Below are 111,207 nucleotides of genomic sequence, written 5' to 3'. Positions count from 1 at the left end.
TCGGCCCCTCCGGCTCCGGCAAGTCCAGCCTGCTGGCCGTGGCCGCCACCCTCGTCACCCCCGACCGGGGCCGGGTCGTCGTCGCCGGCACGGACACCACGGGCCTGGACGCGGCGGCCCGGGCGGCGCTGCGGCGCACCTCCGTCGGGATCGTCTTCCAGCAGCCGAACCTGCTGCCGTCGCTGACGGCCGTCGAACAGCTCCAGGTGATGGCCCATCTGGCGGGGCGTCCGCCGGCATCGGTACGGGGCCGGGCCATGGACCTGCTCGACGCGGTCGGCCTCGCGGACCGGGCCGCCCGCCACCCGCACCAGCTCTCCGGCGGGCAGCGGCAGCGCGTCAACATCGCCCGGGCGCTGATGAACGAGCCGTCGGTGCTGCTCGTCGACGAGCCGACGAGCGCGCTGGACCACGAGCGGGGCGCGGCGGTCGTGGACCTCCTGGCGACGCTGACCCGGGAACGGGGGACGGCGACCGTCCTCGTGACGCACGACCGGTCCCATCTGGCGGCGGCGGACCGGCTGGTGACCGTCGAGGACGGACGTCTCACGCACGACGCGGCGACGGACGCCGTGACGGCCGGCTGAGCGCCCGGGACGCCCCGGCACGGGCGCGGCCCCCGTCCGGAGCTGTCCGGACGGGGGCCGCACCCGTATCAGGGGCGGGGTGTCACGCCTGGCCGTTGCCGGCGGTGTTCGCGAGGGCCGTGGAGAGTTCGCGGGCCACCTGCTGGAGGATCGGGACGATCTTCTCGGTCGCCGCCTCCGTGACCCGGCCCGCCGGGCCCGAGATGGAGATCGCCGCCGCCGTGGGCGAGTCGGGGACCGAGACCGCGAGGCAGCGGACCCCTATCTCCTGCTCGTTGTCGTCGACCGCGTACCCGGTGTCGCGGACCGCCGCGAGCGCCGCGAGGAAGCCGTCCGGCGTGGTGATGGTCTTCTCGGTGGCGGCCGGCATGCCGGTCCGGGCGAGCAGGGCGCGCACCTCGTCGTCCGGGGTGTGCGCGAGCAGCGCCTTGCCGACGCCGGTGGAGTGCGGCAGCACCCGGCGGCCGACCTCGGTGAACATGCGCATCGAGTGCTTGGACGGCACCTGCGCCACGTACACGATCTCGTCGCCGTCGAGGAGCGCCATGTTCGCCGTCTCGCCGGTCTCCTCGACGAGCCGCGCCAGGTAGGGGCGGGCCCAGGTGCCGAGCAGGCGGGAGGCGGACTCGCCGAGGCGGATCAGGCGGGGGCCGAGCGCGTACCGCCGGTTCGGCTGCTGCCGCACGTAGCCGCAGGCCACGAGGGTGCGCATGAGGCGGTGGATGGTGGGCAGCGGGAGCCCGCTGCTGGCGGAGAGCTCGCTGAGCCCTACCTCGCCGCCGGCGTCGGCCATCCGTTCCAGGAGGTCGAAGGCGCGCTCGAGGGACTGGACGCCGCCGCTCGCGGCGGGCTTGGCGGCGTCGGTGGTGCTGGCGCTGGACGTCGGCACGTCAACGGTCCTTTCGGGGCAGGCGGGCAAGGCAGCAGCCTACCGGTCCGCCGGGCCGGGCACCGTGTGCGGGGCCGGGCGTCCGGGCCGGTCAGCGGGGTGTTTGTCCGATGTCGGCGGCTGCTCCGCGGGAATCTTGTCGACCCTGCCTGTGCGGAGCTACCTTCTACTCTACGAAATCCGCATTCCACTTTGTGGAAACGCACAAGGTGGGTCGGTGGGGTGGCGGCGGTACGGACGGGCCCTTGACGGGTTCTCCTCCCGGCCGCAGACTCCTTCAACAGTTCGTTGAAATTCTGCTTCGTGGAAGCGGAACGGGAAAGGGGCATGGTGGACGTCAACCTGGTACTGCGCTCGACTCGGGTCGTCACCCCGGAGGGCACGCGGCCGGCGGCCATCGCCGTCTCGGGCGGGACGATCGCCGGCGTATGGCCCTACGAGGCCGAGGTGCCGGCCGGCGCACGGCTGGAGGACGTCGGCGACGACGTCGTCCTGCCCGGTCTGGTCGACTCGCACGTCCATGTGAACGACCCGGGCCGTACCGAGTGGGAAGGCTTCTGGACCGCCACCCGCGCCGCCGCCGCCGGAGGCATCACGACCATCGTCGACATGCCGCTGAACTCGCTGCCGCCGACGACGACCGTCGAGAACCTGCGCGTCAAGCAGGACGTCGCCCGCTCCAAGGCCCACGTCGACGTCGGCTTCTGGGGCGGAGCGCTCCCCGACAACGTCAAGGACCTGCGGCCCCTGCACGACGCCGGCGTCTACGGCTTCAAGTGCTTCCTGTCGCCCTCGGGCGTCGACGAGTTCCCCGAGCTCGACCAGGAGCAGCTGGCCCGGTCGCTCGCGGAGGTCGCCGGCTTCGACGGGCTGATGATCGTCCACGCGGAGGACCCGCACCACCTGGCGGCGGCCCCGCAGAAGTCCTCGCAGCAGTACGCCGACTTCCTCGCCTCCCGGCCGCGCGACGCCGAGAACACGGCGATCGCCAACCTCATCGACCAGGCCCGGCGCCTCGGCGCCCGCGTCCACGTGCTCCACCTGTCGTCCTCCGACGCGCTCCCGATGATCGCCGCCGCCAAGGCCGACGGCGTCAAGGTGACCGTCGAGTCCTGTCCGCACTTCCTCACCCTCACCGCCGAGGAGATCCCGGACGGGGCCACCGAGTTCAAGTGCTGCCCGCCCATCCGCGAGGCCGTCAACCAGGACGCCCTGTGGCAGGGACTCGCCGACGGCGTGATCGACTGCATCGTCTCCGACCACTCGCCGTCCACCGCCGACCTCAAGACGCCCGACTTCTCCTCCGCCTGGGGCGGCATCTCCTCCCTCCAGCTCGGCCTGCCGGCCATCTGGACCGAGGCCCGCCGCCGCGGCCACTCCCTGGAGGACGTCGTCCGCTGGATGTCCGAGGGCCCCGCCCGCCTCGCCGGCCTCGACCGCAAGGGCGCCATCGCCGAGGGCAAGGACGCCGACTTCGCCGTCGTCGACCCCGACGCCACCTTCACCGTCGACCCCGTCGAACTCCAGCACCGCAACCGCATCACCGCCTACGCCGGCAAGACCCTGCACGGCGTCGTCACCGCCACCTGGCTGCGCGGCCGGAAGATCAACGACCGCGGCACCCTGGCCGAGCCCGCCGGCCTCCTCCTCGAAAGGAACAACTGACCCGTGAGCACCGGCATACCCTCCTTCACCGGCGACGCCAGCCCCTACGGCGGCGGCGACCCGTACGCCGACTACCGCACGGCCACGTTCCCCTTCACCCAGTACGCCGACCTCGCCGACCGCCGCCTCGGCGCCGGCGTCATCGCCGCCAACGACGAGTTCTTCGCCGAGCGCGAGAACCTGCTCAAGCCCGAGCCCGCCGAGTTCGACCCCGAGCACTTCGGCCACAAGGGCAAGATCATGGACGGCTGGGAGACCCGCCGCCGCCGCGGCGTCTCCGCCGCCGAGCCGCACCCCACCGCCGACGACCACGACTGGGCGCTCGTCCGCCTCGGCGCGCCCGGCGTCATCCGCGGCATCGTCGTCGACACCGCCCACTTCCGCGGCAACTACCCGCAGGCCGTCTCCGTCGAGGCCACCTCCGTCGCCGGCTCGCCCTCGCCCGAGGACCTGCTCGCCGACGACGTCAAGTGGACCACCCTCGTCCCGCGCACCGCCATCGGCGGCCACGCCGCCAACGGCTTCGCCGTCGACGTCGAACAGCGCTTCACCCACCTCCGCGTCAACCAGCACCCCGACGGCGGCATCGCCCGCCTCCGCGTGTACGGCGAGGTCGCCCCCGACCCGCAGTGGCTCAAGGTCCTCGGCACGTTCGACCTCGCAGCTTTGGAGAACGGCGGCCAGGTCGAGGACGCCTCCGACCGCTTCTACTCGCCGGCCACCAACACCATCCAGCCCGGCCGCTCCCGCAAGATGGACGACGGCTGGGAGACCCGCCGCCGCCGCGACAAGGGCAACGACTGGATCCGCTACAGCCTCGCCGCCGAGTCCGAGATCCGCGCCGTCGAGATCGACACCGCGTACCTCAAGGGCAACAGCGCCGGCTGGGCCGCGCTCTCCGTCGCCGCCGAAGGCTCCGACGACTGGACCGAGATCCTGCCCCGGACCCGCCTCCAGCCCGACACCAACCACCGCTTCGTCCTCGACACCCCGGCCGTCGGCTCCCGGGTGCGGATCGACATCTACCCGGACGGCGGCATCTCCCGCCTCCGCCTCTTCGGCTCCCTCACCGAGACGGGCGCCGCCCGCCTCACCGCCCGCCACCAGGAGCTCGGCGGCTGAGCGGAGCCCGTACGACTCGGGGGCCCGGCCGGCCGACACCGACCGGCCCCTGACCCGGGCGGGCACGACACCCCGCCCGGCCCGCGAGGGCGCACCGACCCGACAGCACCGGTGCGCCCACGCGCTTTTTCAGGGCTCGGTTCGCCTCCGGGGCGCTTTGTGCCGGGCTCACGACCCCGGCCGTGCTCGCCTCCCTCGTTCCTCGGGAGGCTCCGCGCGGCCGGGGTCGTTCCCCCGGCGCGCCCCTTCGGCTCACTCGCCGAGCCCATCGGGACCAGGTCCGAGGCCCGTCGGGCACAGACCCGTGGGGGTCCGGGCTACGCCGCGTGGCCGCCGTCCACCGACAGTTCCGCGCCCGTCACATAGCGGCCGTCCGGGCCCGCCAGGTACGCGACCGCCGCCGCCACCTCGTCCGGGGTGCCGAAGCGGCCGAGGGCCGTGAAGGCCGCCTGGCCCGCCGCGTACGGGCCGTCGGCCGGGTTCATGTCGGTGTCGACCGGGCCCGGGTGGACGATGTTCGCGGTGATCCCGCGCCCGCCGAGCTCGCGCGCCAGCGCCCGCGTCAGGCCCACCAGCGCCGACTTGCTCAGCGTGTAGAGGGTCCCGCCGGGGCCCGGGACCCGCCGGGTCATGCAGGTGCCGATCGTGATGATCCGGCCGCCGTCCGGCAGCCGCTCCGCCGCCGCCTGCGCGGCGAGGAACGTCGCCCGGACGTTCACCGCCAGCACCCGGTCCACGTCCGCGAGGGACAGCTCGCCCAGCGGGCCGAGCACGCCGACGCCGACGTTGTTCACCAGGACGTCGAGCCGCCCCAGGTCGTCCGCCGCCCGGTGCACCGCGCCCGCCGCGTCCCCGGCGTCCGCCGCGTCCGCGCGCAGCGGCAGCGCCCGGCGGCCGAACGCCTCGATGCGGGCCGCGACCTCCTTGGCCGCCGTCTCGTCCCGTACGTAGGTGAAGGCCACGTCGGCGCCCTCCAGCGCGAGCCGGACCGCCGTCGCCGCGCCGATGCCGCGGCTGCCGCCCGTCACCAGGACCGCCGCGCCATTCATCGTGTTCGCCGTGTTCGCCGTGTTCACCGTGGACATCGCTTCCTGCCTCCTCGATCGCACAACTGCTTGCGGATTCAAGGAAAGCGGGGGCGGGGAGCCGACGCTGGCGGGCATCGGACGCCGCGTTCGGCGCCGGCCGGCGGGAGTTGCGGAACCCGCCGCGGCCCGCAGGGTGGAGAGTGCGACCGCACCACCGAAAGGCTCCCGCCATGGCCACCCTCAGCCTCACCCAGTTCCTCACCCTCGACGGCGTCTACCAGGCGCCCGGCGGCCCCGACGAGGACCGCAGCGGCGGCTTCGAGCACGGCGGCTGGTCCGTGCCCTACGGCGACGAGGACTTCCTCCGCCGCGTCGAGGAGATCTTCGCCCGGCCCACCGCCTTCCTCCTCGGCCGCCGCACCTACGACATCTTCGCCGCGTACTGGCCGGACCACGACGACCCCGCCGACCCCGTCGCGAGCAAGCTCAACGCCCTGCCCAAGTACGTCGCCACCCGCACCCGCGACTCCGCGGACTGGAACCGCACCACCCTGCTGCGCGGCGACGCCGTCCAGGAGGTCACCGCGCTCAAGGAGCGCCTCGACGGCGAGATCCAGATGCACGGCAGCGGCGGACTCGCCCGCACCCTGCTCGCCCACGACCTCGTCGACACCCTCCACCTGCACGTCTTCCCGGTCGTCCTCGGCACCGGCTTCCGGCTCTTCGAGGAGGGCGCCCGGCCGACCGCCTTCCGGCTCACCGACGCGGCCGTCACCGGCTCGGGCGTCGCCCTCCACACGTACGAGCGCGCCGGACGCCCCACGTACGGCAGTTACGGCTGACAGGGGCGGCGGCGGGGGGCGGGAGAAAGGTGTCGTCGGCGGGGGCCCCGCCCGGTACGGTGATCGTTCCGCGTGCGAGCCGCCGTCGTCTCCACCCCGTCAGCACAGTGGGAGACCCGCACCCCATGGCCGCATCCTCCGCCGCCCCGTACCCCGGCACCGTCCCGTCCGCCGCCCGCCGCCGCGCCTGGCTCACCGACCTCCCGCTGCTGCTCGTCGCCGTGTTCTGGGGCGGCAGCTACCTCGCGGCCAAGGGCATCACCACCGGCCACACCGTCCTCGCCGTCCTGGTGCTGCGGTTCGCGCTGGTGGTGCCCGTCCTGGTCGGCGCCGGATGGAAGGGCCTGCGGGCGCTGACCGGCCCGCAGTGGCGGGGCGCCGCGCTGCTCGGCGGGATCCTCGCCGGGATCTTCCTGCTGGAGACCTACGGCGTCGTCCACACCTCCGCCACCAACGCGGGCCTGATCATCAGCCTTACCATGATCTTCACCCCGCTGGCCGAGGCCGCCGTCACCCGCACCCGGCCCTCCCGCGGCTTCCTCGGCGCCGCCGCGCTCTCCGTCACCGGCGTCGTCCTGCTCACCCAGGGCGCCGGATTCACCGCCCCGTCCCTCGGCGACCTGCTGATCCTGCTCGCGGCGGCGGCCCGGACCGTGCACGTCCTCGCCATGGCGCGGATCGAGGCGGTCCGGTCGGCCGACTCGCTCTCCCTGACCACCGTCCAGCTCGGCACCGCCGTACTCGTCTTCGCCGTCCTCGCCGCCGCCGGCGGCGGCGCCACCCCGTGGGCGACCGCGCTGGACTTCGGCCCCCGCGAGTGGGCCGGACTGATCTTCCTGTCCGTCTTCTGCACCCTCTTCGCGTTCTTCGTGCAGATGTGGGCCGTACGCCGCACCTCCCCGTCCCGGGTCAGCCTGCTGCTCGGCACCGAACCGCTCTGGGCCGCCCTCGCCGGCATCGCCCTGGCCGGCGACCGGCCCGGCGCCCTCGGCCTCGCGGGCGCCGTCCTGGTCCTCGCCGGCACCGCCTGGGGCCGCCGCGGCGCCGACCGGGACCCCCGATAAGTTCTGTCCATGCCAAGCAACCCGTCCGCCGCCCGCACCCCGTCCGCCGCCCGCACCCCGTCCGCCGCCCGCACCCCGTCCGCCGCCCGCGCCGACTCCGCCGCCGCGCCGCTGCTCGCCCGCGCCCGCCGCACCCAGGCGTGGGGCCTCGGCCTCCTCGCCGCCGCCGGGCTCCTCTGGGTCTGGTTCGCCGTCCTCCTCGTCACCCCGTACGGCGACGGCGGCGACGAGTGCCCCGCCCTGATCGCCAGCGAGTACGCCCACGCCGACGACTGCGTCGAGGCCCGCGACTGGCCGCTCCTCGTCGCCCTGCTCGGCGGCTCCGTGCCCTGCGCCGCCCTCGGCGCCGGGCTCACCGCGAGCGGCGGCGCCCAGCGACGGCTCGCCGAACACCTGGACGCCGCGCCCCGGGCGTAGTCAGACCTTCTTCCCGGCCCGCTCCGACACGATCATCAGGACCAGGCCGAGCACGGCGACCACGATGTTCGCGAACACCTCCCGGCCCTCCAGGAAGCCCACGTGCTCGGTCAGGAAGCGCGTCGCGGCCATGAACGAGAACCAGCCGTCCGTCAGCTCCCGCACCACCCCGCACACCCCGAACACCGTGAGCAGGAAGCCGGACACCTCAAGAAATCTCCTCATGCGGCGATCATGGGCGCGCCGCCCGGCCCGCCGCGCCCGCCGCCGGTCCACCGCCCCGCGACCGAAGTATCGACCCCCGCGACTTCGGTCGCGGACGGACGCCGCCGGCCGGTGCCCGGCGCCCCCGCTGCGTACATTGCGAGCATGACCCGTACGGACCGGCAGCACCTGCTGCTCCCCTCCCACCTGGTCGCACCGGGCGGGACCGGGGCCGCCCGGCCGCGCCGCACCGTCCGCGACTGGGTCGTCGACACCCTCGTCTTCCTGCTCGCCGCCCTCTTCGGCCTCGTCGCCGCCGACACCAGCGCCCGCTACCACAGCGACGCCGTCAACCTGTTCGACCAGATCGCCGGCGCCCTCGCCTGCTGCGCGCTGTGGCTGCGCCGCCGGTGGCCCGCCGCGCTCGCCGCCGTCCTCGCGGTCGCCGGCGCCGTCGTCCCGGTCGCCGCGGGCGCCATGCTCGTGAGCCTCTTCAGCGTCGCCGTCCGCCGGCCCTTCCGCGAGATCGCCTGGATCCTCGCGCTCGCCCTCGCCGGCTCCGTCGCCACCGTCTTCGTCCGCCCCGACCCCGAGACCCCCGCCCCGCTCGGCATCGTCCTCGGCGTCGCCCTCTCCCTCCTCGCCACCGCCTGGGGCATGCTCGTCCGGTCCCGCCGCCGGCTCGTCGAGGCGCTGCGCGAGCGCGCCGAGCGGGCCGAGGCCGAGGCCGAACTGCGCGCCGCGCAGGCCCAGCGGCTCGCCCGCGAGGCCATCGCCCGCGAGATGCACGACGTCCTCGCCCACCGGCTCACCCTGCTCAGCGTCCACGCCGGCGCCCTGGAGTTCCGGCCCGACGCCCCGCCCGAGCAGATCGCCCGCGCCGCCGGCGTCATCCGCGACAGCGCCCACGACGCCCTCCAGGACCTCCGCGAGATCATCGGCGTGCTCCGCGCCCCCGGCGACGAGCAGGGCGGCGGCGACCGGCCCCAGCCCACCCTCGCCACCCTCGGCGCGCTCGTCGACGAGTCCCGCGCCGCCGGCATGACGGTCGTCCTCGACTCCACCGTCGACGACCCCGGCACCGTCCCCGCCGCCACCGGCCGCACCGTCTACCGCATCGCCCAGGAGGGCCTCACCAACGCCCGCAAGCACGCCCCCGGCGCCCGCGTCACCGTCGTGCTGCGCGGCCGGCCCGGCGACGGGCTCACCGTCGAGATCCGCAACCCCGCCCCCGACGGACCCGTCCCGCACGTCCCCGGCTCCGGGCAGGGCCTCATCGGACTCGCCGAACGGGCCGCCCTCGCCGGCGGGCGCCTCGACCACGGCCCCGCCCCCGGCGGCGGCTTCGCCCTCACCGCCTGGCTACCGTGGCCCCCATGACCATCCGGCTGCTCCTCGTCGACGACGACCCCCTGGTCCGCGCGGGCCTCACCCTGATGCTCGGCGGCGACGAGACCGTCGAGATCGTCGGCGAGGGCTCCGACGGCAGCGAGGTCCCCGGCCTCGTCGACCGGCTCGCCCCCGACGTCGTCCTCATGGACATCCGCATGCCGCACGTCGACGGCCTCACCGCCACCGAACGGCTCCGCGCCCGCCCCGGCGCCCCCGAGGTGATCGTCCTCACCACCTTCCACGCCGACGAGCAGGTGCTGCGCGCCCTGCGCGCCGGCGCCGCCGGCTTCGTCCTCAAGGACACCCCGCCCGCCGAGATCGTCGCCGCCGTCCGCCGGGTCGCCGCCGGCGACCCCGTGCTCTCCCCGGCCGTCACCCGCCAGCTGATGCGGCACGTCGCCGGCCGCCCCGAGGCCCGGCCGCGCCGGGCCACCGCCGCCGAGCGCCTCGCCGGGCTCGCCGACCGCGAGCGGGAGGTGGCCGTCGCCGTCGGCCGCGGCGCCTCCAACGCCGAGATCGCCGCCGCGCTGTACATGAGCGTGCCGACGGTGAAGACGTACGTGTCCCGGCTGCTCGCCAAGCTCGGCCTCAACAACCGGGTCCAGATCGCCCTCCTGGTCCACGACGCCGGTCTCCTCGATGAGGACCCCCCGGGCGATACCGGCGAGTAGGGTGACGCGGGTGACCGACACCGCGACCCTCGCCATGGCCCGGGACATCCTGCGGGCCCAGCCCTTCAGCCGCCTCGTCGGCGCCGACGTCCGCGCCTTCGGCGACGGCGGCGCCACCCTCGAACTGCCGATCCGCGAGGACCTGCGCCAGCAGAACGGCTTCGTGCACGGCGGAGTCCTCTCCTACGCCGCCGACAACGCGATCACCTTCGCCGCCGGCACCGTCCTCGGCCCGGCCGTCCTCACCGCCGGCTACTCCATCGACTACGTCCGCCCCGCCACCGGCGTCACCCTCCGGGCCCGCGCCGAGGTCCTGCACGCCGGCCGCCGCCAGGCCGTCGTCCGCTGCGAACTCCTCACCGTCGACGAGGAGGGCGACGAGACGCTGTGCGCCCTCGCCCAGGGCACCGTCCGCGCCGTCGGCTGAGTCACGCGTCCCCCACCCGCACCGGCCGGTGCTCGCGGCGGGAGCGCTCGCACGCGTCCGCGACCCGCAGCGCCGCCAGCGCCTCCCGCCCGTCGCACGGGTTCGGCGCCTCGCCGCGCACCAGCCGGACGAAGGCGTCCAGCTCCGCCTCGTACGCCGGGGCGAACCGCTCCAGGAAGCCCGGCCACGGCTTCGGCGGCGGCGCGGGGGAGTGCGGCTCCAGCGACGTGAGCGGGGTGCGCTCGTCCAGGCCCACCGCCAGCTGGTCCCGGTCCCCGGCCAGCTCCATCCGCACGTCGTAGCCGGCGCCGTTGCAGCGGGTCGCCGTCGCCGTCACCAGCGTGCCGTCGTCCAACGTGAGCAGCGCGGCGGCCGTGTCCACGTCACCGGCCTCACGGAACATAGCGGGACCCGCGTCCGACCCGGTCGCGTACACCTCCACGACCTCCCGCCCCGTCACCCACCGCACGATGTCCACGTCGTGCACCATGCAGTCCCGGAACAGCCCGCCGGACAGCGGCAGGTACGCGGCGGGCGGCGGCTCCGGGTCCGAGGTCGCCGTCCGCACCGTGTGCAGCCGGCCCAGCCGCCCCGCCCGCACCGCCTCCCGCGCCGCCCGGTAGCCCGCGTCGAAGCGGCGCATGAAACCCAGCTGGAGCTCGGTGCCCGCCTCCGCCACCGCCGCCAGCGCGGCCAGCGTCCCCGGCACGTCCAGCGCGATCGGCTTCTCGCAGAAGGCCGGCAGACCGGCCCGCGCGGCCCGGCCGATCAGCTCCGCGTGCGCGGCCGTCGCCGAGGCGATCACCACCGCGTCCAGGCCCCGTCCCAGCAGCGCCGGCACGTCCGGCGCGGTCTGTGCGCCCACCGCCGCCGCCACCGCCGCCGCCCGCGCCGGGTCGGCGTCCGTGACCACCAGCGCGCCGACCCCCGGATGCCGGGCGAGCGCCCCCGCGTGGAAACTCCCGATCCGGCCCGTACCGATCAGTCCGATGCGCATGGCCCCACCGTGAGCCGCCCGCCGGACGGTGTCAAGGCCGGCCGGGACGCGCCCGGACGCGCCGCCCGCGCCCCCGCCGGGCCGGTACGACGCCTTCCCGCCGCACCGCCCCGGCACTACGCTCGCCTCCCGTCCGCCCCGCCCCCGGCCCGCCCCGGCGCCCCGCGCCGCTGGCCCGTCCGAAGGGGCGCCGGACCGGGGGAAGGGCCCCCTGACGAGCGCCGGGACCCGCATGACCGATACTGCAATGCACGCAGAAGGCGACAAAGGAGGGCACGGCCTCGTGACCAGGCTTCGGACAGGAGGGGTACGCGCCGCGATCGGCGCCGTGCTCGCACTCGCGCTCACGGGAGCGCTCGCGGGGTGCAGCAGCACGGGCGGCAAGCGGGCGGAGGACGCCCGCAAGGCGGCCGCCGCCCAGGGCCGCGCGGCCGTGGACACCCCCCGCTGGACCTTCGCGATGGTGACCCACTCGGGCGACGGCGACACCTTCTGGGACATCGTCCAGAACGGCGCCGAGCAGGCCGCCGCCAAGGACAACATCAACTTCCTCTACGCCCACAGCGACGAGGCCCAGCAGCAGGCCCAGCTGATCGACTCGTACGTCGCCAAGGGCGTCGACGGACTGATCGTCACCCTCGCCAAGCCCGACGCCATGAAGGCGTCCGTGCAGAAGGCCGTCAAGGCCGGCATCCCGGTGATCACCGTGAACTCCGGCGCCGAGCAGTCCAAGGCGTTCGGCGCCCTCACCCACATCGGCCAGGACGAGACCGTCGCCGGCCAGGCCGTCGGCGAGGAGCTGACGAAGCGCGGACGGAAGAAGGCCCTCTGCGTCCTGCACGAACAGGGCAACGTCGGCCACGAGCAGCGCTGCGCCGGCACGAAGGAGACCTTCGGCGGCGAACTGGTCAACCTCTACGTCGACGGCACCAACATGCCCGACGTGAAGGCGTCCATCGAGGCCAAGCTCCAGTCCGACAAGGACGTCGACGCCGTCGTCACCCTCGGCGCCCCCTTCGCCGACGCCGCCGTCCAGGCCGCGAAGGGCGCCGGAAGCAAGGCCGAGATCGACACCTTCGACCTCAACGCCAAGGTCGCCACCGCCCTCGCCGCCGGCACCCTCGGCTTCGCCGTCGACCAGCAGCCCTACCTCCAGGGCTACCAGGCCGTCGACCTGCTCTGGCTCTACCGCTACAACGCCGACGTCCTCGGCGGCGGCAAGCCCGTCCTCACCGGACCGCAGATCATCACCCGCGACCAGGCCGGGGACCTGAAGCGGTACGCCGAGCGGGGGACCCGATGAGCACCACCGCCCCACCGTCCGACGGCGTCGACCACGTCGACGAACGCCTGCTGCGCACCAGCCCGCTGAAGAAGCTGCTCGCCCGCCCCGAGCTGGGCTCGGTCGTCGGCGCGGTCGCCGTCTTCGTCTTCTTCGCGGTCGTCGCCGACAGCTTCCTGCGCCCCTCCAGCCTCGGCACCGTCCTGTACGCGGCCTCCACCCTCGGCATCATGGCCGTCCCGGTGGCCCTGCTGATGATCGGCGGCGAGTTCGACCTCTCCGCCGGCGTCCTCGTCACCAGCTCCGCGCTGGTCTCGTCGATGTTCAGCTACCAGATGACCGCGAACGTCTGGGTCGGCGTCGGCGTCTCGCTGCTCGTCACCCTGGCCGTCGGCGCGTTCAACGGCTTCATGCTGACCCGGACGAAACTGCCCAGCTTCATCATCACGCTCGGCACCTTCCTCATGCTGACCGGCCTCAACCTGGGCGTCACCAAGATCGTCACCGGCACCGTCTCCACCAAGTCGATCGCCGACATGGAGGGCTTCCCCTCCGCCCACGCCGTCTTCGCGTCCACCCTCACCGTCGGCGGCGTCGAGCTGAAGGTCACCGTCCTGTGGTGGTTCGGCCTGGTCGCCGCCGCCACCTGGATCCTGCTCCGCACCCGCTTCGGCAACTGGATCTTCGCGGTCGGCGGCGGCGCCGACGCGGCCCGCGCGGTCGGCGTCCCGGTCTACCGCACCAAGATCGGCCTCTACATGGGCGTCGCCCTGTGCGCCTGGATCGCCGGCCAGCACCTGCTCTTCTCCTTCGACGTCGTCCAGTCCGGCGAAGGCGTCGGCAACGAGCTGATCTACATCATCGCGGCCGTCATCGGCGGCTGCCTGATCACCGGCGGCTACGGCTCGGCCATCGGCTCCGCCGTCGGCGCCCTCATCTTCGGCATGACCAGCAAGGGCATCGTCTACGCCGAGTGGAACCCCGACTGGTTCAAGTTCTTCCTCGGCGCGATGCTGCTCCTCGCGACCCTGCTGAACGCCTGGATCCGCAAGCGCGTGGAGGCGACCAAGTGACCACGGCCCCGCTGGTGGAGCTGACCGGCGTCAGCAAGTACTACGGCAACATCCGCGCCCTCGAAGGCGTCTCCCTGGAGGTGAACGCGGGCGAGATCACCTGCGTCCTCGGCGACAACGGCGCCGGCAAGTCCACCCTCATCAAGATCGTCGCCGGACTGCACCGGCACGACGCCGGCACGTTCCGCATCGACGGCGAGGAGGTCGTCCTCGCCAACCCGCGCGACGCCCTCGACCGGGGCATCGCCACCGTCTACCAGGACCTCGCCGTCGTCCCCCTGATGCCCGTCTGGCGGAACTTCTTCCTCGGCTCCGAGCCCACCAGGGGCAAGGGCCCCTTCAAACGGCTCGACACCGAGCGGATGCGGTCCACCACCCGCGAGGCGCTGCTCCGCATGGGCATCGACCTCCGCGACGTCGACCAGCCCATCGGCACCCTCTCCGGCGGCGAACGCCAGTGCGTCGCCATCGCCCGCGCGGTCCACTTCGGCGCCAAGGTCCTCGTCCTCGACGAGCCGACCGCCGCCCTCGGCGTGAAGCAGTCCGGCGTCGTCCTCAAGTACGTCGCCGCCGCCCGCGACCAGGGCCTCGGCGTGGTCCTCATCACCCACAACCCGCACCACGCCTACCTCGTCGGCGACCGGTTCGTGCTGCTCAAGCGCGGTGTGATGGCCGCGAGCCACACCAAGGAGTCCGTCACGCTCGACGAGTTGACCCGCCAGATGGCCGGCGGCAGCGAGCTCGACGACCTCCGCCACGAACTGGAGCGCCCCGCCGCCCCGTGACCCGCCCCGCCGCTTCTCCCGCCGACCCGACCCCCCTCCTGGCAGAATCGAGCCGATGAACACCTACCGTGACCCCGCCGCCCGGGGCGGTGTCCTGCGGACCGTCGGGACCCGCGAGCGGCGCTCCCACCTGTCGGCGCCCCGGGTGCCGACGGTGGGCATCGACATCGGCGGGACCAAGGTGATGGCGGGCGTCGTCGACGCCGACGGCACCATCCTGGAGAAGATCCGCACCGAGACCCCCGACAAGTCCAAGAGCCCCAAGGTCGTCGAGGACACCATCGTCGAGCTGGTCCTGGACCTCTCCGACCGGCACGACGTGCACGCCGTCGGCATCGGCGCGGCCGGCTGGGTCGACGCCGACCGGGCCCGCGTCCTCTTCGCCCCCCACCTGGCCTGGCGCAACGAACCCCTCCGCGACGCCCTCCAGGACCGGCTCGCCGTCCCCGTCATGGTGGACAACGACGCCAACACCGCCGCCTGGGCCGAGTGGCGCTTCGGCGCCGGACGTGGCGAGGACCACCTCGTCATGATCACCCTCGGTACGGGGATCGGCGGCGCCATCCTGGAGGACGGCCGGGTCAAGCGCGGCAAGTACGGCGTCGCCGGCGAGTTCGGGCACATGCAGGTCGTGCCCGGCGGCCACCGCTGCCCCTGCGGCAACCGCGGCTGCTGGGAGCAGTACAGCTCCGGCAACGCCCTGGTCCGCGAGGCCCGCGAGCTCGCCGCCGCCGACTCCCCGGTGGCGTACAACATCATCGAGCGGGTCAAGGGCAGCGTCCCCGACATCACCGGCCCGCTGATCACCGAGCTGGCCCGCGAGGGCGACGCCATGTGCGTCGAGCTGCTCCAGGACATCGGCCAGTGGCTCGGCGTCGGCATCGCCAACCTCGCCGCCGCCCTCGACCCGTCGTGCTTCGTCATCGGCGGCGGCGTCTCCGCCGCCGACGACCTGCTCATCGGCCCCGCCCGGGACGCCTTCCGCCGCCACCTCACCGGCCGCGGCTACCGCCCCGAGGCCCGCATCACCCGCGCCCAGCTCGGCCCCGAGGCCGGCATGGTCGGCGCCGCCGACCTCGCCCGCCTCGTCGCCCGCCGCTTCCGCCGCGCCAACCGGCGCCGCGTGGAGCGCTACGAGCGGTACGAGCGCTACGCGCAGGCCCTCCGCCCCGGCACGCACGGGCGCGCCGCCCGCACCCCCGAGGACCCCGGCTCATGACCGTGCAGGACCGCCTGCCCGAGCAGCGCCGGCCCGGGCCGCGGATGCCGGAGGACCGGGGCCGGATGATCCGGCGCCGCTGGCTCACGGCGGTCATCATCGTGCTGCTCGTCGGCATCCCCGCCGGCTACCTGGTGATCTCCGCCGGCCAGAGCCGGGAGAGCGGCGTCGACAAGGAACGCGAGTCCTCCGTCGTCGGCCTCCAGGACAACTGGCCGTCGCTGATGAAGCGCCGCATCTTCGAGGTCCCCGTCCCGGCGGGCGCCTCCGGCGTCGCCTACTACGAGACCAGCAACTGGAAGACCAGCCGGCTGTACGTCCAGTTCACCACCACGGCGACCGGCCTCGACACCTTCCTCGCCGAGTCCGGCACCAGCCGCTCCGCCCTCACCTCCGGCCGCATCACCGTCTCGGACCGGGACGCGGACATCGTCGGCTGGACCTTCCCCGACGGCCTGACCTGGTCCGGCACCACCGTCACCCGCGAGGACCCCCGGCCCGTGTCCGACATCACCGTCGACCTCACCGACCCGGCCTTCCCCCGCGTCTTCACGGTGTCCACCACCAGCCCCTGACCCGGCGGCCCGCCGCGGCGGGTGACAATGGACCCCATGAACAGCTCCCCCCGCCCCACCGCCGCCGAGGACGACTTCGCGCAGCACGCCGGTGCCACGCCGGCCCTCCCCGCCGTCGCCTCCTTCGACGAGCTCGGGCTGCCCGCCGAGGTGCGGGAGCTGCTCACCGCGCAGGGAGTCGTCACCCCGTTCCCGATCCAGGCGGCGACCCTGCCGAACGCCCTCGCCGGGCGGGACGTCCTCGGCCGCGGCCGGACCGGCTCCGGCAAGACGCTCGCCTTCGGCCTGCCGCTCCTCGTGCGCCTCGCCGGGAGCCGCGCGGAGGCCCGCAAGCCCCGCGCCCTGGTCCTGGTCCCCACCCGTGAACTGGCCCAGCAGGTCACCGACGCCCTCGCGCCGTTCGCCGGGGCGCTGGGCCTGCGGCTGGCCACCGTGGTCGGCGGCATGTCGATCGGCCGGCAGGCCACGGCGCTGCGCGACGGCGCCGAGGTCGTGATCGCCACCCCCGGCCGCCTGCTGGACCTCGTCGCCCGCAAGGACGCCCGGCTCGACCGGGTGGAGATCACCGTCCTCGACGAGGCCGACCAGATGGCCGACCTGGGCTTCACCGACCAGGTCACCGCCCTCCTCGACCTGGTGCGGGAAGGGGGCCAGCGGCTGCTGTTCTCCGCCACCCTCGACCGGAACGTCGACCTCCTCGTCACGCGCTACCTCCACGACCCGGTCGTCCACTCGGTCGACCCCTCGGCCGCCTCCGTCGACGGCATGGAGCACCTGGTCCTCCAGGTGCACGGCGCCGACAAGTTCGCCACCGCCACCGAGATCGCCGCCCGGGACGGGCGCACGATCATGTTCCTGTCCACCAAGGCGTCCGTCGACCGCTTCACCGCGCACCTGCGCGGCAGCGGCGTCCGGGCCGCCGCCCTGCACGGCGACAAGTCCCAGCCGCTGCGCACCCGCACCCTGGAGCGCTTCCGCGGCGGCGAGGTGACCGTCCTGGTGGCCACGAACGTGGCCGCCCGCGGCATCCACGTCGACGAGATCGACCTCGTCGTGAACGTCGACCCGCCCGCCGACCACAAGGACTACCTGCACCGCGGCGGACGCACCGCCCGCGCCGGCGGCTCCGGCACCGTCGTCACCCTGGTCCTGCCCGACCAGCGCAAGGACGTGCTCCGGCTGATGGCGGACGCGGGGCTCCGGCCCCGGGTCACCCAGGTCCGCTCCGGCGAGGCGGAGCTGACCCGCCTCACCGGCGCCAGGGCGCCGTCCGGCGTCCCCGTCGACGGTGCCGCCCCCAGTGGCGAGCGCCCGAAGCGCGGCGGCGCCCAGTTCCGCGGCATCGGCACCGTCCCCGGCAAGCCCGGCCGGGCGAAGAACGAGTCCCGCCGCTCCGCCGAGGAGCGCAAGCTCGCCGAGGCCCGCAGGGCCGCCCGCGTCCGCCGGGGCCGCTGACCCCCGCGTACCCGTCCGGCTCCCTCCCCTCGCTCCCCTCCCGCCTCCCTCACGCTCCCCGAAATCCGACCCGGCGCCGTGCCGGAACCGCGGAGATGAGAGGGTCGGGCGAGTGAGTGAGACACCGACGAACACCCTGCAATACCGAGTCGACGGGCCCGACGACGCGCCCGTCCTGGTCCTGGGCCCCTCGTTGGGCACCACCTTCCACATGTGGGACCGGCAGATCCCGGAGCTGACCCGGGACCGGCGGGTCGTCCGCTTCGACCTGCCCGGGCACGGCGGCGCCCCGGCGCAGCCGTTCACCTCCGTCGCGGAGCTCGGCGACCGGCTGCTCGCCACCCTCGACGGCCTCGGCGTCCAGCGGTTCGGCTACGCCGGCTGCTCGCTCGGCGGCGCCGTCGGCCTCGACCTGGCGCTGCGCGCCCCGCACCGGGTCGCCGCGCTGGCGCTGGTGGCGACGGCGCCGCGGTTCGGCACCGCCGACGAGTGGCGGCAGCGCGGCGTGGTGGTCCGCGCCAACGGCCTGGAGCCGATGGCCCGCACCGCGCCCGAGCAGTGGTTCACGCCGCTCTTCGCCGCGAACCAGCCCGCCATCGTCGACTGGGCCGTCCAGATGGTGCGGACCACCGACGCCGCCTGCTACGTCGCCGCCTGCGAGGCGCTGGCGGTGTTCGACGTCCGGGCCGCCCTCGGCTCCATCGGTGTGCCCGCGCTGGTCCTGGTCGGATCCGAGGACCGGGTGACCGGCCCCGCCGAGGCCCGTACCCTCGTCGCCGGCATCGCCGACGCCAAGCTGGCCGTCGTCCCGGGCGCCTCCCACCTCGCCCCCGTCGAGCAGCCGGCCGCCGTCACCGACCTGCTCCTGGAGCACTTCGCCGCGGCCGCCCTGGAGACCAGCGGCACCCTCGCCGTGCCGCCGCCGGTCCCGCCCGCGCCCCCCGCCCCGGCCGAGGCGCCCGCGCCTGCCGCGCCGGCGGCCGAGGACGGCGCGGAGGCCCCGGCGGGCCGCCCCGACCCGTACGAGAAGGGGCTCGGGCTGCGCCGCGAGATCCTGGGCGACGCCCACGTCGACCGGGCGCTCGCCGACGCGGACGCGGCCGACTTCCAGGAGCTCGTCACCCGCTACGCGTGGGGCGAGGTCTGGGCCCGCGACGGCCTCGACCGGCGCACCCGCAGCGTCGTCACCCTGACGGCGCTCGTCGCCGGCGGACACCGGGAGGCGCTCGCCGACCACACCCGCGCCGCCCTCCGCAACGGCCTGTCGCCGGCCGAGATCCGCGAGATCGTGCTGCACACCGCCGTCTACTGCGGCCTGCCGGCCGCCGAGACCGCGCTCGCCACGGTGGGCCGCGTGATCACCGAGGAGACGACGCCGCCGGTGTAGCGGGCGCCCTCGCCCGGGCCGGGCCCGCACGCCCGGCGTAGGGTGAAGGCCGTGAAGCTGACGAAGAAGTCCCACGCCTGCGTCCGGCTGGAGAAGGACGGGCGGACGCTCGTCCTCGACCCCGGCGCGTTCACGGAGGAGGACGCGGTGCGCGGCGCTGACGCGCTCCTCGTCACCCACGAGCACCCGGACCACTTCGACGAGGGGCGGCTCCGGGCCGCCCTCGACGCCGACCCGGCCGTCGAGCTGTGGACCCTGCGCAGCGTCGCCGACCAGCTGGCCGCCGCCTACCCCGGCCGCGTCCACACGGTCGGCGACGGCGACACGTTCACCGCCGCCGGCTTCGACGTCGAGGTCCACGGCGAGCTGCACGCGGTGATCCACCCGGACATCCCCCGGATCACCAACGTCGGCTTCCTCGTCGACGGCGCCGTCTTCCATCCCGGGGACGCCCTCACCGTCCCCGGCCGGCCGGTGGACACCCTGCTGCTGCCGGTGATGGCGCCGTGGAACAAGATCTCCGAGGTGATCGACTACGTCCGCGAGGTGAAGCCGCGCCGGGCGTACGACATCCACGACGCGCTGCTCACCGACCTGGCCCGGCCGATCTACGACCGGCAGATCGGCGGCCTCGGCGGCACCGACCACCGGCGGCTCGCCCCCGGGGCCTCCGCCGACCTCTGAGCCCCGGCGCCGGCGAGGCTCCGGGGCTCCGGGGGAGCGGGCTCCGGGCCGCTGTCGGTGCCCGCCAGTAGGCTGGTCGGCATGCGCATCGCCACCTGGAACGTCAATTCGATCACCGCCCGGCTGCCCCGGCTGCTGGCCTGGCTGGAGAGCAGCGGCACCGACGTGCTCTGCATCCAGGAGACCAAGTGCACCGCCGAGCAGTTCCCCGCCGAGGAGCTGCGCGCCCTCGGCTACGAGTCGGTGGTCAACGCCACCGGGAGGTGGAACGGCGTCGCCCTGCTCTCCCGCGTCGGCTTCGAGGACGTCGTCACCGGCCTGCCCGGCGGACCCGAGTACGACCTGGTGCAGGAGCCCCGGGCGATCTCCGCCACCTGCGGCCCGGTCCGCGTCTGGTCGGTCTACGTGCCGAACGGCCGGGAGGTCGCCCACGAGCACTACGCGTACAAGCTGCGCTGGCTGGAGGCGCTGAAGGCGGCCGTCGCCGGCGACGCGGCCGGCGACCGCCCGTTCGCCGTGCTCGGCGACTACAACATCGCCCCGACCGACGACGACGTCTGGGACGTCTCCCTCTTCGAGGGCGCCACCCACGTCACCGAGCCCGAGCGCGCGGCCCTCGCCGGCCTGCGCGAGACCGGCCTCACCGACGTCGTCCCGCGCCCGCTCAAGTACGACCACCCGTACACGTACTGGGACTACCGCCAGCTCGCCTTCCCGAAGAACAAGGGCATGCGCATCGACCTGGTCTACGGCAACAAGCCCTTCGCCGAGGCCGTGAAGGACAGCTACGTGGACCGCGAGGAGCGCAAGGGCAAGGGCGCCTCCGACCACGCCCCGGTCGTCGTCGACCTCGACCTCTGACCGCGGTGACCTGCGCGGGCGCTCCATAACGATCTCAGCGTGCCGGGTGGTGGACCGGCGGGTGACGATGCGACGCTGTTCCGATGAACATCCCGTTTCTCGACCACTGGCGCAAGCGGCACGAGCCCGACCCGTCCCCGCTGGCCGCGGCCTTCGACCGTGACCCCGAGGGCGTGGCGGAACTGCTCGCCGAGTGCGAGCTGCTCCGCGCCCGGGTCGAAGGGGCGGGCGTGGCGCTCGACGACTCCCCGCGCTCCCTGGAGGAGCTGGACCAGCTCCCGCCGCGCTGGCGCGACGACGCCGAGGAACTGCCCTGGTTCGGCAACGACGCCGGGCTGTACCTCGGCACCGTCATCGTGCGGAACGTGCCGGGCGCCCGCTGGCAGGTGTGGCCGAACGGCGGTCCGGTCGTCGTCCTGGAGTCCGGCCTCGAGGTCCCGGTCGTGGAGTACGGCGTCGAGTGGGCGATGAGCGGGGCGCCCGAGCTCTCCCAGGTGTACGCCGAGGCCGCCGAGGAGTGACACCCGGCGGCAGCCGCCCCCGCTCACCCGGTTGCCGTAAATACGGCTAATCGCGACTTCGTCCGTTTCGGGCGTGTCGGGTGTGAAGTCCCTTTTCCCGGCGGTAGTTTGCGCTGTCTCGACACACCGCAACGGCACACCGCTGGGAATGGGGCAGGGCAGCGCATGACCGTCGATCCACTGATCGAACTGCGTGGCGTCAACAAGCACTACGGCACGCTGCACGTCCTCCAGGGCATCGACCTCACCGTCGGCCGCGGTGAGGTCGTCGTCGTCATCGGCCCCTCGGGCTCCGGCAAGTCCACCCTCTGCCGGGCCATGAACCGGCTGGAGACCATCGAGTCCGGCGAGATCCGCATCGACGGCCGGCCCCTCCCCGAGGAGGGCAAGGACCTCGCCCGGCTCCGCGCCGACGTCGGCATGGTCTTCCAGTCCTTCAACCTCTTCGCGCACAAGACCGTCCTCGCCAACGTCTCCCTCGCCCCGATGAAGGTCCGCCGCCGGAAGCGGGAGGAGGCCGACCGGCGCTCCCGGGAACTGCTCGACCGGGTCGGCCTCGCCGCCCACGCCGACAAGTACCCGGCGCAGCTCTCCGGCGGCCAGCAGCAGCGCGTCGCCATCGCCCGCGCCCTCGCCATGGACCCCAAGGCGCTCCTCTTCGACGAGCCGACCTCCGCCCTCGACCCCGAGATGATCAACGAGGTCCTGGAGGTCATGCAGCAACTCGCCCGCGAGGGCATGACGATGGTCGTCGTCACCCACGAGATGGGCTTCGCCCGCTCCGCCGCCAACCGCGTCGTCTTCATGGCCGACGGGCGGATCCTGGAGGACCGCGCCCCCGAGGAGTTCTTCACCGCCCCGCGCAGCGAGCGCGCCAAGGACTTCCTCTCCAAGATCCTCTCGCACTGACCGGGGTGGGAACCATGCAGCGCACGCACCGACGCCCGGGCACCCTCGCCCTGCTGCTCGCCGTCGCCGGCCTCCTGCTGGCCGGCTGCGGCCGGCCCGGCAGTCCGCCCGTCAAGGGCCCGCAGCCCGACCAGCTCCCCGTCTACCAGGTCCGGTCCGGCTTCACCCTGCCGGACTCGGCCACCTGGAACCGGGCCAAGAAACGCGGCCGGCTGATCGTCGGCGCCAAGGAGGACCAGCCGTACCTCGGCGAGAAGGACCCGGCCACCGGCCGCTACTCCGGCTTCGACATCGAGATCGCCAAGATGGTGGCCGCGTCCCTGGGCTTCGACCCGGCGACCGGTGTCGAGTTCCGCACCATCGCCTCCGCCAACCGCGAGACCGCCCTCCAGAACGGTCAGATCGACTACTACGTCGGCACCTACACCATCAACGACAAGCGCAAGCAGCTCGTCGGCTTCGCCGGCCCCTACTACCAGGCCGGCCAGTCGCTCCTCGTCCGCACCGACGAGGAGGACATCCGCGGCCCGGCGGACCTCGACGGCAAGCGCGTCTGCTCCGCCGCCGGCTCCACCCCCTACCAGCGCATCCAGCAGGAATACCCGAAGGCCGAACTCGTCGCCTACGACACGTACTCGATCTGCGTCGACAACCTCCTCACCTACCAGGTCGACGCCGTCACCACCGACGACACCATCCTCATGGGCTACGCCGCCAAGGTCCCCGACGAACTGAAGCTCGCCGGGAAGCCGTTCTCGAAGGAGCCGTACGGGATCGGCGTGCCGCGCGGCGACACCGCGCTCCGGTTCGCCCTCGACGACGCCGTCGCCGCGCACCAGAGGAACGGCGACTGGAAGAAGGCGTACGACGCGACCCTCGGCCTCTCCGGCGTCCCCGCCCCGGCGCCGCCGCCCATCGACCGCTACCCGTCCGACTGAGGACCGCCACCGCTGACATGGACGTACTGACAGAGAACTTCTCGCTCTACGGCGAGGGTTTCCTCGGCACCCTCGAACTCACCGTCTACGCCTCGGCGCTCGCCCTCGTCCTGGGCTTCGTCATGGCCGCCTTCCGGGTCGCGCCCGTCGGATCCTTCCGGGTCTTCGGCACGGTCTGGGTCACCGTCCTCCGCAACACCCCGCTCACCCTGCTCTTCTTCGCGGTGATGCTGGGGCTGCCCCGCTTCGGGATCGTGCTGCCCTTCGAGCTGTTCGCGGTCCTCGCCCTCGGCTGCTACACCTCGGCCTTCGTCTGCGAGGCGCTGCGCTCGGGCATCAACACCGTCCCGGTCGGGCAGGGCGAGGCTGCCCGCAGCCTCGGGATGAGCTTCACCCAGACCCTCGGCACGGTCGTCCTGCCGCAGGCGTTCCGCTCGGTGATCCCGCCGATCGGCTCCACCCTGATCGCCCTCGCCAAGAACTCCGCCATCGCCGGCGCCTTCAGCGTCACCGAACTCCTGGGCACCTACAAGACCTTGAGCGAACTCGGCTACAACATCATCTGGACCTTCGTCTGGATCGCCGTCGGCTACCTGATCATCACCCTCGCCATCAGCGCGCTCTTCCACGCGATGGAGAAGCGCTGGGGGGTCGCCCGATGAGCCGTCCGCCGCAGGCCAGCGCCCTGTACGACCTCCCCGGCCCGCACGCCCGCCGCCGCCACCTCCTCTACGGCCTGGCCTCCACCGCCGTGATCCTCGGCATCGCCGCCTGGATCCTCTACCTCCTCTTCGACACCGACCAGTTCAACGCCGTGAAGTGGCGGCCCTTCGTGTACGAGGGCATCCAGGAGCTGCTGCTCGAAGGGCTCGGCAACACCCTCAAGGCGTTCGCGCTCGCCGCCGTGCTGTCGCTGGCGCTCGGCGCGGTCCTCGCCACCGGACGGCTCTCCGACCACCGGCCGGTGCGCTGGATCGCCACCCTGCTGGTCGAGTTCTTCCGCGCCATGCCCGTACTGGTGATGATCTTCTTCATCTTCGTGGCGCTCAAGGTGCAGCCGCTGCCCGCGCTGGTCGCCGGACTCACCCTCTACAACGGCTCGGTGCTCGCCGAGGTCTTCCGGGCCGGCGTGCACGCCGTGCCGCGCGGGCAGGGCGAGGCCGCGTACGCCCTGGGCCTGCGCAAGACCCAGGTGATGACCTGGGTCCTGGTCCCGCAGGCGGTCCGCGCGATGCTGCCCGCCATCATCAGCCAGCTGGTGGTGGCGCTGAAGGACACCTCGCTCGGCTTCCTCATCACCTACGAGGAGTTCCTGCACGCGGGCAAGCTGATCGCCTCGAACCTCGACTACGACCTGCCGTTCATCCCGGTCGTCCTCGTCATCTCGCCGATCTACATCGGCCTGTGCATGCTGCTCTCCTGGTTCGCGACCTGGGTCGCGCGCCGGGAGCGCCGCGACCCCCGCACCAAGGGGGTGGACGTCGCTCCCGCCGCACCGGTGGTGACGCTGCCGGGCCGGGAGTGACCCCTCGACAGGCCCCCGCACGGGCCTGACACCGGCCCGGCAGCAGCCGTGATCACTCCTCCCGCACCGGCACCGACAGGTACGAGGGATCCGACGCGGGGGAGGAGAAGGTCAGCTGCGCGCCGGCCGGGTTGTGTTCGATGTACAGCGGGTCGACGGCGTCGACGACCAGCGCCAGCCGGTGGCCGGCCGGCACGTCGTAGGCCGTGGAGAACAGCTCCAGGTCCACGGCGAACGGCCGACCGGGCGTCCGGTCGTGGAAGGTGTACGGGGCGTGGGACACCAGCTTCCCGATGCCGAGGGGGCCCACGTCGTAGAGGTACGCGACGAAGGTGCCGCTCGACGCGGTCGGCGTGACCGTGGTGTGCAGCACCGGGGTGCCGCGCACCGCCGCGCCGGAGTCGTACCGCCCGGACTGCCAGACGGCGGCGGAGGTGCGGGGGAGGAGCGGCACGGAGACGGCCGGCGGGGTCTGCGTCAGCTGGTCGAGGAGGTTGCTGAGGAGTACGACGCCGCCGTTGGCGCCGGAGTCCGCGCCGGTCCACAGGTGCTCGGGGTCGTTCAGGGTGAGCCGCTCGCGGTGGGCGTGGACGGACGCCCAGTCGGCGTAGCCCTCGTAGCCGCCGTCGGAGCGCGGCTTCAGCTGGACGGGCCGCTCGCGGTCGACGCCGTTGTCGGCGCCCTTCAGATAGCGGTCGAACCAGCGGTGGGCGCTGGTCCAGGTGTCGTTGGGCAGGCCGAGGAGGCCGGTGGCCTCGGCGGTGGCGTGGTCGCCGGGGCGGAACTCCAGCCGCTTGGGGCCTTTCAGCTTCTCGAAGAAGCTCGCGTACTGGTTGGGCGGGAAGATGGTGTCGCCCCAGGCGTTGCCCAGCATGACCGCGGTGCCGTGGGCGTTGATCCGGTCGAGGTGGGTGGCGGCCGAGCGCTGCCGGCCCCAGGCGATCATCTCGTCCTCCTGGTCCAGGTTGGACGAGAGGAAGTCCTTGAGGACCTTCTCCAGTTCGGGTCCGGGGCGGCCGGTGAGGTAGCCGGCGCCGCCGAGCAGCGCGGCGGCCTGGAGGTGCTGGGTGCGGCCGCTGTAGATGGAGTCGATGAGGTCGGCCCAGCCGCTCAGCGCGGCGACGGCCTTGATCCGGGGGTCGTGGGCGGCGGCGAGCAGGCTGATGCCGGCGCCGTAACTGACTCCGGCCATACCGATCTTGCCGGGGTCGGCCGGGGTGTTGGCGAGCGCCCAGTCGATCACCCGGGACGCGTCGGCGACGTCCTTCGGGCCGGCGGTCTCGATCTCGCCGCCGGACTGCCAGAAGCCGCGCGAGTTGTAACTCACCACGACGTAGCCGGAGTCGGCGAGCTTCTGCGCCTGCGCCAGGTACTCGACCTGGGGCATGGCCCAGCTGGTCGGCAGCACGACGACGGGATGGCGGGTGGAGCCGCCGGCGCCGGCGGGCGTGACGACGTTGGCCTTGAGGACGGTGCCGCCGTCACCGGCGATGTCGACGAACCGGATCGTCGGGCCGGAGTCGGCGGCGTGGGCGGCGGGGGACAGTGCCAGGGCCGTCCCGGCCACCAGGGCGGCCGAGACGGCGAGGGCCAGGGGTGTACGCACGGGCCACTCCTCGATGGGGGGTCGCTGATGGGGGGGCAGCGAAGTGGCCCGACGGTAACCGCGCGGTGCTACCCGTGGTAACCGGTCGGTAAGTTACGTGCGGGTAACGATTGTGGGCCGCGGCCGGACCTCCCCGGCCGCCGCCAGGTCCGCGTACGCCTCCCGGTGCGCGCCGACGGCCACCAGGAACATCGCCAGGTCGGTCAGCGCCCGCGCCTCCGCGTCCCGGGCCGCGCCGGGGCGGCGGGCCAGGGCCGCGCCCTCGTCGAAGAGCGGGCGCAGCGCGTCGAGGTTCCGGGGGGCCCGGTGGATCGCGCGCAGCGCGGCGCGGGCGGTGAGCCGCCGGTGCACGGCGGACAGGGCCGGCAGCCAGCGCGCCGGATCCCCCTCGGCCCTCCTGGTGAGCGCCGCCTTCTCCGCCTCCAGCGCGGGGACGGCGGCGGCGTACGCGCGCTTCACGTCGGGGGACCAGTGGTGGTCGTCCTCGCCGAAGCAGGGGCCCGGCGCCTCCGGCGACGCCGGCGGTTCGTCCGGGCGGACGGAGAGGAGGAACAGGGTCGCCCACCAGGAGGGGAGGGTGCCCCACTTCGTGGGCTTCCCGGCCTCCGCGAGCCGCGCCAGGACGTCCAGCGCCTCCCGCCGGATCGCCCCGGCCTCACCGGAGCTTCCCGTCCGGTCGAGTAGGTCCGCCTGGTGGCGCAGGGCCCAGACCAGGACCGCCTGAGGCTCCCGGCCCTCCGCGGCGCCCGCGCGCGCGGCGTCCAGGAACTCCCCGAGGCACCCGGCCGCCTCATCGCCCCGCCCCGCCGCCTCCAGCCGGGCCGCGCGGGCGACCGCCTGCCAGAACTCCGTCCTCTCGTCACCCGCCGGCGGCACCTCGGCCGCCAGCGCCTCGGCGTACCGCCCCTCCTCGGAGAGGGCGACGACCAGGCGCCGCGACCCGTACCCGGGACGGGGCACCTGCCCGCGCCCGAACCCCTCCCGTCCCACGGCCGCCGACTCCGCGCACACCGCCAGCGCCTCGGCCCTGCGCCCCCGGCCGAACAGCAGCTTCGCGTACGACCCGAGCGCCCGGCACAGGACCTCCGTCCGCAGGTGGTGGTCCGGCCGGAGCAGCCGCGCCGCCGCGACCGCCTCCCGCGCCAGCTCCTCCGCCCGCTCCGGCGTCGCCGCCCGCGCCCAGCTGAGCCGGCTCGCCAGCTTCGGCGCGTACACGTCCGGGCTCACCGGCGCCAGCACCCGGTAGGCGTCCAGCTCCTGATGGTCACTCAGCCGCCCGGATCCCAGCAGCAGCACCCGCGCCCGCATCACCGCTTCCTCGTCCACAGCCCCCGCGCTCCCCGTCTCGCCCCTGTGTGTCATGGCGGAGATTCTGGGAGCTCGCCGCCATCCCGGACAAGGCGCGCGAACTGTGCGTTCCGTCCTACGAAAAACGCCTCTGACCTGTCATGATGGACACGTCTTCACCTCTGCTCCAGGCTTGGCCCGTGCAGCCGACGAGCCTTCCCGATGTCTTCGATCCCCGGATCCACGCCGCCGGGCCGCCCCACGACGCCTTCCGGGAGCTGCGCGACCGGGCGCCCGTCGCCTGGCAGGAGGAACCCGCGGTGCTGGGGTGGCCGGCCGGGAGCGGCTTCTGGGCGGTGAGCCGGCACGCCGACGTCGTGCGGGTGCTCAAGGACGCGGAGACGTACTCCTCGTGGCTCGGCGCCACCCAGATCCGCGACCCCGACCCTGCCGACCTTCTCTTCATCCGGCGCATGATGCTCAATCAGGACCCGCCGGAGCACGGTCGGCTGCGGCGGCTGGTCAGCCGGGCGTTCACGCCGGGGCGGATCGAGCGGTTCGAGGCGACCGCCCGCGTACGGGCCCGCCGGCTGCTCGCGGCGGCCGTCGCCGAGGGAGGCGGGGGCGGCGAGGTCGACCTCGTCCGGGCCGTCACCGACGACTACGCACTCCTCAACCTCACCGACCTGCTCGGCGTACCGGCGTCCGACCGCGCGCTGCTGCACGCCTGGACCGAACGGGTCATCGCCTACCAGGACCCGGACGAGCCGCCCGTCCTCGACGCCGCCGGGCGGCCCGTCAATCCGCGGTCACCGGCGATGCTCGCCGAGATGTTCGCGTACGCCCAGGAACTCGCCGCGTACAAGCGCGCCCACCCCGCCGACGACCTCATGACCACCCTCGCCACCACCGAACTCGCCGACGCCGAAATGGAGATGTTCTTCTTCCTGCTCACCGTCGCCGGCAACGACACCGTGCGGTCGGCGGCCCCGGGCGGCGTTCTCGCCCTCTGTGCGCACCCCGGCGAGCAGGCCGGGTTCTGGCGGGGCGAGACGGGCACGGACACCGCCGTGGACGAACTGCTGCGCGTCCACCCGCCGGTGCTGTCCTTCCGCCGCACCGCCGCCCGGGACACCGTCCTCGCCGGGACCCGGATCGCCGCCGGGGACAAGGTCGTCGTCTTCCACGTCTCCGCCAACCACGACGAACGCGTCTTCCCCGACCCGCACCGCCTGGACCTCGGCCGCCGCCCGAACCCGCACGTCTCCTTCGGTGACGGCCCGCACGTCTGTCTCGGCGCCCACTTCGCCCGTCTGCAACTCCGCGTCCTCTACGAGGAGTTGCGGGAAGCGTGCGCGGGTGTGGAGTCCGCCGGGCCGCCCCGGCGGCTCGTCTCCAACTTCATCAACGGGATCACGTCGCTGCCGGTGCGGCTGCGGGAGCCCTGAGCGCGGCCCGCGTCACGTCCGCCACCAGCTCGACCACGTCGGGGCCGTACGCCTGGGAGTTGACCACCCGCAGCAACAGGACGAACGAGCCGCCCCGGTGGGTGCGGGCCAGCCGCTCGTGGTGCCGGGCCAGATAGCGGCTCGCCGCCTGGTTGGTGATCGCCCGCTGCCCGCAGAAGAGGAAGACCGGGCGCCCGCCCTCGCCCGCGGTGATCCGCGCGAGCACGACGTACTCGACGGCGCCCGGTTCCATCCGGTACCGCTCGCCGCCCACCTCGATCGCGCCCCGCTCCTCGACCGGTTCCGGCTCCGTGTTCATGGTCAGGCCGGGCATGAGCGTCCCGAGGTGAGCGGCGGTCCGCCGATTCGACCCGGGGCCGCCGACGCAGAACTCCGTGCGGTCCCCGAAGCCCAGATGGGTCCGGTCGTGCTGGACGATCTGCGCCTGCGCCCGGCAGTCCTTCACCAGCGCGGCCAGTTCCAGCAGCGCGAACACGTCGAAGCGGTGCACCGCCCCGTCGCCGCCCGCCTCGCGGTTGACGACGAGCAGGCACTCCGCGTGGTCCGGCAGACCGAAGAACGCCTGCTTGCGGCGGAGCCGGCGCCGCCACAGGTACGTCCGGGCGATCCAGCCCAGCGCCGCGCTCAGGCCGGTCGCCAGCACGCCGAGCACGATGTTCCGCAGGTCCTCGTCCATAGGGGCGCATGCTAGCGGCGGTCGGGTGACCGTTCGAGAGGGGCGGAGGGGCTTCCCCGCGCGGGCGAGGTGCGGAAGTTACGGTGCGAGGCGTCACGGTGACGGGAGGTCAGGGATGCGCCGGTCGGTCTGGCGGTACGGAATGATCGCGGCGGCCACCGCGACGGCACTGTCACTGGGAGCCGCGGCCCCGCCCGGGAGCGCGGCCCCGCCGAGGACCGCGCCGCCCGCCAAGGTGCCCGTCGCCGTCGGGTTCGGCGGCGCCGTCGCCAGCGTCGACGCCGACGCGAGCGCCGCCGGCGTCGAGATCCTGCGCCGGGGCGGCAACGCCGTCGACGCGGCCGTCGCGGTCGCCGCCGCCCTCGGCGTCACCGAGCCCTACTCGGCCGGCATCGGCGGAGGCGGCTACCTCGTCCACTACGACGCCGCGAGCCGTACCGTCCACACCGTCGACGGCCGCGAGACCGCGCCGGCCTCCGCCGACGCCGGCCTGCTCACCGAGGAGGGCGCCCCGCTCCCCTTCGAGGAGGCGATGACCAGCGGCCTCTCCGTCGGCACCCCCGGCACCCCCGCCACCTGGGCGACAGCCCTCGACGCCTGGGGCAGCCTGCCGCTCGGCGAACTCCTCGCCCCCGCCGAACGTTTGGCCCGCGACGGCTTCACCGTCGACGCCACCTACCGCGCGCAGACCGCCGACAACGAGGCCCGGTTCCGCGACTTCCCGGCCTCCGCCGCCCTCTTCCTGCCCGGCGGCCGGCTCCCCGAGGTCGGCCAGGTCGTGAAGAACCCCGACCTGGCCCGTACGTACGCCCTCCTCGCCGAGCGCGGCGCCGGCGCGCTCTACCGGGGCCCGCTCGCCCGCGACATCGTCCGGACCGTCCGCACCCCGCCGGTCCGCCCGGGCGCGCGCCGCGTCGTCCGCCCCGGCGACCTGACGGAGCGGGACCTGGCCGCGTACCGGACCGTCCGGCGCGCGCCCACCGAGACCCGCTACCGGGGGCTCCGCGTGCTGAGCGTGCCCCCGTCGTCCTCCGGCGGCACGACCGTCGGGGAGGCCCTCAACATCCTGGAGGGCACCGACCTGTCCGCGGTCCCCGAGGCGCGCTACCTCCACCGGCTCGTGGAGGCGAGCCGGATCGCCTTCGCCGACCGGGGCCGCTGGGTCGGGGACCCGGCCTTCGCGCCGGTGCCGGTCCGGGGCCTGCTGTCCCAGCGGTACGCCGACTCCCGCGCCTGCCTGATCCGCGACGACGCCGTCCTGTCCAGCCCGCTGGCCGCCGGCGACCCCCGGAACCCGGTGCCGTGCGCGACCGGCGGGGCCGTGGTGCCGCCGTTGTACGAGGGCGAGAACACCACTCATCTGACGGTGGCCGACCGGTGGGGGAACGTCGTCGCCTACACGCTGACGATCGAGTCCACGGGCGGCAGCGGCATCACCGTCCCCGGCCGCGGCTTCCTGCTCAACAACGAGCTCACCGACTTCTCCTTCACCCCCGCGCACCCGGAGGTGCCGGACCCCAACCTGCCGGGTCCGGGCAAGCGCCCGCGCTCCTCGATCGCGCCGACCGTCGTGCTCGACGGGGACGGCCGGCCGGTCGTGGCCCTCGGCTCGCCGGGCGGCGCGACCATCGTCACCACCGTCCTGCAGACCCTCACCGGCTTCCTCGACCGGGGCCTGCCGCTCGTCGACGCCATCGCCGCCCCGCGCGCCAGCCAGCGCGACCGGCCCGCGACCGACCTCGAACCGGCGCTCTGGGACAGCCCCCTGCGGCCCGCGCTCGAAGCGCTCGGGCACACCTTCCGGCGCACCCCGGAGATCGGCGCCGCCACCGGCGTCCAGCGCCTGCCCGGCGGGCGCTGGCTCGCCGCCGCCGAGACCGTCCGCCGCGGCGGCGGCTCCGCGATGGTCGTCCGCCCGGAGCGGTGAACTACAGGGCCGTCAGGACGCGGGGGCCCGCGTCGGTCACGGCGACGGTGTGTTCGGCGTGGGCGGCGCGGGAGCCGTCGAGGGTACGGATCGTCCAGCCGTCCCGGGCGGTGTAGTGGCCGTCGCCGCCGCCCCCGACCAGCATCGGCTCGATCGCCAGCACCATGCCGGCGCGCAGCCGCATCCCGCGCCCCGGGCGGCCCTCGTTCGGCACCCCCGGGTCCTCGTGCATGGCGCGGCCGATGCCGTGCCCGCCGAAACCGTCCGGGATGCCGTACCCGGCCTTCCGGCACACGGTGCCGACGGCGTGCGCGATGTCGCCGATCCGGTTGCCGACGACCGCCGCCTCGATCCCCGCCGCCAGCGCCTCCTCCGCGGCGCCGATCAGCCGGGTGTCCTCGGGACGCGCGCGGCCGACCGTGAAGCTGACCGCCGCGTCGCCGACCCAGCCGCGCAGCTCGGCCCCGCAGTCCACCGAGACCAGGTCGCCGTCCCGCAGGACGGTCCCGTCCGGGATGCCGTGCACGATCGCGTCGTTGACGGACACGCAGGTCACGCCCGGGAAGGGCACCGGCGCCCAGTCCGGGCGGTAGCCCAGGAAGGGCGACGTGGCGCCGGCCTCGGCCAGCACCTCCCGCGCCGCCCGGTCCAGGGCGGCGGCCGGCACGCCGGGGGCGGCCAGCTCCCGGGCCGCCGCAAGGGCGCGCGCCACGATCCGGCCCGCCTCGCGCATGGCCGCCAGGTTCTCTTCGCTCTTGATCTCCACCATTCCCATTACTATACCGGTATAAGAATCGGTGTCCTGTCGATAGGGGAATCGGACACCTACCGGTATAAGAATCGGGACGGGGTGGCGCCGGGCCGGTACAGTGGGCCCATGGTGCGCACCCCCCTGACCCCGGAAGAGCGCGAGCGCGGCGAGCGGCTCGGGCAGCTGCTGCGCGAGGCCCGCGGCGCCCGGTCGATGGTCGAGGTCGCCGCGGCGGCCGGCCTGTCGGCCGAGACCCTGCGCAAGATCGAGACCGGCCGCGCCCCCACCCCGGCCTTCTTCACCGTCGCCGCCCTCGCCGGCGTCCTCGACCTCTCCCTGGACGACCTGCTCCTCCGCAGCGCCCTGCTGCCCGCCTGACCCGGCCCCCCGGGCCCGTCCTCCGCGTCAGCCCGACACCGCGAGCTGCACCCGGCTGTGCCGGGGCGCCTCGATCTCGTCCAGCAGCGCCAGCGCCAGATCGGCGTGGGCGATCCGGCCGGGGCCGGGCACGACCGCGCCGACCGCCGTCCGGTAACCGCCGGCGGGCACGGCCTCCGCGCTCAGGTCCAGCGGCGGCACCACCATCAGCCAGTCCAGCTCCGGCCCGGCCGTCGCCGCCAGCAGCTCGAACTCCACCACGTGCCCCTGCGCGAAGGCCCGCCACTCGCCGGGGAAGCCCGGCGCGTCCATCAGCCGCACCCCGGACGCGTCCGCCAGCGTGGTGGCGATCCCGAGCGTCAGCAGCCGGCCCACCCCGGCCTCAGTGAGCCCCGCGACCAGCGCCTTCGCCGTCGCCGCGAAGAACTCCTCCGACGGCACGTCCAGCCGGACCGAGGCGTGCAGCGCCGCGTCGTGCCCGGCGGCGAGCGCCGCCACCGACCCCGGGTCCGTCGCGTCGCCCCGTACCACCGCCACGCCCGCCCGCTCCAGACCCGGATGGCGCGCCGGGTCCCGTACCACCGCCGTCACCCGGTGCCCCCGGGCCACCGCCTCCGTCACGGCCGCGCGGCCGACCCGGCCGCCGGCGCCGAACACGATGATCTTCTTGCTGTCGTCGCTCTTCCTGCTGTCGTCGCTCATGGCAGGGACCGTAGGACGGAGGTGCCCGGTTACTTCAACGGTACCGGCGCCGCTACCGTCGGACGCATGAGCGAACTGCCCCCGATCGCCGCCCGGTTCGACGACCCGGCCTGCGCCGACGGCGCCGTCCAGCCCTTCCGCGTCGGCGACAAGTGGACCGGTGTGGTGCTGCGCTGCCTGGAGGACGGCTCCGCGCGCCGGTTCGGCGAACTCCGCGCCGCCCTCCCCTGGATCACCCCCAAGGTCCTCACCGAGACCCTGCGCGCGATGGAACGCAGAGGCTTCCTCACCCGCAGCGCGTACGACGAGAACCCGCCGCGCGCCGAGTACGCCCTCACCCCGCTCGGCCGCTCCCTCCTCGGCCCGCTCGACACGGCCTGCGCCTGGGCCCGCGCCCACGGCGCCGAGATCGGCTCCGCCCGCGCCGCGTACCCGGCGGACGGCCCGGCGTAGGCTCGGCGGTCATGACGACCGACGGATCCATCCCCGAAGAGCTGCGGCGAGCCCGCTACCTCAGCCTCACCACCTTCCGGAAGAACGGGACCGGGGTCGCCACCCCCGTCTGGTACGCCGTCGAGGACGGGCGGGTGTACGTGTGGACCCGCACCGACTCCTGGAAGGTCAAGCGGCTCCGCAACGACCCCCGCGTCGAACTGGCCGTCTGCGACGTGCGCGGCAACGTGCCCGACGGCGCCGCCCGCACCCCCGGCACCGCCCGGCTGGTCACCGGCGACGAGCTGCGGCACGTCCGCCGGCTGCTCTCCCGCAAGTACACCTACCAGTTCTGGCTCGTCGACTGGCCGGCCACCATCGCCCGCCTCGGCAAGCGCCCCCACACCGGCATCGTCGTCACCCTGTGACCCGCCGGTACGCCGCCGATGTGGTCCCCGGGGCACGGAAAGGAAAACGGTCCGTAGCCGTCCCGTAACACGACTGCGGTGCAATGCCCTGCGGCGGACCGGAAGGTCCCCTTCTACCGCAGGGCAGGTGCGCGCATGACGGTCCCTCACATCCCGTCCGAGATGGCGGAGTTCATCCACTGGCTCGGCGGGCTCGCGGCCCGCGCCGAGCGGGCCGGCGGCTGGTGGACCGTCTTCGCCGAACGGGACCCCGACGGGCTGCGCGCCTGCCTCGACGGCACCGAACTGCTGCCCTGGGACGTCGTCGAGTCCCTGCTCCAGGACGTGGGCGAGACGCCGGAGCGGGGGAGGGGACTGTACGAGGCCGCCGCCGCCGTCCACGACCGCGGACCCGGCGGCGCCGACGCGCTGACCGCCCGCCGCGACCTGATGGAACGCGAACGCCGGCACGCCGAGGCCCGCGTCGCGGAACTGCGCCGGTGGATCCGCACCGCCGGCCCCGAGGAAGCGGCCCGGCTCGCGCACGACCTCGCCTGGACCCGCGACGACCACGCCCGCGCCACGTCCCGGATCGCGGACCTCACCGCCCGGCTCGACCGCCTGGAACGCACTCGGCGGCCTGACACGGCCCCGGACGCCGGGCCCGCGCCGGCCCGGCCGCGGCCCCGCGGCGCCCGGTACGCCTGGGCCGGGGCCGACGCCGCCGAGGGGCCCGCGCCCGTCGCCGTACCCGATCTGCCCGGCGGCGGGGCCGAACCGCGCGGCGCCCGGTTCCGGCTGCGGGGCCCGAGCGGCTCCCGTACCGCCGGCGCACCGGAGACCGCCGGCGCCGCGCCCACCCCGACCCCCGCCGGCGACCCGGCGGAGGCCGACCGGGCCGCCGCCAACGCGGTCTACGCCCTCCAGCGGCTGCGCGCCCAGGGCCGCACCGGCGAGGCGCACGAGCTGCTGTGCGAGGCGCTCGGCGGGCCGCCCACCCGGCTCCCCGCGCTCGCCGCCGCACTGCACCGGGCCGGCTTCGGCGCCGACTGGGACACCCTGCTGTGGGAGGCGTCCTCGCTGCCGCCCGCCCGGCTCGCCGCCGTCGCCGGGGCGCTCGCCGACGCGGGCCGCGCGGAGGACTGCGAGCAACTGCTCCGCCAGGGCGTCGCCCGGCCCGTCGAGGAACTGGCCGGAGCCGTCGCCGCGCTCGTCACCGAGGGCCACGACGACGAGGCGCGGGCGCTGCTCACCGCGTTCATCCGGGTGCGCACGCCCGAGGAGGCGGCCCGGCTCGCGGCGGTGGACCCGGCGCTGCTGATGCCCCGGCTCGGCGCGGCGGCCCGCGCCCTGTCGCCCGCCGCCGACCGCGCCCTGCGGCACGCGCTCCGGGTCGGCGGCGTCCTGGCGCCCTGAGGAGTTCTGGAGGGGGGTGAAGGAGGGCGGGGATCAAGGGGACCAGTCGTCACGTGTCGGTACGTGTCCGGTGTGGACCGCTCCGGTATGAAACATGATCGACTGTGCTGCTTCAGGGCGGCGCTCTTGCTCCGGGGTGTGACGGGGCTTACGTTCTCCTCCTACGCACCGTGTCTACGGGCGTAGAGGCTCTCTGACGCCGTGCCGAAGGAGCAGCTCATGACCGTCGTACGCGCCGCCCTCGTCCAGGCGACCTGGACCGGCGACACCGAATCCATGATCGCCAAGCATGAGGAGCACGCCCGCGAGGCGGCCCGGCAGGGCGCCCAGGTGATCGGCTTCCAGGAGGTGTTCAACGCCCCCTACTTCTGCCAGGTCCAGGAGCCCGAGCACTACCGCTGGGCCGAGCCCGTCCCGGACGGCCCCACCGTCACCCGGATGCGGGCGCTGGCCCGCGAGACCGGCATGGTGATCGTCGTCCCGGTCTTCGAGGTCGAGTCGGAGGGCTTCTACTACAACACGGCCGCCGTGATCGACGCCGACGGCCGCTACCTCGGCAAGTACCGCAAGCACCACATCCCCCAGGTCAAGGGGTTCTGGGAGAAGTACTACTTCCGCCCGGGGAACGCCGGCTGGCCCGTCTTCGACACGGCCGTCGGCAAGGTCGGCGTCTACATCTGCTACGACCGCCACTTCCCCGAGGGCTGGCGCCAACTCGGCCTCAACGGCGCCCAGCTGGTCTACAACCCGTCGGCCACCCACCGCGGCCTCTCGTCCTACCTCTGGCAGCTGGAGCAGCCCGCCGCCGCCGTCGCCAACGAGTACTTCGTCGCCGCCATCAACCGCGTCGGCGTCGAGGAGTACGGCGACAACGACTTCTACGGCACCAGCTACTTCGTCGACCCGCGCGGCCGGTTCGTCGGCGACGTCGCCTCCGACAAGGAGGAGGAACTCGTCGTCCGCGACCTGGACTTCAGCATCATCGAGGAGGTCCGGCAGCAGTGGGCCTTCTACCGGGACCGCCGCCCCGACGCGTACGACGGGCTGGTCCGGCCGTGAACAGCCTGCACGCCCGCCACCGCGCCGTCCTCCCCGACTGGCTCTCGCTCTACTACGACGAGCCGATCGAGCTCACCCACGGCGAGGGCCGGTACGTCTGGGACGCCGACGGCCGCCGCTACCTGGACTTCTTCGGCGGCATCCTCACCACCATGACCGCCCACGCCCTCCCCGAGGTCACCAAGGCGGTCGCCGAACAGGCCGGCCGGATCCTCCACTCCTCCACGCTCTACCTCAACCGGCCCATGGTGGAGCTCGCCGAACGGATCGCCGCCCTCTCCGGCATCCCCGACGCCCGCGTCTTCTTCACCACCTCCGGCACCGAGGCCAACGACACGGCCCTGCTCCTCGCCACCGCGTACCGCCGCTCGCACCACATCCTGGCGATGCGCAACAGCTACCACGGCCGCTCCTTCTCCACCGTCGGCGTCACCGGCAACCGCTCCTGGTCGCCCACCGGCCTCTCCCCGCTCCAGACCCTGTACGTGCACGGCGCGGTCCGCACCCGCGGCCCCTTCGCCGGGCTCACCGACGAGCGGTTCACCGAGGCGGCCGTCGCCGACCTGGAGGACCTGCTGGGCCAGACCCGCGCCGGGGTGGCCGCGCTCATCGCCGAACCCGTCCAGGGCGTCGGCGGCTTCACCTCTCCGCCCGACGGCCTCTACGCCGCCTTCCGCCGCGTCCTCGACCGGCACGACATCCTGTGGATCTCCGACGAGGTGCAGACCGGCTGGGGCCGCACCGGCGACCACTTCTGGGGCTGGCAGGCGCACGCCCAGGCCGGACCGCCCGACCTGCTCACCTTCGCCAAGGGCATCGGCAACGGCATGTCGATCGGCGGAGTGGTCGCCCGCGCCGAGATCATGAACTGCCTGGACGCCAACTCCCTCTCCACCTTCGGCGGTTCGCCCGTCACCATGGCCGCAGGGCTGGCCAACCTCGGCTACCTCCTCGACCACGACCTCCAGGGCAACGCGCGCCGGGTCGGCGGACTCCTCATCGAACGGCTCCGCGCCGCCGCCGCAGGTGTCGACGCCGTCCGCGAGATCCGCGGCCGGGGCCTCATGATCGGCATCGAGCTCGCCGACCCGGCCACCGGGCGCGCCGCCCCCGAAGCCGCCGCCGCCGTCCTGGAAGCGGCCCGCGCCGGCGGCCTCCTCATCGGCAAGGGCGGCGGCCACGACACCAGCGCCCTGCGCGTCGCGCCCCCGCTGTCGCTCACCGTCGCCGAGGCCGAGGAAGGCGCCGCCGTCCTCGAACAGGCCCTCAGATCCCTCCAGTGACAGGGGAGTAGCCCGTGAGCACCCGAACCCTCGTCCGGGGCGGCCTCGTCGTCACCGCCTCCGACGAACTCCACGCCGACGTCCTCGTGGAGGACGGCCGCGTCGCCGCCCTCGCCGCCCACGGCTCCGACACGGCGGCCGGCTGGACCGCCGACCGCGTCCTCGACGCCACCGACCGCTACGTCATCCCGGGCGGCGTCGACGCCCACACCCACATGGAGCTGCCCTTCGGCGGCACCTTCGCCTCCGACACCTTCGAGACCGGCACCCGCGCCGCCGCCTGGGGCGGCACCACCACGATCGTCGACTTCGCCGTCCAGTCCGTCGGCCGCCCCCTCCGCGAGGGCCTGGACACCTGGTACGCGAAGGCCGACGGGAACTGCGCGATCGACTACGCGTTCCACATGATCATGTCGGACGTCACGCCGACCACCCTCCGCGAGATGCCCCTCCTGATCGAGGAGGGCATCACCTCCTTCAAGCTCTTCATGGCCTACCCCGGCGTCTTCTACTCGGACGACGGGCAGATCCTGCGGGCCATGCAGGTCGCGGCCGGCACCGGCGGGCTGATCATGATGCACGCGGAGAACGGCATCGCGATCGACGTCCTGGTGGAGCAGGCCCTGGCCCGCGGCGAGACCGATCCCCGCTTCCACGGCGAGGTCCGCAAGGCGCTGCTGGAGGCGGAGGCCACCCACCGGGCGATCCAGCTGGCACGGGTCGCGGGCAGCCCCCTGTACGTCGTGCACGTGTCGGCGCGGGAGGCGGTGGCCGAGCTGGCGGCGGCGCGGGACCTGGGCCTGCCGGTCTTCGGCGAGACCTGCCCGCAGTACCTGTTCCTGTCGACGGACAACCTGGCGGAGCCGGACTTCGAGGGCGCCAAGTACGTGTGCAGCACGCCCCTGCGCCCGAAGGAGCACCAGGCGGCGCTCTGGCGCGGCCTGCGCACCAACGACCTCCAGGTGGTCTCCACCGACCACTGCCCGTTCTGCTTCACCGGCCAGAAGGAGCTGGGCCGGGGCGACTTCTCGAAGATCCCCAACGGCCTCCCGGGCGTGGAGAACCGCATGGACCTCCTCCACCAGGCGGTCGTCGACGGGCACATCTCGCGGCGCCGCTGGATCGAGATCGCCTGCGCGACCCCGGCGAGGATGTTCGGCCTCTACCCGCAGAAGGGCACGATCGCGCCGGGCGCCGACGCCGACCTCGTCATCTACGACCCGCACGCCACCCAGGTGCTCTCGGCGGAGACCCACCACATGAACGTCGACTACTCGGCGTACGAGGGGAGGACGGTCACCGGCCGGGTCGAGACCGTCCTCTCGCGCGGCGAACTCGTCCTCGACCAGCGGACGTACGTCGGCCGCGCCGGCCACGGCACGTTCATCCCCCGCTCCACCTGCCAGTACCTGAACTAGGAGGCCGCTTCGTGGACTTCGGACTCGTCCTGCAGACCGACCCGCCCGCCTCGCAGGTCGTCGGCCTGATGCGCCGGGCGGAGCGCAACGGCTTCCGCTACGGCTGGACCTTCGACTCCGCCGTGCTCTGGCAGGAACCCTTCGTCATCTACAGCCAGATCCTCGAACACACCACCAAGCTCCGCGTCGGCCCCATGGTCACCAACCCGGGGACGCGCACCTGGGAGGTGACGGCCTCCACCTTCGCCACCCTCAACGACATGTTCGGCAACCGCACCGTCTGCGGCATCGGCCGCGGCGACTCCGCCATGCGCGTCGCCGGCCGCCGCCCGAACACCCTGGCCCGCCTGGGCGAGGCCATCGACGTCATCCGCGACCTGGCGGAGGGCCGCGAGGCGACCGTCGACGGCAATCCGATCCGCATCCCGTGGATCAAGAACGGGAAGCTGCCGGTGTGGATGGCCGCCTACGGCCCCAAGGCCCTCGCCCTCGCCGGGCAGAAGGCCGACGGCTTCATCCTCCAGCTCGCCGACCCGTTCCTCACCGAGTGGATGGTCAAGGCGGTCAGGAACGCGGCCCAGGAGGCGGGCCGCGACCCCGGCGCCCTCACCATCTGCGTCGCCGCCCCCGCCTACGTCACCGCCGACGACTCGCCCGAGGCCCTGGCCCACGCCCGCGACCAGTGCCGCTGGTTCGGCGGCATGGTCGGCAACCACGTCGCCGACCTCGTCGCCAAGTACGGCGAACACTCCTCCATGGTCCCCGACGCACTCACCGCGTACATCAAGGACCGCCAAGGCTACGACTACTCCCACCACGGCCGCGCCGGCAACCCCGACACCGCCTTCGTCCCCGACGAGATCGTCGACCGCTTCTGCCTCCTCGGCCCCGCCGAAACCCACATCGACAAGCTCCGCCGCCTCAAGGACCTCGGCGTCGACCAGTTCGCCGTCTACGCCATGCACGACCACCGCGAGGGCACCATCGACGCGTACGGATCCGGCGTCATCCCCGCCATCAACGGCTGAACGGCTCCGGCGCACCCCGGCGCGGCCCCGTGCGCGCCGGCCGCTCGGCCCGGCCCCGCAGGGCGACTAGCCCGCCCCGGTGGCGCTCCCGCGCGTTCCCCGGCGCGGCACACCGGCGGGGCGGGCGGGGACGCCTAGCGTCGGGGCCGCACACGCGTGCAGCCCCCTCACCCCGCCCCGCCCCCTCACGCAGAGGAGTGATCCATGGCGTCCCGGCTCAACCCGTACATCAGCTTCACCGGCCAGGCGAAGCAGGCCATCGACTTCTACCAGGACGTGTTCGGCGGAACGCCGGAGGTCAACACCTACGCCCAGTTCGGCCAGGCGCCGCCCGGGTACGAGGACAAGATCATGCACGGCATGCTGGAGACCCCCGCCGGCTTCACGCTCATGGTCTCCGACAACCCGCCCGGCATGGACCTCACCGTCGGCAACAACATCAGCATCAGCCTCAGCGGCGACGACGACGCCGAACTCCGCGGCTACTGGGACAAGCTCACCGCCCGCGGCACGGTCTCCGTCCCCCTGGAGAAGCAGATGTGGGGCGACGTCTTCGGCATGTGCACCGACGAGTTCGGCGTCACCTGGATGGTGAACATCGCGGGCACCCCCTCCTGACCGCCCTGACCACCGGAAACGTGGGTGAGAAGCACCTCGGACACCTGGTAGATTGATGTCCGTCGCCGCGGGGAACACCCCGCGAGCCGACAGACACCTTGTCCGGGTGGCGGAATGGCAGACGCGCTAGCTTGAGGTGCTAGTGCCCTTTATCGGGCGTGGGGGTTCAAGTCCCCCCTCGGACACGACCCACGACGAGCCGTGCGGGCCGGTGAGAACCGGCGCGCACGGCTCGTCGCCGTATGCCCGGACGCGGTTCAGGGCGTCGGTGGGCGGAGGCCCGTGTGGTGGGTGATCCAGGGGAGGTAAGCGGTGATCCTGGTGTTCACGGCGGGGGTGTCCGTGGCGCAGCCGTGGCCGTAGGAGACCAGGGCGGCCAGGGTGGGGCGGCCGGTGGGGGAGCGGTGGACCAGGGGGCCGCCGGAGTCGTAGACGCAGGTGTCGCGGCCGGGCGTCCAGGTGCAGAGCTGGGCCGGGGTGAGGCCGTCGACGCCGCGGAGAGTGCAGGCGGAGTTAGGGAGGGTGTCGAGGGTGACGGCGCGGAGGACCGGGGACGGGGCGCCGCCGAAGGCGGTCGCGCCCCAGCCGGCGGCCTCCAGGCGGGTGCGGGTGAACGATGCGCCGGGGGCGGGGAGCGCCACCGGGCGGATGCGGGGGTTCGCGCGGACCGGGGACGCCAGGGTGATGACGGCGAGGTCGTCGTGCTGGGTGCGGGGGTCGTAGCGGGGGTGGAGCGTGAAGCGGGCGGGGCGGGCCACGCGCGCGTGGCGCGACTCGGCCGCCGTCCGCAGGTCGTGCTCGCCGAGGTGCACCGCGACTTGGCCGGTGTCGGCGTACGAGCCGGTCAGGCAGTGCGCGGCCGTCAGCACGTGCCGGGGGCCGATCAGCGCGCCGCCGCAGAACGGGCGGCGGCGCTCCACGTCGACCAGGACCGCCGCGTACGGGTACGCCCCCGGGGCCGCCTCCTCGCCGCCGACGATCGCCGCGGCCTCGCGCGGCGCGAGCGGCGCCGCCGCCAGGAGTACGCCCAGGAGTGCGCCCGGCAGCGTCGCCGTCCGTGCTCGTGACCGTCGCCGTGTGCCGTGCATCGTGCCCTCCGTGGTGGTCGGCCCGGTGTGTCCATGACGTCAACGAGCCGATGACGGGCCGGTCACCCCGCGCGGGGCCGTCGCCGCCAGCGCCGCGATCGCCAGGGCCGCGACCGCGAGCAGGAGCGTCACCGTACGGAACGCCTCGGGCCAGCCGCCGGCGTCCGGGCCCAGGCGGGGGAAGAGGACCAGGCCCGCGAGCGCGGTGCCGAGGACGCCCGCCGCCTCCTGCGCCGTACCGAGCACCCCGGCGGCCGTCCCGGCCAGCGCCTGCCGTACGCCCGCGAGCGCCGCGGCCGTCAGCGGCGCCATGAGCAGGCCCATGCCGGCGCCGGTCACCGCCAGGCCGGCGACCAGACCCCACGGCGGCCCCGGGGCCGGTACCGACGGGGCCGCCCAGCCCACCGCGGCCAGTCCCGCCGCCAGCACCACCCCGCCGACCACCGGAAGCCGCCGCCCCAGCCGGCCGGCGAGCCGCCCCGTCGCCAGCGACGTCACCAGGAACGCGGCGTTGAGCGCCACCCCGAGCAGCCCCGCGGCGAGCGGGCTCATCCCCAGGCCGTCCTGCAGGTACAGCGACAGGACGAACGTGAGCCCCGCCGAGCTGCCGAACAGCAGCGCCACGGCCGCCACCCCGCGCCCGAACCCGGCGGCCCGCAGCACCTCCGGCGCCAGCAGCGGAGCCCGGCCCGCCGCGATCCGGCGCCGCTGGTGCGCGGCGAACGCCCCGGCCAGCGCGACGGCGCCCGCCAGCCCCGGCCACCCCCAGGCCGGCCACGCCGCCTCGGCCCCCGCGACCAGCGGCAGCACCAGCGCCACCAGCGCCGCCGTCGACAGCAGCACCCCCACCGGGTCGAGCGCCCCGCGCGCGCGGCGCGGCCGTCCGTCCGGCGCCGGCAGCAGCCGGATCAGGGCCAGCGCCAACAGGCCGAGCGGTACGTTGACGAGGTAGCAGGCCCGCCAGCCGAGCCCCGCCACGTCCGCCGCGAGCAGCAGCCCGCCGACGGCCTGCCCGCCCGTCCCGGCGAGCCCGGCGGTCGCCCCGTACCAGGCGAAGGCCCGCGCCCGGTCCGCGGACCCGGGGAACAACCGGCCGATCAGCGCCAGCACCTGAGGACCCATCAGCGCCGCCGCCGCGCCCTGCGCGATCCGCCCGGCCACCAGGACCTCCGGCGTACCCGCGAGGCCGCAGAGGGCCGAGGCGGCCGTGAAGAGGGCGAGGCCCGCGGCGAAGACCCGCCGGTGGCCGTACAGGTCGCCGAGCCGGCCCGCCGTGATGAGGCCGGCGGCGTAGGCGAGGCCGTAGCCGATCACCACCGTCTGGAGCGTCGCGTTCCCGGCGCCCAGGTCGCTCCGGGTCGCGGGCGCCACCGCGTTGACCACGAAGAAGTCCAGCGTCGTCATGAACACCGCGACGAGCAGCACGGGCAGGGCCCACCACCGGACCGGGGCCGTTTCCGGCCGGCGGGACCGGACGCGCGTGTCGCGAGGGGCGGCGAGGATCGGGGTGGGGGCTTCGGTGGTCGGCACGTGGTCCTCCTGGGCGGTGTGGGGGAGGGGTGGAGAAGGCGGAAAGGAAGGGGCGGCCCCTCTCGGTGAGGGGCCGCCCCTGGGTGTCGGGCGGATGCGGGTGGGTCAGTGGACGACCGGCGCCCGGACCGGCTCGGTGTCCGCGCTCTCCGCGGCCTCGCCGCCCGCCGTGACGGCCGACGGCCGGTCGCCGCGGCGGAGCAGCAGGAGGAGCGCGGTGACCAGTCCGGTGAGGGCGAAGACGGCGGTGGTGAGGAAGCCTGCCTGGAAGCCGTTGTTGAGGGCTTCGGGGGTGGTGCCGGTGGTGTGGGCGAAGGCGACGGAGGAGGCGAGGGCGATGCCGAGGGCGGCGCCGATCTGGAAGACGGCGTTGTTGATGCCGGAGACGAGGCCGGATTCCTCGGGCTTGGCTCCGGTGAGGGAGGCGATGGAGGCGGCGACGTTGGTGGAGCCGATGCCGGTGCCGAAGATGACGAGGCCGAAGAAGAGGTCGCTCCAGTAGCCGCCGTTGGGGTCGATCTGGGTGAGCAGGAGCAGGCCGCCGGAGAGCAGGGCCATGCCGGTGATGGCGATGGGCTTGTAGCCGGTGCGGGCGACGAGGCGGGCGCTGACGTTGGCGCCGATGATGGACATGACGGCGTAGACGGCGGTGGAGAGGCCGAACTTGACGGCGCTGTAGCCGAGGACCTGCTGGGCGTACAGCGAGGTGATCAGCGCGCCGCCGTACACCGCCATCGCGACGATCAGCATGAGGATGTTGCCGCCGACGACGGTGGGGGAGCGGAAGATCCCGAGGGGGACGAGGGGTGCCTGCGACCGGCTCTCGATGGCGGTGAAGACGGCGAAGAGGACGGCGGAGGCGATCAGCATGCCGATCGTCTGTCCGCTGCCCCAGCCGACGAGCGGGGCCTCGGAGACGGCGTAGACGAGCAGGGCGACGGCGGCCGTGATGGTCACGGCGCCGGCCGGGTCGAAGCGGCGGCGGCCCTCCTGGACGGGGGTCTGCTTCAGCAGGCGCGGGCCGAAGAGCAGGACGGCGGCGACGACGGGGACGTTGATGTAGAAGATCCATTCCCAGCCGAGGCCGTCGGTGATGGGGCCGCCGATGAGCAGGGCGGCGGTGGCGCCGAAGGCGCCGATGCCGGTCCAGATGCCCAGGGCCTTGTTGCGCTCGGGGCCCTCGGCGAAGGTGTGCATCAGGACGGCCATCGCGGTCGGCGTCATCACGGCGGCGGCAACGCCCTGGACGACACGGGCGGTGATCAGCACCTCGTCGGTCCAGGCCAGACCGCACAGCACCGACGCGACACCGAACAGCGCCGTGCCGTACAGGAACATCCGGCGCCCGCCGAGCAGATCGGCGGTCCGCCCGCCGAACATCAGCAGACCACCGAAGCTCAGCAGATACGCGCTCATCACCCACTGGACCCCACCCGGCGCGAAACCGAGCTCCGACTCGATCGCCGGCATGGCCAGCATGACGATCTGCGAGTCCACGATGACCATGAAGAAGGCCGCGACGAGCAAGCTGAGCGCGAGCCATCTGCGCGGGTCCGGCTCCCTCTTTTCGGGTTCCCTACCGGTGTCCTTTCCGGCGCGCCTTCCGGCGGGCCTTTCGGCGTGCGTCGCGGGGGTGTTCCGGAGCTGACGGGACGAGCGGGCCATGAGGTCCTCGATTCCTTCGGTGCGAGATGGTGAGAGATGGTGCGAGGCAGTGGGAGGCAGTGCGAAGCAGTGCGCACGGCGATGCGTACGGGCCTCCGCACGGCGGCCGGCCGGGTGCCGGCCGCCCGTTCCGCCGCCCGGCCCGGTGACTGGGCGGCTTCACGACCACCACCCTGGACCCGGCGGCTCACGGGGCTCTCACGGCGGAGTCACGGGTGGCACCCGCCCGCTCACGGGCCCTCACGGGATACTCGGGAGGCCGGTGCGGAACCCGCCCGGTACTGTGCCGACATGCGCTTTGGGGTACTGGGACCGCTTGAGGTGTGGACTGACGACGGGCGGCCGGTCCACCTCCGGGAGCCCAAGGTCCGAGCCCTCCTCGCCGACCTCCTCGTGCACGCCGGACGGCCGGTGTCCCTCGGGCACCTCTTCGACGACCTGTGGGGCGAGGACCCGCCGGGCAAGCCCGGCGCCGCGCTCCAGACCAAGGTCTGGCAGCTGCGCCGCACCCTGGAGGACGCCGAGGCCGGCGGCCGTGCCCTCGTCGTCTCCCGGACGCCGGGCTACCTCCTCGCCGCCACCCCCGACATGACGGACTCAGGGCGCTTCGAAGCGCTCACCGCCCGGGCCCGCGCCGCCTCCGACCCGGCCGAGCGCGCGGCCCTCCTCACCGACGCCCTCGCCCTCTGGCGCGGCCCCGCCTACGCCGAGTTCCGGGAGGACGGCTTCGCCGACCGGGCCGTCCGGCACCTGGAGGAGCGGCGCGTGTCCGCCGTCGAGGAACAGGCCGCCGCCCGGCTGCTCCTCGGCGACCACCAGGCCCTCGCCGACGAGCTCGCCGGGCTGCTCGCCGCCCACCCCCGGCGCGAGCGCCTGCACGCCCTGCACCTGAGGGCGCTCTACCGCGCGGGCCGCCGGCAGGACGCGCTCGACGCGTACGCCCGCGTGCGCGACCGGCTCCGCGACGAACTCGGCCTCGACCCGGGCGCCGAACTCGCCGCCCTCCACCAGGCGATCCTCCGCCAGGACCCGGAGCTCGACGGCCCGCCGGCCACCATCGTCCCCACCCCGGTCCCGGAGAGAGCGAGTTCGGCCCCGGTACGCGGCAACTTGCCTGCACTTGCCTCGGAGTTGGTGGGCCGCACGGCGGAAATCGCCGCCCTGGACGCGCTGCTGGGCGACGCAAACGCCCCCCACGGGCGTCTCGTCACCCTGACCGGGCCCGGCGGCGTCGGCAAGACCCGCCTCGCCCTCGAAGCGGCGGCCCGCAGCGCCGGCGCCTACCCGGACGGGGTCTGGCTGGTCGAACTCGGCGGCCTCAGCGGCCAGACCGGTGCCGGTACGGGTGCCGGTACGGGAGCGGACGCGCACCTCCTGCCCGACGCCGTCGCCGCCGCCCTCGGCATGCGGGACGACACCGCGCCCGACGGCGACGGTTCCCGGCCCGTCGACCCGGCCGCCCGCCTCGCCGAGGCGCTGCGCACGCGGCGGGCGCTCCTCGTCCTCGACAACTGCGAGCACGTCGTCGACGCCGTCGCGGAGTTCACCGGGGTGCTGCTCGCCCGCGCCCCCGGTCTGCGCGTCCTCGCCACCAGCCAGGAACCCCTCGGGATATCCGGCGAGGTCCGCCGCCCCGTGGGCCCCCTCGGGCTCCCGGACGCCGAGGACGACGGCCACGACGCGCTCCGCGACGCGGAGGCGGTCCGGCTGTTCGTCGCCCGCGCCCGCGCCGCCGACCCGGACTTCGCCCTCACCGACGCCAACGCCCCCGCCGTCGCGGCCGTCTGCCGCCGGCTCGACGGCATCCCCCTCGCGCTCGAACTCGCCGCGACCCGCGTGCGGAGCCTCGGCGTCACCGAACTCGCCGCCCGCCTGGACGACCGCTTCCGGCTGCTCGCCGCGGGCCGGCGCGACGCGCCCCTGCGCCAGCGGACCCTGCGCGCCGTCATCGACTGGAGCTGGGGCCTCCTCGCCGAGGCCGAACGCGCCGTCCTGCGCCGCCTCGCCGTCCACGTCGACGGCTGCACCCTGGAAGCGGCGGAGGCGGTCTGCGCCGACGACACCACGCCGACCCCGGACACCACGCCCGAACCAGAACCCGCCCCCGCCTCCGTACCCGCCCCCGCCTCCGTACCCGAAACCGCCCCCGCCCCCCATCCCCCCACCCCCCGTCTCCCTGTCGTCGGCTCCGCCGATGTCCTCGACGTCCTCGCCCGTCTCGTCGACCGCTCCCTCGTGGTGGCCGCCGAGACGCCCTCGGGCGTCCGGTACCGGCTCCTGGAGTCCATCGCCGCGTACGGTCTCGAACGCCTCGACGAGGCAGGCGAGACCGCCGCCGTCCGCCGCCGGCACGCCCACCACCACCTGGCCCTCGCCGAGTCCGCCGCGCCGCTCCTGCGCGGGGCGGAGCAGCGCCGTCTGCTGCGGCGCCTGGACGCCGAGGCGGGCAATCTGCGTGCCGCCCTGGAGACGTTCCACCGCGCGGGCGCCGCCGACGAGGCCCTGCGCCTGGTCGTCGCGCAGTTCTGGCACTGGTTCCTGCGCGGGCGCCTCGGGGAGGCCCGGCGCGCCTTCGACCTCGCGCTCGCGATCCCGCCGGGGCCGGCGGACGCGTGCCGGGCGCACCGGGCCGAGGCCGCCGTCCGCCGCGCCTCCCTCGCCTTCCACACCGGCGACGCCGACGGCCCCGCCGCCGTGGCCCGGACGCTGCCGCTCGTCGAGGACATCACCGACCCCCGCGACCGGGCGCACGCGCGCTGGCTGCTCGCCCTCACCCTGTACGGCTCCGGCGACCTGGCCTCCAATCAGGAACGGCTCGCCGCCCTCCTGACGGTCTTCGAGGAGCTGGGGGACGCGTGGGGGCGGGCGGCCACGCTCGCCCTCGGCGCCGGGCACGCGCTGATCCGGGGCGACTTCCCGGCCGCCGCGCGGGACGCGGCCACGAGCATGGAGCTGTTCCGCGAGCTCGGCGACGGCTGGGGCAAACTGCGCGCCGGCGACACGCTCGCCTCGCTCGCCGAGATCCAGGAGGACTACGAGACCGCCGCGCGCCTGCACCGCGAGGGGCTGCGGACGGCGGAGGAGCTGGGCCTGTGGACCGACGCGTCCTACAAGTGGTCCGGTCTCGGCAGGATCGCGCTGCTGACCGGGGACCTCGCGGAGGCCCGCCGCCTGCACGAGCGCGGGCTGCGGCTCGCCACCGAGCAGGCCCACCGGCGCGGGCAGCAGTTCGCCGAGACCGGCCTGGCGCTCGTCGCCCGCCGCGAGGGCCGGTTCCAGGACGCCGAGGATCATCTGACGAAGTGGCTGGAGTGGCTGTGCGCGGTCGACGGGGACCTCGGTACGGCCCTGGTCAGGGCGGAGCTCGGCTTCGTCGCGGAGCAGCGCGGTGACGCCGCCGCGGCCGGCGCCCACCACCTGGAGGGGTACGCCGCCGCGCGGGAGACCCGGGACCCGCGGGCGCTGGCCCTCGCCCTCGAAGGGGTCGCCGGGGTCCGGGCGCTGACCGGCGACCACGCCGCGGCGGCGCGGCTCCTGGGGGCGGCCGCCGCCGCGCGCGAGTCCGTGGGCCGGCCGCTTCCGCGCGCCGAGCGGGCCGACGTCGACCGGATCACCGCCGCCGCCCGGGCGGCGCTCGGCGAGCCGGGCTTCGCCGCCGAGTTCGCCGTGGGGCGGGCCCTCGACCCCCGGGACCAGACGCTGGTGGTCGGCCTCAAGGTGGCGGCCCGTACCTAGGGGATGCGGCCCCCACCTAGGGGATGCGGCCCGTACCTAGGGGACGCGGGCCGTCCACTCCGGGGACGAGAACTTCGACTCCGCCAGCTCCTTCGCCAGCGCCAGCTCCTCCTCGGTGACCCGGCCCTCCGTGAGGCCGTACCGCTGCCGGAAGGAGGCGACCATCCGCTCGATGACCGCCTCGCGCGGCAGGCCGGTCTGGCGGCGGAGCGGGTCGACGCGCTTCTTCGCGCTGGTGGTGCCCTTGTCGGACAGCTTCTCGCGGCCGATCCGCAGCACCTCGGTCATCTTGTCGGCGTCGATGTCGTACGCCATCGTCACGTGGTGCAGCACCGCGCCGTCGCCGGCGACGATCCGTTTCTGCGCCGCGCCCGCGATCTTGCCCGCCTCGGTGGCGATGTCGTTGAGCGGCTGGTACCACGCCTTCACGCCCATGTCGCCGAGCGCGCCGAGCACCCAGTCGTCCAGGTAGGCGTAGCTGTCGGTGAAGGAGAGGCCCTGCACCAGGGCGTCGGGGACGGAGAGCGAGTACGTGATGGTGTTGCCGGGCTCGATGAACATGGCGCCGCCGCCGCTGATCCGGCGCACCACCGTGATGCCGTGCCGTTCGGCGGCCTCCGGGTCGACCTCGTTGCGCAGCGACTGGAAGCTGCCGATGACGACGGCGGGGGCGCCCCACTCCCAGACCCGCAGCGTCGGCGGGCGGCGGCCGGCCGCGACCTCGGCGGTCAGCACCTCGTCGAGCGCCATGTGCAGGGCGGGGGACTGCGGGGGTTCGTGGATCAGCTGCCAGTCGTAGTCGGTCCAGTCGGTGGCGTGCGCCAGCGCCCGGCGGACCGCCACCCCGATGCCCTCGGTGGTGAGGCCGTACATCTGGGTGCCGGGCGGCAGCGCCGCGTCGATGCGGGCCGCGAGCCCGGAGGCGTCGGTGTCGGCCGGGGCGCCCTCCAGGGCGCGGTCGATGGCGAGGATCGCCTCGTCGGGTTCGAGGAAGAAGTCGCCGGCCACCCGGACCCGGGCCAGTGCCCCGTCGACCACGTCGAGATCGACGACGACCAGCTTCCCGCCGGGGACCTTGTACTCGCCGTGCACGGGACCGACCTGCCTCTCGGTAAGGGGTGAAACCGACCAAAGCGTACTCCTGCCGACGGGGACCCGGCGGGGACCCGGCGGAGGTCCGGCGGAGGCCCGGCGGAGGCCCGGCGGCGGCCCGGCCGTGGCCCGGCCGTGGCCCGGCAGGGGCCCGCGCCGGGCCTTCCGTGGGGCCCCGCGCGGGGCCCGGTACCGGTTGTCGGACCCGCGTGCTTAGCTGGACGCATGATCGAATCCTTCCTGGAGCACGTCCTCGACGGCGGTACGACCGAGGTGGAGGAAGCGGTCCGCAAGGCGGCCGCCGCGGAGGTCATGCCGCGCTTCCGGCAGCTCGCCGCCCATGAGATCACCGAGAAGAAGGGCCCCTACGACCTGGTGACGGTCGCCGACCGGGCCGCCGAGGAGCACCTGACGGAGGCCCTGACCGCGCTGCTGCCGGGCTCGGTCGTGGTCGGCGAGGAGGCCGTGCACGCCGACCCGGGGCTGTACGCGGCGCTGCGCGGCGACGCGCCCGTCTGGATCGTCGACCCGGTGGACGGCACCCGCCAGTTCGTCCACGGCGACCCCGGCTTCTGCACGCTCGTCGCCCTCGCGCACCGCGGCGAGCTGCTCGCCTCCTGGACGTACGCGCCGGCCCTCGGCGAGCTGGCCGTCGCGGTGCGGGGGCGCGGCGCGTTCCTGAACGGGGAGCGGATCCGGTCCGGCGCGCCCGCCCCGGGCGCGGTGCTGGAGGTCGCCACCTCGCACCCCGACTACACCACGCCGGACCAGAAGCGGGCCCTGCTCGGCCTGCACACCGAGGGCGTACGGCCCCGGCCGTGCGGCTCGGCCGGCCTGGAGTACCTGGCCGTCGCCCGCGGCACCCTCGACGCGACCGCCTTCAGCTGGGAGAAGGACCCCCAAACGCTCTAATCCCAACGAGGGGACTGAGCTGCGGTTATGACTCTTAGTGAGTGGCTTGAACACTGGCTGTCACAGGCTCCCACGCCTACGGCCGAGAAGTACGAAGACCTCCTCAATCGTCTAGATATCGACGCTGAAGGCGCTAGTTAGTTGCCTCTTGGGTCGGGGTCCAGTAGCGTCCCCGAAGCAAGGCAGACCCTCAGAGGGAACCACCGGGCGGCTACCCGGTGCCTCTGAGGGCCTAGCCCGCCCGGCGGCTACCGGGTGGGAAGTCACCTAGAGAGCGGACTCTAGATGCGCGTCCAGCGTACCCGGCACACCCGTGCCTACGTGCAGATCCCGAACGAGATCGCACAGTCGACTATGTCCCTGGCGGAGCTGGGCCTTCTGGTCAAGCTGCTGTCCCTGCCGGACAAGAACCGTGCCACCGTCGAGCGGATCACCTCGCTCGTCCCTGATGGCCGACGGACTGTCTCCAAGGCCATGACGGGACTTGTGGAGCGGCGGTACGTCCACCGCGCCCGCGTCCAGGACCCCGAGACCGGACGTTGGGTCACCATCACCTCTGTCTCTGACAGCCCGACTGACCACATGCCGACGGTCGGTGAGCCGACCGGACAGGCTGTCGGCGCTCATCCCAAGGGGAAAGACGCGGAGCGAAATGACCCCCCTCCTGCCGAGAAGCCGGACGGCTGCGAGAGCAGCGACGAAGGGGAGGGGGAGGGAGATCTCTCCGAGAAGGGCAACTGCCCGGCCCTGGTTGAGCGGGCCATCCAGTGTCTGGAGCGCCTTGCCGTCCAGGAGCCCCGCCTTCGGCTCACCAAGCGGGAGTGCATCCGGCTCGCCCCTCTGGCTGGCCGGTGGCTCAGTGAGGGCTTCCACGAGATGGAGGTGATCCGGACTCTCACCAGGGCGCTGCCCGTCTCCATCGCCTCCGCTGCTGCCCTGGTCACCTTCCGGCTGAAGAACTACGAGCCGGAGCGGGCCACCGCTCCCATGCCCTCTCAGGCTCCCGCCGAGACCTCTCAGCGGGCTCAGTGCCCCGAGTGCCATGCGCCCTACCCCCTGGGCCACCCCGGCGGCCTCTGCCGCAACTGCCGCGACTGCGGCTGACCCCTCACACCCACAACTGAAGGGACACCCATGTCCGCAACCCCCTGGTACATCAAGGGCATCCTCTACGTAGCTCTGCCGGCGGCGTGCCTCGCCGCCCTCTACCTCTCAATCCCCGGAGAGGTGGAACTTGCGAGGACTGCCGGTTGGTCTGAGCACTACGCCCCCGCCATGCCTGTCTGCCTCTCGGTGTACGCCCTCTCTGCTGGGGCCATCGCCACCTACCGCAGGAAGATGGAGCTGCCAGGCCAGGTAACTGCCCTGGTGGGGTCTCTCATGGCCCTGCTGCTGGCTATGTCGGCACAGTCGATCTCTCACCTGATCGAGCAGGACTACATGGGCAGCTCTGCTCTCCTGGTGGTGGCTGTCTCTTGCATCCCGCCTCTCACCATCGCGCACCTGGTGCACATGGCTGAGACTCCCTCTGCTGTAAGGACGGCCTCTCAGATGCTGGCTGACCTTGAGAGGGAGAACCTGGGCCTCAAGATGGCTGTGGTGGCTACCGAGGCTGAGACCCTTCTTGTCCACGCTGAGGGGATTCTCTTTGGGTGTGGCAAGGTCTCTCAGGCGTCCACGAGGCTGGTTGAGTGGGCCAAGGGGGAGACGACCGCTCTTGATGAGGAACTGGAGCAGGCTGAGAGGGCCCTCAAGCCTCGCCGGAAGGCGTTGGAGCTGACGGCAGAGATGATCGAGCAGGCGAAGGAGAGCCTGGCGGCTGAGGGGAAGCGGCCGACCGTAGAGAGGATCTGTGACTTCCTGGGGATCTCTCAGGCGACCTACTACAGGCACAGGGAGCCTGTGACCGCCTAAGCCCCCAGCATGACGAGAGGCCCGGTCAGGGATATGGACCGGGCCTCTCTTGTTCAGTCTACGGGTACAGCAGCGGTCATGTCTGAGGCTCAGCGGGTGATGTGCTTCACGAAGGTGTCCCACTTCCCAGCGGGGAAGATCAGCGCGGGGCCCTCCGGGGCCTTGGAGTCCCGGACCGGGACGAGGCCAGACACGGCGGCCACGGAGGGGGCCCACTCAACGCAGTTGCCTCCTCCGTTGCCGCTGTAGCTCGACGCGACCCACCGAACGCCGGTGAGGTCAGGGGTGGTGCTCATCAGGAAGTGCCTCCAAAACGGACTGGATCAGGTCCGCGCTCTGAGAAGGGGACAGTGCCGAAGCGCTGAGCAGATCGTAGGCCCGAACGTGGGCCAACACCTCTGTCTTTTCCTCCAGCAGCGTCCCTGAACTGATGCTCTCCTCATAGGCTACGTGCTGGCCCGAGTCGAGTGTCCAGAGGGAGAGCGATCCGCCGGCGAGTGCGTGTCCCCCGTGGGAGAACGGGAGGACTTGGATGAACGACGTAGGCGTGAGGCAGAGGCCAAGCAACGCCTCAAGTTGCTCCCTCATCACTCTGGGACCGCCGTACGACCGCCGTAGAACTGCCTCGTCCAAGATGGCTGAGTAGTCCGGCCGCGGGGACCTCAAGAGGAGCGCTTGGCGCCCCAACCGCAGGGTCCACAGCTCCTCTATCTCCTGGTCTGACGCCTTCGGCAGGTGCGTCCGGAACTGGGCCCGACCGTAGTCCTCCGTCTGGAGCAGATCCGGGACGATCTGAGGCGAGTACTCCCGAATGATGACGGCCTGGGCCTCCAGGTCCATACGCCGTTTGAACTGATCCGGATGAGCTTCCTTCGTGCATAGGGCGTATAGCTCAGTGAAGGTGCCGTCCGTCTCAAAGTACCTATCAAGCTGTGCCGGCAGTTCCGGGGGAGGCATGTACTCAGCGATCTCCACCCGGGCCAGGTGTGACTTACTGATCGTCAGTTTGCTGGCCAGAGCTTCAAGGCTGAGCCCTCGGTCCTCCCGGGCCTTGCGCAGCTTGGCTCCGAAGAGATGCCTGGCGCTTCGCTCCGGCGTTAACTCTCGCGCTGGTCTTGGCATATGCCCGCTCCCGTTTTCCCAAGATTGAAGTTGGGACAAGAACCCGTAGGGATCGTAGGGGACTCACTGTGACGATGGGAGTGCGCAGGGATTACGAGCCCCAAAGGAGGTCCCGCGTGTCTGCCAGAGAAGAACACGCCCGTGCTCGCGCAGCAGAGGAAGAGAAGCGCGACGCGCAGGACTACCAGGAGTGGGCGGAGGCGGGGTATCCGCCCCTGCCGGCGCCCGAATGGTGGCCGCTGTTCACAAGGCGCCCGGGGCCGGAGGTGCTGGCACGGGTGGCCGCTGGACTGGAGCGAGAGCGGTTCAAGGCACGGCAGGTGGCCGATGACCGGGGCTGACGAGGCAAGGGAACACCCCCGAGTGTGGGAGGTGGGCGAACTGGTCCGCGACACCGCCGCGAACCGCACTGGCCGCGTGATGGGACACGTGGGGCCGGTATATCAGATCAGAGGACTTGCAGGGGGTAGAGAGTGGGACGCGCAGCCGGAATCGCTCGTGCCTGCGACGCTGGGCGAGGCGCAGTCGGACAGGGTGGCGGAGGAGAACGCCCGGTCGCGAGCAACCGCCCCCAGGGCGTGGTGAAGTCCCACAGGGAACCGCTGCCCACTCCCCAGCTCGTGAGCCTTGTAGAGGCTGACGGCCCGTATGCGGACTCTCCGGTTGGGTGGTGGACGCCGTACGGAGGGGCGTTGGACGTGGCGTCGGGAGTGATAAGGCTCCCGGGCCCGTACCACCCCGTGAGCCCCTTTCATCCGTCTGACTGCCCCTTCTGCGGGGTGCTGCCGCCGGGGGGACTCGTCGGGTGAGGCACGTCTGGCGGCTCGCCGGCAGCAGCCTCGTGGGGCTGGCTGTGGGGCTGTGGCTCTCGGCGCAGTACCGATGACTCCGCCCTCCCTGTTCGTGAAGGCACACCGGGCAGGGAGGGCGGTTACAGGGGGAGGGGAGAAGTGCACGAAGGACAGTTCTTGTACGCATGGCAGATCGGCATAGGCGATCAGGTGCGTATCGGGAACACCTGGCGTGTAGCCCGTGACGTGTGGACGACCCAGGGGGCTCGCCACATGTGGGTGCACGTCGAATGGGGAAGCAAGACCATCGTTCGGACCATGTTCCACCAGTACGCCGAGATCTACGTGCGTACGCGGTCCGGTGTACCGATCCACGCAGTGGTGGACCCCGTTGAAGCCCGGGACCTCTTCGTTCCGGCGCACGAGTGGAAGGAGTAGGCCATGGCTGGAAGGACCCCGGCGGAGATGAAGGCGGTGCGAGACCGGTTCATCGAGGCCCGAGACGACGTGACGAGGCGCTATGCCGGCGGGGAGACGATGAAGTCCTTGGCCCAGGAGTTCACCGTCAGCACGACGTGGGCCGCTGAGACCATGCGGAGCTGGGGCGTGACGATCAGGGGCAAGGCCGCTGCGGCGCAGATGCGCGGAAAGTGCGGCCCGGACCCGGTGGTGCACTGAACTAGGTTTCCCGTTCCTTGCGGGGACGGGTCCGCCGATGGATAACCTGTCGGCATGACTGTAGGAATGAAGCCCCCCGTCCGCTGTGTGAAGTGCAATTCAACGGCTGTTATCACGTCGAAAGCGTGGGACAAGCGGCAGGAAGAGCACCGATTCCGCTATCGGTGCCTTGATTGTCACGTGGCGTGGTGGGTGGACGAGCACGACTATTGGCAGGAATTCCCTCCGGAGATCTGAGGAGTAATTCATGTTCGTTCCGATCAGGAAGCTCATTCGGCGGCTCGCGGAGCTGTGCAACTGCCCGCGGTGCGGGGGTGCGAGCTACTACCACAACGGCAGCGTGAACATCTGCATGGACTGCGGGAACCAGTGGACGTAGATCTTCGACGACTCACACCCGATGAGACGCTTGCCAAGCTCTATGAGCTTGCTCTAAACGTCGCAGTAGAGCGTGGGGCCGTAATCAACGATGGCGCACGTGGCTCGGGGACGTACGCCTTTCTCGCTGAAGTGCGGAGGACCCTTCCGGGACTGAAGATCACCCAGGAAGGTCCCTGAACCTCTCCTGGGGAACGCAAAAAGGCCCCCTCCTTCACGGGAGGGGGCCTCTGTGTGTCTCCAGGACAGGGTATAGAGCAACCGGCGTCATAGATAACGTACGTGTCCTCTGGCGCAGAACGGGACAGCAGGAGCCCGAAGTGTGGTCCGAGGAACAATGTTGTTGTTACCTCACCCCATCTGATGCAACATTACGAGCCCTCCGAGGGCTCTCAGGAGCCCGCGGTGCCGGCTGAAGGGCTCTAAAGGGGGTTGAGGGCGCACTCCGGGTGATTGGCGCTTGTGTCCTTGTGAACGCTTCAAACCCGTACACGATGGAAGGAAGGCGCCCCCTGCGGTCCCTCGTGAGCATTCTCGTTATATTACCCCCGCATGTGTGTGTGTGCATATGTGCACCACATGTATGTGAGGTAGCATTAATACATTGCGCGCTTGTGAATGATAATGCACCCGCACTAAGTGAGGCATCAATAGGGGTGCATTCCTTGTGAGCATGTGAATGCATTCTTTGTGCGCTTGTGATCGCACGCCGGGCGGCGCCTGCCTGCCGCCCCTCAGGCATGTGATGTGGGTCACCCACATAACCTCAGGAATAGGGGCATAAAGGACATGTCTATGTGCCCGTTATGCGCCTTTATGTATACGAGGACGGGGTATATACGCAGACTTGTTGCATATCACAGCAGCGTAACGACGCCGCCCCTAATGTCCCTTTATGGGGCATGTAAAGGTAAAGGGATTGCAAATAAGTTGCCTCTTGGGTGGAGGGGTATTGTGTCCTAGTTTGTGGTGAGTGCCGGCGGCGGCGAGCACCCCTCCTGACCTGCGCTTTTGTGGCCCCAACGCGTAGGCGCGCGGCTTCCTTCCTGGCTCTCCATGAGTAAGTTGCCTCTTGGGTGAAAGTGCGTAGTGTTCTCACCGCAACACCAACGGCGCCGAACGAGAGCGGCCCCGGAGTACCGCCCCAGAAGGGGAAGCGGAAACGGGGTTCACGCAGAGACCGGGATTCGGGCGTACGGGGTTAGGGGTTGATGAGTGACCAATCCGTGTGGTGGTCCGGCCGTGAATTCGACGGGTGACACACGAGGGCGCGAACCTTGATAACTGGATAGCGAGTCTGAGTGGCAGTCGGCTGACTGGTCATTCTCTGAGCGTGAGTATGTGACGTGCCCTGAGTGGCGCTCTAAGCGCTTGTAGCTACACAGGTGGACCGTGGGTCCATGCTGCACCTACAAGGGGCTTAGACGCAGCCTCAGGGTCATTTGATGAGGGTCCTGCCTGCCGTGGCAGGGGCTAGCGAAAGCGCTGAGACGAGAGTGATTCAGACAGCAGGCTAAAGCGACGACAAGCGTCCTCTCACTCTGTGAGTGAGCATCCATAGGGGCAGGCTGCCAACCTGTAACCGATAACCGGGATTGGTCATCCGGAATGAATAGACCTACATGCCTAGCGAATGTGGCGTGAGACACGCAGTGAATGCCGTTGCGCGGTTCCCACGGAACCAACCAACACCAGCGGAAGCGGCGGGGAACACAAAGCATGAGGGAAGCACGTATGCGTTACGAGATTGCCTACGGCAGACACATTCGACACGACGTGTCCAGCGTGCAAAGGGTCACGGTGACTGATACTCGCTCGCCCTACTCAGCACGTCTCTAAGCGTCTGAGAGTGAGTCTGCCTAGGGGAGTGTCGTAAGGCACCCAACAAGGGCCCGAGAGGGCCGTACAACAACCCCTGAGGGGGAGTCATGACAGTGATGGTGGATGCCGCTGGCAGCACCCGGGAGCGGGTAGCTATCCCGCTCCGCATGTTCGGTTTCTGGGCCGAGCACAGGGAACACCCTGTGTTCCGGGTCAGCATTCTGGAACGGGGCAGTGACGTGCCCGTGGTGCGCGTGATCCGTGGATTCGGGAACGCAGTCGTCTACGTTCGTGCGTTCGCTGAGTGCGTGGGTATGGCCGGACAGGCAACGGTAGTAATGGCCAGCATCTACCGGACGGGCTACGCCAGTGTGGCGGGCAACAACATTCGGGTTTGCCCGATTGCGTAAGGCCACGTAGGGGTGTCGGGTGCACGGACGGTTAGGGATATTCGGCCGTGCGCCCTCTCGCCCATTGCGATAGGCGCAATGGAGTAAGGGGAGTAGCTATGAAGTCACTCGGGACCATCTGGGTTTGTCAGGATTGCTTGTTGCACCACGCCAACGGCGAATGCGGGTCGTGCTATGACGACAACCACGGGCATGACGGGGAGCCCCTGAGTGCCATTCCGGCGCCGTACAGCGTGGCCATGGGTATGGCCTCCGAAGAGCACTCCTGCCGTGAGGAGTGTGAAGGGCACTACGGCACGGACGACGCGCTGATGTCCGGTGTCGGTATTGGCGAGGCGGTCTACTGCGACGGCTCCTGTCAGCCGATGCCCGAGGAGTGCGACTGCGAGACGAACACCTTCAGCACCTCGCGGTGCGAGGGGTGCGGCTCGTACCTGCATGGCGAGCGTCACGCCATGACGCTTTTCGAGAACTGAGGGGCGCAATGTACGTCGCATACATCGGGCCGTCGTGGCACCAGCGTTTCCAGCATTACGCGGACGCTGTGGAGTACGCAGCACGGCATGGCCTTGGGCCGGCATTCGTGGAACTGAACCTGAGCAAGACCCGTTATCGGGGGCGCCCGATAGTGGAGGCATCCGGAATCCGGCGATTCCGCGTCATGGGTTCGTAGTCGGCAGTCACGGGGTCACGGTAGGCAGGGATATCCTCCCGTGCCCCCCTCTGCCTACTGCGCCAAAAGGCACGGTAGCTAAGTGAATGGACAACGCATGAATGCGTGGGAAGAGTTCGGGCGTAAGGCCCTGAGGTACCTGACTGAGGACGTGATTCCCCAGGAACTCAAGCGGGGCGACATGCTCACCGGTTGGAACGATGGGCCCGTTGGCGTAGTGGAGTCGGAAGCGGTTCCGCACCCTACGGAATCCGGTTGGTGGCTGGTGAACGTGGCTAGCTTCTACGGGGTCGGTACGCGAGTGTTCGGTACCGACATGAGGGCAACCGTTGGACGCGTGCCGCTCAGGCGGCCCGACCCGAATGCGTACGTAACCCTGTGGCAGGCCCCGTGCGGGTGTGTGGTCAACAAGGGCGAGCACTGCGAGGAATGCGGCCCGTACAACGGAGCGTCGCCCTTGTACGCCCGCAGGGGGCAGTAGTGGACGCGGCCCACTACAGATACGCAGTCTTCCTCACGGAAGACGACTGGAAGAGCGCGGTGGACGGTTGGGGGAAGCGCGTGCGGCGCTTCCGGGCTGCTGCCAAGCGAGCGCAGATCGAGCGCATTCGACACGCGCTCTGTGAGGCGGAGTCGGACGCTCTCTCGGCAGGGGACGAAACGAAGTTCGTGCTCTACCTGACTGAGGCGGACTACTCCGCCTTCCGGGAGGGGGCGACGCACCCCAGATACGGGGCGCCGCGTGAGGCTGCACAGCGCATCACGAGCGAGCTGGTGAGCGCAGCAGGCGACGCAACTCCCCTCTGACTCGGGGGAGTGGTCTGCCCGCCGGCACTTCAGACCGGTGGGGAAGTCGGGCACGGACGATAGGGATATGCGCCCGTGCCCTTTCACATGTGGAAGGGACCGCAAATGATCGACCTCAGAACGGAACGCGTAGTTCTGCTCAAGCCTGTCCGGAGGGTGCGTTTCGAGTTGAACGACGTAGCACTGACCGCGCGGGAAGTGGTGGAGATGTCCGACGGGTCGGTGTGGTCGGTGGCATACCGCCGCGCGGACTACTGGAGCCACAACCCGAAAGCTCCGCTCACGGTGGCGTCCCAGTGCCGTGCGACCCAGACGTTTGCGGCGCACACCAACTGGATTCGCGGCATGGAAGCGCGGTTCATCACGCGAGAGCTTCCGGAGGTAGGGGTCTGATGCGTACTCGAATCGGAATGATCACGCTTGCCCTGGTCGCCATTCTCGGGGGAGTGGCTAAGGCTGAGGCTGAGGCGCGGCCCACCCCGAGTAAGGCGCGAGTGCCCTACGCGGCGCGTGTGCTCGCCGGAACGGCCACCTATCCGCCGTGCATCAAGCTCCGGGCGACCCACGAGGGCCGTATGTGGTTCACGGACATGGTGGGCGACACGTACGACGAAGGGAAGCGTCGCACGGTGACTCAGCAGATCCACTACGTCCGTGAAGGCTGCCGAGAGATGACCCGCTAGCGATTGACCGTAGAGGGCATGGGAAGCGTCACCCGGTATTCCGGAAAGGATCACCCATGCCCTACTCGGCCAGTCTCTAGAGGCAAGCTCAGAGGCTCGGAAAGAAAGGCGGGAGTGTGCTCACTCTCAAGACAGTAAGGGCGGCATTCCGGGGCCTGGACCCCGGTGAGTCGCTGTGCATCACCTTCCTTGACGGTGAGGTGATCCACAAGGGCACCGTCACCGGTATTGGCCACCGCATTTCGGCCCGTACGAGCATGGGGCGTCTTCACGAGGACATCCACGTAAACCGCGTGCTGTCCATGGAAGTCAAGTAGGAGGAGAAGCGTAATGGCTGAATGGCAGCAGGGTGGTTATGACGGCGTGCACTGCTTCGGTAGTCAGTGGACGGGGGACTACCGGGGATACGTGGTTCGCTCTCAGGACTCCGGCGACGGAGTTCCGGAGCGCTGGGAGGTCTACTCGTGGGACCACCTCACCGAAACGCATGTGTGGGTCGCCGGCACTTCGGACCTCGGGTCCGCAAAGGCGGCGCTGGGAAACATCACGCCCGGTGGGCACAAGTGCGAGGTGTTCGTCAGTCAGTACGTCGGGCACTGCCCGGAGCGGGCAACGATCATCAAGAACTACGAGGGCGACACAACGCGCGGAATTCTCCTGTGCGGCGTGCACATGCGCACGGTTCTAAGGGAACAGTCATCCGTTCCCGTGGAACGTTGGGAGGCCGTTCACGGGCCCATCACGCACGAATCCGGGCCCATCGTCGGTGAGCGTGTGATGCCCGCAAAGGCACCCGTGAAGCGCTCAGACTTCCTGTCTCAGCCCATCGTTTGGGGGGATGACTGGGGGAGCTACGTTCTCGGAATGAAGTTGGCCCAGGACGTGACGGCTGCAATCGGCACGGGAGCCGATGACTTCGTGATGGCTGGTGACCTGGTCATGTTCGACGGTACCGGAGCGTACGAAGTGGAATCCGTCGACGTCGTCGACATGCCCGACGGTAAGCCCCTGTACCGCTTCAACTGCAACGGCGGGGCAACGTTCGGGACTTACGAGAATCACGCCGTACCGATTCTCTACCTGCCGTTCTAGCGTTCGCTAGCGATGCAGCTTGGGGCACGGACGACAGGGATATCCGTCCGTGCCCCTTGCTCCGCCTCTAGAAGGGACAAGCGCATGGTTTACATGCAGTGCGGCGAGTGCAGTGGCCCCGTCAAGGTCACCGAAACGCAGTGGAGAAACGAACTCTACGTGCCCTGCCCGAAGTGCCCGGACGGGGGAGTTGACCTGATACATGCCCGCCGACACGCCGACGAGGACTGATCACTAGAAAGGGACGCTTTCCATGACGGACAGCACGCACAACCTGCCGGACCTGGCCCCCGTCCTCAAGACGGGTCAGAGTAAGCGCAACATCAAGAGCGCTGAAAAGGCGCTTTCCAGGATTACCGAACTCGGATGGGAACCCCTGGCCGCATATCCGGGCAGCGACACGCATTGGCGGGTGCGTTGCCTGCTGGGATGCCGAGACGGCGACAACTGGGAAGGCGTCATGTTCTACAGCCACATGCGACGTGCCCGGCGTCACGCGGGATGCCTTCCGACGGGTCTCCGGGAAAAGGCGATTGAGGCCCTGAACGCCGCTCGTCGTTAGTGGGTGAGCTTGGAGCGTGGTGGACAGGGATACTCCCCCGCGCTCCTTACTCGGCTACTAGCGAAGGGAAGGTAATGACGTACTCGCACATCGCGATTGGCCTTGATTCACTCGGGGCCGTGCGCGTGGACATCCTTTGGACGCCGGGGGAGGGAGACCTGGAATTGGTCGTCAGGGACCGGGAGACGCTTGTCGAGTACGGCGTATGGAGGGCTCTGGTAGAGCTGCCTCACACCCCGGATGCCGCAGTGCTCCACGCTGTCATTCGATCAATGCTCGGGGTCCTCTCCGAGCGGACGATTTGGGCGGCCTACGTCTACGACTTGGCCGGGCGGAACGGCTTCAACTGGGTACCGGAAAAGCTGGCAGCGTGACCATGGAGAACGAACGGACGGAGTTCGTGACGCTCGCAGACGGCGTCAAGTGCCCGTACTGCCCGAGCGGCCACTTCCAGTGGTACTCAAAGGTCACGCGAAATAGTGACGGGGAAGAACGGCAGTGGGGCTACTGGCGATGCGACCAGGTCCATTGGGGAAAAATGTCGTGGTCCTACACCCCGAAGTCCGCAGAGTTCCACGGGGGCCGTTGGGTTGTCATGGATGGGAAGGTCAAGGTTCTGAGGTACGACGCATGAGCGCATCCGTCCGGTGGGCCATAGACATTGAGGACACCCGCGCTCGCGCTAGGGCTGTCGCCGGCACTCAGGACCGGGGCGACCGTATGGCCGCTTTCCGGGAGCTGTGTGCCGAGCTGGGGGAGGCGGCGAACCGTTACGCCTGCCCGCTCACCGCTTCCCGTGCTCTAGTGCACGTGGCTGCTCGGGAGTTCGTGAGGGAAAGGAAAAGGGACCATGGCGGCTGAGTTCGTCTATGGCCAGTCCCGGACAGTCGGGGGCTATACGTGGTACTGCCAGCGACCGGGGGCGGTGTGGAAAACAGACCCCTGCATCGGTTACGAACTGGAGCGCCGCAGCGGTGACGGCCCAACGGGCTGGTATCTCTACGGCGGCTCGTTCTTCGGGGAGTACTTGTGCGGGCAATTCACGGAGGCTCTGAGTGAGGCGGCGAAGCTGATCGAACGGGGGTATGGGTGGTGACTGCGAAAGTCCTGATCCTTGACACATCCGAACTTCGCTCGGGTGACATCGTCTGCACGCACGGGATACGGGCCCTGCTGGAGAGCGAGCCGAACACGTTCACGTCGCGCAACTCGGGGACTGTCCGCACGGTCTACGCGTGGAAGGCACGCGTCCTGAACATAGACGACGTGAAGGAAAATGGACTCGTGCCCCTCGGGTGGCTTTACCCGGACGTGTGGGGCAAGGGTGAACACGGAGGGTGGGGTAAGGACTGGGACGCTGTTCCCACCTGGACCATCCAAGGAAACTGCCTCGCTCGGTGGAGTGTCGAGCGTGAGACGGAAGGGGCTAAGTAAGTGGTGTACATGGACGCCGGAATGATGGAGCAGGTCACCCGCTATCACAAGGTGCTGACCAAACACGAATCCATCATTCGTACCGCGCTCAGCGTGTACGTGGAACGGATGGAGGAGAACGCAAAGGCGTGCCGGGAGGCTTACGAGGCTGGCAAGGCGAACCCGGAAGTCAAGGCACAGCAGGACGCTTCGTTCATGACAAACGACGGCCTTCGGCACCTGGCTGCAATGTCACGCGAGAGTGCTGCGTCTGCCCGCAAGGCATCTGACGACATCCTCAACGCCATTCTCGGGCCGGAAGAGGACGAGAACAACGGGCAGGGCTGAGCTGCTTTGGTGAGGGCTGGGAAAGGGATATACCCAGCCCGATCCATGGACGCTCACACGCCAAGTGTGGACGTACTGACACAACAAAAGAGAGGATCGATGGACGAGAAGATGAGATATGAGCCGATGGCCTACGGGCCTATCGGCGCGGCTGTGAAGGCCGCTATGCCTCACACGGAGGCTGACCCCATCGGGGTGCATGCGGCTGTTCTGGCGCTGTACTCGGCGGCCCTCAACGGGAAGCTCGCGCAGCCCGACGGGCGTCCGGTGGTGGTCTGGACGGCCCTTGCTGGCCGCTCGATGGTTGGGCGTAAGGGATTCGCTCTGGCCACGGCCGAGACGATCCTCAACGACGCTATTGGGGAGTGGCTTGCCCTCCGCCGGCAGGGCGGCATTTCGTCGGGCCCGTCCCTGGTGCAGACCCTTTGGGAGACCGAGCAGGACTCCCTTACCTCCGAGGGAGGTTTGGACGGTCGCACACTCGTCATTGACGAGGAATGGCCGACCACGCTTCAGCTCACGAAGCGGTGCCCGAAGTACAGCGGCGTACTCCGTACCTCGTGGGACGGAAAGCGGATCTCTAACGTCACCAAGAAAGACGGGAAGCGCGTAGAGATCACGGTGAATGAACCCTCCCTAGGGTTCCATGTTCACATTCAGCCCGCGCTCTGGGCTAAGTTCATCAGCGCGACTGAGGCTCAAGGAGGCTCGTACAACCGGATTCTTCCGGTCATGGTCGAGCGGTCCAAGCGTCTCCGTCGACGGGACTACAAGGGCAGTCCGCTGGATGAGATCAAGGTCAGTGGCTCGCTCCGCCTGGCCTATGAGTGGGTGCAGAAAGAGCACCGACAGATGGAGTTGAACAACGCGGCAGCGGACCGGTTTGACGACATCAGCGCAGAGTACGAGGACGCGCTAGAGGAACTGCCCGAGGACGTGTCTTGCTACATCGAGCGGTCCGGGGAACAGGTCATGCGTGTTGCCTGTGTCCTCACTGCGGCCGAGCGAAAGACCGTGATCACGGTCAAGGCGCTGGACGCTGCCAAGGCATTCGTGGACTACTCCATAGCCTCTGTGAAGCAGCTCATCTCTCAGAGCAACGTGGTGAAGTCCCGTACGATTCAGCCTCTTGACGCGAAGATCCGTCAGAAGCTCGAAATGTACGGCGGGGAGATGACGAGCACGCAGCTTTACCGCGCGCTTTCCTCTCGGTACTCGGCTGCCCAGATTCTCAACACCGCCGAAGACATGGCAGACGTTGAGATCGTGGAACAGCGGCAGAACCGACCGGGGGCCAATCCCGTGCTCTTCAAGCTAGTGGAGATCATGCCCGAGCCGGACCCCGTGGAGGAGCCCGAGCCGCCCAAGGCTCCGCCTAAGCGGCGGGTGGCTGCGAAGAAGGCAGCACCCGCGAAGAAGACGACGGCCAGGGCGACGAAGAGCACCCCCGCGGGCTCGCCGCCGGCACCTCGGAAGGCTCCCGCTCGTAAGCGGGTGGCCAAGCAGGCGACCGCGTGAAGCATCGAGTGCGGTTGCGGCCGGAAGGCCGCTACCAGTGCACCGAGTGCCGAGCAGCGTTCACCACCGAGGGCAGGGCCCTGGGCGCGTCCTTCGCCTGCCCTGGGGTGCCGCTCGCTCATGGACATCCCTACGAGCGAGAGCATGTGTTGTACCCCTATTCGTACGACAGGGGAGATGGGTACGGACCGGATCGCCTCTGCGATGAAGTGGGCTGTCCTCTGTGTGTCGGTCACGCATGCGACTGTGATGTGTGCGCCAAGCAGATAGAGGCGCCTGCCCTTCACGTACTCATGGACAGCCAAGAACAAGGGAACCGCGATCGGTCCCCGAACTGGGAGAAAGAGGACCACATGGAAGACCTCAAGCAGATGCTCGACCAGGTCAAGGTGGGAGACCGAGTCACGGCCTTCGGGAAGACCACGACGGGCGCCATGGTGACCCGCACGGGCTTCCTTCTGGCTGAGCCGGAAGACATGCGCGCCACACATCAGGGCGCCAAGGTGGACGCGATCAGGGTTCGCGTCGGGGAGGAAGGCGCCGACCCCGCGAAGCGGTCGACCTGGGCCACGCTCATCCCCGGGCACGGAAGCATCAGGCCCGCTGAGGACCCGCAGGAGTCGAGCGACGCCCAGGAGCTGGAGGGCGACGCCGGCACTCAGGCGACCGAACTCGACTGGCAGTCGGTCCCTGCTGCGTCCATGAGGTACGAGGGCGTGTTCCTGTACGGCGGGAAGGGAACCAAGGGCACGACTCCGGGACAGCCCGTGAAGGTCCGAGTGGGTCAGAAGTGGTCCGGTCACCTGGAGCTGTTGACGGCCGAGTCGGGTGAAGTTGTGGTCTCGCCCAAGAACGTCAGCAAGATTTGGGTTGCCCAGATCCCCGAGGGCTGGCAGCCCGAGCCCACCGACAACGAGCACCAGGACGTGACCGAGCTCGGTCACGGCACCCCGGTGTACCACGTCGTTACGGGTGAGCTGGTGGGGCACTGGACCCCCCAGCGGTTCACGCCCATCAAGTAGATCCGAGCAAGCTGGAGAGGAAGGCGCCTTATGCCGAGAGAAGCCAGGTGCATAGAGGCACACAAGGGCAATTGCAGTGGCCCGGTGCAGTACCGGGAATCGCTCAGCGGTACCGGTCGCAGGATGCTGCGATGCGACGGGCACCACAGCCGGGCCCTCAAGCGCGCACGTCTGAATCACGCCTTCAGGGCCACTCCTCCGGAGAACTTCGACCCCGCTTACGCGGGGGAGCAGTGGGAGGAGCACGAGGGATGAGCGGCAGCCAGCAGACGGTGCAGCCGCGTCCGGGCCCCACCGTCATGCCGCAGAGGAAACCTGGCCGCATGGTCCAGGGACGCTACGCCTCTCTGTGCCGCAAGTGGTCACAGGGCGAGTGGAAAGACTGAACCAAGTTGTACGTACCGGGGGCTATGTGAAAGCCTCCGTGCGAGAGGGCCCAAGTTCCGCGTAGGGATATCGTGGAAACCGGCTCGTCCTATACATCTCAGACAGTTAGGCAAGAAAATGGCTCAGAAGGTTTCGATCCTGCTCGTGGACGACCTTGACGGCGGCGAGGCCGACGAGACGATCTCGTTCGGGCTGGACGGTAAGACCTACGAAATCGACCTCAGCGGCGCCCACGCGGAGGAGCTGAGGAAGTTCCTGGCCCCGTACATCGAGAACGGCCGTAAGACGGGTGGTCGGTCCTCCGCCGGCACCCGCGGGCGTAGCGCGGTGACGAAGCAGCGTGCGGCGGACGAGCCCAGCGCTGAGGAGCTGCGGACGTGGGCCAAGGAGAACGGCCTGGAGGTCAACGACCGTGGCCGCGTCCCGGCCTCCATCAAGGAGGCGTATGCGGCGGCCAACAAGTAGGAGCCACGCCGCACCACAGCAGTAGGAGAGCGGCCCACCCCTGAAGGGGTGGGCCGCTTCGCTACCGTGCATGCCGCGCGGAGTCGAACTGGCAGGAGTAGCAATGACTTTCACTGTTGGACAGCGAGTCCGAACTACCGTAGATGCGCCTGGCGCGTGGCCCGGGGTGTTCACCGCTCCAGCCGGCACCTCCGGGGTCATCGTTCGGGGCGCCCATCAGGGCGAGTACTACGGCGTCTTGCTGGACGGCGACCCTGACAAGTTGCCTGCGTCGTACGCTACTGACGAACTCCGTCCGGCCTGACCAGCTGTCGTAACAAGGGCCATCGTCTGGTGGCGACGGCCTCACCACCAGGAGCCAGCATGATTGATCAAAATCCCAGGGACCCACTCACGCCCGAGGAGCGGCGCCACGTCACACGCACCGCGTATGAGTACATCCTGATCAACCGTCGCGAGCTGTCGGGGTACGTGCACCCGGAGTCCCTTGACCTCACCTGGAACGGGAAGGGGCGTCAGCCGGGCTGGGTAGCCGACTGGATCGCATCCGGCAGGGACATTGACGAATGCCTCGTTCTCAACCCCGCCACACTCGCCAACCCGTGGCATCCGGACGCAGCGGCGGCACACGAGCAGCGTCGAAACCGGAATTCGGCCCACGAGAGGGAATCGTGACTCAAGGAACGGCAGTCATCTACCTGGGCACGGACGATCGGGTACTCAGTCCGGCTGACCTGGACAAGCTGACAACGCTTACGGCGTTTGCTCGGTCTCAGGGGTGGGATCTGAAGGGTGCATTCGTTGTGCCGTTCACCTCTGAAGCTCCGGAGCGTCGTAAGCGACTCCATGATGACTGGAAGCGCGGCCTCATTGATGCCGTGATTACGTGGGACCCCGATCACGGATTCCCCAGTGTCTGGACTGACGACTTTCCTGACCTCCTTGACTGAGAGGTGAGGGTGCTTGGGAAGGGGTGCTGAGTATGGTTCGGTCGGCTGAATGCGCGCGAGGGCGCGTGACGCACCTCTGGGGCGACTGGCAATACATCGGCATGAGGATTGCCCGTAAGTGCTCAGAGTGCTGGGGCGTTCAGAGGTACACGAGGAACGCTCCCAAGTGAGTAGCCTGGAACAACAAAAAGGCCCCCTCCCGGAAACGGGAGGGGGCCCTTTTGCGCTTCTCTCTACCCCAGGTGCACCCCTGCACCTAGTTCATGGACGGGCTACTTGCCCGACTCCCCACGAGCCTCAGCCTCAAAGGGGCTGTCCTCGTAGAGGGCTCGGAGGGTCTTGGTGTCCTCGTGGGAGGCCGCTACGACACCGACGCCGAGCAGGCCAGCGGAGGCCGCAACAAGCGCCTCCCACGGGACCTTGGGCCACACCAGGACGAGCGCCGGCACCAGGGCCGCGAGGACGGAGTAGATCCGAACGCCGTGAGCGGAGATGAAGTTGTTCATGGGGTTCCCCTTTAATTGAAGAGCATCTTCCAGGTGAGCGGGCCGGGATATCCGTCCGCATCGTTCTTCAGCTCCTTGTGGGCGAGCTGGAAAGCCCGGACCGCAGCTCGGTCCACCGCAGTCCACTGAGGGCCTGGACCCTGCTTGTAGAACTTCCCGTAACCCTTCTTTACGAGCTGGAGGCCAAGCGTGGTGACGTACTGATTCTTGGCGCCTGCCCGGAAGTAGTAGCGTCCTGGGAAAGCCGGAATGGACGGCTTGGGCTTCGGTGCCGGAGGCGGAGTAGATGGCTTGGGCTTGGCAGGCTTGAGATTGTCGCGAGTCGCCTTGATGTCCTTTCGGACAGCGTCCATATCCATCATCTTGCCGGGCGCAATACCTGGGTCCCACTTACCTGGGGAACCCCACTCGCCGTGACCAATGACGCTCTTCTCGGTCCAGCCGTGGAAATCGCAGATCGCTGCGGCAAGAAGCCGAAGGGTCGCGTACTGCTCATCGCTCATCGCGTGTGCACCGCTGTACCAGATCTCAACACCATAGAAGCGGGAGTTCCCGTCGGTGTTGCTCTCGTTGTCGGTCGGGATGTCCTTCTCAGCGATAACGGCTGCGAGTACGTCATCGTCGCCGGCACCCGCGTGGTTTGCGCGGCCCCAGCCGACGAGATGAATGGTGCCGTCCTGAGCAAGGCCGAAGTGGCAGAGCGGGCCAGGAAGCCCGCTGATGCCCGAGTACAGAAGCTCTCGCTGATCCTTGGAGTCCGAGCCCGTGTGGTGGACCATCAGGCCGTGAACGGGGCCCCACGCGCCCTTATGGTTCCGGTTGTGCGTCTTCCAGTCCTTGTATTCCTTGAACGGGATACCGAACTTCTTGAGCTGCGCAACAATCTGCACAGGAGTCATAGGGGTAGCCATTAGTCCTCCATAGGGTCAGGGGCCAGGCGCACAGCGGCCAGGCGGGCGGGGTCGAGAGCTGTAAGAAGCTGAATAAGCCGCGCGTTTTCCCGCTCAATACGGGTAAGGCGGTTCTTGATTTCGGTCAGGTCTTCGGCCAGGCGATCGGCCCTCTGCTTCTGGGCTTCCGCTTCCTCTCGCCAGACCTTCGCGGCACTCGTACGGAATGCGGCTACGACGATTACGGCAGCCGCTGCTACGGTCGCAATTGTCTGCCCCAGGGAAATCAGGTTGTTGGGCATGGAGCCTCCTTAGAAGCGCCTGACGGTTCGGAGGCGAGTGGAGTAGTTCGACGTGCCGTTGATGACGGAAGGGCCTCCGAGGTCAGAGAATGTGGGCCCGTTTGCCGTCTTCCGGGAACTGACGAAACGCATTTCGCCGTTGGCATCTGTTCCGACGTAGATGCCGCAGTGGTCAATCTGACCCTCGGTAGGGTCGGATTCGTCGGCATCGAAGAACAGGACATCTCCGATCTGGAGATCACTGAGCGAGGCCGGGGGAGCGCCGGCACTGGAGATCACGACGACACCGGGGCCGTTCGGCGCCATGTCTCGCGTCGTCCGGGGGAGGCTGATGCCGTCCAGGCCCTCCTTATAGACGAGGGGAATCCCGAGGCACCGTCCGAAGACCATGCGGACGTAGCCGGAGCAGTCCAGGCCGCCAGGGCTCGTGACGTTGCCGTGCGGGAAGGTGCGGGCCTCTCCCGTCCGGTAGGTCCAGGACGTGCCGATGAAGTCGTTCCAGTCCGACCCCTCGTAGCGGGTGCCGTCCGTGGCGAGCGGACCGTAGTCCGCCTGGCCGAAGATCCGCTTGCCGCTGAGCAGGGGGTCAGTGACAGTCGCGGCGCCCGTGACGAACATCCACGCGTACGCGAGGACATCGGGCGTCTGGTCTACGAGCCACGACCTGACCCGCTGGGCCAGGGCCTCACTCCAACTGCCGTCAAACGGCTGGTCAAGCAGCCGTACCCACGTGGAGTGAACGACGGTGGGCGGAGTTGCCCACTGGCCCGAGCGAAGCTTGAAGTCCGCGAACTTGGCGTTTATGGGAAGAGCAGAATTACCAGAGCTGGCGATGGCACGAACGCCGACGCGGCCCGTGGCGAAGGTGGCGTCAGTGGTGGTGTGCGTCCAGGTAGATGGCTCTGCGGTGCCGTCCTTCCATGCTCGGCACGAGAGCGCATTCCCCTTCTTCTGAACGCGGATATTCCACCAGTCATGCGGCTGGAATCCACTTCCCAGAGTGACAGCAGGCCCGAGAACGGTAACCGCGTTGTCTACTTCCCTCTCCAGGCTGAGTTGCACGTTTCCGCTGGCGGAGGAGAAGAGGAGTCGGGCACGGTAGTGGTTGTTCGTGTCCTGGTAGGCGAAAGAGACAGCGCAGCTCACGCCCGCAGTAACGGGCGTCTTGTCGATCGTCGCCTTCACGGAGACATCACAGTCCCCTATGCCGCTATCCCGGACGGATACGTGCCGGCTCACATTTGTGGCGTCGAGCAGGATGGACCCGACACCATTCGAAACCGAGTACAGCGAATCGGAGCCGTTGGCGTTCGACCAGACACCTCCGCCTGGGGACGGGCCCCAGCCGTTGGCCAAGGTCCGGGCAAAGGAGTCTGTGAAGGGGCGCTTCTGCTCGGTGAAACGCCGCGAAGCGCCACGGAGAACCACGGTCTTGGCGCCGACGGTGAAAACCGCGGCGACACCCTGAGAGTCAAGTACCTCAAGCCGCTGGGGAGTTCCTTCAATCACCCTGCGGCTGAACTGCTGGGGCTCCGTTGTGTAGGTAGCCGCTGTGCCCTGTACGGAAACAACGTTCGTCATCATGCCCCCTGAAGGTCAATTTGGATCGAGACGTAAGCGGGGGAACCGGCGACGTTTCGGATGGAAACCGCAAGGGCGTCGTTCGCCGCAGCAGTTGCGTTCTGAATAGTGGAAGCGGCAAGCCAGGTGGAATCCGTGGAGAGGGACAGGTCCACTGGAAGCAGATCCAGGCCGTTTCGCAGGGCGTTGATCGTCACGCCCGTACCGCCAGAGCGGTAGCCCCGCACTCCCACGACCTGAGCAGCCTTCGGCAGGGCACAGATCACGTACGTAGCGGTGCCGGCGGGCGCGGTGATGACAGCCCCCTGGGTGAACTGGGTGGCGGAGCCGGGAAGGGTCAGTCCCTCTGCCTGGACGGTGCCGCGAACGATCACAGGGCCGGTGACCTCCCCTCCGGTGGTCCGGTCAAGGAAGCGCTCCGCCAGCTGGTGGGCGTCAGGGTCCGAGGCGTGCTCCCGTAGCCGCTGGGCCACGTTGATGGGGGCCAGGGCCACACGGCCGCCGCCGAAATCGAGCCACACGCGCTCGTACCCCTCGGGGCCGTAGAAGGCGGCGATGTAGCCGTACTCGTCAGCCGTGAGTTCGGAGAGAGGGGCACCGTCCTCCTCCGTGAGATCGGTGAGTTGCGTTGCTGCCGCAGAAGGCCCGTCCCATACCGTCCCCACTGCATGAGGCACACGGGTGCCGGTGGCGTCCTCGGCTACGCTGTCGGCAGTTCCGCCGAAAAGATTTCGTGCCACGCGGCACCTCCAAGTAATGCGGGGTATCAGTTGCCAAAGGTGCTTGCCTCATAGACCCCGGAAACGGTGAGAGTCGACTTTGAGGGAAGGGTGCGGAGGTAGTCCATTCCTTCAGCCACACTGGCGGTGTTGGGGTAGTTCAGATAGGCGACAGTCTGATCCGTGGTGCTCTTCAGGATCGTCGCGGTGATGTCGATGAGATTCGGAAGCCCGCCGTTGTTGTTGGGGTTTCTGATGTACCCCTTCAGGACCTGACCTGTTACGCCGGATGCGGGTATAGGGATAGTGAGACCCAACTGGGTCTTGCCGGGCTGGAGCACGACGCCCCTGTCTGCCCAATCGCATGTGATGCTGGCCGAGAAGTGGACAGTTCCGGGGGCGATCCAGCGCCACCGTCCAATGCGGTTGACGAGTTCTACGTTGGATACGGCGTTGACGAATCCAGGTGTGTAGGAGCGAGACTTTCCGAGGTCCCGAGTCGCCTCGGTTCCGGTCCGGCCAACGAAATACTCGGTCTGAGTGTCGCTGTTGTTGTTGTCCATATCGACAGCGAAGGTTCCGCGGGGAAGCATAGAGACGCCAGGCGAGGCGTTCCACGGGTAGGCGACCCGTCCGGGAACGTCAAATGGCATGCGATCAGAGAGGGTAACTGGCCCGTTGCTGGCGGCAGCATCCACCTCGTACAGAGGCATTTCCCAGATGCCGCCTACCTGCCGGCGAAGCGTCGGGGGTATTGGGTTAGCCGCAGCGGTTCCCGTCAGGACCACCAGATTAACGGCGCTCTTGGCCATATCTGCCTGAAGCACAATCAGATCCTTGCGGGCCTGAGTGGTGCCGTTGCTGGCAATCGTGACGGAGTGCGTGGAAGTCAGTGTGTAGTAGAAGCCGCCCACCCACGCCTTACCAGGGCCGATCTGAACCGTTCGGCCGTTGACAACGGTTGCGCTAAAGGGCAGGGCAGAGGCTGAGTAGGACGTAGCCGTCAGCAGGAAATCCACTCGGTCACCGGCCCACATTCGAGCCATGGACTGCCACTGAGTCTGGGAGACAATCTGTGACCCGCCGTTGGCATTGTCCGCATTGAACGGATAGCTAAGTTCTGCCACGAGGCATCACATCCTTGACTCAAGTCGACGTAGCTTGCGCTGCATTTCGGAAACCGTCTTGTAAAGATTCAGGGGTTCGCCCGTGCCCTGTTCTCCCACCTTCGGGGAAACGTCCTGAACGTTGCCGGCGTCATCAACAGACACGACGACCTCACGGACTACGTCTGTGTACTCGGTACCGTCCACAGCAACAGTGACGAGATCGCCCACGAAGTAGTGCTTGCCGAACTGGCAATCGGGAGTGTCGATCGGGTAAATCTGAAAGTTGCCCTTGCGCTGGCCCTCGGTAAGAGCGCTCGCCGCTGCCTCCTCCACCACGTTCATGTAGTAGTCGGTGGCAATCACCTTGGCGTCCTTGATGGCGTACACAACTGCGTCGTACTCGGGATCGGTGTCCGGGTCGCCTGCGGCTACGGCATCCGCGTACGCCTTCTTTGCGTTGGCCAGTTCCTGAGTCCACTCTCCGCCATCGGGGTTCGTGCCGATGTCCTCCCATCCGTTTTCCAGGATGGTCGTTACCAGTTCGGCCCCGCCCGTCTTTCCTGCCCTCAGGGGCACGTCCCGACGGTCAATGAAGGTCTCTATGGAGAGGCCCCATTCGGCTTCAGCGCTGCTGTCTACCTTCTGCCACACAAAGCGCTGCTTTCCTTCTCCCTGGCAGCCGACGATGGCGCGGGTGAGCTTGGGTGCGCTCAGGGTCCAGATAACCTCACGGAGGTTTCCCAGTTCCGCCGAGAAGCGGACCCGCTTAGAGAGGTCGCGGAACGGGAATACCTTGAAGTCAATGCTCTGGGTGTTGGCGTTGTAGATCATGCGATAGCCGATGCGCTTTGCCTCGCACCACTCTTCGAGCTTGGAGGAAATCGGGTCGTACCGAAGGGAGTCCTTGATCTCGGCTCCGACGCCCACAGGCTTGGTGCCGAAGCTGATCTTGCTCATCCGGCGGTCCGCTACGGCAGATGACCCCAGGTTGGCACTGACGAGGTCCCAGGCGGCCCCGCCGGCAGACTGCTTGACCGTGTAGGCGCTGGGGCCCTGGTACTGCTGGCTGATGCCCCTCGTGGGCGAGGGGAGGGCCAGGCGGCGGGTCGTCAGGCCGTTGTGGCACTCGCCAGCGATGTAGAGACTTCCCGGGCCTGTGTGCTGCAACTTCGTCCAGTACTTCTGGTAGGTCTCCACCTGTCCGGACAGAAGGGGGTCGGTGACCCCCTCTTGCCAGATGACGATCCCGCCGCCCTTCTCGATGAGCCGAGACTGAGGCGTTCCGTCCTTGATGAGGAGCTGCCAATGGCCTACATGTCGGAGACGTACGGTGAAGTCGAGCGAGAGCCATTCATCGATCTCGCCCACTCGCTTCATGTTCTTGTCGAACACCTCAACTCGGTAGCCCAAGGAGCCTCCCCTTATATGAAAGATGCGTACCGGGGCTGAAAAGTGAGGACGACATTCGCCTTGCCTGACCCGGTTACCACGGAAACGGATGCATTAGAGTCGCCAGGTTCGACCGACCAGAAGACAGGGTTCGTGTCGAGCCTGGACCAGTAATTGGTGCCTAGGTTGTCCTTCACGGTCTTCTTGCCGGGGCGAGTGTCGATCGTGAGGGTTCGACCGAATGGCACGAGGTCTGAGCCGTCAGCGGGCGGAGACGCCTTAATGGTCTCGCCGTATGGGCTGGTGAGATTGAAGCTCTTGATGGGCCCGGAGAGCTTCCATATGGGCCATGCCTCAATGTCGCCAGGGTTGGTGATTACCAGGCTTTCGCCTGGACCTCCCATGACACCGTCAGAGATCTTCACGGGGAAGAAGGCCGCGGTGGTACTGAGTAGCGGCTGGCCGGCACCGAAGTCCCAGCGCACGGTTTCTGACTGATCCGCGTAGAACCATGGGTCCAGGGCACTGAAAGTGAGCCCGTACTTAGCCCAGGTGAACCCCGCTGCGTCAGTGCCCTCGGAACCCTCCATGCCCCCCTTGTAATAGGCGCTGAGCTGCCGAGTTCTGCCGCTTCCCTCTGTGAACTTCAGCAGGCAGTAACCCCGCTTTGGATTGAGCGCCTGGAAGAGCTTCCGCTTCAGCCCGTTCACTGTCTGACGGTCAACGCCATGGAGGTGAACGGGAATCATGACCTCCCGTGCCGAGGCACGAGCAGATCGGTAGATCGCGCCATCCAGATTGGGGGAGTCGTCGGAGAACAGAGCGAAGGGCGGCATATCCAAACCCGTAGCACCGGGCTGCATAAGGATGGTGGGCCACTCAGGGCCGTTGAAAACGGTCAGGGGGATTTCCTCCCCCTGCCCGTTGTGCCCGACCACAGACACGCTCGTCCGACCCCAGGGAACTGGTGCCGGCGGAGTGGGCGTGTTGACGACAGGCGCCGCTGACCGAACCCCTACAGGAATTGGCATAGAGACTCCTTACAGGGTCGTATACAGGGCCTCCGCAGTCTGGAGAGCCCTCATTACGGCCTGAGGCGTCGGCTCGTTGCGAGCCTCATGCACGTGGATTTCGTACTTCTTGCCGTTGAGGATTGCTTCGGTCTCCTGGTTGTTGAACACCCGCTCACCGCCACCGAAGGCGACGAGCTCGCGGCCCTTCTCGCCCACCATGGCAAGCCCTGGAGAGGCCGAAAGGGTCCCCGTCGCATATCCGGTGTTGCCAGCAAGAACCGACTGCCAGCGAGAGCCGTAGCGGTTTCGTGCGTAGTTCAGGCCGGCATAGATGTTGGCGAGCGGATTGACCGAGGTCCCGTAAAGCTTGGGACCCGTGTTGCGGAACATCCCTGCATATGCATCGAAGGTAGGTCCAATTACCTGCATGAGGCCGACCGATGGGTGTCCGGCGACCCAGTTAGAATCCCACTTGTTGACGATGTTCGGGTCTCCGCCGGATTCCATGTTGATGCGGTACAGGACCGTCCCAAGAGCAGAGCCAGGAAGGCCGAGCATCTGAAGTGCCTGAGCCGCAACAAGACGCCACTTCTCGGCACCTCCGCCCTTACCGGTCGGCGCCACAATGGAATCAAAGTCCGGTACCTCGGTCGTAACCTTGGTGCCGTCCTTGAAATCAAAGAGCCCCTTAGTGTTGGGCATTGCTTCCTGAGCGTTCGACATGAACCCGTCGTAGACGCGTCCGGCGTAAGCCATTGGAGAGTCCTTGACTTCCTTGACGGTCTCAACCATCCCGATGAGGCTGTTGTACGAGCCGGAGACGATGTCTTCGATGTCGCCAAACACATTGGAGATGGCGTCCATCGGGTTCGTGATCGTGTCCCAGATGGCGCCGAGGGAGTCAGTGACACCGCCCCAGAGGCCATCCCAGACCTTGCTCAGGGTGTCCATGGAGAAGACGTGATTCAGGTAGGTCTCACCACGGTCAACAATGTTGCCGCTGCCCTTCCACACGTCGTTCCAGAAGTGCTCTCCGAGGACTGGGGAGAGCGAGCCGCCGAGAATTCCGGCGACCTGTCCGACGCCGGATGGCACCTTCTTGAGGAGCGTAAACACGTCCTCAGTCATCCAGTCGTACATTCCCCGGAACTTGGCAGCACCTGCCGCACCGCCGATGCCGGCGGAGACGTCTCCAGTCCGCAGAACCCCGCCCTGAATGCTGCCGCCCAGCGGATCGGAGGACCCGTCGAGCTGCATCGTCTGGAGCATGGCGCTTCCGATGGGGGCGATGTTCTGAAGCTCGATCAGTTCCTTGATCTGGTCCAGGTCGAACTTCCCGCCGCCGCCGTCAGTACCGCGAGCGTGGCGGCTGATCTTCCCTCGGATAGCCAGAGCGTTCCAAGAGTTGATCGTGTCAGGGCCGATAGCCTGAGTTACCTCAGGACGAAGAACGGCCTCACCTGGCGACAGAACCGCCGGGATGGAGTCCACCCAAGGCGAATAGCCAGGGAGGACACTGGCCACATCCGACGTGCGCATAACGCCACCGCGGGCCTTCTTCTTCTTCTTTCCGCCTGAACCGCTGCTGCCACTACCAGGAGACTTGTTCCCGATGCGGCCAAGAGCGTCGTCCAGGCCATCGCCCTCGTCCTTCGCCTTTTCAAGGGCCTTCTTCAGGTCATCAACCTGCTTGGTAACGTCCTTCAGCGACCGGCTGTTGAGGAGTCCGATGCGGCCCGCGAGCGAGCCGGCACCCGTGCCTTGTCCAACCTTCGCGTAGGCGTCGTCAGCAGCATTCGTGAGCTTCTTGAACTCATTGATGATGTCCGTCAGACGACGCCGATTCAGGGTGGCTGTACGGCCAGATGTGGACGACGACATGGCGCCATCGCCAATCTGGTCAGCAGCCCTCTTCGCCGCGTCCCGGAGGTCATCGATAGACCCCGTGACCCCGCTTACGCGCTTGCCGTCCAGGTTCCCAACACGGGTGTTATCGGAGGTGATCTCCTTGCCAGCACCCTGGGCAGCAGACTTGAGCTGATGAAACTCGGTGCTGAGCTTGCCCAGATCCTTGCCGTTCAGGGCGTCGACATCGCCCTTCACTGTGCTGAGACGCGAGATCACGTCACGGGCAGCCTTCTCGACCTTCTCCACCTCCTGGCGGAGCTGGTCCAGGGAAGTTCCGTTGACCTGCTGGGCCTGCTGCTGCACAGAGTTGACCGCCTGGCCCGCCTGAGTGGCGGCGCCCTGAACCGAGCCAGAGCCGTTGCCGGCGAGTGCGGCAGTGATCTGCCGCATGCTCTCTCGGTTGGTCTCGCGCAGCTCGTCACGGAGCCTGACTGCCTCGTCCCGGGCCTCGCGGATCTGGTCCTCAAGGGCCCGGATCTCCCGCTGTCCGTCCTGGACGCGGCTGTCACGGCCCATGAAGCCATCGAGAAGCCGCCTACCCGTCGTACGGTCATCACCGCTGCGGTTGGTCGTCCGCTGCTGCCTGTACGCCTCACGTCCCGCCTGACGAACGTCGCGACGAGACCCCCCAGCAGCCCGAGCCTCAGCACGGGCCTCCCGAGCTGCACGGCGCTGGGAACGGAGGTCCCGCTGGCCTTCGTAGCCACGAACGCCCGCACGTGTCAGGGCAGCAAGGGGGGTGAAGGCGCGGCCGACGAGCCCAGCGGCCTTGCCGAGCACCTTAGACAGAAGCCCAGCAGCGAGAATCAGCGGACCCCACTGAATAAGGAAGTCCGCCACTGGCCCCGCCAGATCGGCAAGCCCGGACTCCTCCAGCCACGTTGCAGTCCTGTCCAGCATCGTGAGGAAGTGCGAGCCAGCATCAAGGAACTTCTCAAGGAAGCCATCTACCTTAGGCGCCCACTTCTTCGCCAGACCCTGGATCTGGTCCAGAATCCCGTTATCCCCGGCAATCTGATTACCCAGCTCGGTATAGCGGTACTGGCCGTTCTCATCCTCCCGGATGAAGAGATTGCCCAGCTCGAAAGAGGCTCGCTCCTTCATCTGCTGAAGCCGTCCAGTAATCGTCTGGCTGGTCATGGAGGCGGCAAAGCCCTTGGAACCGTCACCCTTCTGGCTACCCTCGTACTTCTCCGGGTTCCAGTAGTTCAGCATCGCCTCAGCGATCTGCTGACCAGTAACACCGCCGCCATCCTTAGCAGGCGTACCAATGACCTTCCACATTTCAGTGGAGTTCTTGAATCCCAGGAGCTGAGCAAGCTCAGCAGCCGGCATACCCGAGGCCGCCGCAAGCTGCTTGACATTCTTAGTCGGCGCCCGGTCCATATCCATGATCATGTCCATCGCGTACATAGCGCGCTGGAACTGCTGAGGATTGAGGTTACCGGCACGGGCCATCGAGTCACCGATAGCCATGATGATGTCCGTGGTCTTCTCGGCCGCCTTGTCGGCCGCCCTGGTCCGCGTAGAGGCGTCCGTGCTGTACCAGTTCTTGTCTGCACCAGCGACCGAACGAATCATCTTCATTTGGTACTCGTGCATAACGTCGATCGAGAACGGTGTGTCGATCGCGTATTCCTGGATAAGCCGCATCTGCTCAGCGGAGGAAGCCTTAGAGACTCCGGCAGAGCTCAGACCGAGCTGACCGAGAAGACGCTTATCCGCGTTCTCGACACCGATAGCCGTCAGTGCGGCGCCAGCACCAGCCAGAGGCATGAGGAACCGGTTTTGCAGAATGTTGGCAGCTTCGTTGATGGACTGGCCGACCTGATCAAACCACGTTCCCACTCGCCGCAGCGAGGTGCCAGTCTTAGTGAAATAGGACTGCGTAGTTTCGTTCGTGGCGGTGATGTTCCGGTTGATGTCCCGGATACGGTCCCGGAGGTCCGTCATCGTCCGCTGCTGTGCAGCAATCTGGCCCTGAAGTAGCGCGCGCTGTTCGGCGGCCTGCTCTCGCAGAATGGCGACCTGCTGACGGGCTGCCTCTCGCTGTGCGGCTACGGCCTGGCGCATCGCCTCTCGCTGGGCGGCCAGGGCCTGGCGGGCCTGGCGCTCAGCCTCGCGTGCCTTCTCCCGCTCAATGCGGTCATGCTCGCGCTGCGTCTGGGCCAGGAGCTGGCGGCGCTCGCGCTCCAGGCGCTCAGCGGCGGCCTGGCGCTGCCGGGCAGACTGCTCCTCCTGGCGCACCGTGTCACGCAGTGCCGTACGCGTCTCGGCGGAGGTCTGCTGAAGCAGCTTCTGCTTCTTCTCCTCGGCCTTGCGGTACTCGCGGAAGCGCTTGGCCGCTTCCTCGCCGTACTCCCTCGTGATCTGCTTTTCGATCTTCTTGAGGGTCTTGGCGGTGTCGACCGCTTCCTTCTCGACAGCTTCCTTGGCCTTCTTCGCCTGCTTCTGCGTCTCCTTGGGGAGGCCGGCGAGTCCGGTCTTGACTGCCTTGGAGACCTCCTTGGAGGCGGCAGAACCAATCTTGGCCATCTCGCGAGTGATCTCGGTGCGAAGTTCCCTCAGATCCTTCTCAAGAACCTTGGGCACGATCTCAACGAAGCCGGTGCCGACCTTGATTGGGCCGCGCGTCCCTTCAGCCATGGAACCCCCTAGGCGCTATGCAGCCGCCCAAAGAATGCATCGAGTTCGCGTGCATCGCTGAACTGTGGCTCTGGATCGGTCTGCGGTGGCTCCGGTTCGCCGGGCCGTGGAATCGGTGGAGGAAGCTCAAGGTCCCTAGCGTCGGATTCATCGACGTTCGCCTTGAGGAAGAGGAAGTTAGATAGCTCAAGCGCGTCGGAAACACGCGCGAGCATGTAGTTGCTCTCAGGCCACTTGGCTCTTTCGTCCATGGCCATAAGGAGAGTTGAGCGACCTGGTTTGCTCATGAGAGATGAGATCAGGACGCCGATACGGCGAAGAGAGAGCCGTCCGTGCCAGAGGTCCAGAAGGTCTACGTTGAAGAACTCAAGCAAGTCCGCTTCGAGTTCGTCAGGGAACTCCTGGATGACGCGGACGACTGCCATCAGTTTCCCGAGTCGTCGTCCCGGCCCTGGGCCTCAGACATCTTCCGAGCAAGCTCGGCGAAGTCCTCGATGTCTGGAGCGGTGCCCAGGTACGCGGCCCACTGGTCCTCTCCGAGGATGAGCTGAGTGGCAACCAGCTCGTCATCCGTCATGAGAACCTGAAGAGGGAACTTCTTCGGGTGCTTCAGCTTGAAGGTGAGCCCGCGGTGCTCAAACGTGGCATAGCCGTCGGTCGCCTCAGCCGCAGCCGCAGCAACCTTCTTGGCGCCGTTCTTCTTCGGAGCAGACTTCTTGTGAGTGGACATGGGGCAACTCCTTGGGGTGGGTGAGAGAGAGTGCCGGGGACATAACCCCGCCCCGGCTCAGGGAACTACTTACGCGCCAGCAACGATGTCGTCGTTGGTGAGGACAAAGCCGAGCTTGCCGGCGCTGTCCAGCGCTTCAATCGTCAGCTCGAACTTCCCGTTCTCAGTACGGGAAAGCTGGATCGCACCACGGTCAGAGATCATGGCTCGCGGAATGACCACACGGTTCCGGATGGCTCCCTGGTTCCAGTCCACAACCAGGCTGATCTCCTTGAGATCAGGGGTGGACGCAAGGTCGAGCTTGAACACGCCAGTTCCAACCGGAGTCGGGTCATTCGACATGACCTCAACCCACTGGGCTCCCCAGAAGAGCTCAGTCGTCACCTCATTGGTCTCCTGGAGCGTGGCCTTCACGGAGAAGGACGCCGAGGTGACGTTGTAGAGAACGGCGGTGGCCGACTGCCAGGCATTCACGGGCTGGGTCTCGATGGCGGGCGTAAGGGTGACTCCGCCCTCATCGACATAGCCGAGAGCCTTGTAGCCAGTAGGCGGGGTGTCAGCAGTACCAAGGTCAGCCGGCACAGTGAGGCTTTCCGTGGCAGGAGCAACGTAGATCGAGCCGTTAGGCGCGAACCGAATCTTCTTGGCGTCATTGGCCATGGGGCCTCCAGAGGGCATAAAGAAGCCCCCGAGAGGGGGCGTGCGGGAAAGGGAGTTTTAGGCGGCAGTGAAGAAGACGGCTACCTGGCCGCAGTAGACGTGCTCGCGGGAGGAGTCGTCGGGGTCGTACTTCGGAGAATCGATCTCCTCCACGTCCAGAACGAGAGCGCCGCCAACCGCAGTGTCGGGAAGCTCCTCCAGGAGCCTTTCCCGTACGAGTAGAGCGAGATCGATGGCCTCCTTGCGGTCCATCGAATAAGCGGCGTACTCCACGTCAACACGGTCCATCGCATCACGTACGACGCGAAAGCCGCCCATGTGCTCCAGGTAGATGGCGGTTTCACCCGTGACATGGTTTGTGAGATCACCGAGAACCGATCCTTCTGGGATCTCCGGAACGGACTTCAGGTAGGTGATTAGGAACTCAATGGGATCGATCCTCATCAGTCGATCCTCGCTTTCAGTAGGGCTCCCTTGAGCCAGTGCCGGCCTCTCACCCTTCGGCCCCGGGGACTGGTGAACCCGCGCTCTTGCAGCATCGCGTGACGGGCACGAGGGTGGCCCTCGATGACGATGCCGCCGTACCAGCCGCCTCGGTCCATGTAGACCACGGCGTCAATCTGGCTCCGAATCGAGTTCCAGGAACGGCCGTTGCGGGGGCGTCGGGGAGCATCGCCCTTGGCGTAGGCATCCACGCGCTTCACGGCGAGGAGAAGAGCCTGACGGGTACCGGGCAGGCCGTATACCTGCTGCTGCCACCCTTGGTGAAGAACGAGCTTGGTACGGGCGTGGGGCTTGGTCACCGGAGAGCCCTCCAGGCGGAGAGCTTCAGGTGCCGGCGGGACGTGTAACCCCACCGTTCGGGCTCTCCGTCCACCTCGTAGAAGTGGCCCCCGAGCTTCACCCTGTCACCAGAGGCGACGACTGCTGTATGGGGGAGGAACAGGGAGAGCCGTTCCTGAGACTGGTCACGGGCAGGGCTGAAGCTTTCGTACGTCTTATCCGGCTGGACAGAGGCAGTGCCCTCCCAGACCTTCACGGCCTGGTCCCAGTCAGGGCGGGAGGTGTACGCGTTCGTAGTGGTGGGCGCCCGCCAGACCTCCACGGGATCAGTCATGGAGTACAGCAGGCCCCCTCAGGTCGAGAACGGGGCCTTCCCTGCGAAGCGTCAGGGTGCCGACAGCTCCACGGCGCCAACGCCCCTGCCGAAGGCTGGTCCTGGTAGCGGTTGAGAGCGTCTGCGCCGAGCTGGCGCCCGAGAACGTCACCTCAACCTCACCGACGCGCTCCGACTCCACACCGGGAGACAGAGCGAGCCAGCGGATCACCTCGGAACAGGTGATCGCTCTGAGGGATGCTGGGGCAGCCTCATAGCCCCAAGAGGCTGTGAGGGCCACTGCGGATTCTCCCCAGCCGGCATCACGGGTCAGCTGACGACCGTTGAAGGTGTAGTCCGTGACCGCCTGGCCGTCGACCAGGACGGCCGAGACGGTGAGGTAGGACTGATACCGGGCTGGTACAGGAAGGGCCGAGCCACCCTCTGGGTAGAGGGTGATGGTCTGGCCGCTCCGCCTGTCCAGGTCCCGTCCGCAGTAGTCCTCAATGAGGCCCGTAACGTCCGCTAGGAAGGCGGAGACGCGGGCGGTTTCATCTGCGGCGATGGGCCGCCCAATACGGGCGGCCACATCATCGACGGAAGCCAGAGGCAATGCGGGCCTCCTTACGCCACGGCGTTGTGCGTCGAGATCAGAGCCTCAACGTTCTGAGCCACAACAAGCTGCTCCGGGCGGATCACCTTCGCGTCGTAGATGACGCGGCTCTTGATGGCGTTGGTGAACTTGGCCTCCGGCTGGTACGCCTGCATCTCCGCGAACGGGACAATGAGCGAGACCGCCGCAGTCGAGCCCATGAACATGTCCACCGAGCTGAAGTCCTGGTGACGGTTCTTGACCAACTTCTCAGTGGAACGGGTGTGAGAGCCCAGGGTGTTCGCAACACGAACCGGGACACCGAGAATCTGACCGATGACGCCGGAAGGCATAACGGCGCCCCCGCCGAAGTGCGAGGCGTCGATGAACTTCGGGTCACGCAGCAGCGCAGAACGCAGCTTCGGGGAGATGAAGAGGAAACGATCCTGCGGGGCACCCTTGATGTCCAGCTTCTCAAGCATCTCGACTACGAAGTCGTAAACGCTGATGTCAACGCCAGCGGTAAAGTCCGCATCAACAATGGCGTCGATCTTCCCGTGCAGGGCCGGCAGACCGGAAACGGTCGCGTTGCGGTCCTCGGTGCCGTTCAGGTCCTTGCCCGCGACAGCCGCAAGCAGGGTCTTGGCGATGAGCGAGTCAAGGGTGTTGGCCAGAGTCCGGGCACGCTGAGCAATGAGGTTGCTCATCAGGTCAATACCGGTCTTGGTCTGGAGCTGGTGAAGGTTGTCCAGCTCCAGGTGGAACGAGCTGCCCTTGGCAACGGTCATCTTGATGTACTCAAGCTGAGCGCGGTCAGCGGTACCGACAGACCCGTAGGACTTGACAATTCCCTTGTCGGTCACCGTGTCCACGAAGTGAGGGATACGAACTACGTCGCCCTCTCGCCGGAACTCGCCTTCATACTGGCGATTCACGATCTCCGGGGAACCGAGAACAAGATTGTCGTCCAGGTCCTCAAGGAGCTGGGCAGTCCAAATCTCGGGGATGAAATGGCCGCCAGCCGCCTGAAGCTGGCCGGCACCGGCGTTGTTACCGGTCTGAGTAGTAAAGGTCATTCAGTACCTCTTTTGGTCAGAGGTCCCCCCGCATCAGAGCGTCAAGCTGGCCCTTCTTTCGGGCAGCAGCGATTTCCTGGGGAGACATTCGGGAGAGGGCGTCACGGCCGAGCTGACCGGCGGCATAGCCCCCGGAATCGCCCTGACGACCAAGGCCAATCCCCTGGGCAAAGACAGGGGCCTTGGGCGGCTGAGGAAGAGACGACACAAACGTCTGAATGGCCGAGGTGTCCGGAGAACCGTCAGCGCCAATGAAGCGCTGAACATTCAGGAACTCGGCAGGCGGAAGAGTCACGCCAGCAGTGGCGGCCTGAACGCGAAGCTCGGCCTCAACAAGGCGGGAGCCGACCTCAGAGAGGGCAGCATTCCGCGCCTCTTCCCGAGCCTTCTCAAGTGCCTTCTCTGCGTCCGTCATGGACGCTTCCTTGAGCTTGGAAAGCTCAGTGCGGGCCTCGTTGAAGTTCTTTTCGTTCTGGCGAGAGAGCGACTTCCAGCGCTCCACATCCGCCTGAAGCTCCTCAACGGTCGGGGCCTCGGTGCCGGCGGAAGTCTGCTGGTTGGTCTCGTTGTTCTGCGTGGTGTCGTCCATGGGAGCCTTCCATTTCGGTGGCATCAAAAAAGGCCCCCATTTCGGGAGCCGTCCGTGTGCAAAAGGTGGGTTACGCAGACTTGCGGGCTGCGTTACCCGAGTTGCCCTGAGGAGCCTTGCGGGCCGCCTTGTTGGCGTCCTGCTGGCCGTTAGGCTGTTCCGGCTGAGGTGCCGGGTACTTCTTCGCCAATTCCATTGCGTCCTTGGCGTCTTGCTCCCGCATAACACGGAAGCGCTCAATCTGCTGCGGGGTGTATCCCGCATCAAGAAGGAGCTGGTCTCTTGGAACGCCGATCATCTGAGCCTTCAGAAGGGCGTCATAATGCTGAGCCTCGGTGCGGTTCTCAGGGTCACGCCAAATGACCTCAGCCCCAAAGGCGTCAGCCCTCTTGTCACCCATAACCCGGAAGGCCAGGCGCATTACGCGCTCCCAAGCCTCACCGAAGTGCAGCATTCGTTCTCGTGCCTTGGCGATGAGTCCCGCCTCCGCAGAGGTAATGGACTCGCCAGAGGGCGCCGTACCGCCGTTCAGTAGGAAGTAGTGGAACGGAATGCGGCTGATGCTCGCCATGTGCTGGACGAGCATGTTCGTCAGGTTCACGTAGTTCTTGAGGTCTGCTGCCTCGAACTGCCCGAACTTCACGTCGGGGCTCTCCGCCTGGAGGAGCTTGTCAACGGCGACCTTGTACGGCTCGATGGGGCGGCCCTGGTCGTCCTCCTGGATCTCCAGGCCGGTGACGTACCGCTGTGGCCATGCCGCGTACTCAGACGCCACCAGGGCGTCAGAGACGGTCTTGTTGATGGCGTCCTGAATCGGGATGACAACTGAGAGGTCCGAGAGGTTCGGACCAGTCAGACGAGAGCGATTCGGGATCGGTACTACAGGCGGTTCGCCAAGCGGGTTTACAGCGGCCTTGTAGTCGCCCCACTGACCCGCCAGGCCGTTCCCGGTATAGACGTGCCCGTCCCACCAGAGAGTGACGAACTCGCGGCCCCAGTCGTCTGTAAAGAACTTCGCCGCGGCCTCAATGTCCCATCGACTTCCGGGCTTGTACTGGACAACGACGTTCTCAGCACTCTCGATGCTGATCGTCGGCTGGCCGGCACTGTCTGCCCACACGACCGCGTATGAGACTCCGTGGACCATCGCGTCCAGGTGGGCCGCGTTCGACTCAGCGTCCAGATGGTTCCGCTGCCAGATCTCCCGAGCGTCCTTATCTCCACCTGGCTCGTCAGTCATCTGGAACCCGTCGATGAACATCCGCTCATTGACGCTGTCCACGATGAGCCCGCAGAAGTTGTCTGACCACTGCTCGAAGACTCGGCCAAACTCAGAGCTGTACTTGGCCTGAGCGAACATCATCTTCTGATGCTTGCCGTCGTAGTAGTCGGAACAGAACCGCAGATAGGTGCGGCGCCTGAGCAGCTTGCTATGTAGCCAGTCCACCCAGCCCGAAGGCGAATTGGGTGGGGACCCAACGTCAATATCGGTCAATAGCTACCACCCCACTACTCGGGACCTCCGAACCTGCATGCGTCCATCAGCAATGGCGTCAGCTCTCGCCTCCAGGGCGAGCACGGCACATACGGCAAGGTCAATCTTCCTTTTGGATCTCGGGCTGTCCTTCTGGATCAAGGTTCCTTGAGGAACCTCGCGAGTTACGGCGTTCAGGACGTGCCGGCTGAGCCGGTGGTCTCCGTCGTGCTTCAGGTCACCCACCATCGTGGCGGTGCGGAAGCGTTCAACCGCCTGCACCATCCTGGTCGGCTTATTAGTCCAGAACTCAAATACGAAGTCCTCGCCGTGCTCGATCGCCCAGCGGCCGATGTTCTCCTGCCAGTACGGCGGGTCGGCGTAGAACCATTCGACGCGATAGCGGCGGAACGTTTCTGCAACCGCAGCCTCTACGGATAGAACGTCGACTTCCCAGTCATCAGGAGCCTTCTCAGGACGCTCCCAGACACCGAGGACGAATAGCTTGGCGTCCCTCAGGCGAACTCCTACAAGTCCTGTGGCGTCGCCGCGGATCGATCCATCAAAGCCGACCGCGATTTGATCGCCAGGCTTAATGGGGTCGTCCTCGTCAAAACAGGCGTCCCACTCGCTCTTGCTCATCCAGCCGTCCGAGGATTCAGCGATCTGGTTGAAGAAGAAGCGACAGTAAGTTGAGTCCGGAGTCGTCCGGTCGTAGAGAATCGTTCGGGTCAGGCCGTCAATATCCGCCCACGAGGCATCTCCGTAAGCCTCCACAAGAGACGCGCGTACGGATGCCTCATCGCGGATGTCCTCCACCGCAATCGAGCCTTCGAGACAGTCATAAAGCCAATAGCCCTGTGCGACCATTTCTGACTCGTGGATGATCTGAGCTACCGAGTCCTCATTGGGGTTATACGCGTTCGTCGTGCAGACCCAGCGAGAACCGGCCTTAGTCGTCTTCTCGATGTTGCGCTTGAGCGTCTGGTAGAAGTCAGGGCCACCGTTGGAGCCAACCCAGTGGTGCACCTCATCCATGAGGCAAAAGGTCGGACGATTTCCCTCGTTGGTGCGGCCGGCAGTGGCCTTTGGCTTGATGCTTCCAGGCTTGCCAGACTTGAACTGGACGATCATCTTGCCGATGTCCAGCCCGTAAATCGCTTCGGCTGGAGACTCCGAGAGCATTCCTCGGATCATGTCCATCGTCTGTTCCGTCTGGTCGAGCGCAGTGGCGCCAACCTGGACGACAGGCAGGGGGACAGGCTTACCTACGGGAAGGCCGAAACCGTCGAAGTGAGAGAACCGACAGGGCCCTAGAAACTCAACAATGGCGAGGGCCGCCAGGAGAGGCGTCTTACCCCAGCCCTTTGCGCGGCGGAGAGTGGCCGCACTGTACGTCCAGGTCCCATCAGGGTTGATGGCGTAAAACCAGAGCACGAAGCGCAATTGCTCAGGAGTGAACTTCCACGGCTCACCGGCCGTATCTCCGTCCGGCTGAACAATGAACTTCTGAGCCCATCGGATGATGCCGTAACCAAGCGTCTCGTTAGGCTTTGGAACCCCTGCGGGCAGGTTGCCTGTCTGCAAGGATCACCGCCTATCTAGGAGCCGTTCAGCAGCTTGTAAAGCTCCTCATCCATATCCATCTCTTCGGGCGTCTCAGGGGCAGCCGCGGGCTCACCCTCGCCGGGCTTTTCAAAGGTCATTCGAAGCCGGGCGCGATCCTCAACCGTGGCGCCCCATTTGGCGACGCGCTGACGAATCTCACCGGCCAGCTTGAGATCACCGAGGAAAAGGCCGTCCACGAGCTTCGTCGTGAGTTCGAGCTCAGCCCAGTCGGTCTCTGTCCAAGCCGCTGTCTGCGGGGCGGTGCTCCAGGTCTTCCAGAACCGTCGGGCTCCGCCGGTCGTGACGCCGAGGGCCTTGGGCAGCTCGCGGCCGGGCTGGGCCGCCGCCGGCAACGTCTGTGCACTGGGGTGCGCGTTGCGCCGCTGGGCGTTCTCCTTGGGTGCGGGGCCTCGGGTCATCGAAGCCTCACCCCCGACACGTCCACGTCGTACAGGTCCGCCAGGTCCTCAAGCTCAAAGAGGGCATCCTGACGCCAACTCCGCTCGCGCTGGGCGCGGTTGGGCTGGTCAGCAGCTCGGAGGCGAGGGCCCTCGGGCTCCTCCTGGACGTCGCGCATTGGTGCATCACTCCTAGTGCGGTAACAACATTCTTGGAAGCGGTCGCATCAGAGGGGCGGCCCTGCTAACGTCAGTTCCACGCCCGATCGCAAGGCCGGGCGGTGCTCCCCGCACACGCGGGGATGGCCCGGATGCAAGGAGAGGGCGCACATTGCTCCCCGCGTAAGCGGGGATGGCCCGCGTTACGAGCAAAGGCCAGTTGCTCCCCGCACCAGCGGGGATGAGGAAGGCCCTCCTTCGGGAGGGCCTTCTCCTTTTGGTCTAGCTAGCAGGGCTCGAACCTGCGGCCTTCCGCTCCCAAAGCGGACGCGCTACCAACTGCGCCATAGCCAGAGGTACCCGCCGGCAGGGTCGAGCTGCCGTAAGCGGGCCTGCGCCGATTTCCCCGGCTCTGTATGTCCGGGCCACCTCGTATAAACGCCAGGGTGCTTGCAGCCCCCGCATGCCCCCAAGTCGACCTGTAGGGCAGAGGCTAGAACTGCGACTGCTGAGCCGGTTGGACTCGAACCAACGACTCAGGGATTAAGAGTCCCCAGCTCTACCAACTGAGCTACAGAACCAAAGTGGCGGGAGCGGGAGTCGAACCCGCGGCCTCCGGATTATGAGCCCGGCGCGCTACCGACTGCGCTATCCCGCTAAGCGGCCAAGGAACGAGGCGGGGACTCGAACCCCCGGAGGCCAACCACCTGATGGCGTCAGGCGCCGGCACCCACCGGCCTGCCTCGTTCCCTTGCTGACATGGCTGGACTCGAACCAGCAACCTCGGGATTAACAGTCCCTCGCTCTGCCATTGAGCTACACGTCACTGTGATACGGAAACCACGCCGTACCCTGCATGCCCCCGCTGAGACTCTTACGCGGCCGTGGCCGCTGGTCCCGGAACTCGCATGCTTCCCAGCTCCAAGCTAAGCCCGGTGTTTACATGATCCGGGAACACGCACGGGAAGAGTTTAGACATAGGAGTAGGACCGTGAATCACTCCTAGAGCCCCCTGCCGGATTCGAACCGGCGACACCCTGATTGGAAGTCAGGTGCTCTGCCCAGGCTGAGCTAAGAAGGCTTAAAGGCTTGTCCGCTATCGAAGCGGAGCCGCGACCTGATCCCACACGATCACAAGCCTGTTAGGCGCGTTACGGGATTCGAACCCGCGCCACCCCCTTCGCGGGGGAGTTCTAGGCCGCTGAACTAAACGCGCGTCTCGTCCGTCCCCTGATCAGGGGGAGTTTCAGAGACAGGGGAGCTACCCCACTTGGAGGAGGGCGGGGCCGCCTCGCCCGCTTTGCTTTATCCCGCTCAGCTCATAGCCGGGAACCCTCTCGTTGACCATCCTGGATTTGAACCGGGGACAACCGCCTTATCAGGGCGGTGCTCTAACCAGACTGAGCTAATGGCCATTACTGCTGCCGGCGATCCTTCGCCGTCTTCTCTCTGTGGCAGCCCTTGCAGAGGGTCTGCGCGTTGTCCAGGGTCCAGCTGCCGCCCTGGGCGATGGGGAGGACGTGATCGACCTCCAGGCCCTCACGCTCACCGCAGCGGACACACGCGAAGCCGTCCCGAGCGAGAGCCCGCGGGCGCACCTGGCGATCCCACAGGCGGCGTGCCGGACTCCGACTCACGTTCCTGGCGCTCGTACGGGCCCAGGCCCGCTCAGGTGGTGCGTGGGTTTCACATCGACCGTTTCGGACGGTCCGTCGCACGCACCCCAGGACGAGGCAAATGGAGGCAGCTCTAGGCACGACCACTCCCCTCGTTAGATCAGGTGTTCGAATGAAACCAGGCAGGCCGGTCGGTAATCCGGGTACTGGTGGTGACCCCGGAGGCTTCTGATCTGGCGCCGGGGCCACCGCCCCGCCTGAGCTCTACCTGGGCGGCTGACCGACAAGGAGACCCATCAGGGGGGGAGTTCTAGGGTGGACATGAGACAAACGGAATATCTCACTCCAGGGTTCAAACCTGTAAGGTTGCTGCAAGTAACCAACCAAACAGTCTCTAACTGAACTCTCACTAAGTAAGTACGTGTCCTGTGCCGGTTCGGCGGACACGTGGCGGCACACTTGAGACCTGGATCACATCCGAGGGGTAATTCGATGTGTAAACGGCCCTCGGGCCGGTAACATGCCTCGAACTCTCACGCCCCCACCCAGCCAGAGAGTGCCGCACCTTAAGCGCCAAACTGCTTGAGCTTTAAAGGAATGGGAAATGAGACCCGCTAAGCTCCCTGGAGACTCTGAGCTTCTGAGGTTGGAAGCCGCCGGTCTTACCCATGCTGAAATCGCCGCTCGGTACGACGTTAGCCGGCAGGCTGTCACGAAGCGCTTCAATCAAATGGACCGGTACCCGCGCCAGCAATTCCGCGATGTCACAGCTGTGCTGCCCTGGGACATTTCTACCTATCCGGCCAAGCATGAGATCACGCACAACGAATCGATGATCGGCCTCCGGGCGTTCCTGCTTCAGCAAGCGGGTAGCGAGCTGTCAGGGCGCCACACCCTGGCCTTGCGCGTCTTTACGTCCCACGTTAAGGCTGGAGAAGTTCTGGAATTGGACCCTGTCCAGGGCTTGCGCTGGGTGCAGCGGGACGAAGTGAGAGACGGATCACTGGTGATCCGCTGGCCGGAGGGCGTCCCCCAGGACGAGCGGACGGCCATGTTCCGTCTTCCCGCAGCCCAGAGCCCCCCCGCAGGGGAAGCTACCGAAGGGTAGTCGCGAGGGAACCGCACAGGCCCGGCAGGGTATGACCTGCACGGGCCTCTTTTGGTTGTAGGGCCTCAACAGTCTGTTGAGTGTGATCTAGGACACGCCTTTTTTCACACTTGCTTCACACGTGAGCAGGCGTAACCTCGTGTCACGGGCGATCGTTCGCACTGCCGTTCGAACGCTCTGGAGGTTCAGCACGAGGCAAGAGGGGGCGCGGGCTCATGGTGTTGGGGATGTCTGCCGGCCAGTGGCAGACCCGTGAGGAGCTGCGGGCCGCCGTACGGGAGGCGCGCGTGCTTCATCGGACGGAGGTCTACCGGTCGGAAGCGCTCAGGGTCGCTCGCGTGGTCACCCTCACCGCAGGTACGTACTTCATCGTCACCGAGGCTGGGGGAGTGCCGGGAAACGACGCGGCGGCGCTGAAGCGGATGAGTTCAGAGCTTCGGGCGCCCTGGCGAAATCGGGTTGTGGAAACGGACTCGTACGATCACCCTCATCGATGGTTCCCGATGTCCACTAAGTTCTGGGTCCACGTGGTGCACCCGGAAGCACGATTCGAATGGGAGACGAATGGGCGACCGTTTTTCTGTGCTCGCAACCATGGCAAGGTCCGTCAGTCAAGTCGAGCAGTACGAGAAATGCCCGCAGCAGTATCGGCTACAGCGGCTTGAGCGGGTCAAGCCCCGTCCTGCTGCGTGGTCTCATCAGGGGTCGGCATTTCACGGTGCCATTGAGACGTACGAGGAAGGTGGGCGAAGGCTTGCCGCGGATCAGGTGGCAGACCTGTTCCACGACGACTACAGCCGACGTATCAATGAGAGCCTTGCCCAGGAGCCCAACCTGGACAGGTGGTTGACCGCCGGCACTGACGGTCAGTCCGACATTGAGGCGCGGTACGTCCTGGGGATGAGCCAGGCAAGGGCCTATGTCCAGTGGGCGGAGAAGCACGAGCCCGCCATCTGGAAGGACTCGGCTGGCAGGCCGGGCATCGAAAGGCACTTGACGGCGGACATCGGGGGTGTCACTGTCCAGGGCTACGTGGACCAGCTCCTAGAGCAACCCGACGGTTCAGTCCGGGTAAGGGACCTCAAGACCGGCTCGACCAAGAGCCGGTTTCAGCTCCAGACGTATGGGGTCCTGGCGCGCAAGGTGCTCGGGGTTCAGGTCAACGATGCTGATTGGTACATGGCCAAGACGGGCGGGCTTTCCAGACCTGTGGACCTGACCGAGGTCACTGAGGAACAGGTTGCTGAGCGCTTCGTCAGGGTGGACCAGGGCGTGAAGGCGGGGGACTTCCCCGCCAAGCCCGGGTTCCACTGCCGATTCTGCGATGTATCGCACGCGTGCTCAGCTAAGCGGGGGTGAAACCTAGTTGCTCAGGGATTGTTGTTGGCATATGCTGACACTAGGTGGAACGGCCCCTTCCGGGCCCTTTTTTATAGCAAGTAAGTTGCCTGTTGGGTGTCGGTGTGAGCTGGAAAGGAAGGTGGGCCGTTGTTTTCTCTTGCGCAGTCGGTAAGAATTCGGGGCGCCGCGGGCGAACCGATCCCTCACACCTTCAAGTCGCTCAGGCGACTAGAGGTTGAGTTTCGTCGCTCGGAGCTGTCCCTAGTGGTTGCCGGCCCCGGCACGGGTAAGTCGCTCTTCGCTCTGTTCCTGGCGATGACGGCGAATGTGCCCGTGCTGTATTTCTCGGCGGACTCCAGCTCTGCGACCCAGGTGTCTCGTGCCACGGCCATGATCACCGGGGAGGACGCAAAGACCATCAAGCACGCCTTGACGGAAGGCGACTTCTCGGAGTACGAAGCGGCCCTAGGTAAACGCTGGTGGACGCGCTTCAACTTTTCCGCCAGGCCGACACAGCAGGAGATAGAGCTTCACCTTCTGTGCTATCTGGAGGTGTACGGCTGCACGCCTCACCTACTTGTGGTGGATAACGTTACGAACGTTGATACCGGAGCTGTGGGCGATGCGGAGAGCTTCACATTTGGCTTGGAGGGCCTGTGCGAATATCTAGACGACATGGCGCGGGCCACAACCGCTCACGTTCTCGGTCTCCACCATGTAACTGGAGAGCACTCGGACGGCCTGAAGCCAATTCCACTGAGCGGGGTCAAGGGCAAGGTGCACCGTGTGCCGTCCCTTATCCTCACCATCCACAAAGAGGTTGACGGAATGAATAGCCGCATCCTTAATGTGAGCCCAGTGAAGAACCGCGAGGGGTTCGAGGATTCCTCCGGGGGAACCTTTGCCAGCTTCCGCCTGAACCGCTCAACATTGCGGTTGGAGGAGCTTGATGAGGAGTTCCCCGAGTCTCTTTCTGCTTAATTAGTTGCCTCTTGGGCGAGGAAGGCGTAACTTGACGATGGAAACCACGGTGGCGGTTCAGAACATCCGAGGCGGCTTCAAGGCTGAGCGCGAGTTTGGGTTCGCACTCGAAGGACGATTTCCCGGGCTGGACCTGTCGGGAGTGGACACGGAAGGTGTCGCCATTGTCGTGGAGATCAGCGACGCCAGGCGCCTGAACCTGCACCAGCTTTCCCGGGTACTCGTGGGGGCCGCCAAGGGCGGAGTGAAGACGGCAGTCATCAACTTCCGGAACAGGGGCCTTGTGCAGGCAGTGCCGCTGTTCAACCTCTTCGCCATGGTGGACGAGAACACCCGGCTCAAGGAACTGCGCAAGCTGGAGGCGGCCATCAGGACGGGGGTCTGATGGCCGAACCCCGCAAGGGCTATCGAGAGTGCACGAAGTGCGGGAAGAACAGATCTGAGAGGTTCTACACCTCCTCTCGGGGGAAGGTCTGTTCGTCCTGTCGCAAGTCGAGTCGCCGGCAGGCATCGCGCAACGCGCGAATCCGTACCACCTACGGGTTGTCTGCCGAGGACTATAGGCGCCTCTTAGAGGCGCAAGGGGGAAAGTGCGCGATCTGTAGAGAGACGCGCAAGACCAATTTGGCCGTGGACCACTGTCATAAGACGGAGGCGGTTCGCGGCCTTCTTTGTGCCCGCTGCAACGGACAACTCCTAGCTCGGGGGGCTAGGGACCGTCCAGACGTACTCAGGCGGGCCGCCGATTACCTAGAGGACTATCCGGCCTGGAAAGTCCTCGGACCTCGCTACACATACGACAGAGGGAATGAAGATGTCTGAGGCCAAGCGCACGATCATCACGCAGGAAGTCACCGAGACGAAGCAGGTGCCGGTGCCGGCCGTCACGCTGACCCTGACCATCGAAGAGGCAGAGGCCCTTCACGCCGTGGTGGGCAGCATCAGCGGAAACACCAAGGCATCTCCGCGCAAGCACACGGACGGCATTTACTACGCGCTTCAGCGGGCGGGGATCTCCACCGGCGGGAAGCGGGTACAGAAGCAGATCTCCGGATCTCTGCGCTGGCACAACGAGCCGCAGTCCTTCTCTTCCCCCTACAGCTTCTGAGGGCGGGTGCTTCCATGAGCGACACCTACACGGGATCTGACTTCTCATACTCCCGCCAGTGGCGCGGCAATCACCACCTGTGGCAGGCCGCAGCTCGAAAGTATGACTTCCCGGTGACGCGCTACAAGGTGGGTCCCAATGGTGAGCGACAGCTCATCGAAACCACCGATCGCTGAAGTTCTGGCCCGCTACTACGGGTTCTCCACGAAGGCGACGAGGGGGCGAGTGAAAATCGCTTGCCCCCTCCCTTCGCATCCGGACTCAAACCCTTCAGCCTCGGTGGATCTCGATAAAAACCGATGGAATTGCTTTGCGTGCAACCTGTCGGAGGATTCCTATGCCGTAATCATGAGGGAGGACAAGCTTGGCTTCACTGAAGCCAAAGAATTCGCACGTGCCGAATTCGGTGGAGACAGCGAAGAGGTATCACGAGGCGTACCAGGGAAGCCCGGCCGAGGCGTACATAGCAGCTCGGGGCCTGGCAGAGGTCGCAGGCAGGTTCGGCCTGGGCTACGTCGCTTCGGCGACACCTGGGCATGAGCGGTACGCGGGAAGCCTCTGTATCCCCTACATACGCCCTGCCGGCGGTGAGCACGGAGTGGCTACCTGCCGATTCCGCTGCATCGCTGACGAGTGCGTGAAGGACCCCAGCAGCGGCCTTTACCACTTCCAGGCGGGGGAGAAGGAGCGGCACGAGGGCCACGGCAAGTACATGAGCCTGCCGGGCGACCCGCCTCGGCTCTACAACACGGCGGCCCTGATCGAGCCCAGCCCGGTTCTAGTCGTTGTTGAGGGGGAGTTCGACGCACAGTCGTGGACCCTCGCCGGCATTCCTGCCGTTGGCGCTCCGGGCACTGGGACATGGCGCGAGTACTGGACTCCTGCACTGCTCGGCTACGAGGTGGTCTATCTGGTGGCCGAGGACGAACCCGGACTCGTCTTTATGGACGGGCTTGCGGCTGAATTGCCTAACGGAAAGGTCATCAAGATGACCGACTCCCGGGACTCCAATTCCATTCTCATCAGCTCTGGGCCCGAGGCCCTGAAGAAACGGATCGGCCTGTGACTTGGACTATCGATGACAAGGTCAAAATTCAGGTAGGCGAGCACACCGGAAAGCGGGGCCGCGTTGTCAGCATCAACGCGGGAGGGCACTACCCGAATTACGTCAAGGTATACGGCTCCCCCGTGAGGTACGTCTGGTACCGAGACAACGAACTCAAGCCGGTAATGGAGCTGAAGTCACCTAAGGCGGTTGATCCGGTTGATCGCCCTGGGCATTACACGTGGCTCCCGAACGGCCTGGAGGTCATTGACCTCGCCGAGCACATGAACTTCAACCGAGGCAACGCGGTCAAGTACCTCGCTCGCGCTGGGCGAAAGTCCAAGGCAACCGAGATAGAGGATCTGAAGAAAGCCAGATGGTACATCGAGCGGGAAATCTCGCGACTTAGGGAGGCGTGACGTGAGCGCAACGTGGGCGATTGAGGCGACCGATGAGAAGGCTCTTGCGGTCCTGCGAGAGGTCGTTGCGGAGCGGCCCGAGTACGTCTATTCGTGCCCGGAGTACATGGCCGCGGGTCGTCACATGTCCTGCTTCTACGCGCACACCGATGAGGAGGGCGCGCTGGTGAGTGCCGGCTGTGTGGTTGGGGTTGTACTCAACCGGCTCGGTATGCCCCTTGAGGAGTTGGCAAAGGAGGAAGGGAGCGGGGCGTTCTCAGTGATCACCCGACACTTCCCGACGATTTCCGGACGTGTGAGGGATCTCCTCCACGACGTACAGATGAGCCAGGACAGCGGAGACCCGTGGGGGCTGGCTTACGCAAAGGCGACGGGGAAGACCATTTGAAGCGTGTAGTTGTCATATCGGACCTTCAGGTTCCGTACCACGATCCTAAGGCGCTGAACAACCTGATCAGCTTCATCGGGGAATACCAGCCTGACGAGCTGTACCAGATCGGTGACCTGAACGACTACGAGACTCCCTCCCGCTGGAACGAGGGAACGAAGTACGAATACAGGCAGCAGGTCAAGAGCGATTCGGAAGTGACGAAGCGCAAGGTTCTTGAACCGATCCGGGCCGTCTACGACGGGCCGTTTGGAATCCTTGAAGGCAACCACGACCTTCGGCCACGAACCTACCTCTCCACCAAGGCGCCGGCACTTGCCGAGTACGCCGATGACTTCCACTTCTCCAAGCTCCTGGACTTTGACGGCTTCGGTGTGTCACTGACCCCGCCGTTTCACAAGGTGGGGCCGGACACCGGGCTTATCCACGGTCACGAGATCAAGGGGCTGTCCAGCATCGCAGGCACGACCGCCTATGCGCATGCGAGCAAGGCAACCATGAATCTCGTCATGGGCCACACTCACCGCCTGGGCGTCCGCCGGCACGGCCCATCGCATCTCGGGGGAATGCGATGGGGCTTTGAGGTCGGGCACGTGATGAACCCGCATAAGGCTCAGTACCTCGGCCCTGGTGCAGTGGCGAACTGGCAGGCAGGCTTCGGCATTCTCTACGTCGGTGACCACGACGTATCCCCCTACCCCATAGACATTCGCCGGGACGGCTCCTTTGTCGTTGAAGGCGAGCGCTATGGGCAAATCGTTCGCGGCGCCAGAGGGCGCTTCGCAAAGAAGGGGGTTACCACGTGACTGAGATCGACTGGGCTCACGTGGCAGGAATTGCCGACAAGACGGCACGATCCATCGCATCGGCGTGGAGTGTGGTGGAGAAGGATGACGTCAAGCAGGCCATCCTTCTGCACGCGTACGAGCGTCGGACTCTCATCGAGAAGAACTACAGCGACACATTCCTCTGGCAGTTCGCGAAGAAGGCAGGCACCCAGTACGCCTCCAAGGAGCGAGACGCCCGAGACGTTGAGGATGGAAAGTACTACTACACACCTGACGAGGCGAAGATGGCCCTAGCCACATTCGTCTACTCCGATGAGGAGCTTGGCGGAATGCTGGGCAAGCAGGACGACCTTCTACTCTGCCGCGTCACGGACAACCTTGTCTCCGCCCGTCTCGACGCGACTATTGCGCTCAACCGACTGCCCCAGAAGACGCGTGAAGTTCTTATGCGCCGGTACGTCTACGGAATTCCTCCGAGGGACGACACAGAGCGCAAGGCAACCAACCGCGGGCTCGATGCGCTCGCACGTCAGATGAACCGAGATCTACGGAAGGCCACTGCATGACTGAATTCCCCACCGAGACCGCCCGGACGGTCTATGAGCGCACGTACTCCCGCGTCAAGCCGAACGGCCAGCAGGAGACTTGGGAGGAAACCGTTGCCCGGGTGGTGGACGGCAACCTTGCCCTTGTCCCAGAGCGGTACATCGAGGAAGGGGAGCGGGCCGCACTGGTGGACCTGATCTCCACCTTCCGGGCTCTGCCGGCGGGGCGGCACCTCAAGTCAAGCGGCGTCAACCCCTTCGCCCTCAACAACTGTTGGGCGGCAGGCTGGGAGGCGACCAAGCCCGAGGAGCACTACACGTTCACGCTCCTCCGCCTGGCCGAGGGCGGCGGTGTCGGCGCCAACTACAGCAGCCGCTACTTCGAAGACTTCCCCGAGCTGGTGATCCCCGTAGAGGTCCATGTCGTCTGCGACCCGGACCACGCTGACTACCTTGACCTCGTAGAGGCTGGGCTGATCAGCACCGAGTACAGCCACGAGTGGACTGGGGCCTACCAGGTCCAGGACAGCCGCGAGGGCTGGGCGGAGGCCCTGGGAGACCTCATACGGACTGCACACGACCCCACGACACGTCACGCAGCGCGGGTGTACGACGTGAGCCGCGTACGGGCCAAGGGGAGTCCCCTCAAGCAGTTCGGGGGTACGGCCTCAGGGCCCCTCCCGTTCGGGCAGATGCTCCAGGCCGTGGGCCAGGTGCTGAACGGTGCCCACGGCCGGCAGCTCCACGGCATCGACGCTATGCAGATCGATCACGAGATCGCGCAGTGCATCGTCTCTGGGGGTGTTCGCCGGTCGGCCCGCATGTCGATCATGCATTGGCGCGACCCGCTGATCTGGACGTTCCTGCGGATCAAGGCGGGAGGGGGCCACTGGACTACGAATATCTCCGTTGAGATTGACGACGACTTCATAGCCCTCCTCCATAAGATGTCCTCTCCGTCTATGCCGATCCTCCGAGAGATCGCAGCCGGAATGCTTCGAAACGGCGAACCCGGTATCTGGAATTCGAGCCTCACGGCTGCGGGTGAGGTTGATGGGACCTACACCACGAATCCATGCGGGGAGGCAACCCTTACCCCTTGGGAGCCGTGCAACCTCGGCTCCGTAAATCTCGGCGCGTTCGTGGACGAACACGGGATGATCGATGATGAGGGGCTTCGGGAGGCGCACAGGTACCTCACCCGTTACCTGATTCGTGCCACCTTTGCCGAGGTGGCTGATCCGAAGTCTGCCGAGGCTATTGCCAAGTACCGGCGCATTGGGGTGGGGCATCTCGGCTTTGCCGACTTTCTTGTAAAGCTCGGTGTGAAGTACTCCGAGGCATCCCGCGAGGGGATCGGCTTTGAGCTTGATGTGATGGCTCGGACCGTCACTCTTGCGGCTCAGGAATACGCAAATGAGCTGCGGATCCCTGTTCCCATCAAAACGCGCGTGATTGCTCCTACGGGAACCACGAGCAAGCTGGCCGGCACCAGCGGCGAGGCCGTTCACGCACCGTTTGCCGCGTACTTCAAGCGCCGCATCCGCTTCTCGGACCTTGAGCCCGCTGAAAAGGCCCAGGTCGAGGAGTACCGGCGTAAGGGGTACCACGTGGAGCCGGACAAGTACGCCGCGAACACATCTGTCGTCACCATTCCGACCAAGGACCCGCTTGTTGATACGGGGGGCGAGAACTTCCAGCATGCTGGGGATCTCACGCTTAAGGACATGCTGTCCGTCCAGGCGCTTTACCAGGAGCACTGGGCAGACCAGGCAGTCTCTTACACGGTGAACGTCGACCCTGAGGCTTACTCGGTTGACGATCTCGTTAAGGTCCTGGTTCCCTTTCTTCCGAGGCTCAAGGGAACCACGATCTTCCCGGAGCTTTCCTTTGAGCAGCCGCCTTATGAGCGGATCACAAAGGAAGAGTACGAGGAGCTTGCGGCAGCGGTCGGCATTGAGACCGCGGACACCTCCTACGACGAAATCTGTGCCTCGGGCGCCTGCCCTATCTGAGGCGCCTCTCTGCATTCAGTTTGTTGCCTCTTGGGCAACCGGCTATTACCCGGAGCGAGCTAAGTGAGCTTTCCGAACCCGTTCGATGGCCCCTCTCCGTGGGGCGAAACCGACACTCCAAAGGAGATCCCGCCTATGACCCAGACCACCGCGAACGCCACCTCTCCGAACAAGTTCAAGATCGGCCTCACCTTCAAGGCCGCTGCCGGTTATGACGCTGAGTGGATCACTCCCACCGTCTACGGCGAGACCGCCGAGGAGGCGGCAGCGGGCGCGGTGGACCTCATGAAGGCCCTCGCAGACAAGGGTGTCATCGACCTGGCGGCCCTCGCCGCGAAGAAGGTCCGTGAGACCCACCAGCCCACCGCCGGCAAGGGCGGCGGTTCGGCCCCCAAGACGTTCCAGGGCGGCAAGGTCCAGACGCAGCAGAGCGCTTCGGCTACCGGTGACGACTCCTGCCCGCACGGCCGAACCCTGCGAGAGGGCCAGGGCGCCAAGGGTGGATGGGCCGCGATGTTCTGTAACGCGCCGAAGGGCTCGCAGTGTGACCCGCTCTGGCGGCAGAAGGACGGCTCTTTCTCGTAAGAGCCGACCGTTAGTCAAGGCACCCCAGGGGGCCGAGGATTCCTCGGCCCCCTTTTCCTTTGGAGTCATCCAGTGACAGAGATTTCTATTCGGTCTGACGTGACTTTGAAGCTGGTCAACATCTCAGCTAATGATGCGCTGGTGGCTAAGGCCGCCCGAGTGTCGACCATTGGCAAGCAGTCGGCTGCCGACGAGCTGCCCACCGAGGGGCTTATCAACTTCCTGATGCGGGATCGCCATGGCTCCCCTTTCGAGCACACCTCTTTCACGTTCCTCGTAGAGGCTCCCATCTTCGTGGCCCGCGAGCACATGAGGCACCGTGCCGGCTGGTCTTACAACGAGGAAAGCGGCAGGTACAAGGAGCTTGAGGGCGTCTTTTACCGGCCTGCTCCTGAAAGGGCTCTGGTTCAGGTAGGCAAGGCCGGGGCCTATCAGTTCACGCCTGGGACCGATGCGCAGAAGCACGTGGTAAAGCGAGAGTTTTACTCGGCCTACGCCTGGGCCTTCCGGCTGTACAAGGAAATGCTTGATCAGGGCATTGCGCGTGAGATAGCCCGCATGGTTCTCCCGGTTGGCCTCTTCACGTCGTACTACGCGACGTGCAATGCGCGAAGCCTCATGCATTTTCTGAGTCTTCGCACTATCTCCGAGGACGCCAAGTATCCGTCCTTCCCTCAGCGGGAAATTGAGATGGTCGCGGAAGGCATGGAGAAGGAGTTCCGCACCTTCATGCCTCATACCCATGCCGCCTTCGTCAAGCACGGCCGAGTAGCGCCGTAAAGGGGGTATGGGGGGATCAGGAAACTACTTGACCTTTACTGCTGCCAGGGGGGAGCAAGTAGGGGGTACCGCGACGCGGGGTTTGAGGTGGTGGGTGTCGACATCGCGCCGCAACCACGTTACCCGTGGGAGTTCGTACAGGCGGAAGCGATTCAGTTCCTACTCACATATGGGCACCGCTTCGACTTCATCCACGCCTCACCGCCGTGTCAGCTATACAGCAAGACACAGCGAATCATGCAGAACGACCACCCAGACCTTTTGGGCCCAACCCGGGACGCGTTGAATGCCGTAGGCGTCCCCTGGGTGATCGAGAACGTAATGGGTGCCGCACCACAGATGCAAGATCCCGTACTTCTCTGTGGCGCGTACTTCGGGCTTAACACCTACCGGCACCGCCTCTTTGAGACGGGTGGATGGGAGCTGAAAAGCCCAGACCATCCGGAGCACATCAGGCGCCAGACCAAGATGGGACGCCGTCGGAAGCCCGACGAGATGGGGATCTACGTCGGGAATTTCATTGGAGTGGAGGGCGCCAAGGAAGACCTTGGCGTTCCTTGGATGTCCCGTGAGGGAATCCGCGAGTGCATTCCGCCTGCCTACACCGAGTACGTAGGCAAGGCGTTCCTTGAGCAGCTTCAGTAGAAGGGGGAGGTCTCTTGAAGGAGCTTACTTATCGGCTGAAGGGTCAGCCGGTCTCGATTAACGTTGTCGAGTCTGAAAGGGACCTCCCTGCCTTCGAGGAGTTCATCTCTCGGCATCGGATTCTCGGGTTCGATACGGAGACGACAGGGCTTGACTGGTGGAACGTCGGCCGGGGCTTCCATTGCCGGCTGGCCCAGTTCGGTACGGGCGCAGAAACGTGGGTGATCCCCGTGGACCTGGGCCCGGCCTACGCCGAGGCCGTCAGGCGTGCCCTGCGGCGCCTTGAATGGCTGGTGGCACACAACGGCACCTATGACCTTCACGTAGTTGAAGCGACGCTTGGAATCCCCATGGAGGAGCTTGCTCCGAAGATGTGGGACACGGCGAAGCTTGCTCACCTTGTGGACCCGAGGGCCGTAAAGGAACGGGGGCCCGGCCTCAAGCTGGAGGAATTGACCAAGTTCTACATCTGCGAGAAGACCGCAGAAGAGGTCAAGGGCTCCATGACCCTGATAGCCAAGAAGTACAAGACCACCAAGGAGAAGATCTGGAAGCTGGTTGAGCTGTTCGATCCGGACTATCTCCTCTACGCGGGAATGGACCCGGCTCTCGCTTACCGGCTCTTTCAGATTCTCTACCGCCTCATACCAGCTCGCTCTAAGGCTCAGGGCCTCATCGGCTGGGAGCACCAGCTGGCGCACGTCACGGCCAAGATGGAGCGGACGGGCTATCTCCTTGACGTTGAATACGCCGAGATGCGCTGTGCGGAACTGGTTGCGGAGCAAGAACGCTGGGAGGCTGTTGCCCGGACGTTTGATGTCGAAAATCCGAACTCAAACGTCCAGCTTGTTGAAGCCTTCACCCGTCTTGGTGTGAAGCTGACGAAGCGAACGAAGCCGAGTAAGAACCACCCCAACGGCCAGTTGGCCATGGACGACGATGTTCTCAGCGGACTGAAGCACCCACTTGCCGATGCGGTAATCAAGTCGCGCAAGGCCGGCAAGTGGCGGAAGACGTGGTTTGAAAGGGCTCTGGACGGACGCGACTCTGAAAACCGGGTGCACGCCAGTATCAACTCTCTCCAGGCCCGGACATCCCGCATGAGTATTTCCGGGAGCATCCCGGCTCAGACATTCCCCTCAGGGGACGGCTACGTCCGACACATGTTCCTGGCTGAAGAAGGTCATGTCAGTTGCAGTATCGACTTCGGCAACATGGAATTGCGCTACCTCGCAGCGTTCTCCCGTGATAGGACGATGCTCGACGCCTTCCTTAACGGAAGGGACCTGCATCAGATTACGGCCGATGCTGCCGGCGTTCCTCGCAAGGTCGGGAAGATGGCCAACTTCCTTACGGTCTACGGGGGCGGCTGGGCTGCCCTCATGGAACAGGCCGCTATTGACGAGGAGACTTCCCGGGCCGTCTTGGACGCGTTCGCAAGAACGTACCCGGGTGTTGGGACCTTCGGTAAGCGTCTGGCGGACGAGGCCAGGAAGACAGGCTTTGTCTACACGGCTACAGGACGCCGCCTTCCTGTGGACCCGGGCAAGTGGTTCCGGGCCCTCAACTACTTCATCCAGGGTGGCAGTCGTGATGTAACGGCTCGGGCCCTGCTGAAGCTCGATGCTGCCGGATTCACTCCGTACATGCGTCTCCCGATCCATGACGAGATCGTTTTCTCGTTCCCGGAGAAGGAAGCGCCCGAGATGGCACGAGAAGCCGCGAAGCTCATGGAGTTCCCGGTCCAGGGACTCCTCATTCCGGCCGATGCGGAAATCGGTGGACGCTCCTGGGGGAGCGTGCTCGAACTGGAAGAAAGCAAGCACTAGGGGGATTGATGGACGAGAACGAGCCTACCGAGCAGAGCCACGAGGAGAACGAGCCCGCGGGCTCCTTTGAAGATCTGATCTCCGGCATAGAGACCGAGATGAACGCCAATCGGCTGCACAAGCAGGGCGCTTTCACTGTCGCCGCTGCTCGGATCGCCGGCACAGTCCTGACAGAAGCCATGGCCTCCGGTGTACCCCACGACCTTGCGAAAGACATGGCTGCTGACACCTGGAACCTCATCCTTGGCCTGACGAGCACCGAGGAAGTCTGATGTTCGAAGACATGGAGATGGACTGTGAATGACTCTCTTGGTACTCCGCTAGAAGTCGGGGATCTCGTTGTCTCAACTTCTTCCGCCAACGGGCGAACCAAGTTCGGTCGAGTAGAGCAGGGGCGTCATGGTCTTCGCATGCGGATCACTGCCTCATTTTGCTATGGGAAGCGCGAATGTACTGACGACCCCAAGCGGCATCCGCGATACCAGGCGTTTGGCGTGAACGTCGTCGTACTGGAGAAGGCAGACGGTTCAGTTCCTGAACCGCTAGGGGAGCTGTATGACGCCCGCTAAGAGGCCGAGCCGGGATATGTGGGCCCTGGGCATAGCTGACGCTGTAGCACCGATGGGTGAATGCGTGCGCTCCAAGGTTGGGGCCGTCCTGCTCGACCGAAAAGGGCGAGTGGTGATGGACGGTTACAACGGGGTCCCTCCCAAAGAGAAGAGCTGCCTTGATGGCATTTGCCCGCGTGGTCGGCTGACCTATGAGCAGATGCCGGCGGGCTCTGACTACGGAAACTGCGTGGCAATCCACGCTGAGGAGAACCTACTCATCCACGCCCGCCGTGAAGACCTGGAAGGCGGCACGGTCTACGTAACTCGTGCCCCCTGCTACCGCTGCCTTCCCCGCCTCAAGGCTGCTGGTGTCTTTCGTGTGGTGTGGCGTACCGAGACCGATTACGAAGCGAAGGTTCTTGACTGGGGGATGAAGCCTTGACCCTTGATGAGTGGATTAGGCACCAACTGGAGCGGGCTCCCCGTATGCCGGCAGAACGATTGATTGATGCTCTGTCTGCATTCGGTATCCACGTGAAGAAGCCCAAGAAGTAGAATGGCCCCCTCTTTGGAGGGGGCCATCTTTCTTTTTTACTCTCGAAATACGGGAACCAAGCGGGACAGGTCCATTCCCGAACCTCGTTTGGCTGTCTTGTTCACCAGAACAGAGACCAAGACGGACTTGATCGTACCTCGTTGCCTTTCGATGGACAGTTGCCCCCATCCATCTTTCAGGGCGTCGAGCGAGGGCTTGATCGTGGGCTTGGTCTCACAGTGGAGGGACTTTTCCCCCCGAAGCTTGTCGATTTTGGCCTCAAGATCGTCCAGCATGACAGCGTAGGTGGTCGGCTTGATCTGCCCCGCCTGGTACATGGCCTTAATCTCGGCCAACTCGGATTCAGCCTCTACGAGTTCAGGTTCTTTCTCCCACTCTTCTTCGATGGGCTCCTCAAGGCTGTAGTTCGCTGCCGCTCGTTCTAGGTACTCAGTGACCAGTGCTCGGATGACCTCGTCGGTTTTATTGCGGGTGATGGAGACGTTTCCGCAGCCGCCGGCGCCCTCGGCGCATCGGTACTTCGGATACTTAGACCCGCTGTTGGCGGCCACCATCCGTGTTCCGCAAGCCCCACACCGCAAGATGCCGGACAGCAGCGAGTTGATCTGATATTCGCGAGCCCGCCCGGCGTTCTGGTTGGCCTCCCACTTCATCCGGAGGGCTTCCCACTTTTGCACCTCAACCAGGGCGTCCCAGCCGCCACGGACGTATGCGCCCTGGCTGTCCTTAAGGGGCTCTCCCTGGTACACACTGATCCCGGCGTTGCGCGGGTTGAGCATGATCCGGCGAGCTGCCGTGCGGTCGTAGGGCTTGCCGGACCGCCCAACAAACCCGGCCTCTTTGAAGCGCCTTGTCACCGTGGCGACGGAGTCGCCTTTGAGTCCGGCCTCAGTCTGTGCGGCTACGAAGTCGGCTTCTTTGGGGCGGCGGGTTTTACGGTCCTCCTCCCATCCGAAGGGCCGGTGCCCCCCAGAGATCTCACCCTCTCGCGCCTTCCTCAGCATCTCCCGCTTCAGTCGACGGGACATGTCCTCGGATGCCTTGTTTGCCACGCTGACCATGATGCGGGCGCTGAAGCGTCCGTCTGGGGTGGTCAGATCAAAGTTTTGCCCTGAGAGAGTGTGGAAGCCGAGACGGAGTTTGGTCGTCTCGTACACGTCGATGACACGTTCGAGATCCCTAGGCTGCCGGAACAGTCGATCGATGTCGACACCGAGGATGCCCCCCCGGAGACCGGGGGTGGCAATGTCCTCCACCATGCGCTCAAAGTCCTTGCGCCTCACGTTGCGCTTGAACGCTGAGAGGTTATTGTCCTCGTACCAAGCGACTGACACGCCGAGGCTCAGGGCCAGGTTGGACAGGTCTTCCCTCTGCTTAAGGACTCCCTTCCTCTCTCGTTCCTTGGCTTGCTCGGGTGTGAGCAGACCTTGCTTGACTTGGTAACGAAGCTCCGCAAGGTCGGCATCCGAGATGCGGCAGTACGCGCACCACGGCCGATCCGCCCCCTGGCTCACGGTCGTCCCCCTCCTAAAGTTGCCTCTTGGGTGTAGTGTGCTCATTGAACCACAACGAAGCGTTTGGCGGTCGTTCAGCTGGGAGCTCGCCTGGGACCACGCCGCCGGGCTGCTGCTGGTCGCGGAGGCGGGCGGCGCGCAGACCACCGTCACCGGCGAGCCGTTCCGGATCGCCGGGGGCAACGCGCTGCCGTTCACGGCCGCCCGGGACGAGGCCACGGCCGAGCGGATCCGCGCCCTGCTCGCCGCCGCCGCGCCGGAGGAGTGACGGATGGTCACCTTCCCCCGGCGCCCAAGGAGAGCGCCTCTGCCGGACGCCGTCCGCCCGCGGTCCGCCGCGCCGACGCGGTCGCGCCGGGCGCGGGCCTATCCTGGGCCTGCCGGAGCACCGGCCGACGTGAGGAGTCCGAGGTGACGTCGCTGCTCGATGCCGTCGTCGTGGGGGCGGGGCCCAACGGTCTGACCGCCGCCGTCGAACTGGCCCGGCGCGGCCATTCGGTGGCCGTCTTCGAGGCGAAGGAGACCGTCGGCGGCGGAGCCCGTACCGAAGAACTCACCCTGCCGGGCTTCCGCCACGACCCGTGCTCCGCCGTCCACCCGCTCGGCGCCGGCTCGCCCGTCTTCCGGACCATGCCGCTCGGCCGGTACGGCCTGGAATGGCTCCACCCCGAACTGCCCATGGCCCACCCGTGGGACGACGGCACCGCCGCAGTCCTCTCCCGCTCCGTCGCCGAGACCGCCGCCAGCCTCGGGCCGCGCGACGCGGGCACGTACCGCCGGCTCGTCACGCCCTTCCTCGGCCGGTGGGAGACGCTCTTCCGGGACTTCATGCAGCTGCCGCTGACCGCGCTGCCCCACGACCCGGCCGGACTCGCCCGCTTCGGCCTCGCCGGACTGCCGCCGTCCACCTGGCTGCTGCGCCGCTTCCGCGACGAGAAGGCCCGCGGCCTCTTCGCCGGCATGGTCGGACACGTCATCGCACCGCTCGACGGCTTCGCCACCTCCGCCGTCGGCCTCGTCTTCGCGCTCGCCGCGCACGCCGTCGGCTGGCCCGTGCCCCGGGGCGGCTCCCAGGCGATCCCGGACGCCCTCACCGCGTACCTCACCGACCTCGGCGGCACCGTTCACACCGGCTACGAGGTGAAGCGCCTCGACGACCTGCCGCCCGCCCGCGCCTACCTGTTCGACACCTCGCCCACCGCGCTCGCCCGCATCACCGGCTTCGGCGCCCACCACTACGCCCACTACCGGTACGGCGCCTCCGCGTTCAAGCTCGACTACGCCCTCGACGGCCCGGTGCCCTGGACCGCCGAGGAAGCCCGCCGGGCCGGCACCGTCCAGGTCGGACCCAGCGCCGGCGAGATCGACACCGCGCTCCGCCAGGCGTCCTCCGGCACCGCCCCCGACGTGCCGTTCCTCATCACCTCCCAGCCCAGCCTCGTCGACCCCTCCCGCGCCCCCGAGGGCCGGCACGTCTTCTGGGCGTACGGGCACGTGCCCAACGGCTGGCGCGGCGACCTCACCGACGCCGTCGAGCGGCAGATCGAACGCTTCGCCCCCGGCTTCCGCGACCGGATCCTCGCCCGCGCCACCGCCGGACCGCCCGAACTCGCCGCCCGCAACGCCAACTACGTCGGCGGCGACATCGCCTGCGGCGCCGCCCGCGGCCTCCAGCTCGTGCTGCGCCCCACCCTCTCCCCGTGGCCGTACCGCACCCCCCACCCGTCCGTCTTCCTCTGCTCCTCCGCCACCCCGCCCGGCCCCGGCGTCCACGGCATGTCCGGGCACAACGCCGCCAAGGCCGTCTGGCGCCACCTGAGGAACCTGGACGGGCGCGCCTAGACTCGGCCCATGGCGAAGTACATCGACGTGCACCCCGCGAACCCCCAGCCGCGCATCATCGACGGCGTGGCCGACTCGATCCGCAAGGGCGGGCTCATCGCCTACCCCACCGACTCCTGCTACGCCCTCGGCAGCCGCATCGGCAACCACGACGGGCTCCAGCGCATCCGGGAGATCCGCCGCCTCGACGACCGGCACCACTTCACCCTGATGTGCGCGGACTTCGCGCAGCTCGGCCAGCTCGTGCACATCGACAACCGGGTCTTCCGCGCCGTGAAGGCCGCCGTCCCCGGCGCGTACACGTTCATCCTGCCCGGCACCAAGGAGGTGCCCCGCCAGCTCCTCCACCCGAAGAAGAAGACCGTCGGCGTCCGCATCCCCGACCACGTCGTCACCCAGGCGCTGCTCGCCTCGCTCGGCGAACCGCTGCTCTCCAGCACCCTCCTGCTGCCCGACGAGGAGGAGCCGCTGACCCAGGGCTGGGAGATCAAGGAGCGCCTCGACCACCAGGTCGACGCCGTCCTCGACTCCGGCGACTGCGGCACCGTCCCCACCACCGTCGTCGACTTCTCCAGCGGCGACCCCGAGGTCGTCCGCGTCGGCGCCGGAGACCCCGCCCGCTTCGAGTGAGGCCCCCCGGCCCGTGAAGGCCACGGCCCGTCAGGTGGCCCTTACGCGCCCCGCGGCGGGCACCGTACGGTCGGCGGGGCGCACCACCGTTCCCGCCCGACCGCAGGAGGCCACCGCGTGATCGTCCTCGCCCACGTCAGCGACATCCACATCGACGCCGGGGAGCGCGCCTCGGCACGCACCCGCGCCGTCCTGCGCCACCTGGAGGAGCTGCCGTACGACCTCGCGGCCGTCCTCGTCTCCGGTGACGTCGCCGACCACGGCGACCCCGCCGCGTACGACCGCGCCCGCGCCCTCCTCGCCGGCGGCCGCCACCCGCTGGTCGTCTGCCCCGGCAACCACGACGACCGCGCCGCCTTCCGGGCCGGCCTCGGGCCGCTGCTCCGCGAGGACGGCGACCCGGCACCGACCGCCCCCGTCGACCAAGTGCTGCGCGGCGACGGCTTCGTCCTCGCCGTGGGCGACTCCTCCGTCCCCGGCAAGCACCACGGACTGCTGGAGGACGGCACCCTGGAGTGGCTGGACCGGATCCTCACCGACACCCCGCGCGACACCCCCGTCCTCGTCGCCTTCCACCACCCGCCGGTGCCGCTGCACACCCCGTACGTGGACGAGATCCGCCAGTTCGGCGAGGACCGGCTCGCCGCGCTCGCCGACCGCCACCCGCACCTCACCGCCTTCCTCGCCGGGCACGCCCACACCGCCGCCGCGACCACCTTCGCCGGCCGCCCGCTGCTCGTCGCCCCCGGCACCGCCTCCGCGATCCGGCTGCCGTGGGAGCACCCGGGCCCGGACAACCCGCACCTGCATCTGGACAGCCCGCCCGGGATCGCCTTCCATGTCCTCGACGACGACGGACGGCTCACCACCCACTACCGGACGGTGCCCGCCCCTCACTGAACGTTCATGTCGCTTTTCTGCCAGCCGGACGGCCGCGCATCCACGATCCTGGAGGCATGCACACCGAGACCGAGCGCTGCGTGCGGGCCGTCCAGTCCAAGGACGCCCGCTTCGACGGCGTCTTCTTCACCGCCGTCCGCACCACTCGGATCTACTGCCGGCCGAGCTGTCCGGCGGTCCCGCCGAAGCCCGAGAACATGGAGTTCCACCCCAGCGCCGCCGCCTGCCAGCGGGCCGGCTTCCGGGCCTGCAAGCGGTGCCGCCCCGACACCAGCCCCGGCTCCCCGGAGTGGAACGTGCGCGCCGACGCCGTCGCCCGCGCCATGCGGCTCATCCAGGACGGCGTGGTGGACCGGGAGGGCGTGCCGGGGCTCGCCCGGCGGCTCGGCTGGTCCACCCGGCAGGTCGAGCGCCAGCTCCTCGCCGAGCTCGGCGCCGGCCCGCTCGCCCTGGCCCGCGCCCAGCGCGCCCAGACCGCCCGCGTCCTCGTGGAGACCACCGCGCTGCCGTTCGGCGAGATCGCCTTCGCCGCCGGCTTCTCCTCCATCCGGTCCTTCAACGACACCGTCCGCGAGGTCTTCGCCCTCACCCCCGGCGAGCTCCGCGCCCGCGCCGCCCGGCCCGCCGCGCCCCACACGCCCGGCGTGATCTCCCTCCGGCTGCCGTTCCGGGCCCCGCTCGAACCGTCGAACCTCTTCGGCCACCTCGCCGCCACGGCCGTCCCCGGCGTCGAGGAGTGGCGCGACGGCGCCTACCGGCGGACGCTGTCCCTGCCGTACGGGCACGGCATCGTCGCGCTCGCCCCGCGCCCCGACCACATCGCCTGCCGGCTCTCCCTGACCGACCCGCGGGACCTCACCCACGCCATCAGCCGCTGCCGCCGGCTGCTCGACCTCGACGCCGACCCGGTCGCCGTCGACGACCGGCTCCGCGAGGACCCGCTGCTCGCCCCGCTCGTCGACAAGGCGCCCGGCCGCCGGGTCCCCGGCACCGTCGACCCGGCCGAGTTCGCCGTCCGGGCCGTCCTCGGCCAGCAGGTGTCCACGGCCGCCGCCCGCACCCACGCGGGCCGGCTCGTCACCGCCCACGGCGTCCCCGTCGAGGACCCCGAGGGCGGCCTCACCCACCTCTTCCCCACCCCCGAGGCGCTGTCCGGGCTCGACCCCGAGACGCTGGCCCTGCCGCGCAGCCGCCGCACCACCCTGCTCACCCTCGTCCGGGCCCTCGCCGACGGCGAGCTGACCCTCGGCCCCGACACGGACCGCGCCGAGACCCGCGCCCGGCTGCTCGCCCTGCCCGGCTTCGGCCCCTGGACCACCGAGGTCATCGCCATGCGCGCGCTCGGCGACCCCGACGCGTTCCTCCCCGGCGACCTCGGCATCCGCCGCGCCGCCGAGGGCCTGGGCCTGCCCGGCAGCCCCGCCGCGCTCACCGCCCGCTCCGCCCACTGGGCGCCGTGGCGCGCCTACGCCGTGCAGTACCTGTGGGCGACCGACTCGCACCCGATCAACCTGCTCCCCGTGTAAGGAAGTTCCGCATGCCCC

General features: G+C 68.2%; 116 protein-coding genes, 8 tRNA genes and 1 pseudogene (2 of these 125 running past the window's edge). 81 read left to right on the top strand and 44 right to left on the bottom strand.

What is annotated here, in order from left to right:
• A protein-coding gene (locus ACFVQZ_RS23405) for an ABC transporter ATP-binding protein (protein ID WP_030496429.1) crosses the window boundary here: on the top strand, window positions 1-587 show its 3' portion. 112 nt of this gene lie to the left of the window's left edge; the window shows 587 of its 699 coding nt (coding positions 113-699); its start codon lies beyond the left edge, outside the window; the stop codon is at window positions 585-587.
• Between the two features lie 82 nt (window positions 588-669).
• On the opposite strand, the gene ACFVQZ_RS23400 is transcribed toward ACFVQZ_RS23405, so the two are convergent.
• Entirely contained in the window at window positions 670-1,476 is an 807-nt protein-coding gene (locus tag ACFVQZ_RS23400; RefSeq protein ID WP_030496430.1) for an IclR family transcriptional regulator, read from the bottom strand.
• Window positions 1,477-1,803: 327 nt separating this feature from the next.
• On the opposite strand from ACFVQZ_RS23400, the gene allB reads away from it, so the two are divergent.
• Both allB and alc read left to right on the top strand, forming a co-directional pair.
• The gene (gene allB, locus ACFVQZ_RS23395) at window positions 1,804-3,141 is read left to right on the top strand and encodes an allantoinase AllB (RefSeq protein ID WP_030496431.1); all 1,338 of its coding nucleotides are present in this window, start codon (window positions 1,804-1,806) and stop codon (window positions 3,139-3,141) included.
• Window positions 3,142-3,144: 3 nt separating this feature from the next.
• Entirely contained in the window at window positions 3,145-4,263 is a 1,119-nt protein-coding gene (alc, locus tag ACFVQZ_RS23390; RefSeq protein WP_030496432.1) for an allantoicase, read from the top strand.
• 317 nt (window positions 4,264-4,580) lie between these two features.
• On the opposite strand, the gene ACFVQZ_RS23385 is transcribed toward alc, so the two are convergent.
• Window positions 4,581-5,348, bottom strand: coding sequence for an SDR family NAD(P)-dependent oxidoreductase (locus ACFVQZ_RS23385; RefSeq protein ID WP_383625628.1), 768 nt, complete (start codon window positions 5,346-5,348; stop codon window positions 4,581-4,583).
• A gap of 173 nt (window positions 5,349-5,521) precedes the next feature.
• Here ACFVQZ_RS23385 and ACFVQZ_RS23380 point away from each other — a divergent pair, with 173 nt between their 5' ends.
• The 3 genes from ACFVQZ_RS23380 to ACFVQZ_RS23370 all read left to right on the top strand — a co-directional run bounded on the left by ACFVQZ_RS23380 (window position 5,522) and on the right by ACFVQZ_RS23370 (window position 7,614).
• Window positions 5,522-6,133, top strand: a complete 612-nt coding sequence (locus tag ACFVQZ_RS23380; protein ID WP_030496434.1) for a dihydrofolate reductase family protein — start codon at window positions 5,522-5,524, stop codon at window positions 6,131-6,133.
• A 125-nt stretch (window positions 6,134-6,258) separates the two neighbouring features.
• A complete protein-coding gene (locus ACFVQZ_RS23375; RefSeq protein WP_383625625.1) occupies window positions 6,259-7,197 on the top strand; it encodes a DMT family transporter in 939 nt (312 codons plus the stop codon).
• Window positions 7,198-7,206: 9 nt separating this feature from the next.
• Window positions 7,207-7,614 (top strand): hypothetical protein, encoded by a 408-nt coding sequence (locus ACFVQZ_RS23370; RefSeq protein WP_383625622.1) that lies wholly within the window; start codon window positions 7,207-7,209, stop codon window positions 7,612-7,614.
• Here the strand turns inward: ACFVQZ_RS23370 and ACFVQZ_RS23365 are convergent, their stop codons facing one another.
• On the bottom strand, window positions 7,615-7,839 hold the full coding sequence (locus ACFVQZ_RS23365; protein WP_030496437.1) for a hypothetical protein: 225 nt from the start codon (window positions 7,837-7,839) through the stop codon (window positions 7,615-7,617). It lies immediately after the preceding gene.
• A 144-nt stretch (window positions 7,840-7,983) separates the two neighbouring features.
• Here ACFVQZ_RS23365 and ACFVQZ_RS23360 point away from each other — a divergent pair, with 144 nt between their 5' ends.
• From ACFVQZ_RS23360 to ACFVQZ_RS23350, 3 genes are read left to right on the top strand one after another with little or no spacing between them, the layout of a single operon-like run.
• Window positions 7,984-9,198, top strand: coding sequence for a sensor histidine kinase (locus tag ACFVQZ_RS23360; RefSeq protein ID WP_383625619.1), 1,215 nt, complete (start codon window positions 7,984-7,986; stop codon window positions 9,196-9,198).
• Window positions 9,195-9,881, top strand: a complete 687-nt coding sequence (locus tag ACFVQZ_RS23355) for a response regulator (RefSeq protein ID WP_383625616.1) — start codon at window positions 9,195-9,197, stop codon at window positions 9,879-9,881. Before ACFVQZ_RS23360 ends, ACFVQZ_RS23355 begins: the two co-directional genes overlap by 4 nt.
• Before the next feature lie 34 nt (window positions 9,882-9,915).
• Window positions 9,916-10,308, top strand: coding sequence for a PaaI family thioesterase (locus tag ACFVQZ_RS23350; RefSeq protein ID WP_030496439.1), 393 nt, complete (start codon window positions 9,916-9,918; stop codon window positions 10,306-10,308).
• Between the two features lies 1 nt (window position 10,309).
• On the opposite strand, the gene ACFVQZ_RS23345 is transcribed toward ACFVQZ_RS23350, so the two are convergent.
• Window positions 10,310-11,305 (bottom strand): Gfo/Idh/MocA family oxidoreductase, encoded by a 996-nt coding sequence (locus ACFVQZ_RS23345; RefSeq protein ID WP_030496440.1) that lies wholly within the window; start codon window positions 11,303-11,305, stop codon window positions 10,310-10,312.
• Window positions 11,306-11,588: 283 nt separating this feature from the next.
• Between ACFVQZ_RS23345 and ACFVQZ_RS23340 the strand changes: the two genes are divergently transcribed.
• The 14 genes from ACFVQZ_RS23340 (at window position 11,589) to ACFVQZ_RS23275 (ending at window position 24,519) form a co-directional block, all read left to right on the top strand.
• On the top strand, window positions 11,589-12,608 hold the full coding sequence (locus tag ACFVQZ_RS23340; RefSeq protein WP_081959389.1) for a sugar ABC transporter substrate-binding protein: 1,020 nt from the start codon (window positions 11,589-11,591) through the stop codon (window positions 12,606-12,608).
• Entirely contained in the window at window positions 12,605-13,660 is a 1,056-nt protein-coding gene (locus ACFVQZ_RS23335) for an ABC transporter permease (RefSeq protein WP_383625613.1), read from the top strand. Before ACFVQZ_RS23340 ends, ACFVQZ_RS23335 begins: the two co-directional genes overlap by 4 nt.
• A complete protein-coding gene (locus ACFVQZ_RS23330; protein ID WP_030496443.1) occupies window positions 13,657-14,445 on the top strand; it encodes a sugar ABC transporter ATP-binding protein in 789 nt (262 codons plus the stop codon). Before ACFVQZ_RS23335 ends, ACFVQZ_RS23330 begins: the two co-directional genes overlap by 4 nt.
• Before the next feature lie 55 nt (window positions 14,446-14,500).
• Complete coding sequence (locus tag ACFVQZ_RS23325) at window positions 14,501-15,664, top strand: ROK family glucokinase (RefSeq protein ID WP_030496444.1); 1,164 nt, start codon at window positions 14,501-14,503, stop codon at window positions 15,662-15,664.
• On the top strand, window positions 15,661-16,239 hold the full coding sequence (locus ACFVQZ_RS23320; protein ID WP_030496445.1) for a hypothetical protein: 579 nt from the start codon (window positions 15,661-15,663) through the stop codon (window positions 16,237-16,239). Before ACFVQZ_RS23325 ends, ACFVQZ_RS23320 begins: the two co-directional genes overlap by 4 nt.
• A gap of 36 nt (window positions 16,240-16,275) precedes the next feature.
• Window positions 16,276-17,694, top strand: coding sequence for a DEAD/DEAH box helicase (locus tag ACFVQZ_RS23315; protein ID WP_030496446.1), 1,419 nt, complete (start codon window positions 16,276-16,278; stop codon window positions 17,692-17,694).
• Between the two features lie 112 nt (window positions 17,695-17,806).
• Window positions 17,807-19,081 (top strand): alpha/beta fold hydrolase, encoded by a 1,275-nt coding sequence (locus ACFVQZ_RS23310; protein ID WP_030496447.1) that lies wholly within the window; start codon window positions 17,807-17,809, stop codon window positions 19,079-19,081.
• Between the two features lie 51 nt (window positions 19,082-19,132).
• Window positions 19,133-19,765: an MBL fold metallo-hydrolase gene (locus ACFVQZ_RS23305; protein WP_383625607.1), complete on the top strand. Its 633-nt coding sequence runs from the start codon at window positions 19,133-19,135 to the stop codon at window positions 19,763-19,765.
• Between the two features lie 81 nt (window positions 19,766-19,846).
• Window positions 19,847-20,626 carry an exodeoxyribonuclease III gene (locus ACFVQZ_RS23300; RefSeq protein ID WP_030496449.1) on the top strand — a complete coding sequence of 260 codons (780 nt, stop codon included), beginning with the start codon at window positions 19,847-19,849 and terminating at the stop codon, window positions 20,624-20,626.
• 83 nt (window positions 20,627-20,709) lie between these two features.
• Entirely contained in the window at window positions 20,710-21,147 is a 438-nt protein-coding gene (locus ACFVQZ_RS23295; protein WP_383625603.1) for a DUF6278 family protein, read from the top strand.
• 165 nt (window positions 21,148-21,312) lie between these two features.
• Window positions 21,313-22,056 carry an amino acid ABC transporter ATP-binding protein gene (locus tag ACFVQZ_RS23290; RefSeq protein WP_030496451.1) on the top strand — a complete coding sequence of 248 codons (744 nt, stop codon included), beginning with the start codon at window positions 21,313-21,315 and terminating at the stop codon, window positions 22,054-22,056.
• A 14-nt stretch (window positions 22,057-22,070) separates the two neighbouring features.
• Window positions 22,071-22,994, top strand: a complete 924-nt coding sequence (locus tag ACFVQZ_RS23285) for a glutamate ABC transporter substrate-binding protein (RefSeq protein WP_030496452.1) — start codon at window positions 22,071-22,073, stop codon at window positions 22,992-22,994.
• A 17-nt stretch (window positions 22,995-23,011) separates the two neighbouring features.
• Window positions 23,012-23,656, top strand: coding sequence for an amino acid ABC transporter permease (locus tag ACFVQZ_RS23280; RefSeq protein WP_030496453.1), 645 nt, complete (start codon window positions 23,012-23,014; stop codon window positions 23,654-23,656).
• A complete protein-coding gene (locus tag ACFVQZ_RS23275) occupies window positions 23,653-24,519 on the top strand; it encodes an amino acid ABC transporter permease (protein WP_383625598.1) in 867 nt (288 codons plus the stop codon). Before ACFVQZ_RS23280 ends, ACFVQZ_RS23275 begins: the two co-directional genes overlap by 4 nt.
• Before the next feature lie 52 nt (window positions 24,520-24,571).
• On the opposite strand, the gene ACFVQZ_RS23270 is transcribed toward ACFVQZ_RS23275, so the two are convergent.
• Together ACFVQZ_RS23270 and ACFVQZ_RS23265 are read right to left on the bottom strand one after the other, a co-directional pair.
• Window positions 24,572-26,125, bottom strand: a complete 1,554-nt coding sequence (locus ACFVQZ_RS23270; RefSeq protein ID WP_383625595.1) for a CocE/NonD family hydrolase — start codon at window positions 26,123-26,125, stop codon at window positions 24,572-24,574.
• 93 nt (window positions 26,126-26,218) lie between these two features.
• A complete protein-coding gene (locus ACFVQZ_RS23265; RefSeq protein WP_383625592.1) occupies window positions 26,219-27,487 on the bottom strand; it encodes a hypothetical protein in 1,269 nt (422 codons plus the stop codon).
• Window positions 27,488-27,612: 125 nt separating this feature from the next.
• Between ACFVQZ_RS23265 and ACFVQZ_RS23260 the strand changes: the two genes are divergently transcribed.
• Window positions 27,613-28,860 carry a cytochrome P450 gene (locus ACFVQZ_RS23260; RefSeq protein ID WP_383625589.1) on the top strand — a complete coding sequence of 416 codons (1,248 nt, stop codon included), beginning with the start codon at window positions 27,613-27,615 and terminating at the stop codon, window positions 28,858-28,860.
• Here ACFVQZ_RS23260 and ACFVQZ_RS23255 read toward each other — a convergent pair.
• Window positions 28,826-29,557, bottom strand: a complete 732-nt coding sequence (locus ACFVQZ_RS23255; RefSeq protein WP_030496458.1) for a hypothetical protein — start codon at window positions 29,555-29,557, stop codon at window positions 28,826-28,828. The genes ACFVQZ_RS23260 and ACFVQZ_RS23255 overlap by 35 nt on opposite strands.
• A 115-nt stretch (window positions 29,558-29,672) precedes the next feature.
• Here ACFVQZ_RS23255 and ggt point away from each other — a divergent pair, with 115 nt between their 5' ends.
• Window positions 29,673-31,484, top strand: a complete 1,812-nt coding sequence (ggt, locus tag ACFVQZ_RS23250; protein WP_030496459.1) for a gamma-glutamyltransferase — start codon at window positions 29,673-29,675, stop codon at window positions 31,482-31,484.
• Between the two features lies 1 nt (window position 31,485).
• Here ggt and map read toward each other — a convergent pair whose 3' ends face one another.
• Window positions 31,486-32,253: a type I methionyl aminopeptidase gene (gene map, locus ACFVQZ_RS23245; protein WP_030496460.1), complete on the bottom strand. Its 768-nt coding sequence runs from the start codon at window positions 32,251-32,253 to the stop codon at window positions 31,486-31,488.
• Window positions 32,254-32,361: 108 nt separating this feature from the next.
• Between map and ACFVQZ_RS23240 the strand changes: the two genes are divergently transcribed.
• Complete coding sequence (locus tag ACFVQZ_RS23240; protein ID WP_030496461.1) at window positions 32,362-32,613, top strand: helix-turn-helix transcriptional regulator; 252 nt, start codon at window positions 32,362-32,364, stop codon at window positions 32,611-32,613.
• A 27-nt stretch (window positions 32,614-32,640) separates the two neighbouring features.
• Here the strand turns inward: ACFVQZ_RS23240 and ACFVQZ_RS23235 are convergent, their stop codons facing one another.
• Entirely contained in the window at window positions 32,641-33,315 is a 675-nt protein-coding gene (locus ACFVQZ_RS23235) for an NAD(P)H-binding protein (RefSeq protein ID WP_081959392.1), read from the bottom strand.
• Between the two features lie 66 nt (window positions 33,316-33,381).
• On the opposite strand from ACFVQZ_RS23235, the gene ACFVQZ_RS23230 reads away from it, so the two are divergent.
• The 9 genes from ACFVQZ_RS23230 (at window position 33,382) to ACFVQZ_RS23190 (ending at window position 41,161) form a co-directional block, all read left to right on the top strand.
• Window positions 33,382-33,768 carry a winged helix-turn-helix transcriptional regulator gene (locus ACFVQZ_RS23230; RefSeq protein ID WP_383625581.1) on the top strand — a complete coding sequence of 129 codons (387 nt, stop codon included), beginning with the start codon at window positions 33,382-33,384 and terminating at the stop codon, window positions 33,766-33,768.
• Between the two features lie 11 nt (window positions 33,769-33,779).
• Window positions 33,780-34,175 (top strand): PPOX class F420-dependent oxidoreductase, encoded by a 396-nt coding sequence (locus ACFVQZ_RS23225; protein WP_030496464.1) that lies wholly within the window; start codon window positions 33,780-33,782, stop codon window positions 34,173-34,175.
• 135 nt (window positions 34,176-34,310) lie between these two features.
• Entirely contained in the window at window positions 34,311-35,570 is a 1,260-nt protein-coding gene (locus ACFVQZ_RS23220; RefSeq protein ID WP_383625578.1) for a UL36 very large tegument protein, read from the top strand.
• Between the two features lie 219 nt (window positions 35,571-35,789).
• Window positions 35,790-36,629 (top strand): nitrilase-related carbon-nitrogen hydrolase, encoded by an 840-nt coding sequence (locus ACFVQZ_RS23215; protein WP_383625575.1) that lies wholly within the window; start codon window positions 35,790-35,792, stop codon window positions 36,627-36,629.
• On the top strand, window positions 36,626-37,912 hold the full coding sequence (locus tag ACFVQZ_RS23210; protein WP_383625572.1) for an aspartate aminotransferase family protein: 1,287 nt from the start codon (window positions 36,626-36,628) through the stop codon (window positions 37,910-37,912). Before ACFVQZ_RS23215 ends, ACFVQZ_RS23210 begins: the two co-directional genes overlap by 4 nt.
• A 14-nt stretch (window positions 37,913-37,926) precedes the next feature.
• Window positions 37,927-39,330 (top strand): dihydropyrimidinase, encoded by a 1,404-nt coding sequence (gene hydA, locus ACFVQZ_RS23205; RefSeq protein ID WP_030496468.1) that lies wholly within the window; start codon window positions 37,927-37,929, stop codon window positions 39,328-39,330.
• A gap of 11 nt (window positions 39,331-39,341) precedes the next feature.
• A complete protein-coding gene (locus ACFVQZ_RS23200) occupies window positions 39,342-40,358 on the top strand; it encodes a TIGR03842 family LLM class F420-dependent oxidoreductase (protein ID WP_383625568.1) in 1,017 nt (338 codons plus the stop codon).
• 204 nt (window positions 40,359-40,562) lie between these two features.
• The gene (locus ACFVQZ_RS23195) at window positions 40,563-40,976 is read left to right on the top strand and encodes a VOC family protein (RefSeq protein WP_030496470.1); all 414 of its coding nucleotides are present in this window, start codon (window positions 40,563-40,565) and stop codon (window positions 40,974-40,976) included.
• A 100-nt stretch (window positions 40,977-41,076) separates the two neighbouring features.
• A tRNA-Leu gene (locus ACFVQZ_RS23190) sits at window positions 41,077-41,161 on the top strand.
• 72 nt (window positions 41,162-41,233) lie between these two features.
• Here ACFVQZ_RS23190 and ACFVQZ_RS23185 read toward each other — a convergent pair.
• The 3 genes from ACFVQZ_RS23185 to ACFVQZ_RS23175 all read right to left on the bottom strand — a co-directional run bounded on the left by ACFVQZ_RS23185 (window position 41,234) and on the right by ACFVQZ_RS23175 (window position 45,121).
• Window positions 41,234-42,064: a S1 family serine peptidase gene (locus tag ACFVQZ_RS23185; RefSeq protein WP_383625564.1), complete on the bottom strand. Its 831-nt coding sequence runs from the start codon at window positions 42,062-42,064 to the stop codon at window positions 41,234-41,236.
• A 39-nt stretch (window positions 42,065-42,103) separates the two neighbouring features.
• Window positions 42,104-43,594, bottom strand: a complete 1,491-nt coding sequence (locus ACFVQZ_RS23180; protein ID WP_383625561.1) for an MFS transporter — start codon at window positions 43,592-43,594, stop codon at window positions 42,104-42,106.
• A 105-nt stretch (window positions 43,595-43,699) separates the two neighbouring features.
• The gene (locus ACFVQZ_RS23175) at window positions 43,700-45,121 is read right to left on the bottom strand and encodes an MFS transporter (protein ID WP_383625558.1); all 1,422 of its coding nucleotides are present in this window, start codon (window positions 45,119-45,121) and stop codon (window positions 43,700-43,702) included.
• 429 nt (window positions 45,122-45,550) lie between these two features.
• Between ACFVQZ_RS23175 and ACFVQZ_RS23170 the strand changes: the two genes are divergently transcribed.
• Complete coding sequence (locus tag ACFVQZ_RS23170) at window positions 45,551-48,994, top strand: BTAD domain-containing putative transcriptional regulator (RefSeq protein ID WP_383625555.1); 3,444 nt, start codon at window positions 45,551-45,553, stop codon at window positions 48,992-48,994.
• Between the two features lie 36 nt (window positions 48,995-49,030).
• Here the strand turns inward: ACFVQZ_RS23170 and ACFVQZ_RS23165 are convergent, their stop codons facing one another.
• Entirely contained in the window at window positions 49,031-50,086 is a 1,056-nt protein-coding gene (locus tag ACFVQZ_RS23165; protein ID WP_030497059.1) for a biotin/lipoate A/B protein ligase family protein, read from the bottom strand.
• Window positions 50,087-50,311: 225 nt separating this feature from the next.
• Here ACFVQZ_RS23165 and ACFVQZ_RS23160 point away from each other — a divergent pair.
• From ACFVQZ_RS23160 to ACFVQZ_RS23150, 3 genes and pseudogenes are all read left to right on the top strand, one after another.
• A pseudogene (locus ACFVQZ_RS23160) lies at window positions 50,312-50,977 on the top strand (inositol monophosphatase family protein); the annotation flags it as partial.
• A gap of 306 nt (window positions 50,978-51,283) precedes the next feature.
• Window positions 51,284-52,102: a hypothetical protein gene (locus ACFVQZ_RS23155; protein ID WP_383625551.1), complete on the top strand. Its 819-nt coding sequence runs from the start codon at window positions 51,284-51,286 to the stop codon at window positions 52,100-52,102.
• 30 nt (window positions 52,103-52,132) lie between these two features.
• A complete protein-coding gene (locus ACFVQZ_RS23150; protein ID WP_383625548.1) occupies window positions 52,133-52,912 on the top strand; it encodes a hypothetical protein in 780 nt (259 codons plus the stop codon).
• Between the two features lie 89 nt (window positions 52,913-53,001).
• On the opposite strand, the gene ACFVQZ_RS23145 is transcribed toward ACFVQZ_RS23150, so the two are convergent.
• Both ACFVQZ_RS23145 and ACFVQZ_RS23140 read right to left on the bottom strand, forming a co-directional pair.
• Window positions 53,002-53,208, bottom strand: coding sequence for a DUF397 domain-containing protein (locus ACFVQZ_RS23145; protein WP_383625545.1), 207 nt, complete (start codon window positions 53,206-53,208; stop codon window positions 53,002-53,004).
• A complete protein-coding gene (locus ACFVQZ_RS23140; RefSeq protein WP_383625542.1) occupies window positions 53,192-54,034 on the bottom strand; it encodes a Scr1 family TA system antitoxin-like transcriptional regulator in 843 nt (280 codons plus the stop codon). The genes ACFVQZ_RS23145 and ACFVQZ_RS23140 overlap by 17 nt, the downstream gene beginning before the upstream one ends.
• Before the next feature lie 1,232 nt (window positions 54,035-55,266).
• Here ACFVQZ_RS23140 and ACFVQZ_RS23135 point away from each other — a divergent pair.
• From ACFVQZ_RS23135 to ACFVQZ_RS23060, 16 genes are all read left to right on the top strand, one after another.
• Window positions 55,267-55,503, top strand: coding sequence for a hypothetical protein (locus tag ACFVQZ_RS23135; protein ID WP_383625539.1), 237 nt, complete (start codon window positions 55,267-55,269; stop codon window positions 55,501-55,503).
• Between the two features lie 247 nt (window positions 55,504-55,750).
• A complete protein-coding gene (locus ACFVQZ_RS23130) occupies window positions 55,751-55,882 on the top strand; it encodes a hypothetical protein (protein WP_383625536.1) in 132 nt (43 codons plus the stop codon).
• A gap of 1,927 nt (window positions 55,883-57,809) precedes the next feature.
• Window positions 57,810-58,112: a hypothetical protein gene (locus tag ACFVQZ_RS23125; protein WP_383625533.1), complete on the top strand. Its 303-nt coding sequence runs from the start codon at window positions 57,810-57,812 to the stop codon at window positions 58,110-58,112.
• A 140-nt stretch (window positions 58,113-58,252) separates the two neighbouring features.
• Window positions 58,253-58,588, top strand: coding sequence for a hypothetical protein (locus ACFVQZ_RS23120; protein WP_383625529.1), 336 nt, complete (start codon window positions 58,253-58,255; stop codon window positions 58,586-58,588).
• A gap of 677 nt (window positions 58,589-59,265) precedes the next feature.
• Window positions 59,266-59,592, top strand: coding sequence for a hypothetical protein (locus ACFVQZ_RS23115; RefSeq protein WP_383625526.1), 327 nt, complete (start codon window positions 59,266-59,268; stop codon window positions 59,590-59,592).
• Between the two features lie 105 nt (window positions 59,593-59,697).
• Window positions 59,698-59,985 (top strand): hypothetical protein, encoded by a 288-nt coding sequence (locus ACFVQZ_RS23110; RefSeq protein ID WP_383625524.1) that lies wholly within the window; start codon window positions 59,698-59,700, stop codon window positions 59,983-59,985.
• A gap of 406 nt (window positions 59,986-60,391) precedes the next feature.
• Window positions 60,392-60,592: a hypothetical protein gene (locus tag ACFVQZ_RS23105; RefSeq protein ID WP_383625521.1), complete on the top strand. Its 201-nt coding sequence runs from the start codon at window positions 60,392-60,394 to the stop codon at window positions 60,590-60,592.
• Window positions 60,593-60,605: 13 nt separating this feature from the next.
• Window positions 60,606-61,367 carry a hypothetical protein gene (locus tag ACFVQZ_RS23100; RefSeq protein ID WP_383625518.1) on the top strand — a complete coding sequence of 254 codons (762 nt, stop codon included), beginning with the start codon at window positions 60,606-60,608 and terminating at the stop codon, window positions 61,365-61,367.
• A gap of 253 nt (window positions 61,368-61,620) precedes the next feature.
• The gene (locus tag ACFVQZ_RS23095) at window positions 61,621-61,929 is read left to right on the top strand and encodes a hypothetical protein (protein WP_383625515.1); all 309 of its coding nucleotides are present in this window, start codon (window positions 61,621-61,623) and stop codon (window positions 61,927-61,929) included.
• Window positions 61,930-62,003: 74 nt separating this feature from the next.
• Window positions 62,004-62,303, top strand: a complete 300-nt coding sequence (locus tag ACFVQZ_RS23090; protein ID WP_383625512.1) for a hypothetical protein — start codon at window positions 62,004-62,006, stop codon at window positions 62,301-62,303.
• Window positions 62,304-62,779: 476 nt separating this feature from the next.
• Window positions 62,780-63,025, top strand: coding sequence for a hypothetical protein (locus tag ACFVQZ_RS23085; protein ID WP_383625510.1), 246 nt, complete (start codon window positions 62,780-62,782; stop codon window positions 63,023-63,025).
• 338 nt (window positions 63,026-63,363) lie between these two features.
• On the top strand, window positions 63,364-63,690 hold the full coding sequence (locus ACFVQZ_RS23080) for a hypothetical protein (RefSeq protein ID WP_383625507.1): 327 nt from the start codon (window positions 63,364-63,366) through the stop codon (window positions 63,688-63,690).
• A 99-nt stretch (window positions 63,691-63,789) separates the two neighbouring features.
• On the top strand, window positions 63,790-65,208 hold the full coding sequence (locus tag ACFVQZ_RS23075; protein WP_383625505.1) for a DUF3987 domain-containing protein: 1,419 nt from the start codon (window positions 63,790-63,792) through the stop codon (window positions 65,206-65,208).
• A gap of 353 nt (window positions 65,209-65,561) precedes the next feature.
• Window positions 65,562-66,230, top strand: a complete 669-nt coding sequence (locus tag ACFVQZ_RS23070; RefSeq protein WP_383625502.1) for a hypothetical protein — start codon at window positions 65,562-65,564, stop codon at window positions 66,228-66,230.
• Between the two features lie 504 nt (window positions 66,231-66,734).
• Window positions 66,735-67,082 carry an Lsr2 family protein gene (locus ACFVQZ_RS23065; RefSeq protein WP_383625499.1) on the top strand — a complete coding sequence of 116 codons (348 nt, stop codon included), beginning with the start codon at window positions 66,735-66,737 and terminating at the stop codon, window positions 67,080-67,082.
• 363 nt (window positions 67,083-67,445) lie between these two features.
• Entirely contained in the window at window positions 67,446-67,757 is a 312-nt protein-coding gene (locus ACFVQZ_RS23060; protein ID WP_383625497.1) for an H-NS family nucleoid-associated regulatory protein, read from the top strand.
• A 547-nt stretch (window positions 67,758-68,304) separates the two neighbouring features.
• On the opposite strand, the gene ACFVQZ_RS23055 is transcribed toward ACFVQZ_RS23060, so the two are convergent.
• The 28 genes from ACFVQZ_RS23055 to ACFVQZ_RS22920 form a co-directional block, all read right to left on the bottom strand.
• A complete protein-coding gene (locus ACFVQZ_RS23055) occupies window positions 68,305-68,538 on the bottom strand; it encodes a hypothetical protein (RefSeq protein WP_383625494.1) in 234 nt (77 codons plus the stop codon).
• A gap of 11 nt (window positions 68,539-68,549) precedes the next feature.
• A complete protein-coding gene (locus ACFVQZ_RS23050; protein ID WP_383625491.1) occupies window positions 68,550-69,437 on the bottom strand; it encodes a peptidoglycan-binding protein in 888 nt (295 codons plus the stop codon).
• 11 nt (window positions 69,438-69,448) lie between these two features.
• Window positions 69,449-69,730: a hypothetical protein gene (locus tag ACFVQZ_RS23045; RefSeq protein WP_383625488.1), complete on the bottom strand. Its 282-nt coding sequence runs from the start codon at window positions 69,728-69,730 to the stop codon at window positions 69,449-69,451.
• A gap of 9 nt (window positions 69,731-69,739) precedes the next feature.
• A complete protein-coding gene (locus tag ACFVQZ_RS23040; RefSeq protein ID WP_383625485.1) occupies window positions 69,740-71,314 on the bottom strand; it encodes a C40 family peptidase in 1,575 nt (524 codons plus the stop codon).
• Entirely contained in the window at window positions 71,311-72,051 is a 741-nt protein-coding gene (locus ACFVQZ_RS23035) for a hypothetical protein (RefSeq protein ID WP_383625482.1), read from the bottom strand. Before ACFVQZ_RS23035 ends, ACFVQZ_RS23040 begins: the two co-directional genes overlap by 4 nt.
• A gap of 26 nt (window positions 72,052-72,077) precedes the next feature.
• Window positions 72,078-73,157, bottom strand: a complete 1,080-nt coding sequence (locus ACFVQZ_RS23030; protein ID WP_383625479.1) for a hypothetical protein — start codon at window positions 73,155-73,157, stop codon at window positions 72,078-72,080.
• Window positions 73,158-73,163: 6 nt separating this feature from the next.
• Complete coding sequence (locus ACFVQZ_RS23025) at window positions 73,164-74,531, bottom strand: hypothetical protein (RefSeq protein ID WP_383625476.1); 1,368 nt, start codon at window positions 74,529-74,531, stop codon at window positions 73,164-73,166.
• A 29-nt stretch (window positions 74,532-74,560) separates the two neighbouring features.
• Window positions 74,561-75,238: a phage tail family protein gene (locus ACFVQZ_RS23020; RefSeq protein ID WP_383625473.1), complete on the bottom strand. Its 678-nt coding sequence runs from the start codon at window positions 75,236-75,238 to the stop codon at window positions 74,561-74,563.
• Window positions 75,239-75,568: 330 nt separating this feature from the next.
• Window positions 75,569-80,095, bottom strand: coding sequence for a transglycosylase SLT domain-containing protein (locus ACFVQZ_RS23015; protein ID WP_383625470.1), 4,527 nt, complete (start codon window positions 80,093-80,095; stop codon window positions 75,569-75,571).
• An 8-nt stretch (window positions 80,096-80,103) separates the two neighbouring features.
• Window positions 80,104-80,520, bottom strand: a complete 417-nt coding sequence (locus tag ACFVQZ_RS23010) for a hypothetical protein (RefSeq protein ID WP_383625468.1) — start codon at window positions 80,518-80,520, stop codon at window positions 80,104-80,106.
• The gene (locus ACFVQZ_RS23005; protein ID WP_383625465.1) at window positions 80,520-80,825 is read right to left on the bottom strand and encodes a hypothetical protein; all 306 of its coding nucleotides are present in this window, start codon (window positions 80,823-80,825) and stop codon (window positions 80,520-80,522) included. Before ACFVQZ_RS23005 ends, ACFVQZ_RS23010 begins: the two co-directional genes overlap by 1 nt.
• Window positions 80,826-80,894: 69 nt before the next feature.
• Window positions 80,895-81,485, bottom strand: coding sequence for a hypothetical protein (locus ACFVQZ_RS23000; RefSeq protein WP_383625461.1), 591 nt, complete (start codon window positions 81,483-81,485; stop codon window positions 80,895-80,897).
• 57 nt (window positions 81,486-81,542) lie between these two features.
• Window positions 81,543-81,929, bottom strand: coding sequence for a hypothetical protein (locus ACFVQZ_RS22995; RefSeq protein WP_383625459.1), 387 nt, complete (start codon window positions 81,927-81,929; stop codon window positions 81,543-81,545).
• A gap of 355 nt (window positions 81,930-82,284) precedes the next feature.
• Window positions 82,285-82,602, bottom strand: a complete 318-nt coding sequence (locus ACFVQZ_RS22990; protein WP_383625456.1) for a hypothetical protein — start codon at window positions 82,600-82,602, stop codon at window positions 82,285-82,287.
• Entirely contained in the window at window positions 82,595-83,194 is a 600-nt protein-coding gene (locus tag ACFVQZ_RS22985; protein WP_383625453.1) for a phage gp6-like head-tail connector protein, read from the bottom strand. Before ACFVQZ_RS22985 ends, ACFVQZ_RS22990 begins: the two co-directional genes overlap by 8 nt.
• Window positions 83,195-83,205: 11 nt before the next feature.
• Window positions 83,206-84,249, bottom strand: a complete 1,044-nt coding sequence (locus tag ACFVQZ_RS22980) for a hypothetical protein (RefSeq protein ID WP_383625450.1) — start codon at window positions 84,247-84,249, stop codon at window positions 83,206-83,208.
• A gap of 16 nt (window positions 84,250-84,265) precedes the next feature.
• Window positions 84,266-84,838: a hypothetical protein gene (locus tag ACFVQZ_RS22975; protein WP_383625447.1), complete on the bottom strand. Its 573-nt coding sequence runs from the start codon at window positions 84,836-84,838 to the stop codon at window positions 84,266-84,268.
• 70 nt (window positions 84,839-84,908) lie between these two features.
• Window positions 84,909-86,333, bottom strand: coding sequence for a phage portal protein (locus ACFVQZ_RS22970; RefSeq protein ID WP_383625445.1), 1,425 nt, complete (start codon window positions 86,331-86,333; stop codon window positions 84,909-84,911).
• Window positions 86,334-86,336: 3 nt separating this feature from the next.
• Window positions 86,337-87,899: a hypothetical protein gene (locus ACFVQZ_RS22965; RefSeq protein WP_383625442.1), complete on the bottom strand. Its 1,563-nt coding sequence runs from the start codon at window positions 87,897-87,899 to the stop codon at window positions 86,337-86,339.
• Between the two features lie 14 nt (window positions 87,900-87,913).
• On the bottom strand, window positions 87,914-88,339 hold the full coding sequence (locus tag ACFVQZ_RS22960; protein WP_383625439.1) for a hypothetical protein: 426 nt from the start codon (window positions 88,337-88,339) through the stop codon (window positions 87,914-87,916).
• A 416-nt stretch (window positions 88,340-88,755) separates the two neighbouring features.
• A tRNA-Pro gene (locus ACFVQZ_RS22955) sits at window positions 88,756-88,831 on the bottom strand.
• Between the two features lie 154 nt (window positions 88,832-88,985).
• Window positions 88,986-89,059, bottom strand: a tRNA-Lys gene (locus tag ACFVQZ_RS22950).
• A gap of 3 nt (window positions 89,060-89,062) precedes the next feature.
• Window positions 89,063-89,135, bottom strand: a tRNA-Met gene (locus tag ACFVQZ_RS22945).
• A gap of 96 nt (window positions 89,136-89,231) precedes the next feature.
• A tRNA-Asn gene (locus ACFVQZ_RS22940) sits at window positions 89,232-89,303 on the bottom strand.
• Window positions 89,304-89,483: 180 nt separating this feature from the next.
• Window positions 89,484-89,558, bottom strand: a tRNA-Gly gene (locus ACFVQZ_RS22935).
• 64 nt (window positions 89,559-89,622) lie between these two features.
• Window positions 89,623-89,693 (bottom strand) — tRNA-Ser (locus tag ACFVQZ_RS22930).
• A 124-nt stretch (window positions 89,694-89,817) separates the two neighbouring features.
• Window positions 89,818-89,892: transfer RNA gene (locus ACFVQZ_RS22925), tRNA-Ile, on the bottom strand.
• A complete protein-coding gene (locus tag ACFVQZ_RS22920) occupies window positions 89,893-90,075 on the bottom strand; it encodes an HNH endonuclease (RefSeq protein WP_383625436.1) in 183 nt (60 codons plus the stop codon).
• Window positions 90,076-90,697: 622 nt separating this feature from the next.
• Here ACFVQZ_RS22920 and ACFVQZ_RS22915 point away from each other — a divergent pair.
• The 20 genes from ACFVQZ_RS22915 to ACFVQZ_RS22820 all read left to right on the top strand — a co-directional run bounded on the left by ACFVQZ_RS22915 (window position 90,698) and on the right by ACFVQZ_RS22820 (window position 104,663).
• Complete coding sequence (locus tag ACFVQZ_RS22915) at window positions 90,698-91,201, top strand: hypothetical protein (RefSeq protein ID WP_383625433.1); 504 nt, start codon at window positions 90,698-90,700, stop codon at window positions 91,199-91,201.
• A gap of 582 nt (window positions 91,202-91,783) precedes the next feature.
• Window positions 91,784-92,560 carry a RecB family exonuclease gene (locus ACFVQZ_RS22910; protein WP_383625430.1) on the top strand — a complete coding sequence of 259 codons (777 nt, stop codon included), beginning with the start codon at window positions 91,784-91,786 and terminating at the stop codon, window positions 92,558-92,560.
• Window positions 92,561-92,689: 129 nt separating this feature from the next.
• Window positions 92,690-93,523, top strand: a complete 834-nt coding sequence (locus ACFVQZ_RS22905) for an AAA family ATPase (protein ID WP_383625427.1) — start codon at window positions 92,690-92,692, stop codon at window positions 93,521-93,523.
• A 31-nt stretch (window positions 93,524-93,554) separates the two neighbouring features.
• Complete coding sequence (locus ACFVQZ_RS22900; protein ID WP_383625424.1) at window positions 93,555-93,908, top strand: hypothetical protein; 354 nt, start codon at window positions 93,555-93,557, stop codon at window positions 93,906-93,908.
• Window positions 93,908-94,345, top strand: a complete 438-nt coding sequence (locus tag ACFVQZ_RS22895) for an endonuclease VII domain-containing protein (RefSeq protein ID WP_383625421.1) — start codon at window positions 93,908-93,910, stop codon at window positions 94,343-94,345. Before ACFVQZ_RS22900 ends, ACFVQZ_RS22895 begins: the two co-directional genes overlap by 1 nt.
• Entirely contained in the window at window positions 94,338-94,631 is a 294-nt protein-coding gene (locus tag ACFVQZ_RS22890; RefSeq protein WP_383625418.1) for a hypothetical protein, read from the top strand. The genes ACFVQZ_RS22895 and ACFVQZ_RS22890 overlap by 8 nt, the downstream gene beginning before the upstream one ends.
• A gap of 14 nt (window positions 94,632-94,645) precedes the next feature.
• Window positions 94,646-94,807: a hypothetical protein gene (locus ACFVQZ_RS22885; RefSeq protein WP_383625415.1), complete on the top strand. Its 162-nt coding sequence runs from the start codon at window positions 94,646-94,648 to the stop codon at window positions 94,805-94,807.
• Window positions 94,770-95,171: a CHC2 zinc finger domain-containing protein gene (locus ACFVQZ_RS22880; RefSeq protein WP_383625412.1), complete on the top strand. Its 402-nt coding sequence runs from the start codon at window positions 94,770-94,772 to the stop codon at window positions 95,169-95,171. The genes ACFVQZ_RS22885 and ACFVQZ_RS22880 overlap by 38 nt, the downstream gene beginning before the upstream one ends.
• Window positions 95,095-95,697 (top strand): topoisomerase, encoded by a 603-nt coding sequence (locus tag ACFVQZ_RS22875; protein ID WP_383625683.1) that lies wholly within the window; start codon window positions 95,095-95,097, stop codon window positions 95,695-95,697. The genes ACFVQZ_RS22880 and ACFVQZ_RS22875 overlap by 77 nt, the downstream gene beginning before the upstream one ends.
• Complete coding sequence (locus ACFVQZ_RS22870; protein ID WP_383625409.1) at window positions 95,694-96,095, top strand: DUF3310 domain-containing protein; 402 nt, start codon at window positions 95,694-95,696, stop codon at window positions 96,093-96,095. The genes ACFVQZ_RS22875 and ACFVQZ_RS22870 overlap by 4 nt, the downstream gene beginning before the upstream one ends.
• A gap of 1 nt (window position 96,096) precedes the next feature.
• The gene (locus tag ACFVQZ_RS22865; protein WP_383625406.1) at window positions 96,097-96,483 is read left to right on the top strand and encodes a hypothetical protein; all 387 of its coding nucleotides are present in this window, start codon (window positions 96,097-96,099) and stop codon (window positions 96,481-96,483) included.
• The gene (locus tag ACFVQZ_RS22860) at window positions 96,480-97,289 is read left to right on the top strand and encodes a metallophosphoesterase (RefSeq protein ID WP_383625403.1); all 810 of its coding nucleotides are present in this window, start codon (window positions 96,480-96,482) and stop codon (window positions 97,287-97,289) included. Before ACFVQZ_RS22865 ends, ACFVQZ_RS22860 begins: the two co-directional genes overlap by 4 nt.
• Window positions 97,286-97,837 (top strand): hypothetical protein, encoded by a 552-nt coding sequence (locus tag ACFVQZ_RS22855; RefSeq protein WP_383625401.1) that lies wholly within the window; start codon window positions 97,286-97,288, stop codon window positions 97,835-97,837. Before ACFVQZ_RS22860 ends, ACFVQZ_RS22855 begins: the two co-directional genes overlap by 4 nt.
• Window positions 97,834-99,831: a ribonucleoside-triphosphate reductase, adenosylcobalamin-dependent gene (nrdJ, locus tag ACFVQZ_RS22850; RefSeq protein ID WP_383625398.1), complete on the top strand. Its 1,998-nt coding sequence runs from the start codon at window positions 97,834-97,836 to the stop codon at window positions 99,829-99,831. Before ACFVQZ_RS22855 ends, nrdJ begins: the two co-directional genes overlap by 4 nt.
• 135 nt (window positions 99,832-99,966) lie before the next feature.
• Window positions 99,967-100,416, top strand: coding sequence for a hypothetical protein (locus ACFVQZ_RS22845; protein WP_383625395.1), 450 nt, complete (start codon window positions 99,967-99,969; stop codon window positions 100,414-100,416).
• A gap of 99 nt (window positions 100,417-100,515) precedes the next feature.
• Window positions 100,516-101,196: an FAD-dependent thymidylate synthase gene (gene thyX, locus ACFVQZ_RS22840; protein ID WP_383625392.1), complete on the top strand. Its 681-nt coding sequence runs from the start codon at window positions 100,516-100,518 to the stop codon at window positions 101,194-101,196.
• Between the two features lie 90 nt (window positions 101,197-101,286).
• Complete coding sequence (locus ACFVQZ_RS22835) at window positions 101,287-101,841, top strand: SAM-dependent methyltransferase (RefSeq protein ID WP_383625389.1); 555 nt, start codon at window positions 101,287-101,289, stop codon at window positions 101,839-101,841.
• Window positions 101,842-101,855: 14 nt separating this feature from the next.
• Entirely contained in the window at window positions 101,856-103,670 is a 1,815-nt protein-coding gene (locus ACFVQZ_RS22830) for a DNA polymerase (protein WP_383625387.1), read from the top strand.
• Between the two features lie 8 nt (window positions 103,671-103,678).
• Window positions 103,679-103,942: a hypothetical protein gene (locus ACFVQZ_RS22825; protein WP_383625384.1), complete on the top strand. Its 264-nt coding sequence runs from the start codon at window positions 103,679-103,681 to the stop codon at window positions 103,940-103,942.
• Between the two features lie 283 nt (window positions 103,943-104,225).
• Complete coding sequence (locus ACFVQZ_RS22820) at window positions 104,226-104,663, top strand: cell division protein DedD (RefSeq protein WP_383625381.1); 438 nt, start codon at window positions 104,226-104,228, stop codon at window positions 104,661-104,663.
• Between the two features lie 149 nt (window positions 104,664-104,812).
• Here ACFVQZ_RS22820 and ACFVQZ_RS22815 read toward each other — a convergent pair whose 3' ends face one another.
• Window positions 104,813-106,336: a recombinase family protein gene (locus ACFVQZ_RS22815; RefSeq protein ID WP_383625379.1), complete on the bottom strand. Its 1,524-nt coding sequence runs from the start codon at window positions 106,334-106,336 to the stop codon at window positions 104,813-104,815.
• Here ACFVQZ_RS22815 and ACFVQZ_RS22810 point away from each other — a divergent pair.
• The 6 genes from ACFVQZ_RS22810 to ACFVQZ_RS22785 all read left to right on the top strand — a co-directional run.
• Complete coding sequence (locus ACFVQZ_RS22810; RefSeq protein WP_383625376.1) at window positions 106,248-106,559, top strand: inositol monophosphatase family protein; 312 nt, start codon at window positions 106,248-106,250, stop codon at window positions 106,557-106,559. The genes ACFVQZ_RS22815 and ACFVQZ_RS22810 overlap by 89 nt on opposite strands.
• Before the next feature lie 143 nt (window positions 106,560-106,702).
• Window positions 106,703-108,133: a phytoene desaturase family protein gene (locus tag ACFVQZ_RS22805; RefSeq protein ID WP_383625373.1), complete on the top strand. Its 1,431-nt coding sequence runs from the start codon at window positions 106,703-106,705 to the stop codon at window positions 108,131-108,133.
• Window positions 108,134-108,142: 9 nt separating this feature from the next.
• Window positions 108,143-108,763, top strand: coding sequence for an L-threonylcarbamoyladenylate synthase (locus ACFVQZ_RS22800; protein WP_030497062.1), 621 nt, complete (start codon window positions 108,143-108,145; stop codon window positions 108,761-108,763).
• Window positions 108,764-108,880: 117 nt separating this feature from the next.
• Window positions 108,881-109,663 carry a metallophosphoesterase gene (locus ACFVQZ_RS22795; protein WP_383625369.1) on the top strand — a complete coding sequence of 261 codons (783 nt, stop codon included), beginning with the start codon at window positions 108,881-108,883 and terminating at the stop codon, window positions 109,661-109,663.
• A gap of 56 nt (window positions 109,664-109,719) precedes the next feature.
• Window positions 109,720-111,189, top strand: coding sequence for a DNA-3-methyladenine glycosylase 2 family protein (locus ACFVQZ_RS22790; protein ID WP_030497064.1), 1,470 nt, complete (start codon window positions 109,720-109,722; stop codon window positions 111,187-111,189).
• An 11-nt stretch (window positions 111,190-111,200) separates the two neighbouring features.
• Window positions 111,201-111,207: the 5' portion of a methylated-DNA--[protein]-cysteine S-methyltransferase gene (locus ACFVQZ_RS22785; RefSeq protein WP_383625366.1), read on the top strand. 512 nt of this gene lie beyond the right edge of the window; the window shows 7 of its 519 coding nt (coding positions 1-7); the start codon lies at window positions 111,201-111,203; its stop codon lies beyond the right edge, outside the window.

The sequence above is a fragment of the Streptomyces sp. NPDC057854 genome (assembly GCF_042797055.1).
In the GTDB taxonomy this organism is placed as follows: domain Bacteria; phylum Actinomycetota; class Actinomycetes; order Streptomycetales; family Streptomycetaceae; genus Streptomyces.
The sequence above is the reverse complement of the archived record's forward strand: the minus strand, read 5'-3'. Positions and strand labels throughout refer to the sequence as shown.

Coding starts and splice junctions, on each gene's coding strand:
- ACFVQZ_RS23140 (WP_383625542.1), bottom strand. CDS start 54,034: ATGCCAAGACCAGCGCGAGAGTTAACGCCGGAGCGAAGCGCCAGGCAT.
- ACFVQZ_RS23075 (WP_383625505.1), top strand. CDS start 63,790: ATGGACGAGAAGATGAGATATGAGCCGATGGCCTACGGGCCTATCGGC.
- ACFVQZ_RS23295 (WP_383625603.1), top strand. CDS start 20,710: ATGAACATCCCGTTTCTCGACCACTGGCGCAAGCGGCACGAGCCCGAC.
- ACFVQZ_RS23065 (WP_383625499.1), top strand. CDS start 66,735: ATGGCTCAGAAGGTTTCGATCCTGCTCGTGGACGACCTTGACGGCGGC.
- ACFVQZ_RS23255 (WP_030496458.1), bottom strand. CDS start 29,557: ATGGACGAGGACCTGCGGAACATCGTGCTCGGCGTGCTGGCGACCGGC.
- ACFVQZ_RS23290 (WP_030496451.1), top strand. CDS start 21,313: ATGACCGTCGATCCACTGATCGAACTGCGTGGCGTCAACAAGCACTAC.
- ACFVQZ_RS23240 (WP_030496461.1), top strand. CDS start 32,362: ATGGTGCGCACCCCCCTGACCCCGGAAGAGCGCGAGCGCGGCGAGCGG.
- ACFVQZ_RS23005 (WP_383625465.1), bottom strand. CDS start 80,825: ATGTCCACTCACAAGAAGTCTGCTCCGAAGAAGAACGGCGCCAAGAAG.
- ACFVQZ_RS23185 (WP_383625564.1), bottom strand. CDS start 42,064: ATGCACGGCACACGGCGACGGTCACGAGCACGGACGGCGACGCTGCCG.
- ACFVQZ_RS22915 (WP_383625433.1), top strand. CDS start 90,698: ATGAGACCCGCTAAGCTCCCTGGAGACTCTGAGCTTCTGAGGTTGGAA.
- ACFVQZ_RS23130 (WP_383625536.1), top strand. CDS start 55,751: ATGTTCGTTCCGATCAGGAAGCTCATTCGGCGGCTCGCGGAGCTGTGC.
- ACFVQZ_RS23230 (WP_383625581.1), top strand. CDS start 33,382: ATGAGCGAACTGCCCCCGATCGCCGCCCGGTTCGACGACCCGGCCTGC.
- ACFVQZ_RS22810 (WP_383625376.1), top strand. CDS start 106,248: ATGCGGCAGTACGCGCACCACGGCCGATCCGCCCCCTGGCTCACGGTC.
- ACFVQZ_RS23325 (WP_030496444.1), top strand. CDS start 14,501: ATGAACACCTACCGTGACCCCGCCGCCCGGGGCGGTGTCCTGCGGACC.
- ACFVQZ_RS22960 (WP_383625439.1), bottom strand. CDS start 88,339: ATGACCCGAGGCCCCGCACCCAAGGAGAACGCCCAGCGGCGCAACGCG.
- ACFVQZ_RS22790 (WP_030497064.1), top strand. CDS start 109,720: ATGCACACCGAGACCGAGCGCTGCGTGCGGGCCGTCCAGTCCAAGGAC.
- ACFVQZ_RS23365 (WP_030496437.1), bottom strand. CDS start 7,839: ATGAGGAGATTTCTTGAGGTGTCCGGCTTCCTGCTCACGGTGTTCGGG.
- ACFVQZ_RS22815 (WP_383625379.1), bottom strand. CDS start 106,336: ATGAGCACACTACACCCAAGAGGCAACTTTAGGAGGGGGACGACCGTG.
- ACFVQZ_RS23040 (WP_383625485.1), bottom strand. CDS start 71,314: ATGATGACGAACGTTGTTTCCGTACAGGGCACAGCGGCTACCTACACA.
- ACFVQZ_RS23385 (WP_383625628.1), bottom strand. CDS start 5,348: ATGTCCACGGTGAACACGGCGAACACGGCGAACACGATGAATGGCGCG.
- ACFVQZ_RS23095 (WP_383625515.1), top strand. CDS start 61,621: ATGACGGACAGCACGCACAACCTGCCGGACCTGGCCCCCGTCCTCAAG.
- ACFVQZ_RS23150 (WP_383625548.1), top strand. CDS start 52,133: ATGTCCGCAACCCCCTGGTACATCAAGGGCATCCTCTACGTAGCTCTG.
- ACFVQZ_RS22995 (WP_383625459.1), bottom strand. CDS start 81,929: ATGAGGATCGATCCCATTGAGTTCCTAATCACCTACCTGAAGTCCGTT.
- ACFVQZ_RS23170 (WP_383625555.1), top strand. CDS start 45,551: ATGCGCTTTGGGGTACTGGGACCGCTTGAGGTGTGGACTGACGACGGG.
- ACFVQZ_RS23315 (WP_030496446.1), top strand. CDS start 16,276: ATGAACAGCTCCCCCCGCCCCACCGCCGCCGAGGACGACTTCGCGCAG.
- ACFVQZ_RS23225 (WP_030496464.1), top strand. CDS start 33,780: ATGACGACCGACGGATCCATCCCCGAAGAGCTGCGGCGAGCCCGCTAC.
- ACFVQZ_RS22990 (WP_383625456.1), bottom strand. CDS start 82,602: ATGACTGATCCCGTGGAGGTCTGGCGGGCGCCCACCACTACGAACGCG.
- ACFVQZ_RS22820 (WP_383625381.1), top strand. CDS start 104,226: ATGACGCCCGCTAAGAGGCCGAGCCGGGATATGTGGGCCCTGGGCATA.
- ACFVQZ_RS23345 (WP_030496440.1), bottom strand. CDS start 11,305: ATGCGCATCGGACTGATCGGTACGGGCCGGATCGGGAGTTTCCACGCG.
- ACFVQZ_RS23285 (WP_030496452.1), top strand. CDS start 22,071: ATGCAGCGCACGCACCGACGCCCGGGCACCCTCGCCCTGCTGCTCGCC.
- ACFVQZ_RS23280 (WP_030496453.1), top strand. CDS start 23,012: ATGGACGTACTGACAGAGAACTTCTCGCTCTACGGCGAGGGTTTCCTC.
- ACFVQZ_RS23360 (WP_383625619.1), top strand. CDS start 7,984: ATGACCCGTACGGACCGGCAGCACCTGCTGCTCCCCTCCCACCTGGTC.
- ACFVQZ_RS22800 (WP_030497062.1), top strand. CDS start 108,143: ATGGCGAAGTACATCGACGTGCACCCCGCGAACCCCCAGCCGCGCATC.
- nrdJ (WP_383625398.1), top strand. CDS start 97,834: ATGACTGAATTCCCCACCGAGACCGCCCGGACGGTCTATGAGCGCACG.
- ACFVQZ_RS23355 (WP_383625616.1), top strand. CDS start 9,195: ATGACCATCCGGCTGCTCCTCGTCGACGACGACCCCCTGGTCCGCGCG.
- ACFVQZ_RS22880 (WP_383625412.1), top strand. CDS start 94,770: ATGGTGAGCGACAGCTCATCGAAACCACCGATCGCTGAAGTTCTGGCC.
- ACFVQZ_RS23220 (WP_383625578.1), top strand. CDS start 34,311: ATGACGGTCCCTCACATCCCGTCCGAGATGGCGGAGTTCATCCACTGG.
- ACFVQZ_RS23015 (WP_383625470.1), bottom strand. CDS start 80,095: ATGGCTGAAGGGACGCGCGGCCCAATCAAGGTCGGCACCGGCTTCGTT.
- ACFVQZ_RS23235 (WP_081959392.1), bottom strand. CDS start 33,315: ATGAGCGACGACAGCAGGAAGAGCGACGACAGCAAGAAGATCATCGTG.
- ACFVQZ_RS23090 (WP_383625512.1), top strand. CDS start 62,004: ATGACGTACTCGCACATCGCGATTGGCCTTGATTCACTCGGGGCCGTG.
- ACFVQZ_RS23000 (WP_383625461.1), bottom strand. CDS start 81,485: ATGGCCAATGACGCCAAGAAGATTCGGTTCGCGCCTAACGGCTCGATC.
- ACFVQZ_RS23350 (WP_030496439.1), top strand. CDS start 9,916: ATGGCCCGGGACATCCTGCGGGCCCAGCCCTTCAGCCGCCTCGTCGGC.
- ACFVQZ_RS22825 (WP_383625384.1), top strand. CDS start 103,679: ATGGACGAGAACGAGCCTACCGAGCAGAGCCACGAGGAGAACGAGCCC.
- ACFVQZ_RS23055 (WP_383625494.1), bottom strand. CDS start 68,538: ATGAACAACTTCATCTCCGCTCACGGCGTTCGGATCTACTCCGTCCTC.
- ACFVQZ_RS22975 (WP_383625447.1), bottom strand. CDS start 84,838: ATGGACGACACCACGCAGAACAACGAGACCAACCAGCAGACTTCCGCC.
- map (WP_030496460.1), bottom strand. CDS start 32,253: ATGGTGGAGATCAAGAGCGAAGAGAACCTGGCGGCCATGCGCGAGGCG.
- ACFVQZ_RS22895 (WP_383625421.1), top strand. CDS start 93,908: ATGGCCGAACCCCGCAAGGGCTATCGAGAGTGCACGAAGTGCGGGAAG.
- ACFVQZ_RS23380 (WP_030496434.1), top strand. CDS start 5,522: ATGGCCACCCTCAGCCTCACCCAGTTCCTCACCCTCGACGGCGTCTAC.
- ACFVQZ_RS23370 (WP_383625622.1), top strand. CDS start 7,207: ATGCCAAGCAACCCGTCCGCCGCCCGCACCCCGTCCGCCGCCCGCACC.
- ACFVQZ_RS23155 (WP_383625551.1), top strand. CDS start 51,284: ATGCGCGTCCAGCGTACCCGGCACACCCGTGCCTACGTGCAGATCCCG.
- ACFVQZ_RS23135 (WP_383625539.1), top strand. CDS start 55,267: ATGGCTGGAAGGACCCCGGCGGAGATGAAGGCGGTGCGAGACCGGTTC.
- ACFVQZ_RS23050 (WP_383625491.1), bottom strand. CDS start 69,437: ATGACTCCTGTGCAGATTGTTGCGCAGCTCAAGAAGTTCGGTATCCCG.
- ACFVQZ_RS23125 (WP_383625533.1), top strand. CDS start 57,810: ATGACAGTGATGGTGGATGCCGCTGGCAGCACCCGGGAGCGGGTAGCT.
- ACFVQZ_RS23335 (WP_383625613.1), top strand. CDS start 12,605: ATGAGCACCACCGCCCCACCGTCCGACGGCGTCGACCACGTCGACGAA.
- ACFVQZ_RS22980 (WP_383625450.1), bottom strand. CDS start 84,249: ATGACCTTTACTACTCAGACCGGTAACAACGCCGGTGCCGGCCAGCTT.
- ggt (WP_030496459.1), top strand. CDS start 29,673: ATGCGCCGGTCGGTCTGGCGGTACGGAATGATCGCGGCGGCCACCGCG.
- ACFVQZ_RS23100 (WP_383625518.1), top strand. CDS start 60,606: ATGGCTGAATGGCAGCAGGGTGGTTATGACGGCGTGCACTGCTTCGGT.
- ACFVQZ_RS23045 (WP_383625488.1), bottom strand. CDS start 69,730: ATGCCCAACAACCTGATTTCCCTGGGGCAGACAATTGCGACCGTAGCA.
- ACFVQZ_RS22845 (WP_383625395.1), top strand. CDS start 99,967: ATGACCCAGACCACCGCGAACGCCACCTCTCCGAACAAGTTCAAGATC.
- ACFVQZ_RS23060 (WP_383625497.1), top strand. CDS start 67,446: ATGATTGATCAAAATCCCAGGGACCCACTCACGCCCGAGGAGCGGCGC.
- ACFVQZ_RS23070 (WP_383625502.1), top strand. CDS start 65,562: ATGGAAGACCTCAAGCAGATGCTCGACCAGGTCAAGGTGGGAGACCGA.
- ACFVQZ_RS23375 (WP_383625625.1), top strand. CDS start 6,259: ATGGCCGCATCCTCCGCCGCCCCGTACCCCGGCACCGTCCCGTCCGCC.
- ACFVQZ_RS23275 (WP_383625598.1), top strand. CDS start 23,653: ATGAGCCGTCCGCCGCAGGCCAGCGCCCTGTACGACCTCCCCGGCCCG.
- ACFVQZ_RS23215 (WP_383625575.1), top strand. CDS start 35,790: ATGACCGTCGTACGCGCCGCCCTCGTCCAGGCGACCTGGACCGGCGAC.
- ACFVQZ_RS23110 (WP_383625524.1), top strand. CDS start 59,698: ATGATCGACCTCAGAACGGAACGCGTAGTTCTGCTCAAGCCTGTCCGG.
- ACFVQZ_RS23145 (WP_383625545.1), bottom strand. CDS start 53,208: ATGAGCACCACCCCTGACCTCACCGGCGTTCGGTGGGTCGCGTCGAGC.
- ACFVQZ_RS23265 (WP_383625592.1), bottom strand. CDS start 27,487: ATGACACACAGGGGCGAGACGGGGAGCGCGGGGGCTGTGGACGAGGAA.
- ACFVQZ_RS22885 (WP_383625415.1), top strand. CDS start 94,646: ATGAGCGACACCTACACGGGATCTGACTTCTCATACTCCCGCCAGTGG.
- ACFVQZ_RS23195 (WP_030496470.1), top strand. CDS start 40,563: ATGGCGTCCCGGCTCAACCCGTACATCAGCTTCACCGGCCAGGCGAAG.
- ACFVQZ_RS22890 (WP_383625418.1), top strand. CDS start 94,338: ATGTCTGAGGCCAAGCGCACGATCATCACGCAGGAAGTCACCGAGACG.
- ACFVQZ_RS23010 (WP_383625468.1), bottom strand. CDS start 80,520: ATGGCAGTCGTCCGCGTCATCCAGGAGTTCCCTGACGAACTCGAAGCG.
- ACFVQZ_RS23300 (WP_030496449.1), top strand. CDS start 19,847: ATGCGCATCGCCACCTGGAACGTCAATTCGATCACCGCCCGGCTGCCC.
- ACFVQZ_RS23320 (WP_030496445.1), top strand. CDS start 15,661: ATGACCGTGCAGGACCGCCTGCCCGAGCAGCGCCGGCCCGGGCCGCGG.
- ACFVQZ_RS23085 (WP_383625510.1), top strand. CDS start 62,780: ATGGCGGCTGAGTTCGTCTATGGCCAGTCCCGGACAGTCGGGGGCTAT.
- allB (WP_030496431.1), top strand. CDS start 1,804: ATGGTGGACGTCAACCTGGTACTGCGCTCGACTCGGGTCGTCACCCCG.